The sequence below is a fragment of the Bradyrhizobium sp. 164 genome, assembly GCF_023073715.1.
Classification (GTDB): Bacteria; Pseudomonadota; Alphaproteobacteria; order Rhizobiales; family Xanthobacteraceae; genus Bradyrhizobium.
In genome coordinates this window covers 1-113201 of sequence record NZ_JADPKA010000095.1, presented here as the reverse complement: position 1 = coordinate 113201, position 113201 = coordinate 1, and the positions used below count along the sequence as shown (strand labels likewise).

At 64.3% G+C, this 113201-nt stretch carries 108 protein-coding genes, 1 other RNA gene and 6 pseudogenes (1 of these 115 running past the window's edge); 67 read left to right on the top strand and 48 right to left on the bottom strand.

Annotated features, from left to right (window positions below; all coding sequences use genetic code 11):
• On the top strand, positions 1–258 hold the final stretch of the coding sequence (locus tag IVB01_RS29040; protein ID WP_247277842.1) for a tetratricopeptide repeat protein. It extends 555 nt beyond the left edge of the window; 258 of the gene's 813 nt are visible here — the last part of the coding sequence; its start codon lies off the left edge, out of view; its stop codon occupies positions 256–258.
• Positions 259–296: 38 nt separating this feature from the next.
• Here the strand turns inward: IVB01_RS29040 and IVB01_RS29035 are convergent, their stop codons facing one another.
• The 10 genes from IVB01_RS29035 to IVB01_RS28990 form a co-directional block, all read right to left on the bottom strand.
• Positions 297–1271 carry a type II secretion system F family protein gene (locus IVB01_RS29035; protein WP_247277841.1) on the bottom strand — a complete coding sequence of 325 codons (975 nt, stop codon included), beginning with the start codon at positions 1269–1271 and terminating at the stop codon, positions 297–299.
• Between the two features lie 9 nt (positions 1272–1280).
• Positions 1281–2258 carry a type II secretion system F family protein gene (locus IVB01_RS29030; RefSeq protein WP_247277840.1) on the bottom strand — a complete coding sequence of 326 codons (978 nt, stop codon included), beginning with the start codon at positions 2256–2258 and terminating at the stop codon, positions 1281–1283.
• Between the two features lie 13 nt (positions 2259–2271).
• On the bottom strand, positions 2272–3741 hold the full coding sequence (locus IVB01_RS29025) for a CpaF family protein (RefSeq protein WP_247277839.1): 1470 nt from the start codon (positions 3739–3741) through the stop codon (positions 2272–2274).
• A gap of 20 nt (positions 3742–3761) precedes the next feature.
• Positions 3762–5030 (bottom strand): AAA family ATPase, encoded by a 1269-nt coding sequence (locus IVB01_RS29020; protein ID WP_247277838.1) that lies wholly within the window; start codon positions 5028–5030, stop codon positions 3762–3764.
• Positions 5027–5761, bottom strand: coding sequence for a CpaD family pilus assembly protein (locus tag IVB01_RS29015; RefSeq protein ID WP_247277837.1), 735 nt, complete (start codon positions 5759–5761; stop codon positions 5027–5029). Before IVB01_RS29015 ends, IVB01_RS29020 begins: the two co-directional genes overlap by 4 nt.
• A gap of 20 nt (positions 5762–5781) precedes the next feature.
• A complete protein-coding gene (locus IVB01_RS29010) occupies positions 5782–7257 on the bottom strand; it encodes a type II and III secretion system protein family protein (protein WP_247277937.1) in 1476 nt (491 codons plus the stop codon).
• 11 nt (positions 7258–7268) lie between these two features.
• Positions 7269–8066, bottom strand: coding sequence for a Flp pilus assembly protein CpaB (gene cpaB, locus IVB01_RS29005; RefSeq protein ID WP_247277836.1), 798 nt, complete (start codon positions 8064–8066; stop codon positions 7269–7271).
• 128 nt (positions 8067–8194) lie between these two features.
• Positions 8195–8719 (bottom strand): prepilin peptidase, encoded by a 525-nt coding sequence (locus IVB01_RS29000; RefSeq protein WP_247277835.1) that lies wholly within the window; start codon positions 8717–8719, stop codon positions 8195–8197.
• Positions 8720–8838: 119 nt separating this feature from the next.
• Entirely contained in the window at positions 8839–8976 is a 138-nt protein-coding gene (locus IVB01_RS28995; RefSeq protein WP_247277941.1) for a hypothetical protein, read from the bottom strand.
• A gap of 77 nt (positions 8977–9053) precedes the next feature.
• Positions 9054–9218: a Flp family type IVb pilin gene (locus IVB01_RS28990; RefSeq protein WP_129274995.1), complete on the bottom strand. Its 165-nt coding sequence runs from the start codon at positions 9216–9218 to the stop codon at positions 9054–9056.
• 265 nt (positions 9219–9483) lie between these two features.
• Between IVB01_RS28990 and IVB01_RS28985 the strand changes: the two genes are divergently transcribed.
• The 4 genes from IVB01_RS28985 (at position 9484) to IVB01_RS28970 (ending at position 12391) form a co-directional block, all read left to right on the top strand.
• A complete protein-coding gene (locus IVB01_RS28985; protein ID WP_247277834.1) occupies positions 9484–10311 on the top strand; it encodes a sterol desaturase family protein in 828 nt (275 codons plus the stop codon).
• Between the two features lie 148 nt (positions 10312–10459).
• Positions 10460–10957, top strand: a complete 498-nt coding sequence (locus IVB01_RS28980) for a pilus assembly protein N-terminal domain-containing protein (protein WP_247277833.1) — start codon at positions 10460–10462, stop codon at positions 10955–10957.
• A 253-nt stretch (positions 10958–11210) separates the two neighbouring features.
• Positions 11211–11789 (top strand): TadE/TadG family type IV pilus assembly protein, encoded by a 579-nt coding sequence (locus IVB01_RS28975; protein ID WP_247277832.1) that lies wholly within the window; start codon positions 11211–11213, stop codon positions 11787–11789.
• 23 nt (positions 11790–11812) lie between these two features.
• Positions 11813–12391 (top strand): TadE/TadG family type IV pilus assembly protein, encoded by a 579-nt coding sequence (locus IVB01_RS28970; RefSeq protein ID WP_247277831.1) that lies wholly within the window; start codon positions 11813–11815, stop codon positions 12389–12391.
• 113 nt (positions 12392–12504) lie between these two features.
• Here the strand turns inward: IVB01_RS28970 and IVB01_RS28965 are convergent, their stop codons facing one another.
• The 3 genes from IVB01_RS28965 to IVB01_RS28955 form a co-directional block, all read right to left on the bottom strand.
• Positions 12505–12717 carry a cold-shock protein gene (locus tag IVB01_RS28965; RefSeq protein WP_247277830.1) on the bottom strand — a complete coding sequence of 71 codons (213 nt, stop codon included), beginning with the start codon at positions 12715–12717 and terminating at the stop codon, positions 12505–12507.
• 264 nt (positions 12718–12981) lie between these two features.
• Positions 12982–13272, bottom strand: coding sequence for a translation initiation factor IF-1 (gene infA, locus IVB01_RS28960; RefSeq protein WP_011084263.1), 291 nt, complete (start codon positions 13270–13272; stop codon positions 12982–12984).
• A 23-nt stretch (positions 13273–13295) separates the two neighbouring features.
• Positions 13296–14867 carry a DEAD/DEAH box helicase gene (locus tag IVB01_RS28955; RefSeq protein WP_247277829.1) on the bottom strand — a complete coding sequence of 524 codons (1572 nt, stop codon included), beginning with the start codon at positions 14865–14867 and terminating at the stop codon, positions 13296–13298.
• 480 nt (positions 14868–15347) lie between these two features.
• Between IVB01_RS28955 and urtA the strand changes: the two genes are divergently transcribed.
• The 16 genes from urtA (at position 15348) to IVB01_RS28875 (ending at position 29698) form a co-directional block, all read left to right on the top strand.
• Complete coding sequence (urtA, locus tag IVB01_RS28950; protein ID WP_247277828.1) at positions 15348–16676, top strand: urea ABC transporter substrate-binding protein; 1329 nt, start codon at positions 15348–15350, stop codon at positions 16674–16676.
• 84 nt (positions 16677–16760) lie between these two features.
• On the top strand, positions 16761–18368 hold the full coding sequence (gene urtB, locus IVB01_RS28945; protein WP_247277827.1) for an urea ABC transporter permease subunit UrtB: 1608 nt from the start codon (positions 16761–16763) through the stop codon (positions 18366–18368).
• Positions 18365–19534 carry an urea ABC transporter permease subunit UrtC gene (gene urtC, locus IVB01_RS28940; protein ID WP_247495080.1) on the top strand — a complete coding sequence of 390 codons (1170 nt, stop codon included), beginning with the start codon at positions 18365–18367 and terminating at the stop codon, positions 19532–19534. The genes urtB and urtC overlap by 4 nt, the downstream gene beginning before the upstream one ends.
• A 4-nt stretch (positions 19535–19538) precedes the next feature.
• Positions 19539–20300 carry an urea ABC transporter ATP-binding protein UrtD gene (urtD, locus tag IVB01_RS28935; RefSeq protein WP_247277825.1) on the top strand — a complete coding sequence of 254 codons (762 nt, stop codon included), beginning with the start codon at positions 19539–19541 and terminating at the stop codon, positions 20298–20300.
• 3 nt (positions 20301–20303) lie between these two features.
• Entirely contained in the window at positions 20304–20999 is a 696-nt protein-coding gene (gene urtE, locus IVB01_RS28930; protein WP_247277824.1) for an urea ABC transporter ATP-binding subunit UrtE, read from the top strand.
• Positions 21000–21030: 31 nt separating this feature from the next.
• Positions 21031–21861: an urease accessory protein UreD gene (locus IVB01_RS28925; RefSeq protein ID WP_247277823.1), complete on the top strand. Its 831-nt coding sequence runs from the start codon at positions 21031–21033 to the stop codon at positions 21859–21861.
• A gap of 24 nt (positions 21862–21885) precedes the next feature.
• Positions 21886–22188, top strand: a complete 303-nt coding sequence (locus tag IVB01_RS28920; RefSeq protein ID WP_027553946.1) for an urease subunit gamma — start codon at positions 21886–21888, stop codon at positions 22186–22188.
• 8 nt (positions 22189–22196) lie between these two features.
• Positions 22197–22502: an urease subunit beta gene (locus IVB01_RS28915; protein ID WP_247277822.1), complete on the top strand. Its 306-nt coding sequence runs from the start codon at positions 22197–22199 to the stop codon at positions 22500–22502.
• A 117-nt stretch (positions 22503–22619) separates the two neighbouring features.
• Positions 22620–23060 (top strand): endonuclease domain-containing protein, encoded by a 441-nt coding sequence (locus IVB01_RS28910; protein ID WP_247277821.1) that lies wholly within the window; start codon positions 22620–22622, stop codon positions 23058–23060.
• Positions 23061–23063: 3 nt separating this feature from the next.
• Entirely contained in the window at positions 23064–23603 is a 540-nt protein-coding gene (locus IVB01_RS28905) for an HD domain-containing protein (protein ID WP_247277820.1), read from the top strand.
• 34 nt (positions 23604–23637) lie between these two features.
• On the top strand, positions 23638–25353 hold the full coding sequence (gene ureC, locus IVB01_RS28900) for an urease subunit alpha (RefSeq protein WP_247277819.1): 1716 nt from the start codon (positions 23638–23640) through the stop codon (positions 25351–25353).
• A 112-nt stretch (positions 25354–25465) separates the two neighbouring features.
• Entirely contained in the window at positions 25466–25765 is a 300-nt protein-coding gene (locus tag IVB01_RS28895) for a putative quinol monooxygenase (RefSeq protein ID WP_007599815.1), read from the top strand.
• Positions 25766–25778: 13 nt separating this feature from the next.
• A complete protein-coding gene (locus IVB01_RS28890; RefSeq protein WP_247277818.1) occupies positions 25779–26375 on the top strand; it encodes an urease accessory protein UreE in 597 nt (198 codons plus the stop codon).
• Positions 26356–27084 carry an urease accessory protein UreF gene (locus IVB01_RS28885; RefSeq protein ID WP_247277936.1) on the top strand — a complete coding sequence of 243 codons (729 nt, stop codon included), beginning with the start codon at positions 26356–26358 and terminating at the stop codon, positions 27082–27084. Before IVB01_RS28890 ends, IVB01_RS28885 begins: the two co-directional genes overlap by 20 nt.
• 45 nt (positions 27085–27129) lie before the next feature.
• A complete protein-coding gene (ureG, locus tag IVB01_RS28880) occupies positions 27130–27753 on the top strand; it encodes an urease accessory protein UreG (protein ID WP_247277817.1) in 624 nt (207 codons plus the stop codon).
• 295 nt (positions 27754–28048) lie between these two features.
• The gene (locus tag IVB01_RS28875; protein WP_247277816.1) at positions 28049–29698 is read left to right on the top strand and encodes an HWE histidine kinase domain-containing protein; all 1650 of its coding nucleotides are present in this window, start codon (positions 28049–28051) and stop codon (positions 29696–29698) included.
• Positions 29699–29707: 9 nt separating this feature from the next.
• Here IVB01_RS28875 and IVB01_RS28870 read toward each other — a convergent pair whose 3' ends face one another.
• From IVB01_RS28870 to IVB01_RS28850, 5 genes are all read right to left on the bottom strand, one after another.
• Positions 29708–30319 (bottom strand): TetR/AcrR family transcriptional regulator, encoded by a 612-nt coding sequence (locus tag IVB01_RS28870; protein WP_247277815.1) that lies wholly within the window; start codon positions 30317–30319, stop codon positions 29708–29710.
• A gap of 90 nt (positions 30320–30409) precedes the next feature.
• Positions 30410–31552: an OpgC domain-containing protein gene (locus tag IVB01_RS28865; RefSeq protein ID WP_247277814.1), complete on the bottom strand. Its 1143-nt coding sequence runs from the start codon at positions 31550–31552 to the stop codon at positions 30410–30412.
• Positions 31553–31739: 187 nt separating this feature from the next.
• Positions 31740–32195, bottom strand: a complete 456-nt coding sequence (locus IVB01_RS28860; RefSeq protein WP_247277813.1) for a hypothetical protein — start codon at positions 32193–32195, stop codon at positions 31740–31742.
• 92 nt (positions 32196–32287) lie between these two features.
• Positions 32288–32659 carry a DUF883 family protein gene (locus tag IVB01_RS28855; RefSeq protein ID WP_247277812.1) on the bottom strand — a complete coding sequence of 124 codons (372 nt, stop codon included), beginning with the start codon at positions 32657–32659 and terminating at the stop codon, positions 32288–32290.
• A 79-nt stretch (positions 32660–32738) separates the two neighbouring features.
• The gene (locus IVB01_RS28850) at positions 32739–33851 is read right to left on the bottom strand and encodes an AI-2E family transporter (protein WP_247277811.1); all 1113 of its coding nucleotides are present in this window, start codon (positions 33849–33851) and stop codon (positions 32739–32741) included.
• Between the two features lie 209 nt (positions 33852–34060).
• Here IVB01_RS28850 and IVB01_RS28845 point away from each other — a divergent pair, with 209 nt between their 5' ends.
• From IVB01_RS28845 to IVB01_RS28835, 3 genes are all read left to right on the top strand, one after another.
• On the top strand, positions 34061–34834 hold the full coding sequence (locus IVB01_RS28845) for a L,D-transpeptidase (protein WP_247277810.1): 774 nt from the start codon (positions 34061–34063) through the stop codon (positions 34832–34834).
• A gap of 16 nt (positions 34835–34850) precedes the next feature.
• Complete coding sequence (locus tag IVB01_RS28840; protein WP_247277809.1) at positions 34851–35501, top strand: DUF2865 domain-containing protein; 651 nt, start codon at positions 34851–34853, stop codon at positions 35499–35501.
• Positions 35502–35747: 246 nt separating this feature from the next.
• Entirely contained in the window at positions 35748–35903 is a 156-nt protein-coding gene (locus tag IVB01_RS28835) for a Thivi_2564 family membrane protein (RefSeq protein ID WP_008546817.1), read from the top strand.
• 62 nt (positions 35904–35965) lie between these two features.
• Here the strand turns inward: IVB01_RS28835 and IVB01_RS28830 are convergent, their stop codons facing one another.
• From IVB01_RS28830 to cysD, 4 genes are all read right to left on the bottom strand, one after another.
• Entirely contained in the window at positions 35966–36166 is a 201-nt protein-coding gene (locus tag IVB01_RS28830) for a CsbD family protein (protein WP_247277808.1), read from the bottom strand.
• Between the two features lie 94 nt (positions 36167–36260).
• Positions 36261–38426 carry a malate synthase G gene (locus IVB01_RS28825; protein ID WP_247277807.1) on the bottom strand — a complete coding sequence of 722 codons (2166 nt, stop codon included), beginning with the start codon at positions 38424–38426 and terminating at the stop codon, positions 36261–36263.
• Positions 38427–38693: 267 nt separating this feature from the next.
• On the bottom strand, positions 38694–40610 hold the full coding sequence (gene cysC / locus IVB01_RS28820; RefSeq protein ID WP_247277806.1) for an adenylyl-sulfate kinase: 1917 nt from the start codon (positions 40608–40610) through the stop codon (positions 38694–38696).
• Between the two features lie 22 nt (positions 40611–40632).
• Positions 40633–41427, bottom strand: coding sequence for a sulfate adenylyltransferase subunit CysD (gene cysD / locus IVB01_RS28815; RefSeq protein ID WP_247277935.1), 795 nt, complete (start codon positions 41425–41427; stop codon positions 40633–40635).
• 244 nt (positions 41428–41671) lie between these two features.
• On the opposite strand from cysD, the gene cysG reads away from it, so the two are divergent.
• The 12 genes from cysG to IVB01_RS28755 all read left to right on the top strand — a co-directional run bounded on the left by cysG (position 41672) and on the right by IVB01_RS28755 (position 52886).
• Entirely contained in the window at positions 41672–43108 is a 1437-nt protein-coding gene (gene cysG, locus IVB01_RS28810) for a siroheme synthase CysG (protein ID WP_247277805.1), read from the top strand.
• The gene (locus IVB01_RS28805; RefSeq protein ID WP_247277804.1) at positions 43105–43422 is read left to right on the top strand and encodes a DUF2849 domain-containing protein; all 318 of its coding nucleotides are present in this window, start codon (positions 43105–43107) and stop codon (positions 43420–43422) included. The genes cysG and IVB01_RS28805 overlap by 4 nt, the downstream gene beginning before the upstream one ends.
• A gap of 11 nt (positions 43423–43433) precedes the next feature.
• Entirely contained in the window at positions 43434–45089 is a 1656-nt protein-coding gene (locus IVB01_RS28800) for a nitrite/sulfite reductase (protein ID WP_247277803.1), read from the top strand.
• Positions 45076–45591, top strand: a complete 516-nt coding sequence (locus tag IVB01_RS28795; protein ID WP_247277802.1) for a DUF934 domain-containing protein — start codon at positions 45076–45078, stop codon at positions 45589–45591. Before IVB01_RS28800 ends, IVB01_RS28795 begins: the two co-directional genes overlap by 14 nt.
• The gene (locus tag IVB01_RS28790) at positions 45588–46313 is read left to right on the top strand and encodes a phosphoadenylyl-sulfate reductase (RefSeq protein WP_247277801.1); all 726 of its coding nucleotides are present in this window, start codon (positions 45588–45590) and stop codon (positions 46311–46313) included. Before IVB01_RS28795 ends, IVB01_RS28790 begins: the two co-directional genes overlap by 4 nt.
• A 124-nt stretch (positions 46314–46437) precedes the next feature.
• The gene (locus IVB01_RS28785) at positions 46438–47427 is read left to right on the top strand and encodes a sulfate ABC transporter substrate-binding protein (protein WP_247277800.1); all 990 of its coding nucleotides are present in this window, start codon (positions 46438–46440) and stop codon (positions 47425–47427) included.
• Positions 47428–47465: 38 nt separating this feature from the next.
• A complete protein-coding gene (cysT, locus tag IVB01_RS28780) occupies positions 47466–48302 on the top strand; it encodes a sulfate ABC transporter permease subunit CysT (RefSeq protein ID WP_346015508.1) in 837 nt (278 codons plus the stop codon).
• A gap of 9 nt (positions 48303–48311) precedes the next feature.
• Complete coding sequence (gene cysW / locus IVB01_RS28775) at positions 48312–49223, top strand: sulfate ABC transporter permease subunit CysW (protein ID WP_247277799.1); 912 nt, start codon at positions 48312–48314, stop codon at positions 49221–49223.
• Positions 49213–50250 (top strand): sulfate ABC transporter ATP-binding protein, encoded by a 1038-nt coding sequence (locus tag IVB01_RS28770; RefSeq protein ID WP_247277798.1) that lies wholly within the window; start codon positions 49213–49215, stop codon positions 50248–50250. Before cysW ends, IVB01_RS28770 begins: the two co-directional genes overlap by 11 nt.
• Before the next feature lie 89 nt (positions 50251–50339).
• Entirely contained in the window at positions 50340–50843 is a 504-nt protein-coding gene (locus tag IVB01_RS28765; RefSeq protein ID WP_247277797.1) for a CAP domain-containing protein, read from the top strand.
• A 77-nt stretch (positions 50844–50920) separates the two neighbouring features.
• Positions 50921–52096 (top strand): DUF3734 domain-containing protein, encoded by a 1176-nt coding sequence (locus tag IVB01_RS28760; RefSeq protein WP_247277796.1) that lies wholly within the window; start codon positions 50921–50923, stop codon positions 52094–52096.
• Between the two features lies 1 nt (position 52097).
• On the top strand, positions 52098–52886 hold the full coding sequence (locus tag IVB01_RS28755; protein ID WP_247277795.1) for a 3-hydroxybutyrate dehydrogenase: 789 nt from the start codon (positions 52098–52100) through the stop codon (positions 52884–52886).
• Positions 52887–53105: 219 nt separating this feature from the next.
• Here IVB01_RS28755 and IVB01_RS28750 read toward each other — a convergent pair whose 3' ends face one another.
• From IVB01_RS28750 to IVB01_RS28740, 3 genes are all read right to left on the bottom strand, one after another.
• Entirely contained in the window at positions 53106–53930 is an 825-nt protein-coding gene (locus IVB01_RS28750) for a sulfite exporter TauE/SafE family protein (protein WP_247277794.1), read from the bottom strand.
• Between the two features lie 185 nt (positions 53931–54115).
• Positions 54116–55483 (bottom strand): flippase, encoded by a 1368-nt coding sequence (locus IVB01_RS28745; protein WP_247277793.1) that lies wholly within the window; start codon positions 55481–55483, stop codon positions 54116–54118.
• Between the two features lie 247 nt (positions 55484–55730).
• Complete coding sequence (locus tag IVB01_RS28740; RefSeq protein ID WP_247277792.1) at positions 55731–56570, bottom strand: protein-disulfide reductase DsbD domain-containing protein; 840 nt, start codon at positions 56568–56570, stop codon at positions 55731–55733.
• A 141-nt stretch (positions 56571–56711) separates the two neighbouring features.
• On the opposite strand from IVB01_RS28740, the gene IVB01_RS28735 reads away from it, so the two are divergent.
• Positions 56712–57356 (top strand): YqgE/AlgH family protein, encoded by a 645-nt coding sequence (locus IVB01_RS28735; protein ID WP_247277791.1) that lies wholly within the window; start codon positions 56712–56714, stop codon positions 57354–57356.
• 161 nt (positions 57357–57517) lie between these two features.
• Here the strand turns inward: IVB01_RS28735 and IVB01_RS28730 are convergent.
• Together IVB01_RS28730 and IVB01_RS28725 are read right to left on the bottom strand one after the other, a co-directional pair.
• Positions 57518–58404: pseudogene (locus IVB01_RS28730) on the bottom strand (TauD/TfdA family dioxygenase).
• A 98-nt stretch (positions 58405–58502) separates the two neighbouring features.
• Positions 58503–59282: an SDR family NAD(P)-dependent oxidoreductase gene (locus IVB01_RS28725; RefSeq protein ID WP_247277789.1), complete on the bottom strand. Its 780-nt coding sequence runs from the start codon at positions 59280–59282 to the stop codon at positions 58503–58505.
• A 97-nt stretch (positions 59283–59379) separates the two neighbouring features.
• Between IVB01_RS28725 and IVB01_RS28720 the strand changes: the two genes are divergently transcribed.
• Positions 59380–60117 (top strand): SDR family oxidoreductase, encoded by a 738-nt coding sequence (locus IVB01_RS28720; protein ID WP_247417957.1) that lies wholly within the window; start codon positions 59380–59382, stop codon positions 60115–60117.
• Positions 60118–60181: 64 nt separating this feature from the next.
• Positions 60182–60550: a CsbD family protein gene (locus IVB01_RS28715; RefSeq protein WP_247277787.1), complete on the top strand. Its 369-nt coding sequence runs from the start codon at positions 60182–60184 to the stop codon at positions 60548–60550.
• A 74-nt stretch (positions 60551–60624) separates the two neighbouring features.
• Here the strand turns inward: IVB01_RS28715 and IVB01_RS28710 are convergent, their stop codons facing one another.
• Both IVB01_RS28710 and IVB01_RS28705 read right to left on the bottom strand, forming a co-directional pair.
• Positions 60625–62319, bottom strand: coding sequence for an SGNH family hydrolase (locus IVB01_RS28710; RefSeq protein ID WP_247277786.1), 1695 nt, complete (start codon positions 62317–62319; stop codon positions 60625–60627).
• A 170-nt stretch (positions 62320–62489) separates the two neighbouring features.
• Positions 62490–63887, bottom strand: coding sequence for a lytic murein transglycosylase (locus IVB01_RS28705; protein WP_247495117.1), 1398 nt, complete (start codon positions 63885–63887; stop codon positions 62490–62492).
• Positions 63888–64087: 200 nt separating this feature from the next.
• Here IVB01_RS28705 and galU point away from each other — a divergent pair, with 200 nt between their 5' ends.
• Positions 64088–64963, top strand: coding sequence for a UTP--glucose-1-phosphate uridylyltransferase GalU (gene galU, locus IVB01_RS28700; protein ID WP_247277785.1), 876 nt, complete (start codon positions 64088–64090; stop codon positions 64961–64963).
• 172 nt (positions 64964–65135) lie between these two features.
• Here the strand turns inward: galU and IVB01_RS28695 are convergent.
• A pseudogene (locus IVB01_RS28695) lies at positions 65136–66630 on the bottom strand (sensor domain-containing diguanylate cyclase).
• Positions 66631–66772: 142 nt separating this feature from the next.
• Between IVB01_RS28695 and IVB01_RS28690 the strand changes: the two are divergent.
• On the top strand, positions 66773–67033 hold the full coding sequence (locus IVB01_RS28690; RefSeq protein WP_247277783.1) for a hypothetical protein: 261 nt from the start codon (positions 66773–66775) through the stop codon (positions 67031–67033).
• 225 nt (positions 67034–67258) lie between these two features.
• Here IVB01_RS28690 and IVB01_RS28685 read toward each other — a convergent pair whose 3' ends face one another.
• Together IVB01_RS28685 and IVB01_RS28680 are read right to left on the bottom strand one after the other, a co-directional pair.
• Positions 67259–70135: an EAL domain-containing protein gene (locus IVB01_RS28685; RefSeq protein ID WP_247278079.1), complete on the bottom strand. Its 2877-nt coding sequence runs from the start codon at positions 70133–70135 to the stop codon at positions 67259–67261.
• A 139-nt stretch (positions 70136–70274) separates the two neighbouring features.
• Positions 70275–71273 carry an NAD(P)H-quinone oxidoreductase gene (locus IVB01_RS28680; protein ID WP_247278080.1) on the bottom strand — a complete coding sequence of 333 codons (999 nt, stop codon included), beginning with the start codon at positions 71271–71273 and terminating at the stop codon, positions 70275–70277.
• Between the two features lie 104 nt (positions 71274–71377).
• Here IVB01_RS28680 and IVB01_RS28675 point away from each other — a divergent pair, with 104 nt between their 5' ends.
• Both IVB01_RS28675 and IVB01_RS28670 read left to right on the top strand, forming a co-directional pair.
• A complete protein-coding gene (locus IVB01_RS28675; protein ID WP_247278081.1) occupies positions 71378–71569 on the top strand; it encodes a DUF1192 domain-containing protein in 192 nt (63 codons plus the stop codon).
• A 581-nt stretch (positions 71570–72150) separates the two neighbouring features.
• Positions 72151–72660 (top strand): DUF1465 family protein, encoded by a 510-nt coding sequence (locus tag IVB01_RS28670; RefSeq protein WP_247495079.1) that lies wholly within the window; start codon positions 72151–72153, stop codon positions 72658–72660.
• Between the two features lie 159 nt (positions 72661–72819).
• On the opposite strand, the gene rpmE is transcribed toward IVB01_RS28670, so the two are convergent.
• Positions 72820–73047 carry a 50S ribosomal protein L31 gene (gene rpmE / locus IVB01_RS28665; protein ID WP_007599895.1) on the bottom strand — a complete coding sequence of 76 codons (228 nt, stop codon included), beginning with the start codon at positions 73045–73047 and terminating at the stop codon, positions 72820–72822.
• 243 nt (positions 73048–73290) lie between these two features.
• Here rpmE and IVB01_RS28660 point away from each other — a divergent pair, with 243 nt between their 5' ends.
• Positions 73291–75129 carry an ABC transporter ATP-binding protein/permease gene (locus IVB01_RS28660; RefSeq protein ID WP_247278113.1) on the top strand — a complete coding sequence of 613 codons (1839 nt, stop codon included), beginning with the start codon at positions 73291–73293 and terminating at the stop codon, positions 75127–75129.
• Positions 75130–75297: 168 nt separating this feature from the next.
• Here the strand turns inward: IVB01_RS28660 and IVB01_RS28655 are convergent, their stop codons facing one another.
• From IVB01_RS28655 to IVB01_RS28640, 4 genes are all read right to left on the bottom strand, one after another.
• Positions 75298–75519 carry a hypothetical protein gene (locus tag IVB01_RS28655; protein WP_247278083.1) on the bottom strand — a complete coding sequence of 74 codons (222 nt, stop codon included), beginning with the start codon at positions 75517–75519 and terminating at the stop codon, positions 75298–75300.
• A 79-nt stretch (positions 75520–75598) separates the two neighbouring features.
• Positions 75599–76045, bottom strand: coding sequence for a GNAT family N-acetyltransferase (locus IVB01_RS28650; RefSeq protein ID WP_247495078.1), 447 nt, complete (start codon positions 76043–76045; stop codon positions 75599–75601).
• On the bottom strand, positions 76045–77073 hold the full coding sequence (locus tag IVB01_RS28645; RefSeq protein ID WP_247278085.1) for a peptidoglycan -binding protein: 1029 nt from the start codon (positions 77071–77073) through the stop codon (positions 76045–76047). The genes IVB01_RS28650 and IVB01_RS28645 overlap by 1 nt, the downstream gene beginning before the upstream one ends.
• A 23-nt stretch (positions 77074–77096) precedes the next feature.
• Positions 77097–78113, bottom strand: a complete 1017-nt coding sequence (locus IVB01_RS28640) for a flagellar motor protein MotA (protein ID WP_247278086.1) — start codon at positions 78111–78113, stop codon at positions 77097–77099.
• A gap of 167 nt (positions 78114–78280) precedes the next feature.
• On the opposite strand from IVB01_RS28640, the pseudogene IVB01_RS28635 reads away from it, so the two are divergent.
• From IVB01_RS28635 to IVB01_RS28625, 3 genes and pseudogenes are all read left to right on the top strand, one after another.
• Positions 78281–79310, top strand: a pseudogene (locus IVB01_RS28635) (cyclopropane-fatty-acyl-phospholipid synthase family protein).
• 231 nt (positions 79311–79541) lie between these two features.
• Positions 79542–80735 (top strand): efflux RND transporter periplasmic adaptor subunit, encoded by a 1194-nt coding sequence (locus IVB01_RS28630; RefSeq protein WP_247278087.1) that lies wholly within the window; start codon positions 79542–79544, stop codon positions 80733–80735.
• A gap of 6 nt (positions 80736–80741) precedes the next feature.
• A complete protein-coding gene (locus IVB01_RS28625) occupies positions 80742–83897 on the top strand; it encodes a multidrug efflux RND transporter permease subunit (protein ID WP_247278088.1) in 3156 nt (1051 codons plus the stop codon).
• Positions 83898–83968: 71 nt separating this feature from the next.
• On the opposite strand, the gene IVB01_RS28620 is transcribed toward IVB01_RS28625, so the two are convergent.
• The 8 genes from IVB01_RS28620 to tkt all read right to left on the bottom strand — a co-directional run bounded on the left by IVB01_RS28620 (position 83969) and on the right by tkt (position 93487).
• A complete protein-coding gene (locus IVB01_RS28620) occupies positions 83969–84760 on the bottom strand; it encodes an inositol monophosphatase family protein (protein ID WP_247278089.1) in 792 nt (263 codons plus the stop codon).
• Between the two features lie 84 nt (positions 84761–84844).
• Entirely contained in the window at positions 84845–85927 is a 1083-nt protein-coding gene (locus tag IVB01_RS28615) for a tetratricopeptide repeat protein (protein WP_247278090.1), read from the bottom strand.
• 8 nt (positions 85928–85935) lie between these two features.
• Complete coding sequence (locus tag IVB01_RS28610) at positions 85936–86610, bottom strand: thiamine phosphate synthase (protein WP_247278091.1); 675 nt, start codon at positions 86608–86610, stop codon at positions 85936–85938.
• A gap of 3 nt (positions 86611–86613) precedes the next feature.
• Entirely contained in the window at positions 86614–87639 is a 1026-nt protein-coding gene (locus IVB01_RS28605; RefSeq protein ID WP_247278092.1) for a class I fructose-bisphosphate aldolase, read from the bottom strand.
• A 233-nt stretch (positions 87640–87872) separates the two neighbouring features.
• Positions 87873–88940 (bottom strand): class II fructose-bisphosphate aldolase, encoded by a 1068-nt coding sequence (fba, locus tag IVB01_RS28600; protein ID WP_247278093.1) that lies wholly within the window; start codon positions 88938–88940, stop codon positions 87873–87875.
• 57 nt (positions 88941–88997) lie between these two features.
• Positions 88998–90194, bottom strand: coding sequence for a phosphoglycerate kinase (locus IVB01_RS28595; protein WP_247278094.1), 1197 nt, complete (start codon positions 90192–90194; stop codon positions 88998–89000).
• Between the two features lie 150 nt (positions 90195–90344).
• Complete coding sequence (gap, locus tag IVB01_RS28590) at positions 90345–91352, bottom strand: type I glyceraldehyde-3-phosphate dehydrogenase (protein WP_247278095.1); 1008 nt, start codon at positions 91350–91352, stop codon at positions 90345–90347.
• 149 nt (positions 91353–91501) lie between these two features.
• Positions 91502–93487 (bottom strand): transketolase, encoded by a 1986-nt coding sequence (gene tkt, locus IVB01_RS28585; protein WP_247495077.1) that lies wholly within the window; start codon positions 93485–93487, stop codon positions 91502–91504.
• Between the two features lie 405 nt (positions 93488–93892).
• On the opposite strand from tkt, the gene IVB01_RS28580 reads away from it, so the two are divergent.
• The 7 genes from IVB01_RS28580 to IVB01_RS28550 all read left to right on the top strand — a co-directional run bounded on the left by IVB01_RS28580 (position 93893) and on the right by IVB01_RS28550 (position 99285).
• Positions 93893–94183: a DUF4164 domain-containing protein gene (locus IVB01_RS28580; RefSeq protein WP_008546526.1), complete on the top strand. Its 291-nt coding sequence runs from the start codon at positions 93893–93895 to the stop codon at positions 94181–94183.
• Positions 94180–94563, top strand: coding sequence for a cell division protein ZapA (locus IVB01_RS28575; protein WP_247278097.1), 384 nt, complete (start codon positions 94180–94182; stop codon positions 94561–94563). The genes IVB01_RS28580 and IVB01_RS28575 overlap by 4 nt, the downstream gene beginning before the upstream one ends.
• A 256-nt stretch (positions 94564–94819) precedes the next feature.
• Positions 94820–94980: non-coding RNA, 6S RNA (gene ssrS, locus IVB01_RS28570), on the top strand.
• 203 nt (positions 94981–95183) lie between these two features.
• Complete coding sequence (locus IVB01_RS28565; RefSeq protein ID WP_247278098.1) at positions 95184–95780, top strand: 5-formyltetrahydrofolate cyclo-ligase; 597 nt, start codon at positions 95184–95186, stop codon at positions 95778–95780.
• Complete coding sequence (locus tag IVB01_RS28560) at positions 95758–96582, top strand: TIGR00282 family metallophosphoesterase (protein WP_247278099.1); 825 nt, start codon at positions 95758–95760, stop codon at positions 96580–96582. Before IVB01_RS28565 ends, IVB01_RS28560 begins: the two co-directional genes overlap by 23 nt.
• 515 nt (positions 96583–97097) lie before the next feature.
• A complete protein-coding gene (locus tag IVB01_RS28555; protein WP_247278100.1) occupies positions 97098–98699 on the top strand; it encodes a hypothetical protein in 1602 nt (533 codons plus the stop codon).
• 22 nt (positions 98700–98721) lie between these two features.
• A complete protein-coding gene (locus tag IVB01_RS28550; protein WP_247278101.1) occupies positions 98722–99285 on the top strand; it encodes a hypothetical protein in 564 nt (187 codons plus the stop codon).
• Between the two features lie 349 nt (positions 99286–99634).
• Here the strand turns inward: IVB01_RS28550 and IVB01_RS28545 are convergent, their stop codons facing one another.
• Both IVB01_RS28545 and IVB01_RS28540 read right to left on the bottom strand, forming a co-directional pair.
• A complete protein-coding gene (locus tag IVB01_RS28545) occupies positions 99635–101059 on the bottom strand; it encodes a methyl-accepting chemotaxis protein (protein ID WP_247278102.1) in 1425 nt (474 codons plus the stop codon).
• A gap of 107 nt (positions 101060–101166) precedes the next feature.
• A complete protein-coding gene (locus IVB01_RS28540) occupies positions 101167–102915 on the bottom strand; it encodes a methyl-accepting chemotaxis protein (protein WP_247278103.1) in 1749 nt (582 codons plus the stop codon).
• A 221-nt stretch (positions 102916–103136) separates the two neighbouring features.
• Here IVB01_RS28540 and IVB01_RS28535 point away from each other — a divergent pair, with 221 nt between their 5' ends.
• The 6 genes and pseudogenes from IVB01_RS28535 to IVB01_RS35780 all read left to right on the top strand — a co-directional run.
• Entirely contained in the window at positions 103137–103883 is a 747-nt protein-coding gene (locus IVB01_RS28535; RefSeq protein WP_247278104.1) for a YebC/PmpR family DNA-binding transcriptional regulator, read from the top strand.
• A 223-nt stretch (positions 103884–104106) separates the two neighbouring features.
• On the top strand, positions 104107–104634 hold the full coding sequence (ruvC, locus tag IVB01_RS28530; protein ID WP_247278105.1) for a crossover junction endodeoxyribonuclease RuvC: 528 nt from the start codon (positions 104107–104109) through the stop codon (positions 104632–104634).
• Positions 104631–105248: a Holliday junction branch migration protein RuvA gene (gene ruvA / locus IVB01_RS28525; RefSeq protein ID WP_247278106.1), complete on the top strand. Its 618-nt coding sequence runs from the start codon at positions 104631–104633 to the stop codon at positions 105246–105248. Before ruvC ends, ruvA begins: the two co-directional genes overlap by 4 nt.
• A gap of 20 nt (positions 105249–105268) precedes the next feature.
• A complete protein-coding gene (ruvB, locus tag IVB01_RS28520) occupies positions 105269–106300 on the top strand; it encodes a Holliday junction branch migration DNA helicase RuvB (protein WP_247278114.1) in 1032 nt (343 codons plus the stop codon).
• Between the two features lie 149 nt (positions 106301–106449).
• Positions 106450–107373, top strand: coding sequence for a metallophosphoesterase (locus IVB01_RS28515; RefSeq protein ID WP_247278107.1), 924 nt, complete (start codon positions 106450–106452; stop codon positions 107371–107373).
• Between the two features lie 69 nt (positions 107374–107442).
• Positions 107443–107523: pseudogene (locus IVB01_RS35780) on the top strand (acyl-CoA thioester hydrolase); the annotation flags it as partial.
• Here IVB01_RS35780 and IVB01_RS28505 read toward each other — a convergent pair.
• Positions 107505–109208: a recombinase family protein gene (locus IVB01_RS28505; protein ID WP_247278108.1), complete on the bottom strand. Its 1704-nt coding sequence runs from the start codon at positions 109206–109208 to the stop codon at positions 107505–107507. The pseudogene IVB01_RS35780 and the gene IVB01_RS28505 overlap by 19 nt on opposite strands.
• A gap of 1153 nt (positions 109209–110361) precedes the next feature.
• Between IVB01_RS28505 and IVB01_RS28500 the strand changes: the two genes are divergently transcribed.
• The 7 genes and pseudogenes from IVB01_RS28500 to IVB01_RS28475 all read left to right on the top strand — a co-directional run.
• Positions 110362–110610 carry a hypothetical protein gene (locus IVB01_RS28500; RefSeq protein ID WP_247356640.1) on the top strand — a complete coding sequence of 83 codons (249 nt, stop codon included), beginning with the start codon at positions 110362–110364 and terminating at the stop codon, positions 110608–110610.
• Positions 110610–110954 carry a hypothetical protein gene (locus IVB01_RS28495; protein WP_247335031.1) on the top strand — a complete coding sequence of 115 codons (345 nt, stop codon included), beginning with the start codon at positions 110610–110612 and terminating at the stop codon, positions 110952–110954. Before IVB01_RS28500 ends, IVB01_RS28495 begins: the two co-directional genes overlap by 1 nt.
• Before the next feature lie 195 nt (positions 110955–111149).
• Positions 111150–111827 (top strand): annotated as a pseudogene (locus tag IVB01_RS28490) (DUF993 family protein); the annotation flags it as partial.
• Positions 111828–111907: 80 nt separating this feature from the next.
• On the top strand, positions 111908–112045 hold the full coding sequence (locus IVB01_RS35775) for a DUF993 family protein (RefSeq protein WP_346657761.1): 138 nt from the start codon (positions 111908–111910) through the stop codon (positions 112043–112045).
• Positions 112032–112241 carry a DUF993 family protein gene (locus IVB01_RS28485; RefSeq protein ID WP_247495116.1) on the top strand — a complete coding sequence of 70 codons (210 nt, stop codon included), beginning with the start codon at positions 112032–112034 and terminating at the stop codon, positions 112239–112241. Before IVB01_RS35775 ends, IVB01_RS28485 begins: the two co-directional genes overlap by 14 nt.
• 86 nt (positions 112242–112327) lie before the next feature.
• Positions 112328–113029 (top strand): TetR/AcrR family transcriptional regulator, encoded by a 702-nt coding sequence (locus IVB01_RS28480; protein ID WP_247335034.1) that lies wholly within the window; start codon positions 112328–112330, stop codon positions 113027–113029.
• Position 113030: 1 nt separating this feature from the next.
• Positions 113031–113201: pseudogene (locus tag IVB01_RS28475) on the top strand (efflux transporter periplasmic adaptor subunit); the annotation flags it as partial.

Sequence of the window (113201 nt, the reverse complement as noted above, 5' to 3'; positions counted from 1 at the left end):
AACCTGCCCAAGGCCGAAGAGGCGCTGCGACAGGCTTACGCTTCGCCGCGCGCGAGCGCCCGGGTGCGGCAGAATCTCGGTCTGGTCGTCGGCCTGCAAGGGCGCTTCGCCGAAGCCGAGACCATCGTGAAGGCGGACCTGCCGCCGGACCAGGCCGCGGCCAATGTCGCCTATCTCAAGGAAATGCTGAACCGCAACGACGCTCCGCGCGGGGCGCCGAAGCGGACGCCGGTCGCCTCGCTCGGCCAGCCCGATTAATCGGCCTGATCTTGGACCGCGCGCGGGGGTCTCTCGCGTCAGTGCAGCTCGGTGATCTTGATGCCCGTCGGTCCGAGAATGACGACGAACAGGACCGGAAGGAAGAACAGGATCATCGGCACCGTCAGTTTCGGCGGTAGCGCAGCGGCCTTCTTCTCGGCCTCATTCATGCGCATGTCGCGGTTTTCCTGCGCCATGACACGCAGGGAATGCCCGAGCGGCGTACCGTAGCGCTCCGCCTGCTGAAGCGCCAGACAGACCGACTTGACGCCTTCGAGCCCGGTGCGCCGCGCCAGGTTCTCATAGGCCATCTTCCGGTCCTGCAAGTAGGACAGCTCGGCCGTGGTCAGTGCGAACTCCTCCGACAGTGCGATCGACTGGCCGACGATCTCCGTGGCGACTTTGCGGAACGCCATTTCGACCGACATGCCGGATTCGATGCAGATCAGCAGCAGGTCGAGCGCGTCGGGAAAGGCGCGCTTGATCGAGAGCTGGCGCTTGGAGATCGCGTTCTTGAGGAACAGCATCGGCGCCTGGAGGCCGAGATAGGCCGCGCCGACGCAGATGCCGATCTTGACCGGCAGCGCCTGCTCAAGGTGCGCGATCAAGAAGACGTAGATGGCGGTACCGATGAAGAGCGCGATCGGAGCGACCATGCGGGCAAACAGGAAGGTGATGTAGGGCGCCTGGCCGCGGTAGCCCGCCATGATGAGCTTGTCGCGGGCGGCCTCCTGCGCCAGCCATTTGGTGAGGTTGAAGTCCTCGACCACCTTGGAGACGAGCTGCTTCGGCGACTGGCGCAGCGAGACCTTCTCGTTCTTGTTGAGGCGCTCGCGCTCGCGCTGCCGGAGGCGCTCACGCTCGCTCGCCACCGCCTTCATGCGCTTGGAGAGTCCCTCGCCGGCAAACAGCGGCATCACCAGCGTATAGACGGTGGCGCTGGCGGCAATGGCTGCCAGCAGCATGGTCATGAAGCGGACGTCATGTAGCTTCGAAACGAGAAACTCGACCATACGGCACCGTCAGAAATCGAAGTTGATCATCTTCTTCATCACCATGATGCCGATCGACATCCAGACGACGCAGCCGACCAGCATCAGCTGGCCGGTCGGGTGGGTCCAAAGCAGCGAGATGTAGTGCGGCGTCGTGAGATAGACGAGGAACATCACGATCGGCGGCAGCGAGCCGATGATGCCTGCCGAGGCCTTCGCCTCCATCGACATCGCCTGAATCTTTTCCTTCATCTTCTTGCGGTCGCGCAGCACCTTGGAGAGGTTGCCGAGCGCTTCGGAGAGGTTGCCGCCCGATTTCTGCTGGATCGAGATAACGATGCCGAAGAAGTTCGCCTCTGGGAGCGGCATGCGCTCATAGAGACGCAAGCAGGCCTCACCGAGCGGCATGCCGATCGCCTGCGTCTCGATGATCTGGAGGAACTCGGTGCGCAGCGGCTCCGGTGAATCGGCAGCGACGACCTTGATCGATTCGAACAGCGGCAGACCCGCCTTGATGCCGCGCACGATCACGTCGACCGCATCAGGCAGCGCCGCCAGGAACTTGGACTCGCGGCGCTTCTTGAGGAAACCCAGTGCCCAGCGCGGCAGGCCGAAGCCGCCAGCAAAAGCCAGGCCGGCGGCACCGAGCAGGCCGCCCCCGACGAACAGAGCGGCCGCGAACAGCACGCCCGCCACGACGGCGGACACCACCCAGAATTTCTGCGCCGTCCAGTCGAGCCCTGCCTGCGAGAGGCGGACACTGAGCGGAACCCGCTTCTCCTGCTGGCGCCGCGCCTCGAGATCCTTGAGCGAAGTCTCGACCTGCTCACGGCGCGTTCGTTGGCTCTTCTCGGTCTGCTTGGCCGCGGGCGCGTCGGCACGCGCGATCGCCGCGCGGCGGTTTTCGGCTTTCCGCTCCCCTGACAGGAGTGGATAGAGGAAGACCCAGGCGATGCCGCCGACGGCGGCCGTGGCGAGAAACGCGAGCGCGAGGACCTGCATGTTCACGACGCTGACCTCCTCACGTTGTCGGCGCCACTTCCGCGGCGTCGAGCGCGGCGGCAAGGCGCTTCTCTTCGCCGTAATAGCGGGCGCGTTCCCAGAATTTCGGGCGGCCGATGCCGGTCGAGCGGTGCCGGCCGATGATCTTGCCGTTGGCGTCTTCGCCGATCAGGTCGTAGAGGAAGATATCTTGGGTGATGATGGTGTCACCTTCCATGCCCATCACTTCGGTGATGTGGGTGATCCGGCGCGAGCCGTCACGCAGGCGTGCGGCCTGAATGATGACATCGATGGATGCGCAGATCATCTCGCGAATGGTGCGCGAGGGCAGAGAGAAGCCGCCCATAGTGATCATGGATTCGCAGCGCGACAGCGCCTCGCGCGGATTGTTGGCGTGCAGCGTTCCCATCGAGCCGTCATGGCCGGTGTTCATGGCCTGAAGCAGGTCGAACGCCTCGGGGCCGCGGACTTCGCCGACGATGATGCGTTCGGGGCGCATACGAAGGCAGTTGCGCACCAGCTCGCGCATGGTGACCTGGCCTTCGCCTTCGATGTTGGGCGGGCGGGTTTCGAGCCGGACCACGTGAGGTTGCTGGAGCTGGAGCTCGGCCGCGTCCTCGCAGGTGATGACCCGCTCGTCGTGCTCGATGTAGTTGGTCAGACAATTGAGCAGCGTCGTCTTGCCCGAGCCGGTACCGCCGGAGATCAGCACGTTGCAGCGGACCCGTCCGATGATCTGGAGGATCTCTGCGCCTTCCGGCGAGATCGCGCCGAACTTGACGAGCTGATCGAGCGTCAGCTTGTCCTTCTTGAATTTGCGGATGGTGAGGGCGGGGCCGTCGATCGCGAGCGGCGGCACGATAGCGTTGACGCGGGAGCCGTCGGCGAGGCGCGCGTCGCAGATCGGTGAGGATTCGTCGACGCGCCGGCCGACCTGGCTGACGATGCGCTGACAGATATTGAGGAGCTGCTGGTTGTCGCGAAACCGGATTCCGGTGCGCTGGATCTTGCCGCCGACTTCGATGAAGACGGTGCCGGCGCCGTTCACCATGATATCGGCGATGTCGTCGCGCGCGAGCAGGGGCTCGAGGGGGCCATAGCCGAGCACGTCGTTGCAGATATCGTCGAGCAGTTCCTCCTGCTCGGCGATCGACATCACGATGTTCTTGATCGCGATGATCTCGTTGACGATGTCGCGGATTTCCTCGCGGGCGGACTCGGAATCGAGCTTGGCGAGCTGGGCGAGGTCGATGGCCTCGATCAGCGCGCCGAAGATGGTCGCCTTGACCTCGTAATAATTGTCCGAGCGCCGGCTCTCCATGGCGGGAGGCGGCGGGGCCTTGGCAGGGGCAAGCGGTGGCGAGGCGACGGCCGGCGGGAGCGGGCCGCGCGACACCGTTGCCGCCGGAGCCTGGGAAGGCTCGGGCAACACGGCGCCGGGCTTGGGAGCCCGAAGGTCGGTGTCTGTTCCGCTACGCTTACCGAACACTTAACAACTCCATGCGGCGGCTATTTTCCCCGCAACTTCTCAATCAGGGGTGAAAACAAGGACGACTTTTGTTTCTTGGTCTCGCTCCGGCCGGTCAGGCGCTGGGCGATCTGAAGGAACATCTCGATCGACTTGTGATTGGCCGAGATCTCCGCAATCATCTGCCCGTTATTGGCCGCCGAGCCGAAGATCTGCGGCTCGAACGGAATCGAGGCGATCGGCTGGCTCTCGATCGCCTTGGCGAATTCCGTGGCGGCGATTTCGGGACGTTTCGGAACACCGACCTGGTTCAGGCAGTAGAGCGGCGGCCGGTCGTTGGGGCGCGAGGCCTTCAAAAGGTCGAACAGGTTCTTCGTGTTGCGCAAATTCGCCAGATCTGGCGCGGCCACGATCAGGATATCGTCCGCTCCGATCAAGGCGCGCTTGGTCCAGCCCGACCATTGGTGCGGCACGTCGAGCACGATGCAGGGCATGGTGGAGCGCAGCGTGTCGAATACGGCATCGAAAGCGTCGGAGCCGAAGTCATAGACGCGGTCGAGCGTCGCGGGCGCCGCCAGCAGGCTGAGATGGTCGGTGCATTTCGACAGCAGACGGTCGATGAAGGCTGTATCGACGCGATCGGGTGAGAACACGGCGTCGGCGATGCCCTGTGGCGGGTCCTGGTTGTAGTCCAGCCCGGCCGTGCCGAAGGCGAGGTCGAGATCGGCGACGACCGCATCCATCGCGAGATCGCGCGCGATCGCCCAGGCAACGTTGTGGGAGATGGTGGAAGCGCCGACGCCGCCCTTGGCGCCGACCACGGCGATGATGCGGCCGACTGCCTTGGCTTCGGGCGCCGAGAACAGGTTGCAGATCGAGCGCACGACGTCGATCGCGCCGACCGGCGCGAGCACGTAGTCGCTGACACCGCGGCGCACCAGCTCGCGGTAGAGCATCACGTCGTTGATGCGGCCGATCACGACCACGCGGGTGCCGGCGTCGCAGACGGTGGCAAGCTGGTCGAGCCCGCCCAGGAGATCGTTGCGGCCGTCGCTTTCGAGCACGATCACGTTTGGTGTCGGGGCGGAGCGATAGGCTTCGATCGCCGCCGCCATGCCGCCCATCTGGATCTTCAGATGGGCTTTGCCGAGACGGCGATCCTCGCCGGCCGACTGCACCGCGGCAGCGGTCTCTACGGTCTCGCAGAAGGCCTGGACCGAGACACGCGGCGAGGGCGCAATATGCTCATCGACCGGCGGGGGTGGGGCCTCCGGCTGCTCTTCTTGAGGCTGGCGAGCGTAGCTGATCATTTGCCGGTGTCGCTGAGTTTGGCCTTGTCGGCTTCAGGATAGGAGACCGCCGTCGACGTTCCTTTGCGATACTTCTCGAGGAGCGTGGTGCGACGCGCCATGTAGGACGGCGTTTCGGCCCTCGGCTGCTCGAGGTCCGACGGATTGTTGACCATCGCAGCGAGGTTGCGCTGATAGGCGCAGCCGTAATTGTAATAGTCCTTGTTCTCGAACCAGCTCTTGTTCTTCATCGAGGGGCCGATGTCCTCCGGCCACAGGCCGCAGGGACCCGCGACCGCGGCGATCTTGGAGTAAGTGAGCCGGATCGGCGGCAGGAAGCGCTTGTCTTCCGGCTGATAGGGGCGAACGTTGACGCCGCGCGGCGGAACGCCGGCCGCCGCCAGCATCGCCTGGATCTCACGCATGGTATCCGCGACCGGACGTGCGTTGGGCGTGCCGGATGGCACGTCGATCCGGATCGCGCCGGTGCCCTCGTGCAGCCAGGCCGAGGCGACGCCCATCACGTCGGCGCGCTGGGCGGCGGTCAAGCCGCCGCGGGCGTGGCCGACGAAGACGACGATCGAGCGGTTCTGCTCTTCGATCGCGATCGGATGGCGCTGCTTGTAATCGTCGGGAATGGAGGCGGTGACCGCTTCGTCGTGCTGGCAGCCGCCGAGGGCGAGCGCCATGCCGACGAGCGCGCCACCGAGGCGGATGGCGCGTTTGCGAAGCTGGGGTGGTCTTGTGATCATCTTGAAGTCCCCGTTCCGCTTCAGTCGGTGATGAAGCCGTAGGTGCCGCGGTAATTTCTGGCCGGTTCGGTCCGACCGGGCACGCCGTAGATGCGGTTGATGTTGCCGATCAGCTCGGCCTGCGGATCGGAAGGCGCGGCGAAGCCGTCATCCGGCCGCGACAGATCCTTTTGCGCAACCGCGCGAACGACATAAGGCGTCACGATCACGACCAGTTCGGTCGCGTTGTTGACGAAGTCGCGGCTGCGGAACAGCGTGCCGAGGATCGGGAGCTGCATCAGCCCCGGCAGTCCGCTGACCGCCTGCTTGGTCTGCTGCTGGATCAGGCCGGCCATCGCCATCGCGCCGCCCGAGGGAATTTCCAGCGAAGTCTCGGCGCGACGGGTCCTGATCGAGGGCACCGTCAGCGAGTTCACCGACGTCGAGGTCACCGCCTGGGAGAGCGTGATCGCATTCTCGTTCGACAGTTCCGAGACTTCGGTCATCACGCGCAGGCTGATCTTGCCCTCGCTCAGAACCACCGGAGTGAAGTTGAGCGAGATGCCGAACTTCTTGAAGCTGATCTGGGTGGTACAGACATGCGTGGTCGGATCGCACGCATAGCCTGCCGGCACCGGGAATTCACCGCCGGCAATGAAGGTCGCCGACTCGCCGGAGATCGCGGTGAGATTCGGCTCGGCCAGCGTACGGATCACGCCCGCGGTCTCCATCGCGCGGAGGGTGGCCTGCACGGACGGCGTCGCGCCGAATTTCGTGGTCAGGTTGTTGCCGTCCACGAGATTGCGGCCAAGGGCCGTGAACGGGTTGGAGTTGGAGAAGCTCACCACGGAGGTGCCGTAGTTCAGGTTCGCGGAGAGGTCGATGCCGAGCTGCTTGACGATGTTGCGCTGGACTTCGGCCACCGTTACCTTCAGCATGACCTGATCGCGGCCGCGGACCACGATCGAGTTCACCACCTTGTCGGCGCCGCCGGCGAGTCGCGCGGCGAGATCATTGGCCTGCTGCGCTTCGAGCGGGTTCGCAGCCGTGCCGGTCAGGACGATGCCGTCGCCGAGGCCGTCGATCTGGATGTCGGAGTTGGGCAGGATCTGCTTCAGTGCGGCCCGCGCGCCGTTGAGGTCGCGCTTGACCGCGATGTCATAGGCCGCAATCTGCTGGCCGGCGGAATCAAAGAACACGATATTGGTCTGGCCGACCGAGGCGCCGATGATGTAGGCGCGCTGCGCCGAGCGGACCACCGCATTGGCGATCTTGGGGTCGGCGACCAGCACATCCTTGATGTCCCGCGGCAGATCGATGACGACAGATTTGCCGATGCCGAGCGAGAGGAAACGCGCGTTCATCTGGCCGTCGGCCGCGACCGGCACCACGGGACGGTAGTCGGCGGCGACCACCGGGCTGAGGGCCGGGTTCAGCGTCAGCGCGAGGACGGCCGAAAACGACAGGGCGCGAACCACTGAGGTTCGCATCGTCGCCAGATTTGCCCTGCATTTCATATCGACTGTGTTCATCGTGCTTTTGCCGTCTGACTTGGAATGCCGTAGCGAATGATCGAAACGCCGTCGCGCTTCTGCGCGGATTCGTCGAGCGTGATCTCGCTGAGCTTGACGTCGGATATGCTGCGCAATGCCAGCGACAGCGTTCCGGCCTGGCGGGCCGACGAAAGCGCCTGGGTCTGGGCCGCATTGAGCTCCAAGGTCACGGTTTTGCCGACCACCGTGTTCTGGCCGTCCTTCTCCTTCGGCGCTTGGTCGATGGCCAGGACGCGGATGTTGGCGAGGATGATCTCGGAGGTGACAATGTCCGGGGCGCCACTGCTCTGGTCCGGGTTCTTGAGGCGGCGCGTGAGGATCACATCGACGCGGTCGTTGGGCAGGATGAAGCCGCCTGCGCCCGTCTCCGGCGAGATCTCGGTCGAGATCGCCCGCATACCGGAAGGCAGGATTGCCGCCATGAAGCCGGAGCCGTCGGCCTTGACCAGCTTCTGGTCTCGGATCGGCTCACCCTGGATGAAGGGAGCGCGCGCGATCGAGCCGGTCACCTGGCTCGCGCCCTCGGGACGCTCGTTGCGGCGGATGAAGGTGGCGCTGGCGGTCGCGGCCGGCCAAGTCTGCCATTGCACGTCGTCCGGCTTCACTGTCTGGCCGAGACCGATATCGTTCTTGGCGACCAGAACGTCGACGGTCGGAAGCTGCGCGACCGGAGCCGGAGGCGGCGCAGAATTGTCCGTGCCGCTCGCCAGGTACGCGGCGACGCCGCCGGCGCCGATGGCGACCGTCAGGACGACAATGCGTGCCCTATTCATACGCTTCACTTTCCAACAAAACGCCGCGACGCTGCCGCCGCCGTAATCGGCAGTTGACCAGCTATTCGTCAAAGCATGGTTAATGAGGCGTATCTAAATCGCCTTAACGCCTGGTTTACCCGGTGCGTTCAGCGCAGTACGAGGTGAGCGAGGTCGATCGCCTTCACCCATTCGGTCTCCGGGTAGACCATCAGCGCGCTCAGTGCGAGCGCGATTCCATAGGGAATGCCGCTCTCCTTGGCGTGCAGCCGTGCGAGCCAGGCCTGGCCCGCCAGTCCGTAGGGCAGCGGCCATTGCCGGAATTGGAGCAGGAGCAGCGTCAGCGCCCCGCCGAACAGCGACGCGTAGAGCAGGAAGTTCATCAGATGTGCAAAGCCGAACCAGAGTGCGACCGAGGCCGCGACCTTGGCATCGCCGCCGCCGACCCAGCCCATCGCAAAGCAGGAGAAGGCCACGATCAGGAGAAGTGCGCCGGCACCGACATGGCTCAGCACCTCGTAAGGTGCCATGCCACCGGCGAGGGCGAGGGCGAAGAAGCCTGCGACCAACGCCAGCGAAACGCGGTTCGAGATCGTCATCGTGAAGAGATCGCTCGCGGCGGCGAACGCCATGAGGGCCGGGAAGAGCAGAAGGCGCGCAAGGTCGAGGATCATGGGCTGCGTCTTGAGGCCTGGTTGTGTCGCGGAAGCTGGCGGCGCGGATGCTAGCCGGCAGTGCTAAACAAACCGACAACGGCAGCCGGGCGGCGGGGGTGGCACCGCCGCAAGCGTGCTCACCAGAGGCTGGCAATGCGCACGGCGAGGACGAGCGTCGCCAGCAGCAGCGCAAGGCAGACCCAATAGGCCGGCGAGCTGGTCTGCGACACCGCCTCGTTCGCCGCGACGGCGGCATCGGTTCTGTACTCGCGCAACGCCACTGGAACTCGCCGTCTTCAGAAAAACAAAGGCCCCGGAGGTCCGGGGCTTTTGCGGTCGCTCGTCAAGCCGCTTACTTCAGCGACGTGCTGATCGAGCCGAACTTGGTGTTCAGCGTGCTGCCGAGATTGTTGACGACGGTGATGATGGCCAGCGCGATGCCGGCGGCGATCAGACCGTATTCGATGGCGGTGGCACCGGATTCGTCCTTCGCGAAACGCGCAATCAGGTTCTTCATGAACAAAACTCCGTCTGGATGGGATCGCCTCGTTCGGCGCTGTCTTTGACGCGACGAACATGAGAGTCGAGCTCTTTCGGTAGCGTTAATTCATTCGAGCAAACCCGCTTGTGGCGCGGTGCTTTTGGCCAGAGTGAATTTCGTCTTAACGCGGCAGTTGAATTCGGTCTGTTCCGAATGCAGCGCATGCACCGCCGGCTTCACCCTCCCTTAAATCTAGCGGAGTAGGCCTAGGCGGGACCAGCAATTCGGAAGTGAGGCGACGATGTCGAGCCTGCCCATGCAAGTCGCCCTGATGCTCGGCGAGACGATCCAGAAGATGGTCCCCGTCACCCTGGTGCTCGCAGCAATCTTCACCGTGCTCGAGCATTTCTGGGCCTGCAATCCCGGCGCGCCGTGGTGGCGCAAGCGGGAGATCCTCACCGACATCTGCTACTGGTTCTTCGTGCCGGTGTTCGCCCGCACCATGCGGATCGGACTGCTGATCGTGGGCGCCGGCGTCGTCTTCAGCATCCGCGATGCCGACGACCTCATCGCTTTCTACGACAACGGCCATGGCCCGCTGTCACAGCTGCCGCTATGGCTACAGGCCGTGCTGTTCCTGGTGCTGTCCGATTTCATGCTGTACTGGCTGCACCGGCTTTTCCACGACGGCGGCTTCTGGAAGTACCACGCAATTCATCATTCGTCGGAGGAGATCGGCTGGATTTCCGCGGCGCGCTTCCATCCCGTCAACCTCATGCTCGGGACGATCAGCGTCGACGTCGTGCTGCTGATGGCCGGTATCTCCCCCAACGTGATGATCTGGGTCGGTCCGTTCACCACCTTTCATTCGGCCTTCGTGCACGCCAATTTGAACTGGACCTTCGGACCGTTCAGATACGTGCTGGCGACGCCGGTATTCCACCGCTGGCACCACACCTCGCTCGAAGAGGGCGGCGACACCAACTTTGCCGGGACGTTCCCGATCTGGGACGTGCTGTTCGGCACCTTCCGGATGCCGGAGGGCAGGCTGCCGCAGGATTATGGCAAGGACGAAGCGACCATGCCGAAGGAAATCGGCGGGCAACTCGCCTATCCGTTCCGCCGTTAGCGCGGCGCCGACGATTCGGAAGCTCCCTTCAAACAATAGTCGGCGAGTTTGCGGAACGTTCACGAATTAAGGGCAGGTTAGTCGGGTCGGGCACCGGCTCCGCTGTCTGATCGTTTCTGCCGGTTTGTGACGTCCCGGGGGTAAGAGTATGCGTAAAGAATTGCTGCGCCGTCAGGCGCGCGTCTGCCTTCTGGTTGCGGCCGCGATGCTGGCGTTGCCTGGTGCCGGCCTTGCCGAGCCCACCGCCGATACCATCGCCGTCAATGTCGACCAGGCCAAGCTGGTACGGCTCCCCGGCAAGGTCGCGACCATCGTGGTCGGCAATCCCCTGATCGCGGACGTCACGCTCCAGCCTGGCGGCATGATCGTCGTGACCGGGAAAGGCTATGGTGCCACCAATTTCATCGCGCTCGACCGGGGCGGCGAGATCCTGGTCGACCGCCAGATCCAGGTCGAAGGTCCGAGCGACCGGCTCGTCACCGTCTATCGCGGGATCGAGCGCGAGTCCTATAGCTGCCTGCCGCTTTGCCAGCGCCGCGTCACGCTCGGCGACAGCGATGCCTACTTCAACAACACGATGAACCAGGCGGGCACACTGAGCGGCAATGCCAGCGGCACGGCCGGAGCCGGCGCCAAGACCAACTAGCAGAACCGGCGAAGTTGCTCGGGCAGGATCGCCTGACCGGCCCGGACGCTGGCGCCTCCCACGAGGAGTTCTTCTCTCCGCGCGCCCTTGTTTCCGCGTGGCCGTCCTGTCTGCCTGCCTGTGCTTGGGCGTTCGCGGTTAACGCATGCTTAATGAGGCGGTCTGACCGGAGCGGATCGCCTGAAACACTTAAACAATCAGTTTTCGCTATTGAAACGGGCAGATGATTGCCGTTGCCGGGGAATTTGACGCGATGCCATCGCCTGCACCAACGAGGTTCACGCTGCTCGCCGCGCTGCGCCGGTTTCGCGGTAACCGCCGCGGCTCCGCGGTCGTCGAGTTTGCGCTGGTCGCTCCGGTGTTTTTCGCGTTGCTGTTCGCCATCATCGAGACGGCGCTGATGTTCTTCGCGGGCCAGGTGCTCGAGACCATCACGCAGAATTCCGCGCGCGTGGTTCTGACCGGGCAGGCGCAATCCGGTTCAGTGACGGCCTGCGCCGTCTCCGGCGTGAGCAAGCCCTGCACGCAAGCAACGTTCAAGTCCTATGTCTGTAGCCAGATTCCGGCGCTGTTCGATTGCAGCAAGCTCTATGTCGAAGTCACGAGCTTCTCGTCCTTCGCTGCGGTGACGCTGCCGACCCATATCGACGGCTCCGGAAATTTCGACACGAACACGAGCTACAGCCCGGGCGGTGCGGGCGACATCGTGGTGGTGCGGCTGTTCTATCAATGGCCGCTGTTCGTCACCGGCCTCGGCTACAACACCTCCAATCTTGCGGGCAGCAAGCGGCTGCTGGTTGCCACGGCCGCGTTCAAGAACGAGCCTTACTAAGACCAATGGATCTGGACGGAACGATGCAGACGATGTCGAGAATCTGGTGGGCGGCCCGCTGCGCCGTGGGCGAGTTCGTCGCGGACAGCAGGGCGCTCGCGGCGACCGAATTCGCGGTGATCGTGCCGCTGATGCTGGTGATGTTCTTCGGCACGGTCGAGTTCTCGTCGGCGGTGGCGATCGATCGCAAGGTGACGCTGATGGCGCGGACGCTGTCCGACCTCACCTCGCAATCGATTTCGGTCGGCGATACCGACATGACCAATTTCTTCGCGGCCTCGACCGGCGTCATGACGCCGTATCCCACCACGACGGTGTCGGCGACGATCAGCGAACTCTATGTCGACCCATCGACCCTGCAGGCGCATGTGCAGTGGAGCAAGGGATCCGCGCCGCGCACGGAGAAGTCCCCGGTCACGATTCCCACGACGCTTGCGGTCGGCGGCACCTACCTGATCTTCAGTGAGGTCAGCTACACCTACACGCCGACGATCGGTTACGTGCTCAAGAACGCGGTCACGCTGAGCGATGTTGCCTATACCCGCCCGCGCCAGTCCACCTGCGTCTATTACAGCCCGGCTACGGCCTGCACGGTCTACTGATCGCAGCGCCTCCTTCCGACATGAAAAAGGCCGTGCGTTGCGCACGGCCTTTTTGATTCCTTGGCTCGCCTGAGCTGGTCCGGGGCAATATCCGGGCTATGGGCCCGGCGGGCTCAGCCTGCGGCGCGGAGGTTGTCCGCTGCCGACTTTCCGGAGCGGCGGTCGGCCACGATCTCGTAGGAGACCTTCTGGCCTTCGTGCAGCGAGCCGAGGCCGGCGCGCTCGACGGCGCTGATGTGAACGAACACGTCCTTGCCACCGTCATCGGGCTGAATGAAGCCATAACCCTTGGTCGCGTTAAACCACTTCACGGTTCCCATGCTCACTGGGGTAGTCCCTTCTAGATAGCACCATGTAAGAGCCCGCTCGCGCAGGCAGGTTAGATCGAATTTTTGGAAAGGTCGTCAGCGTGTCTGAACCGGCTGTACCGGTGGATGCTAATGTCGTCCGGCCGAAAATCGATTAATTCATTTTATCGGAATTAGGGCTTCAAAACAATCCGGAGCGCACGATTTTTTGATCCGCCGCGAGGTGCGCGGCGGATCAGCATACAGACCAGAATTTTACTTCCGCGCTGAGGCGCCCGAAGACTAACGGCGGCGGAACTGGCCGCCGCGCTGCGCTCCACCCCGCGGCGGGCCGCCGGACGTGGCGGGACGCTCGTCCTTGTGGCGGAAAATCAGTCGGCCCTTCTCGAGGTCATAGGGCGACATCTCCACCGTCACGCGGTCGCCCGCGAGCGTCTTGATCCGGTTCTTCTTCATCTTGCCGGCGGTGTAAGCAACGATCTCGTGTCCGGCGTCGAGCTGCACGCGGTAGCGTGCGTCGGGGAGGATTTCGGTGACCAGTCCTTCGAACTGGATCAGCTCTTCCTTAGCCATGAATTTCTCCAGGTCGTGGACGGCTAGTGCGAAAAGGGTTTGCGATTCGGTTGACCGTTCGGCCGACTCTCGCGGCGCAAAAAGGCAACGCCTTGTATCCCATCAGGCGTCCCGGCGCTATGCGCGGAACGCTGTTCCGGACGGTCGGTTAGCGACGAATGCATCTTAGCACCGGAACGGCGGCGACGAGATGCCTTCGAAGCTTTCGGGCCAGTGCCGGGCCGCCCGTCAATATGCCGTCCCTCGCCGGGGCGTCCGTCGCCCTGCTTGCCGGCGCTGTGGTGGCGCCCGTCGCCATGCCTTTCGTCGGCACGCCGCCCGTCACCCTGCCCGTGCCGTGCGCCCTGCGGACGCTGGCCCGGGCGGCCTGGCCGACCTTGTCGTTGCTGCGGCGGGGGAGGACCGGCATCCCGGCGACCGGCATCGGTGCGGTGGTCCTCACGCGTCAACGCAACGCGGATCAGGCGCTCGATGTCGCGGAGATAGCCGAGCTCGTCACCGCCGGCAACCAGCGAGATCGCGGTGCCGTCGGCGCCGGCGCGCGCAGTGCGGCCGATGCGGTGGACGTAAGTCTCGGGCACGTTGGGCAGATCGAAATTGATGACGTGGGTGATGCCGTCGACGTCGATGCCGCGGGCGGCGATGTCGGTGGCGACCAGGGTACGGATCTCGCCCGACCGGAACTGGCCCAGCGTTCGTTCGCGATGGTTCTGTGACTTGTTCCCATGAATGGCGCTGGCGGGGATGCCCGCCTTCTCCAGTGTCTTTACGACCTTGTCGGCGCCGTGCTTGGTGCGGGTGAAGACCAGCGCCCGGTTGACCGGTTCTTCCTTCAGCAGCTTGGCGAGGAAGGCCGGCTTGGCCGAGAAGTCGACCTGGAGGATGCGCTGGTTGATCCGTTCGGCGGTCGAGGAGACCGGGGTCACCGCGACGCGGGCGGGATCACGCAGCATAGCGTCGGCGAGCTCGGCGATGTCCTTCGGCATGGTGGCCGAGAAGAACAGCGTCTGCCGCTTGATCGGCAGCTTGGCAACGATTTTGCGGATGTCGTTGATGAAGCCCATGTCGAGCATGCGGTCGGCCTCGTCGAGCACGAGGAATTCGACACTTGAAAGCTTCAGCCCGTTGCTCTGGACAAGATCGAGCAGGCGGCCGGGAGTGGCGACCAGAACCTCGACGCCCTGCATCAGCGAGCGGACCTGGCGGCCCATCGGCACGCCGCCGATGGCGAGTGTTGAGGACAGGCGGATGTGGCGGCCATAGGCATTGAAGCTGTCGAGGATCTGGCCGGACAGCTCGCGGGTGGGCGACAGCACCAGGACGCGGGCGGTCTTGGGCTGCGGCTTGATGCGGTTATCGAGCAGGCGATGCAGGATCGGCAGCGCGAAGGACGCGGTCTTGCCGGTGCCGGTCTGGGCAATGCCGACGACGTCGCGGCCGGTCAGCGCCAGCGGGACGGTCTGAGCCTGGATCGGGGTGGGGGTGACGTAGTTCTCTTCACGAAGAGCGCGTGCGATGGGTTCGGCGAGGCCGAAATCCTGAAACGAAGTCAAAAGAGGGGTTCTTTCCATGTCAAAGGCGGGCGCCCGGCGCATTCGGCGCGGCGCGCGCATAGGGTGTCGAGAAGACACCTGCGTGTTTGGGGTGTCGGATGGGCTTGGGAGATATGGGGCAAGCCAGAGGCCCGTAGGGGCTTAAGAACACGCAGCTCGCAACGACGGCTTGATTCGCAAGCAGTCTCGACCGTTCATATGGAACATCGTCGGGGCGCTTTCAAGGCGGGTTCGTCCTAAACGGTGGTTGCGGCGCAGAAATAGTTGTGCCGGAAATTTAGCCAAGACGGACGATTTGCATATAAAACAGGCCATCTGCCGCTTTCGCATACATTCCCATTGCCTAGGGTTTAGGCGAGCAGATCGCGGCGAAACTTAGAAAATAAGCCGTTTTCACAGCAAAACCAACGGCTTGAGGGCTGTCTAGCCCATGGCATGGTTCTTGCGAATCCGTTAATCGCAGGCGGCCGTGGGGCCGTTTCGCAGCGTTTTTCACGTCTGCGTCAGGGAGATGATACACTCATGCTTAGCAAATCCACTCACGATATAGCGGCGTCATTTAGCCGCCGCGGCGTCCTCGCCGCGACCGCCGGGCTGATGCTCGGTCTGGCTTCATTGACTGGCGCCAAGGCCGCGGACGACACGATCAAGGTCGGCGTGCTTCACTCCCTTTCCGGCACCATGGCCATCAGCGAGACCACGCTGAAGGACACCATCCTCTTCCTGATCGACGAGCAGAACAAGAAGGGCGGCGTGCTCGGCAAAAAGCTCGAGGCCGTCGTCGTCGACCCCGCTTCCAATTGGCCGCTGTTCGCCGAGAAGGCGCGCGAGCTGATCACGAAGGACAAGGTCGCGGTCGTGTTCGGCTGCTGGACCTCGGTGTCGCGCAAGTCCGTGCTGCCGGTCTTCAAGGAGCTGAACAACATCCTGTTCTACCCCGTGCAGTACGAGGGCGAGGAGAGCGAGCGCAACGTATTCTACACCGGCGCTGCGCCGAACCAGCAGGCGATTCCCGCCGTCGACTATCTGATGAAGGAAGAGAAGGTGAAGCGCTGGGTGCTCGCGGGCACCGACTACGTCTATCCGCGCACCACCAACAAGATCCTGGAAGCCTATCTGAAGTCGAAGGGTGTGGCTCAGGAAGACATCATGATCAACTACACGCCGTTCGGTCACTCCGACTGGCAGACGATCGTTGCCGACATCAAGAAGTTCGGCTCGGCTGGCAAGAAGACCGCGGTGGTCTCGACCATCAACGGCGACGCCAACGTTCCCTTCTACAAGGAACTCGGCAACCAGGGCATCAAGGCCAAGGACATCCCCGTGGTCGCGTTCTCGGTGGGTGAGGAAGAGCTTGCCGGCATCGACACCAAGCCGCTGGTCGGGCATCTCGCCGCCTGGAACTACTTCCAGTCGATCAAGACCAAGGACGGGTCGAACGAGAAGTTCATCAAGGATTGGCAGGCCTACACCAAGAACCCGAAGCGCGTGACCAACGACCCTATGGAAGCACACGTGATCGGCTTCAACATGTGGGTGAAGGCAGTCGAGAAGGTGAAGTCGACTGATCCGGACAAGGTGATCGATGCGCTTCCGGGCATCGAGGCGCCGAACTTGACCGGCGGCGTGTCGAAGATGCTGCCGAACCACCACATCACCAAGCCGGTGTTCATTGGCGAGATCAAGGGCAACGGCCAGTTCGACGTGGTCTGGAAGACCCCGGGTCTCGTTGCTGGCGATGCCTGGTCGAAGGAGCTCGACGGCTCCAAGGACCTGATCGGCGACTGGGTCGGCAAGAAGTGCGGCAACTTCAATACCAAGACCAACAAGTGCCTCGGTTCGGGCTCCTGATCCCGATCTGACGCTCCATTGCAAGATTGGAGAGGGCGGCGATCCCGCCGCCTTCTCCACCCATTTCCGCCGGGGTCATTCACAGTGCCAGCCCATTTGTCCGCCCGTCTCCGTTCGCTCCTGCTCTCGTTGTTCCTGATCGCGTTCGCGCTGCCGGCCTTCGCCGGTCCGTTCGAGGATGCGGTCGCAAAATTCGCCAACGACGATTTTTCCGATACGGAAGAGGCGATCGGCGCGGTCGCAAGCAGCGGCAACCCGCTGGCATTGCCGATCATCAGCGCGCTTCAAGACGGCCGCCTCATGGCCGATCCAGATAGCAAGAAGGTCTATGTTACCGGCGCCGACGGCAAGTCGATCGATGCCGCGACCGGCCAGCCGGTGACCAGCATTCCCGACAGCGCGAGCGCGGTTCGCCTCAACAACCGTCTGCGCCGCAGCGTCGATGCCGCGGTCGGCGGCCTCACGCTGCAGTCGCCGGATGTCGGAACGCGCCTCCAGGCCGCGCAATCCGTGTTCAAGTCGCATGAGGAGACCGCACTCGAAGCCGTCGATGGCGCCCTCGCCAAGGAAACCAACCGATCCGTCAAGGCTGCGCTAGGCGAAGCCCGGGCGGCCATCCTGCTGTTCAAGTCGGACGCCACCGAGGTCGAGAAGCTGGAGGCCGTCGCCACGCTCAAGGCGCGCGGCGATCAGGAGGCGCTGGCGCTGCTCACCGGCATGGGCGACCAGCCGGCCTCGGTGACCAAGGCTGCCGCGAGCGCGATCGGCTCGATCCAAAGCTCGCTTGCGGTCTGGTCGATGGTGCAGAACGCCTGGTACGGCCTCTCACTCGGCTCGGTGCTGCTGCTCGCTGCGATCGGGCTCGCCATCACCTTCGGCGTGATGGGCGTCATCAACATGGCGCATGGCGAGATGGTGATGATCGGGGCCTACACCACCTTCGTGGTGCAGGAGGTGATCCGTACCCGCTATCCCGCCCTGTTCGACTATTCGCTGCTGATTGCCGTGCCGCTCGCCTTTCTCGTCGCCGGCGCCATCGGCGTCCTCATCGAGCGCAGCATCATCCGCTTTCTCTACGGCCGTCCGCTGGAGACGCTGCTGGCGACCTGGGGCCTGTCGCTGGTGTTGCAGCAGGCGGTGCGCACCATGTTCGGCCCGACCAACCGCGAGGTCGGCAATCCCTCCTGGATGAGCGGCGCGTTCGAACTCGGCCAGATCACTATCACGTATAACCGGCTCTGGATCCTCTGCTTCACGCTGGCCGTGTTCGCGATCCTGCTCGCGATGCTGCGCTACACCGCGCTCGGCCTCGAGATGCGCGCGGTGACGCAGAACCGCCGCATGGCGGCCTCGATGGGCATCGCCACCTCGCGCGTCGATGCGCTCACCTTCGGGCTCGGCTCGGGCATCGCCGGCATTGCAGGCGTGGCATTGTCGCAGATCGACAATGTCAGCCCCAATCTCGGCCAGAGCTACATCATCGATAGTTTCATGGTCGTGGTGTTCGGCGGCGTGGGCAATCTCTGGGGCACCCTGGTCGGCGCCTTCACGCTCGGCATCGCCAACAAGTTCCTGGAGCCGGTCGCAGGCGCCGTGCTCGGCAAAATCGCCATCCTGGTTCTGATCATCCTGTTCATCCAAAAACGGCCGCGCGGCTTGTTCGCGCTCAAGGGCCGTGCGGTGGAAGCATGACCCCTCACATGCTGACGCGATCGCTGGACCGCAGCGCGACGATTTTCCTCGCCGTCGTCGCGGCCTGCGGCATCCTCATCCCGCTCTCCAACCTGCTGCTGCCTGCGGGCTCGTTCCTTCAGGTGCCGACCTATCTCGTCGCGCTCTGGGGCAAATATGTCTGCTACGCCATCCTCGCGCTCGCGATCGACTTGATCTGGGGCTATTGCGGCATCCTCTCGCTCGGCCACGGCGCCTTCTTCGCACTCGGCGGCTACGCCATGGGCATGTATCTGATGCGACAGATCGGCACCCGCGGCGTCTACGGCAATCCGGTCCTGCCCGACTTCATGGTGTTCCTGAACTGGCAGAAGCTGCCCTGGTACTGGTACGGCTTCGACATGTTCTGGTTTGCGGCGCTGATGGTGCTGGTCGTGCCGGGCCTTCTCGCCTTTTGCTTCGGCTGGCTCGCCTTCCGCTCCCGCGTCACAGGCGTATATCTGTCGATCATCACGCAGGCGATGACCTATGCGCTGCTGCTCGCCTTCTTCCGCAATGATTTCGGCTTCGGCGGCAACAACGGCCTGACCGATTTCAAGGACATCCTCGGCTTCAACGTGCAGGCGGAGGGTACGCGCGCCGCATTGTTCGCGCTGAGCTGCCTGGCGCTGATCGTCGGCTTCCTGATCTGTCGCGCCATCGTCTCCTCCAAGCTAGGCAAGGTGCTGATTGCGGTGCGTGACGCGGAATCGCGGACGCGCTTCCTCGGCTACCGCGTCGAATCCTACAAACTGTTCGTGTTCACGGTGTCGGCCTGCATGGCCGGCGTCGCCGGCGCGCTCTACGTGCCGCAGGTCGGCATCATCAATCCATCCGAATTTGCGCCGGGCAATTCGATCGAGGCGGTGATCTGGGTTGCGGTCGGCGGCCGCGGCACACTGGTCGGCGCGGCGCTCGGCGCCGTCGTCGTCAATTACGCCAAGACCTTCTTCACCTCCGGCGTGCTCGCGCCGTACTGGCTGTTCATGCTGGGTGCGTTGTTCATCCTGGTGACGCTGCTGCTGCCGAAGGGCATCGTCGGCACCTTCAACGCCTGGTGGGACTCATCGAAGGAAAAGCGCGCCGCCGCGGCCATTGCGAGCGCTGCGGCCGAAGATGGCGTCACCGAACCCAAGATGGCGGAGTAGCGCGATGAACGTCATGGATACCCGCGCCACCTCCGCGATGCTCTATCTCGACGGCGTGCACGTCTCGTTCGACGGCTTCCGCGCCATCAACAACCTGTCGCTGACACTCGAGCCCGGCGAGATGCGCGCCATCATCGGCCCGAACGGCGCCGGCAAGACCACGATGATGGACATCATCACGGGCAAGACCAAGCCGGACGAGGGCACTGTGCTGTTCGATGGGGTCACCGATCTGACGCGGCTCGATGAGACCCGGATCGCCGAGCTCGGCATCGGCCGCAAATTCCAGAAGCCGACCGTGTTCGAGAGCCAGAGCGTGCAGGACAATCTCCTGCTCGCGCTCAATGTCGATCACTCGGTCCGGGGCACGCTGTTCTGGCGCGGCAGCAAAGCGGAGTCCGAGCGCATCGACAAGGTGCTGGAGACGATCCGGCTCACCGACGCCCGCAACCGTCTCGCCGGCAGCCTCAGCCATGGCCAGAAGCAGTGGCTCGAGATCGGCATGCTGCTCGCGCAGGACCCAAAGCTGCTCCTCGTCGACGAGCCGGTCGCCGGGATGACCGACGTCGAGACGCATCTCACCGCCGAGCTGCTGAAAGAGATCAACAAGACCCACACCGTGATGGTGGTCGAGCACGACATGACTTTCGTACGCGAGCTCGGGGTCAAGGTCACCTGCTTGCATGAAGGCACCGTGCTGGCGGAAGGCACCATCGACCAGGTCTCGTCCAACGAGCGGGTCATCGAAGTCTATCTGGGACGCTGAGCGATGCTTGAGGTCAAGGACATCAACCTGTTCTACGGCGCGGCGCAGGCGCTGCGCGGCGTCTCGATCTCGGCGGAGCCGGGCAAGGTGACTTGCGTGCTCGGCCGCAACGGCGTCGGCAAGACCTCGCTCTTGCGCGCCATGGTCGGGCAATATCCGATCTCCTCGGGCGCGATCGTGCTCGACGGCACAGACATCACGGGCCTGAAGCCCTACGAGCGCGCGCGCAGGGGCATCGGCTTCGTGCCGCAGGGCCGCGAGATATTTCCGTTGCTCACGGTCGAGGAGAACCTCAAGACCGGCTTCGGCCCGCTCAAGCGCGAGGACAAGCACATTCCGGATGACGTGTTCTCGCTCTTCCCGGTGCTGCAATCCATGCTCGGCCGGCGCGGTGGCGACCTCTCCGGCGGTCAGCAGCAGCAGCTCGCGATCGGGCGCGCGCTGGTGATGCGGCCAAAGCTGCTGCTGCTCGACGAGCCGACCGAAGGCATCCAGCCGTCGATCATCAAGGACATAGGCCGCGCCATCTCCTACCTGCGCAACCTCGGCAACATTGCGATCGTGCTGGTCGAACAATATCTCGACTTTGCTTGCGAACTCGGCGACAGTTTCGCGGTGATGGATCGCGGCGCGGTGAAGTTCACCTGCGACCGCTCCAATCTCGACGCGAGCGAAATCAGCCGCCAGATGGCGCTGTAGGCCATTCTGCCGCGACCGGCTGGGGAGGCGGATGCGCAGCGACTTTTCAGTCACATCAACCGTTTTCGAGGCGAACCGTGCCCGCGGCGCGGTGAGCTTCGATGTTCAGGCGCGCGACGGCGTGACGCGGCGTGGCACGTTGCATGAAAGCGGCTCGCTGCGCGTGCGCTTTCCGTCGCCAGAAGGCGAGGGGCTGTCTGGCGTGTTCGTCAACACGGCCGGCGGGGTCGCTGGCGGCGACCGCTTCGACATTGAGATCACGGCCGCTGATGCTGCGCGGCTGACGCTGACTACTGCGGCCGCAGAAAAGGTCTATCGTGCGCCGGGACAGGCGGCCGAGCTCAATATCGCGCTGAAGGTCGGCGCAGGCGCGCATCTGTCCTGGCTGCCTCAGGAGACCATCCTGTTCGATCGCGCCCGTGTCTATCGCCGCTTCGACATCGCGCTTGATGAGACGGCTTCGCTTCTGCTCTGCGAGATCGTGGTGTTCGGTCGCACCGCCATGGGCGAGCGGATGGAGCAGGGCGAGTTTGTCGATCGCTGGCGGCTCTCTCGCGGCGGCAAGCTGGTGTTCGCCGAAACCATCAGGCTCGACGGCAATATCGGCGCAAAACTCGGCCGATCTGCCGTTGCCAAAGATGGCGCCGCGATCGGCACGGCCCTGATCCTGCCTGGAGACGAGGCCCTGGTTGAGCGCCTGCGCGAAGCATCGGACTCGTTCGCGGGCGAGGTCGGGATATCCGCCTGGAATGGCTTTGCAATGGCGCGGTTCTGTGCCCAAGATGCGGCGCGTTTGCGCGCTGACATGATGGCGGTGCTGGCGCGCACCGGCGCCGTGCTGCCGCGGCTGTGGTTGAATTGACGTGTTGAACGGAAGAGATTTCGCATGAACCTGTCTCCCCGCGAAAAGGACAAGCTTCTGATCTCCATGGCCGCCATCGTGGCGCGCCGCCGGCTGGACCGCGGCGTCAAGCTCAACCATCCCGAGGCGGTCGCGATCATCTCCGATTTTATCCTCGAAGGCGCCCGTGACGGCCGCACCGTCGCCGAACTGATGCAATCCGGCGCGCAGGTGTTGACCCGCGATCAGGTGATGCCGGGAATTCCGGAGATGATCCACGATATCCAGGTCGAGGCGACCTTTCCGGACGGCACCAAGCTCGTCACCGTCCACGAGCCGATCAGGTAGGAGCAGACATGATTCCCGGCGAACTCTTCATCCAGGACGGCGAGATCGAGCTTAATGCTGGCCGCAAGACCGTGACGCTGACAGTCGCCAACACCGGCGACCGTCCGATCCAGGTCGGCTCGCACTACCATTTTTTTGAAACCAACCCGGCGTTGAAGTTCGACCGCAGACGCGCCCGCGGCATGCGCCTCGACATCGCGGCCGGCACCGCCGTCCGCTTCGAGCCGGGCCAGACCCGCGATGTCCAGCTCGTCGCCATGGCCGGCAAGAAGACGATCTACGGTTTTCGTGGCGAGGTGATGGGGAGGCTGTGAGTGCAATAACGGCGAGCGCAGCGCGACGCGATTGAGGCGAGTGCAGTGATCCACGGTGAGGTGAGCGCAACTGTCGCGCTCCCTCCCCCCTTGCGGGGGAGGGGCGGGGAGGGGGGTATGCCACACGACGAAGTCTCCCGGTCGCAAAGAACCCGTGCCAAGCAATTGCGGCGGGCGATGACGCCCGCGGAGACGCTTCTCTGGCGCCATCTTAAAGCTCACCGCTTGGCTCGCCTCGGGTTTCGCCGTCGAGCTCCAATGGGCGATTACATAGCCGATTTCGTTGCGCATTCCTGCAAGCTCGTCGTCGAGGTCGACGGTGAAAGCCACGAATTCGCGGCGCGCATACGTCACGATGAGGTGCGCGACGAGTGGTTCGCGTCGCGCGGATATCGCGTGTTGCGCTTCACCAATAACGACGTAATGAAGAACCTGGAGGGAGTGGTTCTCGCCATCCTTCAGGTAGCGGAGCCCGGAGCACCCCTCTCCCTGGCCCTCCCCCGCAAGAGGGGAGGGAACGGAGAGATCGGTGTATCTGATGGCGCGAAGGAGGCCTAAGCCATGCTCTCACCCATCCGCCTCGTCTCTGAAGCTGCCGAACTCGCTGCGCGCCGTCATAACGGCATGGCGCGCAAGGGGCGCGGCAACGAGCCCTATATCAATCATCTCGCAGAGGTCGCGAACCTGCTTGCGACCGCGACCGGTGGTGCCGATGCCGAGCTGGTGGCGGCCGGATGGTTGCATGATTCCATCGAGGACACCGACACCACGCGCGAGGAGCTGGCGCAGAGATTCTCCGAGCGTGTCGCCGCCCTCGTCGCGGAATGCACCGACGACATGAGTCTGCCGAAAGCCGAGCGACGGCGTCGGCAGGCGATGGACGCGCCAAAAAAATCCGCCGGCGCGAAGCTGATCAAGATTGCCGACAAGATCAGCAATACAGCGGCGCGCATTCAAACCGATTTGAGTGCCGAGGAGCACGACGAACTCGTCGATTACGTTGAGTGGGCCACGCAAGTCGTTGCGGGCTGCCGCGGCGGCAACGCGTGGCTCGACGAGAAGTTCGACGATGCCGTGAAAGCAGCGAGGGCCGTGCTGTGACCGACCAGTTATTCAAACGCATACGGGGCTTGTGATGTCCGTCAAAATAAAGCGGTCCGTCTATTCCGACATGTTCGGCCCGACCACCGGCGACAAGGTGCGTCTAGCTGATACCGACCTCATCATCGAAGTCGAGAAGGATTTCACAACCTACGGCGAAGAGGTGAAGTTCGGCGGCGGCAAGGTGATCCGCGACGGCATGGGCCAGTCGCAGGTCACCAACAAGCAGGGCGCCGCCGACACGGTCATCACCAATGCGCTGATCGTCGACCATTGGGGCATCGTGAAAGCCGACGTCGCCATCAAGGATGGCATGATTTCCGCGATCGGCAAGGCCGGCAACCCAGACATCCAGCCGGGCGTGACCATCATCATCGGTCCCGGCACCGATGTGATCGCGGGCGAAGGCAAGATTCTCACGGCCGGCGGTTTCGACAGCCACATCCATTTCATCTGCCCGCAACAGATCGAGCACGCGCTGATGAGCGGCGTCACCTCGATGCTGGGCGGCGGCACCGGCCCCTCGCACGGCACCTTCGCCACGACCTGCACGCCGGGGCCCTGGCATATCGCCCGGATGATCCAGTCGTTCGACGCCTTTCCGGTTAATCTCGGCATTTCCGGCAAAGGGAACGCCTCGCGGCCCGCCGCGCTGGTCGAGATGATCAGAGCCGGCGCCTGTGCGCTGAAGCTGCACGAGGATTGGGGCACGACGCCAGCAGCGATCGACAACTGCCTGTCGGTCGCCGACGATCACGACATCCAGGTCATGATCCACACCGACACGCTCAACGAATCCGGTTTCGTCGAGGATACGATCAAGGCGTTCAAGGGCCGCACCATCCATGCCTTCCACACCGAAGGGGCGGGCGGTGGTCACGCCCCCGACATCATCAAGGTCGCGGGCCTGAAAAACGTGCTGCCGTCCTCGACCAATCCGACGCGGCCCTTCACGCGCAACACCATCGACGAGCATCTCGATATGCTGATGGTGTGCCACCACCTCGACCCCTCGATCGCGGAAGATCTGGCTTTCGCCGAGAGCCGCATCCGCAAGGAGACCATCGCCGCCGAGGACATCCTGCATGATCTCGGCGCGCTCTCGATGATGTCCTCGGACTCGCAGGCGATGGGCCGCCTCGGCGAGGTCATCATCCGGACCTGGCAGACCGCCGACAAGATGAAGAAGCAGCGCGGATCGCTGCCGCAGGACAAGGGCAAGGGCAACGACAATTTCCGCGTCAAGCGCTACATCGCCAAATACACCATTAATCCCGCGATCGCGCACGGCGTGTCGAAACTGATCGGCTCGGTCGAGAAGGGCAAGCTCGCCGATCTCGTGCTGTGGTCGCCGGCCTTCTTCGGCGTCAAGCCGGACTGCATCGTCAAGGGCGGCAGCATCGTCGCAGCGCCCATGGGCGATCCCAACGCCTCGATCCCGACGCCGCAACCGGTGCACTACCAACCGATGTTCGGTGCCTTCGGCAAGGCGCGCACGGCGTCCTCCGTTGTCTTTACCTCGAAGGCCGCCGTCACCGGAGGTCTTGCGCGAAAACTCGGCATCGACAAGACGCTCTATGCCGTCGAGAATACCCGCGGCAAGATCTCCAAGAAGAGCATGATCCACAACGACGCCATGCCCAAGATCGAGGTCGATCCGGAGACCTATGAGGTGCGCGCCGACGGCGAGCTGCTCACCTGCGCCCCCGCCGAGGTGCTGCCGATGGCGCAGCGATATTTCATGTACTGAAATAGCCTGTGCTGCATGCCTCGGGGTTGTTTTCCGGTCTTGAGTTCGACCCTGCCTGGTCTAATGTCCCGCCGGTATCTTGAACCCAGAAGAAAAGCCGGGAGGATTTCTCGTGATCTATGTCGTTGCCACCTTGACCATCAAGCCCGAAACGCGCGCCGAATTCATTGCAGCCGCCACCGCCTGCATCAAGGAGACGCGGAAGGAGCCCGGCAATATCGCTTATGATTTGCACGAGAGCGTCACCGACCCTGCCAAAATGGTGTTCGTCGAGCAGTGGGAGAACGCCGAGGCGCTGGTGCCGCATCGTGCCATGGAGCATATGAAGACGTTCGGCCGCGTCGCGGTGAAGTGCTTCACGGCGCCGCCGAAGATCGAGGTGATCACGCCCGAGAAGGTCGAGACACGGTAAACGGGGTAAACGCATGATCCGGGCGACGCAGGTCAGGGGGCAGCACCGCTTCACGGAAGCACCCGTGGATACGGTGGTGCTTGATTTCGACGATCGGCACCGTCGCCGCATGGCCATGACGGGGACGCGGGGGCTCGAATTCCTGCTCGACCTGGAGCATGCCGTCGCGCTGCGCGGCGGCGATGCGCTGGTGCTGGAGGACGGCCGGCTGGTGGAGGTGGTGGCGGCGCCCGAACCGCTGCTGGAGATCCGCGGCCACGATCCGCACCATCTCATCCGCGTCGGCTGGCACCTCGGCAACCGCCACCTGCCGACGCAGATCATGGCCAAGGCCTTGCGTATCCGCCGCGACCACGTCATCGAAGCCATGGTGAAGGGTCTCGGCGCCCGCGTGATCGAGATCGAGGCGCCGTTCGATCCCGAAGGCGGCGCCTATGCCGACGCCGGTCACGCGCATGGTCACGACGCCCATGCGCATCACGATCACGGCCACCATCATCACGAACGTGACCATGATGATCATGGTCACGATCATCACCATCACCACGACGAGCATTGCGACCACCGCGACCATCACCACGGCCACAAGCATGCTCATGACCACAAATGAGCCGGTCGGCGCCGCTGACCTCGCCGAGCGCGAGGCGGCGGCGCTGTACCGGTTGATGACCTGGTTGTCGCCGGCGTTTCCTGTCGGTGGTTTCTCCTACTCCAGCGGCATCGAATGGGCCGTCGAGGCCGGCGACATCACCGATACCGCGACGCTGGCCGACTGGCTCGACACTATGCTCGGCGACGGCTCCGGCCTTTGCGATGCGACGTTCCTGGTCCATGCCTATCGCGCCGCGGAAGCCGACGAGAGCACCACTTTGAACGATACCGCCGAGCTCGCGGCCGCCTTCGTGCCGTCGCGCGAACGACAGCTGGAAACGACCTCCCAAGGCCGCGCCTTCATCGACATCGCGCGCGCGGCGTGGGATGCCGATGGGCTGGATGTGATGGTCGCGGCATGCCGCGCGCCATTGGTCTATCCGGTCGCCGTCGGCGTGGTCGCCGCGATGCATGGTGTCCCGCTGGCGCCGACGCTGCACGCTTTCCTGCATGCGCTGGTCTCAAACTGGATTTCCGCGGCCAGCCGTCTCATTCCGCTGGGCCAGACCGACAGCCAGCGTGTGCTGGTGACGCTGGAAGCCGCCGTCGCCGCGACCGCCAATCGTGCGCTGAAGGCGACATTGGACGATCTCGGCAGCGCGACTTTCCGCGCCGATCTCGCCAGCCTCCGGCACGAGACACAATATACGCGGCTGTTCAGATCGTGAGCACGTTGCGTCACACTCCGCCAGGACGACGATAGGAAGGAATCAATGGCTACGTCTCACGGCCCCTTACGTGTCGGCGTCGGCGGCCCGGTCGGATCGGGCAAGACCGCGCTGATGGACCTGCTCTGCAAGACCATGCGCGAGCGCTATGACATCGCCGCGATCACCAACGACATCTACACCAAATGGGATGCCGAATACCTCGTGCGTTCGGGTTCGCTGACACCGGATCGGATCGCCGGGGTCGAGACCGGCGGCTGCCCGCACACCGCGATTCGCGAGGACGCCTCGATGAATCTCGCGGCGGTGGCGGACATGCGCGCGAAATTTCCGGGCCTCGATCTCGTGCTGATCGAGTCCGGCGGCGACAATCTCGCTGCCACTTTTTCCCCAGAGCTGGCCGACCTCACCATCTACGTCATCGACGTTGCCGCCGGCGACAAGATTCCGTCCAAGGGCGGCCCGGGCATCACCCGGTCAGACCTTCTTGTCATCAACAAGATCGACCTGGCGCCCCATGTCGGGGCCTCCCTGGAAAAGATGGAGACGGACGCCAAGCGCATGCGCGGCCAGCGTCCCTTCGTCATGACCAACCTGAAGAAGAGCCAGGGGCTCGACCGCATTGTCGAGTTCATCGAGGCCAAAGGTGGCCTGAGGCGGGCAGGCTGACCGACGCGACGACTTGGCGCAGGTGATTTTCGCCGTTGACGGGTGAAGCAGGCCCAGAGCGGCGGAACAAATTTTAGACACGGAGATTAACTACCTCCGCCTCGGGGCAGCCATTCCGGCCTGACCATCGGCCGGGCGGATTAAGCTTGTCAGCCGACCTACGTTGCGTACTGATGCCTCCTCCTCCATTATCTCCGCCACTGGGGTTCACCCTGTTTCGGCAGATGGCCGTTCGAGCGGCGTTCATATGGTCCACAATTATTGCCGACCTCTTGCTTTCGCCTGAGTAGTCGAAGTGGTCCGGCTGGGTTTCATCATCGGCTTCATCGCTTTGCTCGGAGCCCTGCTCTCCGGGCTTGCGGCCTATCGCGTTCACGATCAGGAGCTGGCGCTGGACCGGATCGCGCTCGCGCGTGCGATCGACGTTCACGCAAGCCTGGTCCAGGACCGCCTCACCGAGCGGGAGTTGCTCGCGCGTGTCGCTTCCGGCTTGTTCCGTGCGCCATCCGTGATCAAGCCGAACATGCTGGAGCCGCTGCGCTCGGCCATCTACGCCTTCAAGACCGATTTCGTGGTGGCCGGCTGGATCGCCCGGCTGAAGCCGAACGAGCTTGCGGCAGCGCAGGCTGCCATTGCCGGCGCCGGCTTCCCCAATCCGCGGATCCGCACGTTTGACGACAAGCCGATCAATCCCGCCGACGTTACTCAGCCGATCGACGTGCTGATGGATCTCGAGCCGCGCAGCAACGAGACCAAGACGCTGCCCGGCCGCAGCTACGATCAGGATCCGGTTTCCAGCGCCATGCTGACGCGTGCGCGCGCCGAGAAGCGGTCGGTTGCCTCGGATCCGATTCCGCTGCTCAGCGGCGACGGGCCGATCGGCGTCATCGTGGCCGCGCCCGTCATTCCCGAGGGGGCAACGGAGCCGGCCGGGTTCGTCACATTTTCCTACGAGCTTGCCTCGCTGATGCTGACCAATGACGACATGTCGTTGTTCTCGGTCGCGCTCAGGGATCCGCGCAAGGACGGCGGCGAGCTCGTCGCCAACGACCAGGGCGTGGTCTCCACGCGCGCGACGGCGGCGGACGGGCTGGCCCCGTCGGCCATGCGCACGGTGAGCTTCGGTGGCCGTGACTGGCAGCTCGCCTACTACGCGAAGACCAATTCGGCGCGTCGCGCCGAGCAGACTGCCATCATCGTGGCGGCGATCGGCTTTGCGATCACCGCGATGGTATGTGGCCTGTTCGGCTATGTCGCCTACAACAACCTGCGGCTCAGCCGGGAAATCCAGGTGCGGATTGGCTTCGAGCGCCGGCTGACCGCTGTCATCGACGAGCTCAATCACCGGGTCAAGAACATCCTGGCGGTGATCCAGTCGATCGTGACGCGCACGCTGCGCCACGGCTCGGACATCGACGTCGCGCGCGAGCTCCTGATCGGCCGCATCCACGCCATGTCGAACGTGGTCTCGCTGCTCAGCGAGAGCCAATGGCAGGGTGTCAAGCTGAAGGGCCTGTTCGAAGCGCGCGCCATCCCGCATGCCGAACGCATCGCCGTCACCGGTCCCGATATCGCTGTCAGCGCGCGCGCGGCGCAGAGCCTGTCTCTGCTGTTCTTCGAGCTCGCCTCGCATTCCGACGAAGGCCTGTCGCTGGTCGGAAAGCATCCGCACATCACCGCCAATTGGACGGTGACCGGCGAGGAGCCCGACGAGATTTTCAATTTCCGCTGGGAGGAGTTCAACACCAGCGAGGCGACGCGCCGTCCCGATTCCGATTTCGGCCTGATCCTGCTCGACCGCGTGGCGCCCGAGGCGCTCGGCGGCACCGCCAAGCGCTACTTCACCGACGTCTCCTACGTCTACGAGCTGACGGCGCCGATGGAGACGGTGGTCGACATGTCCGAGCGCGATCGTACCGAGAAGTTTTCGCAGCCGGTGCGGTAGAGCGGCACTTCAGTCCTTCGGCCGCAACACCAGGTCGACCAGATTGCGCGCGTAGGCCGGCGTGACCGGCGCGATGCCAAAGACGTAGCGGTAGAACAGGCCGCCGTAGATCGCGTCGTAGAGATCCTCAGGCAGCCCCTGGGCCAGGATGCTGCCGTCCTTCTGGCCTGCTGCGATCATCTCCAGCAGCGCGTCGCGGCGGAATTGCAGATAGCGGGCGTAGAACAGCTCGGCGGAGCCGGTCTTCGAAATGCATTCGGAGATCACGGCAAGCTGCACCTTGCCGAACTCGCCCTGGAGTGCCTCGGCATAGGCCGCGGCGTGGCGGCGTGCACGCGCCGCAGGCGTGCCGGAGCTTTCCGGGGGCAGCGGCAGCATCTGTGCGGCGTGGTGGAGAAAGGCGTCGATCAAAAGCGCCTCCCGGGATGGCCACCATTTGTAGATCGTCATCTTGGACACGTCGGAGTTGCGCGCGACTGCGTCGATGGTGGTGGCGGCAAGGCCGGTCGCAGCCATCAGCGCATACGCGCTTTCGAGAATGGCGTTGGCGGTCTCGATCGACCGCGGCCGGCCGCGCCGGGGCGGCGCGCCGTCAGATCCTTCACCCTCGTTTCTCGCCATGATCTGGCCCGGTCTCCTCGCGCAACCTGCGCTCGATTCGCATAGCGCAGCCTCGGCGGCGAACCTAGGAGAATCGAAATGGGCTCCCCACTAGGCCTGCTGCCGCAGGGCGGCGGGCAGGTCCTGCCACTTCGACCAGGCGATGTAATAGGCGACCGCGGTCATCGCGGCGAAGCCGGCGAGGCTCACCACGACCTGCATCCCCACCAGATTGGGCCCCGTGATCAGGATCAGATGACCGGCAAAGGACAGGAAGACGCCGACGCAGAACACGGCGAGCCATTCCTCGCCGCATCTGATGACCGCCTGAAGCGGCTTCAATTGCAGGCCGGGATGACCGGCCGGAATGAGATGGGTCGCGACGAAGGCGAACGCGAGGAAGTGAAGCACGCGATAAGGCGCAAGGTTTTCCTTTTCCGTCGGTGCGATGCCGTCGAGGAGCAAGTTCGGCAGATAAGCGGAGAGCGCCGGTGAGTGGCGCATCAAGGTGACGGCCATCGCCAAAACGAGATAGGTCCCGGCGAGGATCCGCAACCAGGGCATGCTGCGCAACGTCCGTCCGGGTGCGCCTGTCACGGCGAACCAGCCGCCCAGCACCATCAGCATCTGCCAGCAGAGCGGATTGAAGGTCCACTCCTGATCCGGGTACACCCGGAAATTCCAATCGAACCAGCGTGCGGCAAGGTACAGCGCAACCGATGCCGCGAGCGTCACATTCGGCCGCCGCAACAGGCCCCACAGCACAAGCGGAAAGAAGGCCATCAGCGGGATCATCAATTGCAGGAGGTCGAGGTTCAGCGGCTCCTCCTGGAGCACGAGGCCGCGGATCAGGATGCGCAGCGGGTGCTCGAGAATCCCCGAGATGTTGTATTCGTGGATGAATTCCGGTGCCATCGATTGCGAGGCGACATAGGCGATGGTGTCGATATAGATGACGAACAGGACGACGTAGGCGGCGTAGAGCCGCCAGACACGTCGAAAGATGCGCGTCGCCGCGACGACGTAGCCGCGCTCCAGCGCCATCCGGCCGTGGATGATGGCGACGCCATAGCCCACCACGAACACGAACAAATCCGCGGCGCCGCTGAAGCCGAAATTTCGCAGCGTCAGCAGGTTGACGACGTTGTTCGGGATGTGGTCGACGAAAACCGACCAATTGGCGATGCCGAGTGTCAAATACAGCCTGGCGTCGGGTTGGAATGCGGCGAGGTTCGCCTTGACGGACGGTTTCATTGCGAAAAGACTTTTGGAATCAGGGGCGCCGCTTTTAGCGGCAACCGCCTGCCCATCCGAGTAGCGTTTGCGTGATGGCGGGGGACATCCGTGCCGGATGGCGCAAAATTGCGCTGCGCCTTCCTGCCGAACTCCGCCAGATCAGCTGGCAGCAGTTGCGGCGAAATTTTCTAACCCACGCTCGTCGTCACTCGGCGGGTTCGGCCGATGCCTCGTCGGGAACGCCAGCGCGGCTCGCCATGATTCCGAGTGCGACGCCACCGATCGCCAAGATCGGCAACAGCCGCTTGATTCCGATGGCGCGGACGATCTGGAGTCCCGTGGCGAGCAGCATGGGGTCCGCGAGCATGCTCTGCGCCGCCGACTTCGCGGCACGCTCGGCCGCGATCTGGGCTTGCTTGCGCAACTGCCGCTTATAGGCCCAATAGCTCACTGCTGCGGCCAAGGTAAGCAGAAAGAAAACGCCGGCACCCGCGAGGCAGGCTTGCACCGGACCATATTTCTCCAGCACCAAGATGAAGGCCGCGGCGCAGAGGAAGCACGTGGTGATGAAGAGCGCGAATGCCGCGCCTGCGGCAAGGGAGGTCAGTCGCACAGTGGTCCCGGTGGATGCACTGATCCCGTCGATGATGCGCTGAAACATGGCCTTGCTCCTCAAATCCCCACAAGCCGAGCCGCCACACGCCGGCATCGGCGGCGCGGCAGCGTCGCCGTCTCAAGATCCATTCCGCAAACCTACCGGCGCCAGGCGACGCCGATCAGGAAGCCGATGCCGAGGGCGAGCCCGACGGTCGCGAGCGGCCGCTGCGTGATGGCCTCTTCCAGCGTCTCCTCGATCGAGCCGTAGGCGTCTTGCGCAGCCTCCATCATCGCGCTGCCGCGCTCGGACATGTCGTCCATCGCGGAATCCACGTTCTCGCGCGCCTGGCGATAGCCGCGGCGAGCCTGCTTGCTGCTGGAATTGGCGAAGGTATTGAGCGCGTCGGTGATTTGTTCAGTGAGGGCGGCGATATCGCTTTTCACGGCTGCTACATCCTTCTCGAGGCGTTCTCTGGTGGCGTTGTCGGTCCAGTCTTTCATCCCGGCTTCGGCATTGGTCGTGGACATCGGGAGCTCCAAACTGTTGACGGCTGAGATAGCCGGAGAACGTTTCGTCGTCGGGGAAGTTCCGTTTGCGGAAACCGCCTCAGGCCTGCGGCAGCTGCGGCGAATCCGCCGGCAACAGATGCTCCTTGAGGATCAGGCCGACAATCAGGAGCGGCGACGACAGGAACGCGCCCATCGGGCCCCACATCCAGGTCCAGAACGCGAGCGCGAGCAGGACCGCAAGCGCGTTCAGGGCCAGCCGCCGGCCGATGATGGTCGGCGTGATGAAGTGCCCTTCCAGGAAGGTGAGGCCGCCGAAGGCGAGCGCCGCCATGAGGGCACCGCTGATCGTCGGGAAGGCGACCAGCCCAACGACGACCAGCACGGCGAACATCGCGACTGGCCCGATGATCGGGATGAAATTGAGCGTTGCCGCCAGCGCGCCGAGCCCGGCTGGATTGGGCATGCCGGTGAGCGCGCAGATCAGGCCGGTGGCGACGCCGACGCCGACATTGATAAGAGTGACGGTCAGCAGGTAGTTGCCGAGATGGACCTCGATCTCGTTGAGAATACGCAGCGTGCGCAGCCGCGCGTCGTGATCGCTGAAGGTCATGATCATGGCCCGGCGCAGGTCGCGCCAGCTTGCGATGAACAGAATGAGGGTGACGAAGAACAGCAGAAATTCAGTAAAGGTCGGTGACAGGAATTCCAGCGTCGGTTGCACCCACTCGACCTTCGGCATCTGGAAGCTCGGGAACGCCTCCGAGCCGCCGACCATGCCTTGCAGCTCGCGCCACAGCGCCAGCGGCCGGTCGAACACGTGCAGCTTGTCCCTCAATTGCGCGCCGAGCTCCGGCAGGCGCGTGCTCCACTCCATAATCGGTGAGGCGATCAGCGCCAGGGCGAAGGCAACCACCGCGGTCCCAGCGACCACGATCAGGACGGCGGCGAGCGCGCGTGGCACCTTGCATCGCTCCAGGAAGCTCGCCGCCGGCGACAGCATGGTGCCGATCACGAAGGCCATTACCACGGGCAGGAAGAACGCTCTTCCGACATAGAGTACGGTGACGACCGCAATCAGCAGCAGGCCTGCGAGCGCGAAAGCGACGAACTCGGTGCGGCGGATGACCGGCGGCAGCTCGCTATGGCTGTCGGGAAGCGGTTCACCTTCGCTTTTGCCGGGAAGCAGACGTTCGCTGGGAAGGACGCGCACAATATCTCTCCCGCACGGAAACCGCGATCCGCGCGCCCATTTACGGGATGAGAACGCGCGATCGCGGTAGCAGTTCCATCGCGCCTTCGTGAAGAAACGCTCGCTTGACTGTGACGTCGCGGCCGCGCTCCGCGCCGGAACTTAGATCGGTCCGATGGCGTTGCTTGGCTGGCGCATCACCCGGATGCACACATCCAATGGGGCAGCACATGACAAGCTTCTCTCTCGTCCGCCGCTTCTCGCCGCGTGCCGTCACTGCGTTTGCCTTCGCGACCGTTCTGTTCACCGTGCCCTTTGGCAGCGCGAGTGCGCAAACCCTCGGCTTTGCGCCGATCCGGCCGCAGTCGTATCCGCAGGATCAGAGCTATTCACAGGGCTATGGAAGCGAGGCGCCGCAAGCCGCCGACGAAGATGCCCAGCTGCCCGACCGGCTGCGCAGGCAGATCGTCAGCTTCGACAGGAGCGAGCCGGCCGGCACCATCGTCATCGATACCAACAACACCTATCTCTACTACGTGCTCGGCAATGGCCGCGCCATTCGTTATGGCGTTGGCGTCGGCCGCGAAGGCTTTACCTGGTCGGGCGTGCAGAGCGTCAGCCGTAAGGCGGAGTGGCCGGACTGGCATCCGCCGGCCGAAATGATCGCGCGCCAGCCCTATCTCCCGCGTTTCGTCGCGGGCGGTCCGGGTAACCCGCTCGGAGCCCGCGCGATGTATCTCGGCTCGAGCGAATACCGCATCCACGGCACCAACGATCCCAGCACCATCGGCAAGTTCGTCTCGTCCGGCTGCATCCGCATGACCAACGAGGACGTCATCGATCTCTTTAACCGCGTCAGTGTCGGCGCCAAGGTCGTGGTGCTGCCGAAGAACGCGCCTCTGATGGCGAAAGGCGGCGGCGATTCCGTGCGCAAGCGTCCTGCGGTGACCGCGTTGCCTTCGGGGCGACAGGCGCTGAACATCACGACGTCGGCCCTGAATTAGGATTGAGCGAGGTCAGATGTGTAAATGCTCGATTGGCAAGCTGACTGGCGGTGCGGCGGCCGTGTTCACAATCATCTCTCTCGGCCTCGCACTGACGCCGCCGGCGCATGCGGAGGACTTTTTCTCGGCGTTGTTCGGTGCGTTCGGCGCGCGGCCTCCGCAGATCCGGACGCCGTTCCCGAACGATGACATGCCGCGATACGACGTGCCGCGCCAGCGAGCCGCCTATGGCGGCGGCACCGCCTATTGCGTGCGCGGATGCGACGGCCGCTATTTTCCGGCGCAAGGAACGGATGCCGAAAGCAAGGCGAAGTCCTGCAAGAGCTTCTGCCCGGCGTCCGAAACCTCGCTGGTCTACGGCAGCAATATCGACGAGGCCACGACGGAGAACGGAAAGTCCTATTCCGATCTGCCGAACGCCTTCCGTTACCGCAACGAGATCGTCGTGGGCTGCACTTGCAACGGCAAGGATCCGGCTGGCCTCGCCCAGGTCAAGATCGAGGATGATCCCACCTTGCGCAAGGGCGACATCGTCGCCGGGGCCAACGGTCTCGTGGTTGCCAACCGCAATGCCAACGACCGCCGCGGCGTCGCGATGAATTTCTCGCCACTGCCGGAATCGGTGCGCGCCAGATTCCGTCAGGTGCCGGTGGTGGCGAAGGAGTAGGGGAGCCGTTGAGTGAGCGGCGCCGCTGGCGCCTCAATCTCCGCCGTCGAGCGGTGGCATCGGCAATCGCACGTCGCTCGGCGCGAGCGCACAGATATCTGAGAGCGAAAGGTGAAACCTCGGGCCGCGACCCGATTGTAGAGCTACGTAATCCCTAGAATTTGCAGTGGGTTGCGGCAATGGAACCAGAGCGAGAGACTGGCGTTAAGTCCTCATTGGAAATTTGCCTGAAGGGGGGTCCTCACGATGCTGGTCGGCGTACTCGTCACCTTTCTCGTCGTTATTCTCGTCCTTTATCTCATCAACATGCTTCCGATGGACGGTCGCGCCAAACAGATCGCGCGCGTGATCGTCATCATCATCGGTATCGTGTCGCTCTTGAAATATCTTGCGGTGTTTTAGCGGGCCTCCGAATATTCCAACAAAAAAGCCCCGGCTTGGGCCGGGGCTTCTTTCGTGCTGCCTCAATGCAGCGACTTGAGCCAGTCGTCGACGTCCTGACGAACTTGGTCCTTGGCCTTGCCATAGCGTTCCTGGAGCCGGCCCTCGAGCTGCTCGCGGCGTCCCTCGATCGAGCTGAGGTCGTCGTCAGTGAGCTTGCCCCATTTCTCCTTGGCCGATCCCTTGAACTGCTTCCAGTTTCCTTCGATGCGATTCCAGTCCATGACCATCTCCATCGCGTTGATGGCCCTACAACGCAAGCAGCGCGCAGCCGTTCCGCTGCGCGCCGGGACGGTTTCGCCCTTCGAACCGAGCTATTTAACCCGCTGCCTTCGCCTCGCGGCGGCGCGCGGTGAGGATGTACTCGGTGTAACCGTTCGGCTGCTCGCGGCCCTTGAAGATGAGGTCGCAGGCTGCCTTGAAGGCGACGCCGTCGAAGGCGGGCGCCATCGGCTTGTAGATCGGATCGCCTGCGTTCTGCTTGTCGACGACGACGGCCATGCGCTTCAAGGATTCCATCACCTGCGCTTCGGTGATGACGCCCTGGTGCAGCCAATTGGCGAGATGCTGGCTGGAAATGCGTAAAGTGGCGCGGTCTTCCATCAGGCCGACATCGTGGATGTCGGGCACCTTCGAGCAGCCGACGCCCTGGTCGATCCAGCGCACCACATAGCCCAAAATACCTTGGCAATTGTTGTCGATCTCCTGCTTGACGTCGTCAGGCGCCCAGTTCGACTTCGACACCGGGATGGTGAGGATGTCCGACAGTTTTGCGCGCGGGCCGCCCTTGGCCAGTTCCTCTTGGCGCGCGATGACGTTGACTTGGTGATAGTGCAGCGCGTGCAGCGTCGCCGCCGTCGGCGAGGGCACCCAGGCGGTGGTGGCCCCGGCCTGCGGGTGGCTAAGCTTCTGCGCCAGCATGTCCGCCATCTTGTCGGGCGCGGCCCACATGCCCTTGCCGATCTGGGCATGTCCGGGCAGGCCGTCGATCAGGCCCATGTCGACGTTCCAGTCCTCATAAGCCTTGATCCAGGCCTGCGCCTTCATCTCGTTCTTGCGGATCATCGGGCCCGCTTCCATGGAGGTGTGGATCTCGTCGCCGGTACGATCGAGGAAGCCGGTGTTGATGAACATGATGCGCTTGGACGCGCGCTGGATGCAGGCCTTGAGGTTGACGGTGGTGCGCCGCTCCTCGTCCATGATGCCGACCTTGAGCGTGTTCTCGGGCAGGCCCAGCATCTTCTCGACACGGTCGAAAATCTCGCAGGTCAGCGACACCTCGTCGGGGCCGTGCATCTTCGGCTTGACGATATAGGCCGAGCCGGTGCGGCTGTTCCTGACCTTGGAATTGCCCTTGAGGTCGTGAATGGCGAGCAGGCCCGATACGGCGGCATCGAGCAGGCCCTCCGGAATCTCCTCGCCCTTCTCGTCCAGCACCGCGTCGGTGAACATGTGGTGACCGCAATTGCGCATCAGGAGCAGGCTGCGGCCGTGCAGCTTGAGCTCGCCCTTGCCATCGGGCGTCCTGTAGCTGCGGTCCGCGTTGAGCGAGCGCGTCAGCGTCTTGCCGCCCTTCTCGAAATCGGCCGACAGCGTGCCGTTCATCAGGCCGAGCGTGTTGCGGTAGACCAGCACCTTGTCCTCGGCGTCGACCGCGGCGACGGAGTCCTCCATGTCGAGGATGGTGGAGACCGCGGCCTCCATGATCATGTCGGCGACGCCGGCCGGATCGTCTTTCCCGATCGCGCTGCTGCGGTCGATCTTGACCTCGACGTGCAGGCCGTTGTTGACGAGCAGCACGGCGGACGGTGCGGCCGCATCGCCCTGGAAGCCTGCGAACTGCGCCGCGTTCTTCAGCGCGGTGGCGTTGCCGCTCTTCAGTTTCACCGCGAGCTGGCCCGCGACGACGCTATAGGCCGTGACGTCGGTGTGGCTGCCGGTCGCGAGCGGCACGGCGGTATCGAGGAACGCCTTGGCCTTGGCGATCACCTTGTCGCCGCGCGCCTTGTTGTAGCCTTTGCCGCTCTCGGACGGATCATGCGGAATCGCGTCGGTGCCATAGAAGGCATCATAGAGCGAGCCCCAGCGCGCATTCGCAGCGTTCAGCGCATAGCGCGCATTGGTGAGCGGCACGACGAGCTGCGGACCGCAGATCTTGCCGATCTCCTCGTCGACATTGGCGGTCTCGACCTTCTGCGTCGCCGGCTCTGGAACGAGATAGCCGATCTCCTTCAGGAAGGCGGTATAGGCATTGAGGTCGAACGCCTTGCCCTTGTTGGCCCGGTGCCAGTCGTCGATCTTGGCCTGCAACGTGTCGCGGAACGCGAGCAACGACCGGTTTTTCGGCCCCAGCTCCTTGATGATGCCGGCAAGCCCGGCCCAGAACGCATCCGGCGCGATCCCTGTTTTCGGGGCCGCTTCCTTGGCGATGAAATCGAACAGGACGGGAGCGATCTTCAATCCGTGGGCATCGACGCGTTTCATGATGGGCTTTCTGTTGGAAATGGCTGTTTTTGGCTGCTTTTCACCCGTCAGCAGCAAAATGCGCCCATAGGGGCAGCTTTCGGGGGCCTATTAGCCCCAAAATCAAGGCCGTGAGAAGACCCCCGGGCCTTTGTCAAATGTCAAGGTGAGTTGGGCTCAGCGCACCGCTGTCATTCCCCGCGAAAGCGGGGAACGCCGCGGCTTCTCCGTATCCAGCGCTGTCTCTGGAAGGCTGGGTCGCCCGGTCGAGCCGGGCGACGACAGCATTCAAATATTCGCGGCGAGGTCCACGACTTCGTCGAACAGCACGCCGGTGGTCTTCAGCATCTCTTCGATCGCATCTGCCGCTTCGGCGACCGTCCGCGTCGATGTATCGATCACAAGCTCGGCCCCCTGCGGCGCCTCGTAGTCGTTGCCAATGCCGGTGAACGAGGCCAGCGTGCCGGCGCGGGCCTTCTTGTAGTGACCCTTGGGGTCGCGCTCCTCGCACACTTCAGCCGGCGTTGCGACATGGATCTCGCGGAACGCGGTGTCGGCGATCCGGCGCGCGGTGGCGCGATCCTCGCGCGCCGGTGAGATCGCCGCGACGATTGCGATATGGCCGTTGCGGGCGAGGTGGGTGGCGACTTCCGCAAGGCGGCGGATGTTCTCGCTGCGATCAGCGGCGGAGAAGCCGAGATCGCTGTTGAGCCCGGCGCGCAGCGTGTCGCCGTCGAGCAGGACCGGCGAGCCGCCATTGCTGAACAGGCGCCGCTCCAGCGCTTTCGCCAGGGTCGATTTGCCGGAGGCGGGCAGGCCGGTGAGCCAGACCACGGCGCCGTTGTGGCGGTAGCGCGCGGAGCGCTCGTCCGAGCGCAGCGCCGATTCCACCGGCACGATGTCGACCGGCATGGCGCGCTGGCCGGCGTCGACCGACAGCACTAGGCCGCCGCCGGCGATGCGCCCGGAAACCTCGATCACGAGCCGGCCGGTGCGCGGATTCTCGGTAGAGGGATCCGTTGCGATCGGATTCGAAAGCGAAATGTCGATCTCGCCGACGTGGTTGCGGCCGATCGCCTTGTTCTCGACACTCGACAATTCGCCGGGATCGACCGCCTTTTCGATCGCGACCACGGTGGCGCGGCTTTCCTTCGGCCCGCAGCGGACCAGGAGCTGGTCGCCCTTGGCGAGCGGCTTGTCGTGCAGCCAGAAGATGCGCGCGCGCAGCCGCCGCGTCTCGCGCGGTGCGCTGCCTGCATGCGCGATGATGTCGCCGCGCTCGAGGAACAATTCGCGGTCGAGCGTGATGCCGACCGAGCGGCCGGCGCCCTGCCGGCCCGCGACCGGCGTCACCGGCCAACTCTCGACAGTCTTGATCTTTGCGATCTTGCCGGCCGGCATGATCACGATCTCGTCGCCCGCAATGAGGGTGCCGGATTCGATCCGGCCCGCGACGATGCGGCGGTCATCGAACTTGTAGATCGCCTGCACCGGCAGGCGCAGCGCCAGCGCTTCCAGCGGCCGCGCCGGTTCAAGCCCGTCGAGCGCCTCGACCACCGTCGGGCCCTTGTACCAGCCGATCCGGTCGGTGCGCATCGCAACGCCGTCGCCGTCGCGGGCGGAAATCGGGATCACCGCCGTCGGCGTCACGCCGAGGCCGCTCAGATGTGCCGAGATCTCGTCGCTGATGTCCTTGAAGCGCTCGGCGGAGAAGTCGACGCGGTCCATCTTGTTGACGACGATCGCGACCTGCTTCACGCCCAAGAGATGCAGCAGATAGCCGTGGCGCCGGGTCTGGTCGCGCACGCCTTCGAGCGCGTCGATGATCAGCACCGCGCCGTCGGCCTGCGAGGCGCCGGTAATCATGTTGCGCAGGAATTCGGCGTGGCCGGGTGCGTCGATCAGCACGATATCGCGCGAATTGGTGCGGAAGCGGATCTGCGTGGTGTCGATGGTGATGCCCTGATCGCGCTCGGTCTGGAGCGCATCGAGCAGAAACGACCATTCAAACGGCATGCCGCGCCGCGCGCTGACGGCTTTCAGCATTTCGAGCTTGCCCTCGGGCAGGCTGCCGGTCTCGTGCAGGAGGCGGCCGACCAGCGTCGACTTGCCGTGGTCGACATGGCCGACGATGACGATGCGCACTTGCGGACGCGTGGTGCCGTTCGGAGTGGCCGGCGAAGCCGTGGTGACGATCATGTTCATGCGACGCTCGCGTCCTTGGGAATCAGAGATAGCCGGCGACGCGCAGGCGCTCGAAAGCGTCCTCGGTCTCGTGGTCGAGCGCGCGTCCCGCGCGCTCCGGCACCTTGGTCTGTTCGAGCTCGATCAGGATCTCGTCGATACTCGAGGCGGTCGAAGCGACCGGATTGGTGATGTCCTGATCGCCCAGCGAGCGATAGCGCTTGCCGTCCTTGGCGAGATACAGCGGGATGATCGGGATGTTCTCGCGCTTGGTGTAGGCCCAGATGTCGGCCTCGGTCCAATGCAGGATCGGGTGGATGCGCAAATGCGCGCCTTGCGGCGGCGAGGCATTGAAATGATCCCAGAACTCCGGTGGCTGGTCGCGCACGTCCCAATTGCCTTCCAATCCGCGCGGCGAGAACACGCGCTCCTTGGCGCGCGTCGCCTCCTCGTCGCGGCGAATGCCGGCGATCAGGCCGTCAAAGCCGTACTTTGCGAGCGCCATCTTGAGGCCTTCGGTCTTGCGCGCGGCGGAGCGTGCGGCCGGCGGCAGCGTCGGGTCGACGGCGTCGATCGGCGGGCAGGGCTCGACGCGCAAATCGAGATCCCACTCCTTCCCGTAGTGATCGCGGAAGCGATACATCTCGGGAAACTTCTTGCCGGTGTCGACATGAAGGGCGGGGAACGGCATTTTGCCGAAGAACGCTTTCCGCGCCAGCCAGATCATGACATTGGAATCCTTGCCGAGCGACCACAGCAGGGCGATCTTCTTCAGACGGGCGAAGGCCTCGCGGAAGATGTAGACGCTCTGCGCCTCGAGTTGGTCGAGATGATCCATGCTTGGGGCAAGCTCGGCAGAAAATTCTTGCGCGCGCACGCGCTCGGCCAGCGCCGGATTGCTCAGTCGATCAGCAGCGGAATCGTCCTTGAGAAGATGCATCTCTGCCACTTTGCGTTTGGAGGCGAAAATTCTATAGTCGCACTGCCGAAGAGAAGAAAAAAATTTCTCTTTGCGCGCTCGAAACGAGACATATATAGAAAATAATTCCAGTCAACCCCGTTTGTGGGGAAGCGAGTATCGCATGCGGTTCTTGCCGGTGTTTCTCGATCTCAAGGCCGGTCCGGTGGTCCTCATCGGCGCGGGCGAGCTTTTGCGCGCCAAGCTGCGCGTGCTCGCCGCTGCCGGCGCGCGCATCCGCGTGCATGCGATCGACGGCGATCGTGATCTGAGCCTCAGCTCCGAGGAGGCAGCGCGTGTCGAAATCATGTCCGGCGATCCGCTTACTGCCGATCTCTCAGGCATCATCGCGATCGTCTGCGCAGGCGCGGGTGATGTTGGTGTGGCGATGTCGGTTCGCGCCAAGGCGCTGGGTTTGCCTGTCAACGTGATGGACGATCTCGAACATTCCAGCTTCATTTTCCCCGCGATCGTCGATCGCGGGGATGTCGTGGTCGCGGTTGGCACCGGCGGTACCTCGCCGGTGGTGGCGCGGCGCCTGCGCGAGAAGATCGAGGCGCTGCTGCCCGCCCGCATCGGCGAGCTCGCCGAATTCATCGGCGGCTTCCGCAAATCCATCAACGAGCGCATCGCTGAATTTCCGCTGCGCCGCCGCTTCTGGGAGCGTGTCATTGACGGGCCGATCGGCGCCGCCGTGCTCGCCGGCCGCAAGGCCGAGGCGGACGCTGCGCTAAAGGCTATCGCCGATCCCGCCGCCTTCGCGCGTGCCGACAAGCCGGAAGGCTCGGTCGCGCTGGTCGGGGCAGGCCCCGGCGATCCCGATCTTCTCACCATCAAGGCGCTGCGCGCGCTGCAGGACGCCGACATCGTCTTCCACGACGAGCTGGTCTCGCCTGAAGTTCTCGACCGCATCCGCCGCGATACCACGCGTGTTGCCGTCGGCCGCCGTGTCGGCAAGCCCGGCATCGGCCAGGACGCCATCAACAAGCGCATGATCGAGGCCGCGCAATCCGGTCAGCGCGTGGTGCGACTGAAGGGCGGCGATCCCTTCGTGTTCGGCCGTGGCGGCGAAGAGATCGAAGCCCTGCGCGCCGCCGGCGTCGCCTATTCGATCATTCCCGGTATCACCGCAGGTCTCGGCGGTGCCGCCGATTTCGAGGTGCCGCTCACCTACCGTCATGAAGCAACCCGCATCACCTTTCTCACCGCGCACAAGGCGCGCGACGCGGAAGTCGTGGACTGGTCGACGCTGACCGACGCCAAGATGACTGTTGTGGTCTACATGGGCGCGACCGCCGCGCCCGCGATACGCGCCGGCCTCTTCGCCGCCGGCCGTTCGCCGGAAACTCCGGTCGGCGTGTTCGCCCGCGTCACGCGCCCCGATGCGCAAGGCGTGATCGGCACGCTGCGCGATCTGCCCGAGCTCGTGCGGCGGACCAATGGCGGTCCTGCCATTCTCATCATCGGCGAGGTGGTCCGGCATGCCGGCTCGCTTGGCCGCCAAACTCCCAAGAAAACCCCAAAGCAAATCATCTCTGACCTCCTGGATGCAGCCGAATGACCTCCCCGCTTGAACAGAAGAAGATCAAAATCGCTGGCCCCTCGGTCGTGACCGCCAACCGCACCTGGGATGGCATCGTGGTTTACCGCACCGCCGCCAAGAGCTGGTCCGCGGACCTCTCGGAAGCCGCGATCGTACGCAACTCCGACGAGGCGAAGGCGTTGCTTGCGGAGTCCGTTGCCGATGACGTCGGCGCGATCGGTCCCTATATCGCGCCCGTGCAGGTCGGTGCGGACGGCAAGGTCCAGCCCGGCAATCTGCGCGAACAGATCCGCCGCTCCGGCGTCACCATCGGACAGCCCGCCCAGGTTTAAGGCGCTCTCTTATGTATGCTTACGACGAAATCGATCGCACGCTCGTCAATGAGCGCGTCTCGGAGTTCCGCGACCAGGTGAAGCGCCGCCTGTCCGGCGAGCTCACTGAGGACGAGTTCAAGATCCTGCGGCTCCAGAACGGCGTCTACCTGCAACTGCACGCCTACATGTTCCGGGTCGCGATTCCCTACGGCACGCTGGCGACGAACCAGCTGCGGGCACTCGCCCATGTCGCGCGCAAATACGATCGCGGCTACGGCCATTTCACCACGCGGCAGAACATCCAGTTCAACTGGATCAAGCTCGCCGAGCTGCCGGATGCGCTGGCTGACCTCGCCAAGGTCGGCATCCATGCGATGCAGACTTCCGGCAACAACATGCGCAACGTCACCTCGGACCAGTGGGCCGGCGTCGCGCCCGGTGAGATCGAGGATCCCCGTATCTGGTCGGAGCTGATCCGCCAGCACACCACGCTGCATCCGGAATTCTCGTTCCTGCCGCGCAAGTTCAAGATCGCGATCACCGCGTCCGACCACGACCGCGCCGCGATCAAGATTCACGACATCGGCCTGAGGCTGATCAAGAACGAGAAGGGCGAGACCGGCTTCGAGGTTCTGGTCGGCGGTGGCCTCGGCCGCACGCCGTTCATCGCCAAGACCATCAAGCACTTCGTGCATGGCCGCGACATCCTCAGCTACATCGAGGCGATCCTACGCGTCTACAACCAGTACGGCCGCCGCGACAACATCTACAAGGCGCGCATCAAGATCCTGGTGCACGAGCTCGGCATCGAAAAGTTCTCTCGCGAGGTCGAGGACGAGTGGCAGCACATCCGCAACCCCTCGCTCCAGATCGACGACGAGGTGATCGAGGACATCCGCTCGCGCTTCACCTACCCGGCTTACGAGAAGCTGCCGCACATGCCTGACGAGCTGCGCCAGGCCGCGGCCGATCCGGATTTCGAGGCGTGGCGCAAGAATTCGGTGGCCCCGCACAAGGTGCAGGGTTACTCCATCGTCACGATCTCGCTGAAGCCGACCGGTGGGCCTCCGGGTGATGCCACCGCCGAGCAGATGGACGCGCTGGCCGACCTCGTCGACAAATATTCCTTCGGCGAGATCCGTGTCGGCCACGAGCAGAACCTTGCGCTGCCGCACGTTGCCAAGCGCGACCTGCCGGCGCTCTGGAAGGCGCTCGACAAGCTCGGGCTTGCGACGCCCAACGTCAATCTGATCACCGACATCATCGCCTGCCCGGGCCTCGACTATTGCTCGCTGGCGAATGCGCGCTCGATCCCGATCGCGCAGGAGCTGACGCGCCGGTTTGCCAATCACGAGCTCGCCAACCTGATCGGCCGTCTCCACATCAACATCTCCGGCTGCATCAATGCCTGCGGCCATCACCATGTCGGCCACATCGGCATTCTCGGCGTCGAGAAGAATGGAGAGGAGGTCTACCAGATCACCATCGGCGGCCGCGCCGACGAGAACGCAGCGCTCGGCACCCTGATCGGCCCCGGCGTGAAGTTCGACGAGGTCGCCGACGTCGTCGAGGACATCGTGGAAGCTTATCTGGCGCTGCGCGAACGGCCCGAAGAGCTGTTCATGGACACGGTGAGACGCCTCGGCGTCGAACCCTTCAAGGAGCGCGTCTATGCCACTCGTTAACGGCGGAAAGATCGTCGACGACGGCTTCGCCAAGCTCGCCGTCGATACCCCGCTGCCCGAGAGCGGCGACATTCTGGTGCCGGCCGAACGTTTTCTCGGTGAAGCGGAAGGCTTGCTCAAGCGCGCCGGCAAGGTCGGCGTGATCTGGCCGAACAATCGCGACGTCGCCGAACTCGTGCCCTATCTCAGCAAGGTCGCCACGGTCGCGCTGGTGTTTCCGACTTTCCGTGACGGACGCGCCTACAGCCAGGCCCGGTTGCTGCGCGAGCGCTACAATTACCGCGGCGAATTGCGCGCCACCGGCCAGGTGCTGCGCGATCAGTTCGTGTTCATGCTGCGCGCCGGCTTCGATGCCTTCGAGGTCAAGAAGCAGGCCGACGCGGAAGCGTTCATGCAGACCGCCAAGCGCTATTCGGTGTTCTACCAGCCGACCGGCGACGGCCGCATCACGGCCCTGCACCGGCGCATGCAGTTGCGCCATTCCGAAGGTGTCGGCACGTGAACGCGATCGCGCCTCAGGTTTCATCCATCTCTGCGCTGCCCCCGGCGGACGAGCTCGATCGGAGCTTGCGCGATGCCTCGCCCGCAGAGGTCATCGCTGCGGCGCTGAAGGCGGTCGGACGCAACAAGCTCGCCCTGGTATCGTCCTTCGGTACGGAATCGGCGACGCTGCTGAAAGTGATGGCGGACGTCGATCCGGCGATCCCGGTGATCTTTCTCGACACCGGCTGGTTGTTCGAGGAGACGCTCGCCTATCGCGACACCTTGATCGCGACGCTGGGCCTGAAGGACGTCCGTTCGGTCCAGCCCGCCGAGGAGACGCTGTTGCGCGAGGATCCCGACCGCGACCTCTGGTTCTCCGATCCCGACGCGTGCTGCCGCATCCGTAAAGTCGAGCCGCTGGCGCGTGCGCTGAAGCCGTTCGATGCCTGGCTCAACGGCCGCAAGCGTTTCCAGGGCAATGCCAGGGCCGACATTCCGGTCGTCGAGAACGATGGCGCCCGATTGAAGTTCAATCCCTTTGCCAATGTCTCGCGCGAGGAACTCGAGGCCATGTTCGTCCGCGCCAAATTGCCGCGTCACCCTCTCGTCGCCTCCGGTTTCCTGTCGGTCGGGTGTATGCCTTGCACCAGCAGAACGGCCGAGGGCGAGGATGTACGCGCCGGCCGCTGGCGCGGCCGGGCCAAGACAGAATGCGGCATTCACACGATGAAGACTTCGTAGCACGGTTACGCTGCCACGCCACGAACAAGAAAATCCGGTTCCGTTGACTTAAGAGCGTTTCGACCCGAGTTATGCCTGCACGCCTTCGCTGACATCGACGTCGCCGAAGTGAATGGAGATGGACATGATGCGCCGTATCGTTCCGCTCGCTGCAGGACTCCTCTGGGCAAGCTCGGCTCTCGCCGCTGACATCAATCTGCTGAACGTGTCATACGATCCGACGCGTGAGCTCTATGTCGAGTTCAACAAGGCGTTTGCGGCCACCTATCAGAAGGAAACCGGCAGGAGCGTCGAGATCAAGCAGTCGCATGGCGGCAGCGGTTCGCAGGCGCGCGCGGTGATCGACGGATTGCAGGCCGATGTGGTGACGCTCGCGCTCGCCTATGACATCGACGCGATCGCTGCCAAAGGCCTCACCACAGCCGATTGGCAGAAACGGCTGCCGCAAAATTCATCACCCTACACCTCGACCATCGTCTTCCTGGTGCGCAAGGGCAATCCCAAGGGCATCAAGGACTGGGACGATTTGATCAAACCGGGCGTCGCCGTGATCACGCCGAACCCGAAAACATCAGGGGGCGCGCGCTGGAATTACCTCGCAGCGTGGGGCTTTGCGCAGAAAAAGTTCGGCTCGGCCGACAAGGCCAAGGACTTCATCGGAAAGCTCTATCAGCAGGTGCCGGTGCTCGATACCGGCGCACGCGGCGCCACCGTCACGTTCGTCGAGCGTGGCGTCGGCGACGTGCTGCTCGCCTGGGAGAACGAGGCGTTTCTCGCGCTGAAGGAGTTCGGCGCGAACAAGTTCGAGATCGTGGCGCCGCCGCAATCGATCCTCGCCGAGCCGCCGGTCACCATCGTCGACAAAGTTGCCGATAAAAAAGGCACGCGCAACGCCGCCGACGCCTATCTCCAGTATTGGTATACCAAAGAGGGGCAGGAGATCGCCGCGCGCAATTTCTACCGTCCGCGCGATGCCGAGGTCGCCAAGAAGTACGAAAGTGCCTTCGCCAAGGTCGAGCTGTTCACGATCGACGACGTCTTTGGCGGCTGGACCAAGGCGCAGCGGGAACATTTTGCCGACGGCGGCGTCTTTGATCAGATCTACAAGAACTGATCGAGCGCCGTCTTAGGAGGCTTTTAGCAGGGGGCCTGGTGAGCGCACTCGCAGCAAGACGCCGGACATTGCCGGGCTTCGGTCTCACCATGGGGCTGACGCTTTCCTGGCTGTCCGTCATCATCCTGATTCCGCTCGCCGGTCTGTTCCTGAGGTCGCTCGAGCTGAGCCCGGAACAGTTCTGGAATATCCTTTCCAGTCGCCGCACGCTGAACGCGCTCCGCGTCTCCTTCGGCCTCGCCTTTGCGGCCGCCTGCGTCAATCTCGTCATGGGCAGCATCATCGTCTGGGCGCTGGTGCGCTACCGCTTTCCCGGCCGGCGGCTGTTCGATGCCATTGTCGACGTGCCCTTCGCGCTGCCGACTGCGGTCGCCGGCGTCGCGTTGACCGCGCTGTTCGCCGAGAAGGGCTGGCTCGGTGGCCCGCTCGCGGCGCTCGGCATCAAGGTCGCATTCACGCCGGTCGGCATCTTCGTCGCCATGATCTTCATCGGCATTCCCTTCGTGGTGCGCACGGTGCAGCCGGTGCTCCAGGATCTCGACCCCGAGATCGAGGAGGCCGCGGGCAGTCTGGGCGCCAGCCGCTGGCAAACCATCATCCGCGTGATCCTGCCGTCACTCGCACCGGCGCTGCTCACGGGCCTTGCGCTCGCCTTCGCGCGTGCGGTGGGCGAATACGGCTCGGTGATCTTCATCGCCGGCAATCTGCCTAACATCTCCGAGATCGCGCCGCTCTTGATCGTGATCCGGCTCTCCGAATTCCGCTACGCGGATGCGACTGCGATCGCGGTGGTCATGCTCGTCGTCTCCTTCGTCATCATCTTCGCTGTGAACCGGCTCCAGCGCTGGGCACAGAGCCGGATTCCGGAGCGCTAAGGGCCGACCATGACGATGCAGATTGCAGATTCGGTCTCTCTCCCGGCCCCCGACGCCAAGGCACGTGCCCATGCGGCTGCCGCGCGCGACAGCCTTCGCACCGAGCCAAAGGCGGTGCGCATCACCATCATCGCGCTGGCGATGACCTTCCTCACCGTCTTCGTCGTGCTGCCGTTGGTCGTGGTGTTCGCACAGGCGCTCTCGAAGGGGGTCATCGCCTATCTCACTGCGCTCGCCGAACCGGAAGCGCTGGCCGCGATCAGGCTGACGCTGCTGGTCGCCGCGATTTCAGTGGGCCTCAATCTCGTGTTCGGCCTCGTCGCCGCCTGGGCCATCGCCAAGTTCGATTTCAAGGGCAAGACCTTTCTGATTACGCTGATCGACCTGCCGTTCTCCGTCAGCCCGGTGATCTCGGGCCTCGTCTTCGTGCTGCTGTTCGGCGCGCAGGGCTATTTCGGCAGCTGGCTGCGTGAGCACGACATCCAGATCCTGTTCGCGGTGCCCGGCATTGCGCTCGCCACCACCTTCGTGACCTTCCCATTCGTGGCGCGCGCACTGATCCCCCTGATGCAGGAGCAGGGCACGCAGGAGGAGGAGGCCGCGATCTCGCTCGGCGCCTCGGGTCTGCAAACCTTCTTCCGGGTCACGCTGCCCAACATCAAATGGGGCGTGCTCTACGGCGTCCTGCTCTGCAACGCCCGCGCGATGGGCGAGTTCGGCGCTGTCTCGGTCGTCTCCGGACATATCCGCGGCGAGACCAACACCATGCCGCTCTTGGTCGAGATCCTCTACAACGAGTACCAGTTCGTCGCCGCGTTTGCGATCGCCTCGCTGCTGGCGATGCTGGCGCTGATCACGCTGATCGCAAAAACTGTTCTCGAACGTCACCTGAACGAAGGACACGAGCCCCGTGACCATTGAAGTCAAGAATCTCGTCAAGAAGTTCGGCAGCTTTAAAGCCCTCGACGGCGTGGATCTTAAGGTCGACAACGGCGAGCTGCTGGCGCTGCTCGGCCCCTCCGGCTCCGGCAAAACCACGCTGCTGCGGATCATCGCCGGCCTCGACTGGCCCGACGCTGGCGACGTCTCCTTCAACGGCGAGGACGCGCTGGCGCAGGGCGCGCGCGAACGGCATGTCGGCTTCGTGTTCCAGCACTATGCGCTGTTCCGCCACATGACGGTGTTCGAGAACGTCGCCTTCGGCCTGCGCGTGCAGCCGCGCGCGGTTCGCAAGGACGAGGCCACGATCCGTACGCGGGTGAAGGAGCTGCTCGATCTCGTGCAGCTCGACTGGCTTGCCGACCGCTATCCGAGCCAACTCTCCGGCGGTCAGCGCCAGCGCATCGCGCTCGCCCGCGCGCTCGCAATCGAGCCGCGCATCCTGTTGCTCGACGAACCCTTCGGCGCGCTCGATGCCAAGGTGCGCAAAGAGCTGCGCCGATGGCTGCGCTCACTGCATCATGAGATCAACGTCACCTCGATCTTCGTCACCCATGACCAGGAAGAGGCGCTGGAAGTCGCCAACCGCGTCGTTGTGATGGACAAGGGCAGAATCGAGCAGATCGGCTCGCCCGACGACGTCTACGAAAGTCCGGCGACCGCCTTCGTCCACGGCTTCATCGGCGAATCCATCGAGCTGCCGATCCAGGTCGAGGGCGGCGTGATCAGGCTCGGCGACCGGCCGCTGCGGCTTGCCGCGGACGGGCTTGCGCCTGGCGCGTCAAAACTGTTCGTGCGGCGACACGACATGCTGGTGGGCCCGCCCGGCAGCGGCGCCTTCGAGGGCGCGATTCGGCATGTCCGCAATTTCGGTCCCGTGCAGCGCGCCGAGGTCGCGCTATCAGGTGGCGAGACCATCGAGATCGACGCCCCCCGCGACAAGGAACTGCGCGCCGGCGACACGATTGGGCTGGAGCCGCGCCGCTACCGCATATTTGCGGGCGCTTGAGCCGCCTCGTCGGGTCAAATTTTCCTCAAAATTCACCTTTCAGCCACGGTTGATATGCAACAACGGCCCCTCATTTGGGGGCCTGATTGATGCGCGCTGCGGCCGCAATATCCATCACTTTGCTTCTAGCCGGCTGCGCCGGCAACGAAGCGCCGGTCCAGCAGCCGTCCATGTATACCGACATGGCGGTCCCGGGCGCCAAGCTCGATGCGCAGGCTGCCGCCGTGATGATCTCGCAATATCGCCAGAACAACGGGCTCAGCACCGTCGTGATCGATCCCGATCTGATGCGGCTCGCCGAATCCCAGTCCCAGGCTATGGCGGCCGCCAACAAGATGGACCATGACGTTCGCGCGCCACTCGCCAAGCGGCTCGCCGCCGGCGGCTATCCCGCGACCGTGGCGGTCGAGAACGTCTCGGCCGGCTATCATACGCTCGCCGAAGCGTTTTCCGGCTGGCGCGACTCGCCACCCCACCGCGCCAACATGCTCAAAAGCGGTGTCACAAAACTTGGCATCGCAGCGGGCTATGCTCCCGGCACCAAATACAAGGTGTTCTGGACCATGATCTTGGCTTCGGCGGACCCTCGATAAGCCAGACTTGATCCCGGATGCATTGACGCCGCGGCGCAGTGTCGCCACGGTGGCTTGCCTTTTGCTATTGTTCCCTCATGACAGATCATCGTCCTGATACCGCCAGCATCCCCGCGAATGCGCAACGCGTCCTGGTCCTCCAGGGCGGTGGCGCGCTCGGCTCGTATCAGGCCGGCGCCTGCCAGGCGCTATGCGGCTACGGCTTCGAGCCGGAATGGGTCGCCGGCATCTCGATCGGTGCTATCAACGCAGCCATCATCGCCGGCAATGAGGGCCATACCCGCGTCAAGCGGTTGAAGGAATTCTGGGAGATGGTGTCGGCGCCGGTGCCGTGGAAGCCGATCGGCAAGAGCGATCGCAGCCGCGAGCTGTTCAATTCGACGAGCGCAGCGCTGATCGCGACCTTCGGCGTGCCCGGCTTCTTCGTACCCCGCGTTCCGCCGGCGCCGCTCTGGCCACCGGGGCACCCCGAGGCGGAAAGCTATTACGACACCGCGCCGCTCAAGAAAACGCTGGAGCGTCTGGTCGATTTCGACCGCATCAACGATCTGAAGACGCGCTTGTCCGTCGGCGCGGTCGGCGTCACCTCCGGCAACTTCAAATATTTCGACAATTACGCGTTCAAGAAGCTCGGCAAGACCATCGGGCCCGAGCACATCATGGCCTCCGGCGCGCTGCCGCCGGGCTTTCCGTCCGTCGTGATCGAGGGCGAGCATTACTGGGACGGCGGCATCGCCTCCAACACGCCGCTCGACTACGTGCTCGATGCCGAGGTCGACCGCGACATGCTGATCTTCCAGGTCGACCTGTTTTCCGCGCGCGGCGATCTGCCGACCTCGCTGCTCGAAGCCGCCGAGCGCGAGAAAGACATCCGCTATTCCAGCCGCACGCGGATGAACACCGACAAGAACAAGCAGCTGCACAACGCCCGCAGGGCCGTGCGAGATCTCATCAGCAAGTTGCCGGATTACCTGAAGAACGATCCGTCCGTCGAATTCCTCGCGAAAGCCTCGCGCGAAAGCACCGTCACGGTGGTGCATCTGATCTATCGCAGCAAGAACTACGAATCCTCGTCCAAGGATTACGACTTCTCGCATGTCGCCATGGTCGAGCATTGGGAAGCCGGGGTGCGCGACGTGCATCTGTCGATGCGCCACAAGGATTGGCTCGATAAGCCGCAGTCCGGCGAGACCATGGTGACCTACGATCTCACGGGGGACGTCACCGCACCCCCGGCAAAAAGGAGCGAATAGAATGGGTAGTCTGTCAGGCAAGAACGCGGTCGTGACCGGGTCGACCAGCGGCATCGGGCTCGCTTACGCACGCGCCTTCGCCGCCGCCGGCGCCAACGTGGTCATCAACGGCTTCGGCTCGCCCGAGGACATCGAGAAGGAGCGCACCAAGATCGAATCCGAGTTCAAGGTCAAGGTGATCTACTCGCCCGCCGACATGACCAAGCCCGCCGAGATCGCCGGGATGATCGCGCTGGGCGAGAAGACGTTTGGCTCGGTCGACATTCTCGTCAACAATGCCGGCATCCAGTTCGTCTCGCCGATCGAGGAGTTTCCGCTCGAGAAGTGGGACCAGATCATCGCCATCAACCTGTCGTCGGCCTTCCATGCCATCCGTGCCGCCGTGCCCGGCATGAAGAAGAAGGGCTGGGGCCGCATCATCAACACGGCGTCTGCACACTCACTCGTCGCCTCGCCCTTCAAATCGGCTTACGTGTCGGCCAAGCACGGCATCGCCGGTCTCACCAAAACCGTGGCGCTGGAGGTCGCGACCCACAAGATCACCTGCAACTGCATCAGCCCGGGCTATGTCTGGACGCCGCTGGTGGAGAAGCAGATCCCCGACACGATGAAGGCGCGCAATCTGACGCGCGAGCAGGTTATCAACGACGTGCTGCTCGACGCGCAGCCGACCAAGGAGTTCGTCACCTCCGAGCAGGTTGCCGCGCTCGCCCTGTTCCTGTGCAGCGACGATGCCGCGCAGATCACCGGCAGCAATCTGTCGATCGACGGCGGCTGGACGGCGGAGTAGTTCGCGCGGTTCAGCTAGCTCGCTGTCATGCCCCGGCTTGCCGCCTTCGCTAAAGCTCCGGCGGGCCGAGTACCCTTGTGGCCCCGGCGTAGCCTTGGCGGAGACGGGACCGGGGCATCAAGTACGCCGCGGCTTATCGATTCAATCACAGCTTTCTCGGAATACTGGATCGCCCGGTCAAGCCGGGCGATAACACTGAGAGTGGGGCGCGGTCTCTGGCTAATGCGTCCACGCTAGCGCCGTCACGATCGCCGACGACAAATTCAATTCCGCGAACATGATCTTGCCGGCGACCACGAACAGCACGCTCGCCAGCGTCAGGCGCAGCACCGTCTCGGGCACGCGCGTTGCGCTAAAACTGCCGACGATGATGCCGGGCAGCGAGCCCAGCAGCAGCACGCCCATCAGCGCCCAGTCGACGTCACCGAGCGCCCAGTGTCCGATGCCGGCAACCAGCGTCAGCGGCACCGCATGGGCGATGTCGGAGCCGACGATGCTCGCCATCGGCAGGCGCGGATAGAGCAGCAGGAGCACAGTGACGCCGACTGCGCCGGCGCCGACCGACGAGATCGAGACCAGCACGCCGAGCACGATTCCGGTGATCACGGTCGCGATCGCGGTGGTGCGCTCGTCGACCTGCTCGAGGCGTTTGCGGTAGCGATCCATGATCGCCTTGCGGAAGATCAGCGACGTCGCAGTCAGGATCAGCGCGAAGCACAGCACGAGATTGACGAGGCTACGCTCGGAATCGCTTCTGAGGTCGAGCTTCCACAGCACCAGCAGCGTCACCGCGCTCGCTGGAATGCTGCCGCAGGCGAGTCGCAGCACCGCCGGCCAGTGCACGCTACGCGACCAGCCATGCACCACGCTGCCGCCGGTCTTGGTGGCGGCGGCATAGAGCAGGTCGGTCCCGACCGCCGTGGAGGGATGAATGCCGAACAACAGGATCAGCAGCGGCGTCATCAACGAACCGCCGCCAACGCCGGTCATGCCGACGAGCAAGCCGACGCCGAATCCAGAGGCGACGTAGAGTGGATCAAACATGTCAGGGGAATCTTAGGTGGATCTCGTCGGTTGAGCAACACGACGTAGAATGAAATTCCTCCCGCATGCAACTGCCTGGGTCCAATAAGAAAAATCATGCTGCGGACGGCAAATCGGTAGGAATTTCGCTTCGTTCCCATGCATGCTGCGAACGCGCCGTTCCCCAGGAGCAGGGTCGCGGGTCGCTATTTGCCAAACGCCAGCACGTGCAGGCCGAGGCGCTGCCGCACGATCCAGAACAGGAGCACCGTCTCGAAGGTGAGCGAGATCGAGGTCGCGGCCGCGGCGCCGTGGCCGCCGTAGCGCGGTACCAGCGCGATGCAGAGCACGACGTTCATCACGAAAGCCAGCGCATAAGCGAGCGCGCAGATCTTCTGCTGGCCCAGCATGTTGAGCAGCCGCTCCACCGGCCCGATTGCGGAGCGCACCACCAGCCCGATCGCGGCGACGAACATGATATCGTAGCCAACGGTGAATTGCGGCCCGAACAGCCAGAGCAGCGGCTTGCCGAACGCAAGCAGCACGATGGTCGCCGCCAGCGACGGCCAGAACGTCCAGCTGATGGCGTGCGTCACATAGGCAGACAGCCGCGCCTTGTCGCCGCTTGCGTTGTATTCGGCGAAGCGATGCGCCGTCGTCGCCGACATCGCGTAGTGGATGAAGGAAACCAGCGCCAGGGTCTTCACCACGGCGAAATAGACGCCGACCTCGTCAGAGGAGCGGAACTGCTGGAGCACCAGCACGTCGGTGTAGGACAGCAGCAGGTAGAAGCTCTCGACCAGCAGGATCGGCAGCGAGACGGCCAGCCAGCCGCCGATGTCGTAGGCCTTGGGGCCCGGCTCGATGTGATCGGCGAGCTTGCGGTTCAGCACCAGCATCTGCCCGGCCATCGCGATCCACACCGCACCTAGGCTCGCGACCATCGCAGCGACTGCGCCGAGATGATAGCCGAGCAGGAAGGCGCACGCCGTGATGCCGATGATCAGCGCCTGTCGGATGATGAATTGCGGCATCAGGCCGAGCTGCATCCAGTCGTGCGAGCGCGCGATGCCGTCCTGGGTGTTGGCGACGACGAAGGCCGGCAGCGTCATGCAGCCGATATAGAGCGGCAGCACCTCGGCCGGATCGATCCAGGGTGACAGCAGCCTGACGATGCCGGCAAGACCGAGCGACACCAGCGCCGAGACGATAAAGGTGAGCCAGCGGCTGCCGGAGAGAAAGCCGCGCAGCAACGCGTGCGCGCCGCTGGCGCGGTACTCCGGAATGATCTTTTGCGCGGAAGCGGAGATGCCGAAATCCATCATGCTGCCGAGCAGCAGCACCCAGGTCCAGACATAGACATAGATGCCGTAGTCGGACGTGCCCATCCAGCGCGCGAGCAGAATCTGCGAGACATAGGCGAGGCCTGCACTGATGAGGCGGATGACGAAGATGATGGCGGCCAGCCGCCGCGTCAGCGAGGCCTCGCTCGAGCCGCCCGTCAGCGTGCCGCGCAGCCGCGCGATCAACCCGGCTGGTCCGGTCGTTGCGGGTTGTGCATCCATCACGGCCAATTCGAGTTCCCCGTCCGCATACTGCGGCAGGCCCGGGAATTAGCAACCACTCGTTAAGATTCGGTTGGGTGGGCGTGCTGTAGAAACCGCAACGTCGTCCCGGCGAAGGCCAGGACCCGTTGCCCCAGGGAGAAGTTGGACGAAGGCTCGGGGCGACGAGTTCGCGCCACCACTACTCCCTGGGGTAGTGGGTCCGCGCTCCGATTCGCTGCGCTTGTCCCGGACCACGGCTCGGGTTGGGACGACGCTACTCCAAGTTCGTATTGAACTCGTACGACCTGTCCGGTCCCACCAGCGTGAACTTCAGCGCCGCACCGTCGGGCTTGGCGCCCGGCGGCAGCCCCTCGAGCTCGAAGGAAAATCGCTTCACGTCCGGCGGGCTGTGATGGACCGGGGCCGGAATCGGCAGCGCCCAATCGGGTGTCGGCCCTTCCACGAACAGATTGATGTTGCGCGCGTCCGCCGGCGCGACCACGTCGACGACCACCTTGTTGCCCTCGCGCTTGACGTCGCGGATGGTAAGCGGATTGGGATCGCCGATATTGGCCGGCTTGGGCACGGTGTCCAGCGCCGCGCGCAGATTGGCGTCCTCGGTCGAGGCGACGCTGTTGAAGCCGAGTTCGGCGCGGGCTTCGACGGGAATGCAGAGCTTCTCGCACACCGCATAGTTGATCTCGGCGCGCAAGGTCACCGGCTTGTCGGCGGCCTTGGCGACGATGCGCAGGGGCAGCACGATCTGGTCGCGGTAGCCGATCGAATGGCCGCCCGCGCCGTCGTCGAACTTCAGCGGCGCCGGCCACATCACGGTCACCGCTTCGACATTGTCCGACTTGGAGAAGTCGAACCGCGGCGGAACGCCGGAGTCGCCGGGCACGCGCCAGTAGGTCTTCCATCCCGGTTGGAGCTGGAACGCGATACCGCCAAGCAGGACAGCGCCGCTGCGCGAGCCCGCAACCAGCCGCACTGCGGAATGTCCGTCGCGCTGCCACGGCGAAGCGTCGTCGGCACGGGCTGCGGATGCCAGCGACGCTGCGATCAGGGTTGTCGCGACGCCAATCGCCGCACGCAGGGGAACTATGCTGGTCATGGCACGTCTTTACAGGGGCGCCCTAGGGCAAACCATTGAATTGCTTGTGATGGATGCATCTGAACCAGGTCTCTGCAAGCCTTGATTTGACAGCGGCCGGGCCCGACATCAGGATAGGAATTGAAACCGGAGTGCTTCACCATGGCTCCTACAGGCAAGAGGACGGGCGACAGCACCCGCAGCGCAGGCCCCGCGCTCCCCAATTCGGCCGGTTATCTCGACGGCCGGCTCCTGATTGCAATGCCCGTGATGGGCGATCCCCGTTTCGAGCGCTCCGTGATCTATCTCTGCGCCCATTCCGCCGAAGGCGCGATGGGAATCATTGTCAATCATCCCGCGGGCTCCATCGATTTCCCCGAGCTCCTGATGCAGCTCGGCATCATCAAGAAGGGCGAGCACATCAAGCTGCCGGAAAATGCCGAAAGCATGAAGGTGCTGCGCGGCGGTCCTGTCGACACCGGCCGTGGTTTCGTGCTGCATTCCAGCGACTTCTACATCGAGAATGCGACGCTGCGGATCGACGATGGCGTCTGCCTCACCGCGACCGTCGACATCCTGCGCGCGATCGCCAACGGCTCCGGCCCCAAGCACGCCATCCTCGCGCTCGGCTATGCCGGCTGGGCGCCGGGCCAGCTCGAAACCGAGATCCAGAGCAACGGCTGGCTGCATTGCGACGCGGACGCGGATCTGATCTTCGGCGACGACGTCGACGACAAATACAACCGCGCTTTGCAGAAAATCGGCATTGATCCCGGCATGCTCTCCAACGAGGCCGGGCACGCGTAGTTGTTAGCCGTCGTCCGGTGTCGTACGTCACCCTCGCTGTCATGCCCCGGCTTGATCGGGGCATGCAGTACGCCGCAGCCTATCGGCGCGATCACAACCGTCTCGGAGTACTGGATCGCCCGGATCAAGCCGGGCGATGACCACGCATCGTGAATGACGCGCTACTCCGCCGCCTGCTGCTGTACCGTTGGCTCGGTGCCCGCCACCGTTGCGCGGCGCATGTCGCGCGGTTGCGACTGGTCGTAGCGGCGGACGCGGTGCATGGTCTGGCGGTTGTCCCACATCACGAGGTCATGCAGCTTCCATTTGTGGACGTAGACGAACTCTGCTTGCGTCGCGTGCTCGGTGAGATCGCGCAGCAATAGACGGCCCTCCGGCACGCTCATGCCGACGACCTTGCCGGCATGCGATGAGAGGTACAGCGATTTGCGGCGATGCACCGGGTGCGTGCGCACCAGACGTTGCAGCACCGGCTTGAACATCTCCTTTTCCTCGTCGGTGTATTCGGTGAAGCCGAGCGAGCCGCGCGAATACATCAGCGAGTGCTCGCAGACGAGGTCCTCGATCTCAACCTTGGTCTCGTCGTCGAGCGCGTCATAGGCCGCGCGCATATCGGCGAATTCGGTGTTGCCACCCTTCGGGTTCACCACGCGCGCGGACAGCAGCGAGAATTTTGCCGGGATGGGACGGAACGAGCTGTCGGAATGCCAGAGGCAGTTGCCGAGATGGAACAGATGCGCGCGGCTGTCTTTCGCCAGCGGCTTGCCGTCCTTGCCGAGATTGCTGACATCGTTCAGGCCGGATTGCAGCCGATAGTCCTTCTCCTTGGTGACGGTGCCGCCGCGCGCATCCTCGCGCTGGCCGAAATTCAGCGCGAACGCCATCTGCTGCTCGTCGGTGATGTCCTGATCGTGGAAGACCAGCACCGCATATTTGTCCATCGGGCCTCGACTTCGCGCGCCTCATCCGCCGTGAGTGGCTTGCGCAAATCGAGGCCCGAAACCTCGCCGACAAAATGCTTCTGAAGCTGCCGGATGGCGATCGTCATGGCGATTTCTCCCGCATCTGTGAGCAGTTTTCCCGCTCCGTTTGCGAAAAAAAATGCCTCCCGCGCCCGGCGATGTCAACGCGCCGCGCGCATGGCTCTTACGCGTTCCGGGCCATCAGGCCGCCGTCGACCGGGATCACCGCACCGGTGATGAAGGAGGCGGCCGGCAGGCACAGGCTGAGCGTCACATGCGCGACCTCTTCGGGCTCGCCGTAACGGCCGAGTGCAGTGCGGCGCTTGGCGTAGATGGTCTTGTGCTCCTCCGAGATGCGATCGGTGATGGCCGTGCGGATCGGGCCGGGACAGATGCAGTTGACGGTGATGCCCTCGCGGCCGAGCTCCACCGCCAGCGAACGGGTGAGGCTCGCAACGCCGCCCTTCGCCGCCGAATAGGGGCTGTGCAGGGCAGTGGCGCCGAGCGCCTCGGTCGAGGCGATGTTGAGGATGCGCGGGCACTTCGACTTGCGCAAATGCGGCAGCGCGGCGCGGATCACGCGCGGATGCGCCGTCAGCATCACGGCGAGGCCTTTGGCCCATGCGTCCTCATAGGCCTCGTCATCGATCGCGACCCGCACTGAGATGCCCGCATTGTTGACGACGATGTCGAGCCCGCCGAAATGCGCCGCGACATCGCCGACCACGCGCTTGATCTCGTCGCCATCGGCAACATCGAGCTTCCACGCCCTCGCTGCTCCGCCGCTTGCCGCGATTTCCTTGGCAACCGCATGCGCGCCTTGCTCGTCATAATCGGTCAGGGCAACGTTCGCACCTTCGGTGGCGAACACGCGCGCGGTGGCGCGTCCCATGCCGCTGGCCGCGCCGGTGACGAGGACGGTCAGGCCCTTTACTGACCGGCTGAGCTGTTTGAATTCGGACATGCTGCTTCCTCGCGCCCTGCTTGTTCTTGTTATGATTGACAAGGCTGGCATCGATCCGCAGACAGGTCAAACAAGCAAAAACAAGCGGGAGGCCGCGATGGCAAACGAGCTCGATTTCTCAGGCAGGCAGGTGCTGGTGGTCGGCGGTTCCAGCGGTATCGGCAACGGCATTGCGCAAGCTTTTCGCGCCAGGGGTGCGCATGTCGCCGTCTGCGGCACGCGCGCTCGGCCCGAGGATTATTCGATTGAGGAAGGCTCTGATCTCACCGGCCTCGCCTTCGCTCAGCTCGACGTCAGCAATGCCGGGGCGATCGAGGCGTTCAAGCCACCCTTCGAGCGGCTCGACATCCTGGTGCTCGCGCAAGGCGCGGTGCTCTATCGCCGCGGCGAATTCGAGATGGCCGGCTTCCGCAAGGTCGTGGAGGTCAATCTGATGAGCCTGATGGCCTGCGCGACGCGGTTTCATTCCATGCTGCGGGATGCGAAGGGCGTGCTGATCATGGTGTCCTCGACCGCGGCCTATCATTCCACCATGGGCAATCCCGCCTACAACGCCTCGAAGACCGGCGCTGTCGGATTGACACGTACGCTGGGCGAGGCCTGGGCCGAGGACGGCATCCGCGTCAACGGCATCGCGCCCGGTCTGGTCGACACCAAGATGACGAAGGTGACCACCGACAATCCCAAGCGGCTCGAAGGCGCGCTCGCGCGCATCCCGCTCCGGCGATTGGGCACGCCGGCCGACATGGCGGGCGCGGCGCTGTTCCTGGCCTCGCCGCTGTCGTCCTACATCGTGGGGCAGACGCTGGTCGTCGATGGCGGCCTCATTCTGTAGGCCATGGCAAGGAACCGCGCTGCTTCTGATCGGTTACTTCGGCTGATCACCGAGGAGGATTATCATGGACGCGGATCGGATCATTGGATCAGCCAAGGAAATGGCAGGCGGCGTGGAAGGCACCGTGGGCGAGATGGCGGGCGACGCCAAAACGCAGGCCTCAGGCAAGGCACGGGAAGCCGCAGGCACGGTGCAGAACCTGTACGGCCAGGCGAAGGACGCGGCGCGCGAAGCTGCGGACACGGCCTCCAGCTACGCCAAGGATGCCTATGAGGCCAGCGGCGATACGTTCCGCGACGGCACGCAAGCCATCGCCCGCAAGGTGCAGGACAACCCGCTCGGCGCGCTGCTGACTGCGGCCGGCATCGGCTTCGCACTCGCGCTTCTGATGTCGCGCCCCGCCCGCCGTCCGCCGCCGCGCTGGCGCTATTAGGCTAACAGCTAGACCCGTCATCCGGGGCGCGCGCTCCGCGCGCCCGGAATGACGACTCAAATCAGAGATACGATTTACCGGATCGCTTCCGCCGCGCGCCCGACATTGCCCGGCGGCCGCGGGATCGCCGGATTCGGATTGCGGGAGCCTGGGGCTGGCGCCAGTTGACGCGGTGGCTGCGGAGAGCCAAAGCCGAAGAAATCCCGGAATGACGGCGCTGCCTGTGCCGGCTGCTGCGGCGGAAGCTGCTGCGGCTTCTTCGGCGCGAGCTTTGGCGGCGCGATTGCGGCGGCCGCCCCCGGTGAACCCTGAGCAGCGCTGCCGTCAGGCGTCGTCGTCGCCATCGGCGTATCGCCCTTGGCCTGCTCGCGTCCGACTTCGCGGCGCGGCCAGGCATAGTCGTCGGCGCGCCCGGCGGGGGCGCTCAGCGGCTCGCCTTTCACCATCGTCTTCGCAGCGAGCGCATCGACCGCGGCCGGACGCGAGCCTGGCCCGCCCAGCAATTGATCGGTCGAGATCGAGGCCGCGACCAGCGGCACGATCGGTCCGGCCAGCGGCCGCGGCGCGGGCTTGCCGGGCTCGGCGCTGGTGTCGGGCGTCGCCGGCTCGCTCGGCAGTGCGATCGGACCGGAGCGGCCCGCAAGCAGGCGCGTGATCTCGCGCTCGACATAGTGCGCGAGCTTGCGCGCGCCGGGTTTTGTGAAATAGACGCCGTCAGAGCTGCGGAGCTGACGAATTTGGCCTTCGAAGTCCGGACCCTTCTGAAGGAAGCGACCGGCCTCGTCGACAAAACCGTCCCAGACGTCGACATAGGTGATGCCGGCCTTGGCTGCGCCTTCACGGTAGAGCGAATCCAGGAACAGCATGTCCGCCGTACCCTTCTGCCCGCGGATGGCGGGAAGACCGACCCAGAGCACCGGCACGCCCTTGGCCTTGAGCACGTTGGCCAGTTCCTCGATTTTCTTGCCGTAGAGCTCGATCCAGCGCTCGTCGCGGAATTCGTAGAGACCATTCGGGTTGCGCGCCGTCTTCTCCGGCGCAGCGGCTGCCGGCGTATCGGCGTTGTCGGCGTCATCCTGCGGCAGGTCAGTATCCGCGGCGGGTTTGTCCTCAGGCTTGGCAGCGGTGTCGGGCTTGGCATCGCCGGGCTTGCCCGGTGGCTTGCCGCGCGCGCCCTTGTCGTTCTTCTTGTCCTTGTCAGAGGCCTTGTCCGACTTGTCGGCCACAGGCTCGCGGATCGCGATGCGGTCGTTGAGGCCGAGCATGACCACGATGATTTCGGGCTTCTCGGTCTCGAGGATGCCCTTCGCCGCAGCCGCCCAATCCGCGGGCTCGCCCTTCGGCTGGTACTTGATGAGGCCCGAGGTGGTCTTGTGCTTGCGGATCACGCCCATGTCGGGCTGCTCGGCGTAGGCGTCCTCGAGGCCATAGGCGAGCCAGTCGGCCATGGCGTCGCCGATCACCAGCACGTTCTTGTCGGGGATAGTGTCGCGCTTGGCCGGCGCCGGCGCGCGCGAAAAATCCTGGCGCGGCGCCTGCGGCTGTTGTTGCTGGAATGGTGCGAAGAAGTCGCCGCCGAACCAGCCGCCGCCACCTCCACCACGTGGTGGCGGTGGCGCCGCGCGCTGTGGCGGGCCGCCGAAGCCGGGGAAGTTGAAGAATTGCGCCGAGGCCGGGGCCGCGACGGACACCAGGATCGCAAGCGCCGTCCCCAGCGCGATCAATGGGCCGGTCTCGGTCAGCGCCTTGAACAGGGACTTCTTCGACATGCGATCTCGGGCACGCGCAATGGGATTGGAAGTGGCTCGAATATAATAACGGAATCAGGCGCCAAACGGGCAGATTCTGTTGCAGAATCTTCTGCCATACACCGGGGAACAGCCGCCCCGGTCAAGGCTGCCTGCCAAAATCCCTGTTCAGGGTTACTTTGGGCGCGATTTTACCGCCCGCGCAGCCGGTCCAGCACGTCGGAGGAGGCAAAACCGTCGGCCGGCACGCCGATTGAGGCCTGGAAATTGCGCAGGGCTTCCCGGGTCTGGCCGCCGAACTGGCCATCCGGGGTGCCCTTGTAGAAGCCGCGCTGGGCCAGCAGCTGCTGCAGCTCCAGCCGCTCGGTGCGCGACAGCTCCCGTTCCTGCCGCGGCCAGGGCTGCACGAAGGGGCCCCCGCCGCGCAAGCGGTCGGCGAAATGCCCGATCGCCAGCGCATAGGCCTCGGCCGGATTGTACTTCATGATGACGCGATAATTCTGCAGCATCAGGAAGCCTGGTCCTTGCGCGCCGGCCGGCGCGAGCAGATAGGCCTTCTCGGCCGGATGCGGGAAGGGCTGGTTGTTCGGGCGCTTCAGCCCGAGCTTCTCCCATTGGGCGATCGTAATCGCCTTGGCGCGGTCGGCCAGCATGTAGTTGAAGCCTTGCGGCACCACGACCTCGTAGCCCCAGGTCTGGCCGGCCTGCCAGCCGTCCTTCTTCAGATTGTTGGCGGTCGACGCGATCAGGTCGGTCGGATTGTCGACGACGTCGCGCCGCCCGTCGCCGTCGCCGTCGACGGCAAAGCGCTTGAATGCGGTCGGCATGAACTGGGTCGGGCCGAAGGCGCCGGCCCAGGAGCCGCGCAGCTGCTCAGGCCTGAGATCGCCGCGGTTGAGGATCTCCAGCGCGGAGAGGAATTCGTCCTTGAAATAGGTTTGGCGGCGGCCGATGCAGGCGAGCGTCGCGGTCGATTGCAGCACGCTGCGGTCGCCCATCTGCGTCGAGTAATTGGACTCGATGCCCCAGATCGAGGCGATGATGTAGCGGTCGACGCCGGTGGCCTTTTCGGTGGCGTCGAACTGCGCCTTGTATGTGGCGAGGATCTCGCGGCCCTTGGCGAGGCGGTTGTCGTTCACGAGAATGTCGAGGTAGTCCCAGATCGATTTGGTGAACTCCGGCTGCGAGTCCATCAGATCCATGATGCGCAAATCGGGGCTGAGGCCTGCGGTGAAGCGCTGGAAATTCTCCTGCGTGATGCTGCGGCGTGCGGCATCCGGCCACATCGCGGCGACACAATTGTTGAAATTGCCCGCGGCCTCGCGGATCGCAGCGGCCGTCATCAGCGGATGGCCGGAGGCGCCGTCCTCGCCGCTCCAAGGTTGAGCTCCAGTTTGTGCGCTGCCGGGGCCGGGCAAGGCTTGCGACGGCGCCGCGTTCGGGGCGGAGAAGATGCCGCCGAACAGGTTCGATAGGCCGTTCTGCGCCTGGGCGTGCGCGCATGCAGGCAGCAGCAAAGCCGCCGCAATCATCGTCGCGCCGGTCACGGACCCAGTCCGTCCTGCCAGTCGTGCCACTGATTGCATCATGTCCCACCCATCGGCCTGAAATTCCGCCATCAGGAGGCCTGGTAGGCGTTGCCAATAGCTTAACAAAGGTGAAATTTTGGTGACGGCCTTTTTCTTAACTCTGTCGGGGCGAGGCCCCACATCCGCCTTTGTTGGCGGCTGCAAACAGGCTAGCAAGATGCCATTGCTGTGTTCACGTCCTCAGGTATTCGATCGATCCCATGAAAATTCGCAAAGCCGTATTCCCCGTCGCCGGCCTCGGCACCCGCGTCCTGCCCGCCACCAAAGCGATGCCGAAGGAAATGCTGACCATCGTCGACAAGCCGCTGATCCAGTACGTCTATGACGAGGCGAAGGAGGCCGGCATCGAGCACTTCATCTTCGTCACCGGCCGCAACAAGAACGTCATCGAAGATCATTTCGACCGGATGTTCGAGCTCGACGCGACGCTGGAGGCGCGCGGCAAGACGGCCGAGCAGGAGATCCTGGCGCAGAACCAGCCGGACGCTGGCGCCGTCAGCTTCACGCGCCAGCAGGCGCCGCTCGGCCTCGGTCACGCGGTCTGGTGCGCGCGCGACATCGTCGGCAACGAGCCGTTTGCAGTCGTGCTGCCGGACGAGCTCGTGCTCAACACGCCGGGTTGCCTGAAGCAGATGATCGATATGGCATCGTCGCTCGGCGAGAAATCCAATCTCGTCGCGGTCGAGGCGGTGCCCGATCACCTGACGCATCAATACGGCATCTGCGGGGTCGGAAAGCGCAACGGCAAGATGTTCGAGGTCGACGGCATGGTCGAGAAGCCGGCCAAGGGCACCGCGCCCTCCAACCTCTCGATCACCGGCCGCTACATCCTCCAGCCCGAGATCTTCAAGATCCTCGAAACCCAGGAGCGCGGTGCCGGCGGGGAGATCCAGCTCACCGACGCCATGATCGGTCTTGCCAAGGCCCAGAAATTCTATGGCGTCGAGTTCGAGGGCGAGCGTCACGATTGCGGCTCCAAGCCCGGCTTCCTCCGCGCCAACATCGCCTACGGCATGAAGCGCCCGGAGCTGCGCGATGGGCTGATCGCGGAGATGAAGAAGTATCTGGGGCAGTAGCTCCTTCGCGTCGTCCTGGACAAGCGCTCCAGGACCATTACCCCGAGACGGTGTTTGGCGCAGGCGCGTGGTGATCAGCTCGTGCCACGACTCTTTTTGGGTAAGGGGGCCTGGCTTTAGCCGGGGACGACACCGAAATTAGGCACGCTGCTCGTCGCCGACGGCAGCCGTCTCACGCCACCAGCGACAACTGCGGCAAGCTCGCGACCACCGACTGGTTGCGCCCACCGGCCTTGGCGGCATAGAGCGCCTTGTCGGCGGCGGCGACCAGGACCGGCCAGTCCATGCCGGCACTGGGAACGAGGCTGGCGATGCCGCAGGAGACCGTTGTGCTCGCCTGATCGTCGGACCAGCCCTGCACCTTGAGCCGGATCGTCTCGGCGATCTTGTAGGCATCCGCGGCCGAAATGTTCGGCAGCAGTACGGCGAATTCTTCGCCGCCGTAGCGCGCGGCGCAGTCGCCGGCGCGGCTCACCGAGTCGGAAATGCAGATGGCGATGCCGACCAGCACCTGGTCGCCGGCCTGGTGACCGAACGTGTCATTGTAAGCCTTGAAGTGATCGGCATCGATCATCAACAGTGCGACCGGCGCCTTCTGGCGCATCGCGCGGCGCCATTCGACGTCGATGACGGAATCGAACTTGCGGCGGTTTTTCAGGCCGGTGAGCGCGTCCGTCGTCGCCATCTCCTCGAGCTTGTGCTCGGCCTCGGCACGTCGGCCAATCTCGCGCGCGAGCACCAGCGTCGAGGCCAGCATGCAGGATCAGCGCCAGGACCACGGCGCCGATGCGATAGGCTTCCCTCTGCCAGAGCTCGAACACGGCGGTCAGCGGCTTGCCCGCCACCACGAACAGCGGCCCGCTGTCGCCGCTTCGGGAATAGAGCCGCGGCGTCGCGTCTACCGGACCCTGGCCGGCATAGGACCCGCCGGCCTTGAGATTGTCGGCCTTCCAGCTCTGCTGCGTTCCGAGATTCTTGCCGATGACGTCGAGATCGAACGGCCGTCGCATCATGATGGTGCGGTCGCGCTTCAGCACGGTGATGCTGTCGTCGGGGTCGAGGTTCAGCCGCTCGAACAATTCGTGGAAATAGCTGAATCGGATCGAGCCGGCGACGACGCCCATGAAGCCGCCGTCGGTATCGCTGACGCGCCGGCTTAGCACGATGGAATAGGCGCCACGAAACAGCATGGGACGGCTGATGAAGAGCCCGATGTCCGGATTGTCGCGATGAACCCTGAAGTAATCTTCCTCGCTCCTGACCTCCGGCAGCGGGTCGAGGGTGGAGGCGTCGATGGTCAGCCGGCCCTCGGCATCGAACACCCGGATGGCGCCGAAATGCCTCGCGGTGGTCGCATGGTCGAACAGGATCAGATGACGGATCGGCTTCGAGACCGTCGCAAGCTCGGGCAGCAGCATGTTGGCGGCGACCGCCTTCAGCGACAGGTCATAAATCTCGATGTTGCGGCTGACGTCGGACTCGATGGTCGTCGCCAAATTCTCCAGGGTCTGGCGGGCGAGCGACTCCTCGCCGCGGCGCATGTCCAGCATCACATTGACGCAAATGGCGGAGAAGCCGATCACCGTCACCACGGACGAGATGATCAGCAGCTTCGCCGAAATCCGCCACGGCCGGCGGGCCGTGACTTCGCGCCATCGAGACAGCATCGCTTGCTCCCGATCCTAGTGGATGCGCCCGAAAGCTTGAGTAGTGTTTAAGGCAGGACGGCCTTGCCGCAATGAGTTAAGAATCGGTTTATGAGGCGCACGGTTTTGGGCAGCCTCATGCGAGCGGGACGAGAGGACGATTGTGAACGACTACGACGCGTTGCGCGACTATCTGATGCGGCAGAAGCAGGATGAGTTGGTGCTGAGCTTCGAGCAGATCGAGGAGATCATCGGCGCGGCTCTGCCGCGCGCGGCGCATCGTGCCTCCTGGTGGGACAGCCTGCGCAGCCCCGACATCCAGATGCCGCAACGCGAAGCCTGCCTCGCCGCCGGCTTCGTGGCGACGCGCATGCCTGACGGTGTGAGCGTCCGGTTCAGGAAGAAGAGCGAGCGGCGGCGTTAGTGCAGCGGCGCGCTGCCACCCTCCCCTGGAGGGGGAGGGTCGCTACGCATGTAGCGAAGCGGAATGCGTAGCGGGGTGGGGTGACAGTCTCTCCGCCGCGAACACTGCCCGAGTGGAGAGATCACCCCACCCCGCTCGCGCTACGCGCGATAGCCCTGCCCTCCAGGGGAGGGTAAGAGAGGTCGCGCCACCTTTTTTCGAAACGATGGAGGAAGAAGAGAACGCTCAGCTCGCCGCTTCCAGCCGCATTTCCGTCAGCAGCCGCATCGCGGCATCGGCATCCATCGGCTCCCCGAAGGCAAAGCCCTGCGCGTATTCGCAGCCCATCTGGTAGAGCTCGACCGCGTCGGAATCGGTCTCGGCGCCTTCGGCCACCACGTCCATGCCGAGGTCATGCGCGAGCGCGATGATCGATTTCAGGATCACCGGGCGCGTGCCGCGGTTGGTGGTGCGCACGAAGGACTGGTCGATCTTGATGGTGTCGAACGGGAAGCGCTGGAGATAGGCCAGCGAGGAATGGCCGGTGCCGAAATCGTCGAGCGACAGCCCGGTGCCGAGCTCGCGGATGCGCGTCAGCATCTGCGCCGCATGCTCCGGATTCTCCATCACCAGCGATTCCGTCAATTCCAGCTTCAGCGTGCCGCGCGCGACCGAGGAGCGCGACAGCACGGTACGGATGTCGTGGATCAGATCGTGGCGCAGCAGCTGCCGCGACGACACGTTGACGGAGGCGAAGATCGGCTCGCGCGAGCGCATCGCGCGCTGCCACACCGCGAGCTGCTTTGCGGTCTGGTCGAGCACGAACATGCCGAGGTCGACGATCAGCCCGGTCTCTTCCGCGATGGTGATGAATTCCGAAGGCGCCATGCGCCCGAGCTTCGGGTGGTCCCAGCGCGCCAACGCCTCGAAGCCGGCGATCGAACGATCCTCCAGCCGCACGATCGGCTGGTACAGGATCGTGATCTCCTGCCGCTCGATGGCGCGGCGCAATTCGCTCTCCAGCGTCAGCCGGTCGGTCTTCCGCGCACGCATTGCCGGCTTGTAGACGTCGATGCGGTCGCCGCCGATGCGCTTGGAGTGATACATCGCGAGCTCGGCGTCCTTGATGATCTCGTCCGTCAATTGGGTCTGCGGATCAGACAAAGCGAGGCCGATCGAGGCCGTGAGGAAGATCTCGCGATCGTTGAAGGCGATCGGGGCGCGGATGGTCTTGCGGATGGTCTCGGCGAAGGCGGTGATGCGGGCGGGGTCCTGCTCCGAGAGCAGGATCAGGCCGAACTGGTCGCCGGCCATCCGTGCCAGCGTGTCTTGCGGCTTCAGGATGCGGGTGAGGCGGCGGGCGAGCGTCAGCAGGATGGAATCGCCGACCGCGATGCCGACGGAATCGTTGACCTGCTTGAAGCGGTCGAGGTCGATCACCATCAGCGTCGGTCGCAGCGTCGGCATGGTCTTGGCGAAATGCGCCACCGCACCCAGCCGGTCCATGAACAGTTTTCGGTTGGGCAGGCCGGTGAGGTTGTCATGCACGGAATCGTGCAGCAGGCGCTCTTCGGCGTTGCGCAGCTCGGTGACGTCGGTGAGCGTGCCGACCACGCGCGAGACCTCGCCGTCGGAGCCGACCACCGGGCGCGCCTTCAGCGCGAACCACATGAAGTGGCCGTCCGGCGTACGCAGGCGGAAATCCTGCACCAGGCGGCCGCGGCGCTGGTCGAGCACGCTGTCCAGCGCGGCGCGGAAGCGATCCTGATCGAGCGGGTGCAGCACTTCGAGCCACGAGGCAGCGGGGCCTTCCAGCGTGCCGCGCTTGAGGCCGAGCAGGGCCTCGGTCTCGGGACTGGTGAAGACCTTGTCGGCGGAGACGTCCCAGTCCCAGATCAGATCGCCGGAGCCGGCCAGCGCCAGCGCCCTCCGTTCGATGTCGGAGACGACACCGGTCGAGGCGCCGCCGCCGGCGAAGGCGTGCTGCATCACCGTGAAGCCGATCAGCATCACGATCAGCACGAGGCCGCCGAGCAGGGCCGGGCCGACGATGTCGTTGGTAACGGAGCCGGCGACCGTCATACCGGCCGCCACGACCCAGACCACCAGGAGGAACCAGGTCGGGATCAGCAGCACCGCGCGGTCGAAGCCGTGGGTGGAGAGATAGACGATCAGCGCGAAGCCGGCGAAGGCGATCAGCACCAGCGAGATACGCGCGATGCCGGAGGCGACCGCCGGATCGAATAACGCAAGCGCCACCAGCGATCCCAGGAAGGCGAGCCAGCCCACCGTGATGTGCGAATAGCGCACATGCCAGCGACTGAGGTTGAGATAGGCAAACAGGAACACCAGCAGCGTCGCCGCCAGGATCGCTTCGCCCGCTGCGCGCCAGATGCGCTCGGCGTTGTTCGACATGTCGAGCACCTTGCCCCAGAAGCCGAAATCGACGCCGATATAGACCAGCACCGCCCATGCTAGCGCCGCGGCGGCCGGGAACATGATGCTGCCCTTCACCACGAACAGAATGGTCAGCACTAAGGCGAGCAAGCCGGAGATGCCGATCACGATGCCCTGGTAGAGCGTGAACGAGTTGACCTTGTCCTTGTAAGCTTCCGGCTCCCACAGATAGAGCTGCGGCAGCTTGTCGGTGCGCAGCTCGGCAACGAAGGTGATGACGGCGCCGGGGTCGAGCGTGATGCGGAAGACATCGGCGGTCGGACTTTCCTGCCGCTCGGGCCGGTCACCGGTCGAAGGCGTGATGGTGGCGATGCGCGACAGACCGAGGTCGGGCCAGAGCAGCCCTGACGAGACGATGCGGTAATGCGGAGCGACGATCAGGCGGTCGAGCTGGTCGTCGGTGTTGTTGGCGAGGGCGAACACCACCCAGTTCTGGCCGCCTTCGCGGGCGCGCACCTCGATGCGGCGGACGATGCCGTCGGTGCCGGGCGCGGTCGAAACCTGGATGCGATCAGCATCGCTGCGCTGATGCTCGAGCACACCGGTGAGATCGATCGCGGGCGCGTCACTGCGAACGCTGACAGCGTCGAGCGCGCGTGCAGGGGACGCGGCAACGAGCATCATGAGGCCCAGCGCGATGGGCGCGAGGCACCTGATCAGACGCAAGGTCAGTTCTCCGCGTTCGACGCAAACTTCGAGTGCAAGGCGATTTCAGACCGGACAGAATTGGTTCGGTGCGTCGCGATAGATGCCACGAAAGCGAGGAAAATCAAAGGGTTTCCGCCTTGCCCTGTGGGCCGGCGGCCTACACCTCCAACACAATTTTGCCAATATGTGCGCTCGTCTCCATGCGCCGGTGCGCATCGGCTGCCTTTTCCAGCGGGAAAGTGCTGTCCATCAGCGGCTTGATGCGCCCTTCACGCAAAAGCGGCATCACTTTCGCCTCGATCGCGGCCACCATCGCCGCCTTGTCCGCATTACTACGGGGGCGCAGCGTCGAGCCGGTATGGGTGAGGCGCTTCACCATCACCTTGGCAACGTTGACGTTGACCTTGGGGCCGTTGAGGGTCGCGATCTGGACGATGCGGCCGTCAACTGCGGCGGCGTCATAGTTGCGATCGACATAATCGCCGGCGACCATGTCGAGGATCAGGTTGACGCCGGCCTTGTTGGTCTCTTCCTTGATCACGGCGACGAAGTCTTCAGTTTTGTAATTGATGGCGCGGTCGGCACCCAGCTTGAGGCAGGCATCGATCTTGTCCTGCGACCCCACGGTGACGAACACTTTTGCGCCGAACGCTTTGGCGAGCTGGATCGCCATGGTGCCGATGCCGGAGGAGCCGCCATGGATCAGCAGCGTCTCGCCGGCCTTGAGGCCGCCGCGTTCGAACACGTTGTGCCAGACCGTCATCAGAGTTTCCGGCAGTGCGCCGGCTTCCTTGATCGACAGCGACGGCGGCACGCTCATGGCATGGGCGTCCTGCGCGATGCAGTACTGCGCATAACCACCGCCGGCGACGAGCGACATCACCTTGTCACCAACCTTGTGCCGCTTGGCATTGCTGCCGACCGCCACCACTTCGCCCGCGATCTCCAGGCCCGGCAAGTCGCTGGCGCCGGGCGGCGGCGGATAGGCGCCGGAGCGCTGCGCGACGTCGGGCCGGTTGACGCCGGCGGCCTCGACCTTGACCAGGATCTCGTCAGGACCGGGCTGCGGCACGGCCCGTTGTTCCGGCACCAGCACCTCCGGTCCGCCGGGCTGGGAGATAGCGACCACGGTCATTTGCGCGGGCAGCTTGTCCATGATGTGTCCTTGAGCAAAGGTGCGGAAATGGGAACGAGGCCATTGCTTAGCCAGCGCGCTCCAAGCTGGCAACCGCCTCAGCCGCGAACGCAGGAGGAACGACGATGCCGATGGAAGACGACGACCGGCCGCGCAAGAAGATCAGCCATGAAATCGGACAGGATCTCTCACTCTTGTCGGTCGAGGAACTAACCGAGCGCGTCATCCTGCTCAAGACCGAGATCGCAAGGCTGGAAGAAGCCGCCACCAAGAAGCGCGCCTCGCGCGATGCGGCGAACAGTGTTTTCAAGTCGTAATCTCTTCATCTCTTCGCCGTCATTCCGGGGCGGCGCGTCAGCGCCGAGCCCGGAATCCATAACCCCAGGAAATCGAAGCGGGCACTCTGATAGAGGCGGGCCGCTCCATCCGTCCGCGCTTATGGATTCTCAGATGCGCAATTGCGCATCATAGCTCGCGACTTCGTCGCGTCCGGAATGACGGGTGAGGGCGTTCGTGCGGCACAGCGTCCGGGGCACGAGACCCCACTCAGCCATTGGCCGACATGGCTAACGAACTCTCAAAAAATTAGCTCGTTTACTTCAGATTAAGCTTTCGGGTTTATGACTGGAACTGTCCTCGTTTGGACACCGAGTGGCTCCTGTCCACTCTGTTTGACGCCTCCCTGTTATCAACTTTCAAAGCCGCCGGTCTCCGGCGGCTCTTTTTTTGCCTCCACTCCGCCTTTTTGCGTCTCGTTACGGTTGAATCCCTGGGAAAGACCCGCGGAAACCATATCCGCGCTTGTGGCTGGACTCGGCGTCCTGCCCGGGCAATGATTTGTTCATCATAAGCCGGCGCCAAGCCGGACAGTCAGACAGTTGCGTAAGGGGCGTTAACCATGGAACGTTTGCAAGCCGACGGCGCTCTCGTTCAACTCAGCGAGCGGTTCACCAATTCTGCGGCGTTCGGCGTCCTGTTCCGCGAGGGCATGGACCTCGTCGAGGAAACCGCCGCCTATCTCGACGGCGCCGGGCGCACGGAGGCCAAGGCGCTCGACCGTGCCGTTAGCCTGACTTATGCAACCGAGAGCATGCGTCTCACGACCCGCCTGATGCAGCTCGCCTCGTGGCTGCTGCTGCACCGCGCGGTGAAAGAAGGCGAGATGACGCTGAGCCAGGCCAATCGCGAGAAGACCAAGGTGAAGCTGACCGCCGCCGATCCGGGCCCCGCCGACACCATCGAGAAGCTGCCCGCGCAGCTCCACGACCTGATCCACCGCTCGATGAGCCTTCAGACCCGCGTGCGCCGCCTCGACACCACCATCCACACCCCGCCCGCCGACCACGTCGCGATCGGCAACCCGCTGGTGCCGCACCTCAACGCGCTGAAGGCTGCGTTCGAGCGGTAGGGGTCTCAGCGTCATTCCGGGGCGATGCGTGAGCATCGTGCCCGGAATCTCGAAATTCCAGGTTCGGCTCTCCGAGCCGCCCCGGAACGACAGCGTGATAGAAAACAAAAACGCCCCCGGTCTCCCAGGGGCGTTTTTCGTCTCCAGCCTGCAGCCGGATCAATCCTTTTTGAGAAAGCCCGAAAACTTCTTCTGGAAGCGCGAGACGCGGCCGCCGCGGTCCATGAGCTGGGCGTTGCCGCCGGTCCAGGCCGGGTGCGATTTCGGGTCGATGTCGAGGTTCAGCGTGTCGCCTTCCTTGCCCCAGGTCGAGCGGGTCAGGTACTCGGTTCCGTCGGTCATAACGACCTTAATCGTATGATAGTTCGGGTGAATTTCGGCTTTCATGGCAATTCCTCGGCGCCCCGGCGCCTTCTTGGGTGGCTAGCGAATGACGGATTTGGCCGGCTCTATACCTCACCACCCCCTGCAAAACAAGCCATCGCGGGCGGTGAACCGGGCTTCCCCTAAGGGACATCCCGGATTTGCCAGTACCCTTGCTCCGGCCTATTGGGAGCAAACGAATGCAATGGGTCGGATCTCATGAGCGCAGTGGAACGGCTTGATGACCAATATGTCGATCAGCCTGAAATGAATTCCCAGGTGAATTCCCAAGTGAATTCCCAACTGAATTCCGCCGACACCTCATCGATCGAGGCCGATCTGATCGAGCAGCCCGCCAAGGGCCGCGCCAAGCTGCGGCCGCTGCTCGCGCTCGCGCCCTATATCAGCCGCTATCGCGGCCGCGCGGCACTGGCCTTCCTCGCGCTGACTGTCGCCGCACTGACCATGCTGCTGGTGCCGGTCGCGGTGCGCCGGATGATCGATTTCGGCCTGACGCCCGAGGGCATCGAGCTGATCAACAGCTACTTCTCGGTGATGCTTGCGGTGGTTGCCGTGCTCGCGCTGGCGAGCGCGGCGCGCTACTACCTCGTGATGACGATCGGCGAGCGCATCGTCGCCGACCTCAGGCGCGACGTGTTCGGGCATCTGCTGTCGCTTTCGCCGACCTTCTTCGACTCCGCGCGCAGCGGCGAGCTGATCTCGCGGCTCACCGCCGACACCACCCAGATCAAATCCGCCGTCGGCGCCTCGGTGTCGATCGCGCTGCGCAATCTGATGATGTTTCTCGGCGCCGCCGCGATGATGGTGATCACCAGCCCGAAATTGTCAGGCTTCGTGCTGTTGGCCATACCTTTGATCGTGCTGCCGCTGGTGGCTTTCGGGCGCTGGGTACGGCGGCTGTCGCGCAATGCGCAGGACACGCTCGCCGATGCCTCCGCCTATGCCGGCGAGCTGATCGGGGCGATCCGCACCGTGCAGGCCTATACCAGCGAGCAGTTCGCCGAGAAGCGCTTCGGCGGCAATGTCGAGCAGGCTTATGAGGCGGCGCGCACCTCGACCCAGGCCCGCGCCGTGCTCACCGCCATCATCATTTTCATCGTGTTCGCAAGCGTTGTCGCGATCCTCTGGATCGGCTCGCATGACGTGCTCACCGGTGCGATCACGCCCGGTCGGCTCGGCCAGTTCGTGCTCTATGCCGTGTTCGCCGCGGCGGGACTCGGCCAGCTCAGCGAGGTTTGGGGCGAAGTGTCGGCGGCATCCGGTGCTGCCGAGCGCCTGTTCGAGATCTTGCATGTAAGACCCGAGATCACCGCGCCCGCCGCGCCTCGCGCCTTGCCAATGCCGGCGCGCGGCGAGGTCGGCTTCGATCGGGTCAGCTTCGCCTATCCTGCGCGGCGCGACGTTAACGTGCTCGATGCGGTGTCGTTCACCGTGCATCCGGGCGAGAAGGTCGCGATCGTCGGTCCGTCCGGCGCCGGCAAGAGCACGATCTTTCATCTGCTGCTGCGCTTCTACGATCCGCGCAGCGGCGCGATCTCGCTCGACGGCGTGCCGGTCAGATCCGCCGACCCGCGCGATGTTCGCGCCCGCATCGCGCTGGTGCCGCAAGACTCGGTGGTGTTTGCGGCAAGCGCTCGCGAGAACATCCGCTTCGGCCGGCCGGATGCGACCGATGCCGAGGTCGAGCGCGCCGCCGAGCTCGCGCATGCCGCCGAGTTCATCCGCCGGCTGCCCGAAGGCTTCGAGACGGCGCTCGGCGAGCGCGGCGTGACGCTCTCCGGCGGCCAGCGCCAGCGCATCGCCATCGCGCGCGCCATCCTGCGCGATGCGCCGCTGCTGCTGCTGGATGAAGCCACCTCCGCGCTCGATGCTGAAAGCGAAACGCTGGTGCAGACCGCGCTGGAAGAGCTGATGCGCCACCGCACCACGCTGGTGATCGCCCATCGCCTCGCCACCGTCTTGTCCTGCGACCGCATCCTGGTGATGGACCAGGGCAGGATCGTCGAGCAGGGCACGCATGCCGAACTCGTGGCAGCGAACGGGCTTTACGCGAGGCTGGCGCGGTTGCAGTTCGAGGGGGCGTGAGAGCCTGAGCGATCGACGTGAGGCGCAGCGATCGCTGCCCCCACCCACAGTGTCATCGCCCGCGAAAGCGGGCGATCCAGTACGCCGCGGCGTCTCGGTTCAAGTGCTGTCTCTGGAATACTGGATCACACGCCTGCGCGGGTAATGACAGCGGTGAAGGAGCCGTCTTTACCGGCACTTCGGCGAGAGCGCCGGCACGTTCGGCCACGGCCAGTTCTTCCAGCTGCCGTCATTATCGACGCAGGCCGATGGCGCAGGGCTGCTCGCCGGAGAACTCGTTGTGTTGACCTGCGTCGCAAAGCGCTGGTCGACATAGGCCGTCGACACATATCCGGCGACGATGACGGCCAGAAAAACCGAGCAACCCTTGGCCAGATCGCGCAGCTTCATCGATCGTCTTCATCCGCTTGTCATCGCTGCTCTGACTACAACGACTAACGAACGTCGCGGGATCCCGGCGTGACGGGCCTCACGCCCGCCACGCCATCTTCAGCACCGGCCGCCCCGAGGTCGGGTTCACATCGTCGCCAACATGGGCAAAGCCGTTGCGCTCGTAGAAGCGGATGGCGCGGGCGTTGTCCTTGTTGACGAGCAGCGTAACGCCTGAGGGCGACAGCCGCTTGGCTTCTTCCACCAGCAGCCTGGCTGCATCCGAGCCCCAGTGCGCGGGATCGACCACGAGCTGGTCGAGATAGCCGTCATCGTCGATGGTGACGAAGCCGCTGAGCGCGCCATCCTGCTCGGCGACGACGATAGAGGCTTTCGGCACCAGGTCCTTGCGCCAGCGCTCCCGCCACCAGTCCAGCCGCGCCGCGAAATCGATCTGCGGATAGGCCTGCTGCCAGGTGCGATGCCAGAGGTCGATCGTGGCCGCCTCGTCCTCGGGTCGGTAGGGGCGGAGGCGGAGGGCGCTCACTACCGCTCCGTCAGCTTCAACTCGATGCGGCGGTTGCGCTTATAGGCCTCCTCGGTGTTGCCGGGATCGAGCGGCTGGAATTCGCCGAAGCCGGCGGCGACGAGGCGCTGGGCCGGCACGCCGAGCGAGACCAGGTACTGCACCACCGAAATGGAGCGGGCGGCCGACAGTTCCCAGTTCGACTTGAAGTTCGGGCCATTGACCGGACGCACATCGGTGTGGCCGTCGACGCGCAGCACCCACGGGATCTCGCTCGGGATCTTCTTGTCGAGCTCGATCAGCGCTGCCGCCAAGGTGTCGAGCTCGGCGCGGCCTTCGGGCAGCAAGGTCGCCTGTCCGGTATCGAAGAACACTTCGGACTGGAACACGAAGCGGTCGCCGACGATCCGGATGTCGGGGCGGTTGCCGAGGATGGCGCGCAGGCGCCCGAAGAATTCCGAGCGGTAGCGCGACAATTCCTGCACGCGCTGCGCCAAAGCAACATTCAAGCGAGAACCGAGGTCAGCGATCCGGTTCTGCGATTCCTTGTCGCGCTTCTCGGAGGCATCCAGCGCCTCTTCAAGTGCCGCCAATTGCCGCCTGAGCGCGCTGATCTGCTGGTTCAGCACCTCGATCTGCGCCAGCGCCCGCGCCGAGACCGCTTTCTCGGAGTCCAGTGCCTTGCCGAGCTCGGCGGTCTTGCCTTGCGCGTCGTTGCCGGCATTGGCGAGCCCCTCATAGAGGCCCTTGATGCGGTCGCGCTCGGATTCGGCCGAGGCAAGTCCCGCCTTCAGTTGCGAGACCTGGTCGTCGAGCGTGAGCTTGCCGAGCTTCTCCAGCGACAGGAGCTCGTTGAGCTGCGCGATCTTGGCGTTGAGCTGCTCCAGCGCCTTGTCCTTGCCGGTGACCTCCTGCGACAGGAAGAACTGCACAACCAGGAAGACCGACAGCAGGAACACGATCGACAGCACCAGGGTCGACAAGGCGTCGACGAATCCGGGCCAGTAGTTGAAGGTGCCTTCGCTGCGGCGGGCGCGGGCAAGAGCCATGATCGCCTTTCCGTATTAGCTGCTCAACTCTTCTCGGGCTGGCGGGCGAGGCGCTCGAGCAGGCGCCGGATCTCGCGGTTCTGCTCGCCCTGGCCGTCGGCCCATTCGCGGATCATCTGCTGCTCGGTGCGCATGTGCGAGACCAGCGCCTGGATCGCTTCGGCAAGGCTCGCCATCGCCGCGGTAGTGCCGCGGCTGGCGCTGCCTTCCTCGAACACGGAGCGCAGCCGCTCGACCGCGGCCTGGAGCTCGCCGCTGGCGACGCCACCGCCGCCGGAAGCGACCGCCACTTCGCCATTGCCATATTCGCGCACGGTGCTGGCGAGCCAGTCTTCCAGGTCGGTGTAGAAGCGGTTCTGCGCCTGGCTCGATTGCAGGTCGAGGAAGCCGAGGATCAGCGAGCCGGCGAGGCCAAACAGCGAACTGGAGAACGAGATGCCCATGCCGCCGAGCGGGGCGGCGAGGCCTTCCTTCAAGGTGTCGAACAGCGCGCCGGCATCGCCACCGACCTTGAGGCCGTCGATCACCTTGCCGACCGAGCCGACCGTCTCGATCAGGCCCCAGAAGGTGCCGAGCAGGCCGAGAAAGACGAGCAGGCCGGTCATGTAGCGGGAGATGTCCCGGGCTTCGTCCAGGCGGGTCGCGATCGAATCGAGCAGATGCCGCATCGTGGTCTGGGTGATCGTCATCCGCCCCGAGCGCTCGCCGCCGAGGATCGCCGCCATCGGCGCCAGCAGCTTCGGGTGCCGGGCCGGCGCCAGGCCGGGATCGGCGATGCGGAAATTGTTGACCCAGGAGACTTCGGGATAGAGCCGAATGACCTGACGAAAGGCCAGCACGATGCCGATGAACAGCACCGCCCCGATCAGGGCATTAAGGCCGGGATTGGCGAAGAAGGCTTGGATGATCTGCTTGTAGAGCACCACGCCGACCAGCGTACACAGAACCAGGAAGACCAGCATCCGCACCAGGAAGACGCTGGGCGAGGACAGTTTTGTGTACTCGATATCCATGGTGGAGCGGGAAGTGCCAGACGGCATGGCCGATATCATCCGTTACGAAGCTTGCTTGCGGCGCACACTATGGCACAGCGCCAGCCCAAAAAAAGCGCCGGATGCGCCGATTTCGGGGAGAGCTTGGGGAACCTGGGCCGGAAGCCGCGCTTTGATAGGCAGGTGTCTGCAAGAGCTCGCCATTCGGGGGCCGCATGAGCGTCGTTTCCGCGATCATCGGGACTGCCGAACGTGTGCCGTTACCGGACGTCGTGATTCGTGCCGCGATCCAGCGCCTGTGCTCGCGCACGGCGACGCGCCTGTCCACGCTGGGGGCGGTCGACGATGCCGCCTTCGCCGGGCGGATGATGCTGCGGCCGATCGCCGAGGACGCCGATGCTGCCGGCGGCCGGCACGACCAGGTGCCTGCTTCGTTCTTCGCGCAAGTGCTCGGCCCCAACCGCAAATTTTCCTGCTGTTTCTACAAAACCGACGCGACCTCCTTGCAGGAGGCGGAGGAGGAGGCTCTACGCCAGACCGTCGAGCATGCCGGTCTTGCCGACGGGCAGACCATCCTCGAGCTCGGCTGCGGCTGGGGCTCGCTATCGCTGCGGATCGCGCGGCAGTTTCCGCACGCGAAGGTGACGGCCGTGTCGGCCTCGCAGGCGGAGCGCGCTTATGTCGAGGATGAGGCGCGGCGGCGCGGGCTGTCGAACCTGCGGGTCGTGATCGCCGACATGAACGTGTTCGCGCCCGAGGGGCAGTTCGACCGCATCATCTCGGTCGAGACGTTCGAGCACATGATGAACTGGCGCAAGCTGATGACACGCCTGCGCGCATGGCTCGCGCCCGACGGACGCTTCTTCATGCATGTGGTCACTCATCGCTCCGGCTCCCATCTGTTCAACCCAGCGAATCGCGAGGATTGGATCGCGCAGCACGCCTTCACGGGGCGGATTGATGCCGAGCCATCACCTCGTCAGGCAATTCGACGACATCTTCGCAATCGAGAAGGAATGGTGCTGGAGCGGCGCGCATTACCAACACACCGCGAATGACTGGCTCGCCAATTTCGATGCGCATCGCGACACCATCGAGGCCGCGTTGCGCAAGGTCTATGGCGAGGAGACCGCACTCTGGATGCGGCGCTGGCGCTGGTTTCTCCTCGCGACGTCGGGCCTGTTCGGCTACGCTGATGGAACCGAATGGGGCGTCAGCCACTACCGGATGAAGGCCGCCGAGTAATTGCGATGTTCCGTCGCAGCACGCGGCGGTGGACCCCGACTCACAATCAAGTGACAGGGCAAAAAGCGCCTCAACTCAACACCATACGCTGTGTGACAATGAGCCGCCCGCGCCATGCGTTGCATCGCAGCAGATGCATTCTATTTTGGCGGCATCAGCCGCGTGTAAAAGGCCCAGAACGGGCCTCGCGCGAGCATGATCAGTTTCAACAACATCGGGGCACCCCACTTCATGTCAGGACTTCGTGCGCGATCGGCATGCGTTGCAATGATGCTCGCGGCCTTAGCGCCGCTGCTGGCGGGCTGCGAGGAGTCCAGCTCCGCCGTGTCCGCCGCCCCGCCGGCCGATCCTGACGTCAGCATCGTCGTCGTCAAGCCGCAGCCCCGTGCGGTGGTGCGTGAGCTGCCGGGCCGCATCGCGCCGACCCGCGTCTCCGACGTGCGGCCGCGCGTCTCCGGCATCGTGGTCGAGCGCCTGTTCCGGCAAGGCAGCGAAGTGAAGGCGGGCGATCCGCTCTACCGCATCGATCCGCGCCCATTCGAGGTCGAGGTGATGGCCAACGAGGCCGCGGTCGCCAAGGCCGAGGCTGCTGCGATGCAAGCGCACCAGCAGGCACGCCGCGTCGCTGCGCTCACCAAGGATCGCGCCGCGCCGGAGGCCGAGAACGAAAAGGCAATCGCCGCCGAGCGGCAGGCCCAGGCCGAGGTCGAAGGCCGCAAGGCCGAACTCGCGCGCGCAAAACTCAACCTCGATTACGCCACCGTGCGCGCGCCGATCGACGGCGTCGTCGGTGCGGCGCTGGTCAGCGAGGGCGCGCTCGTCGTGCAGAACGAGACCAATCTCGCCAGCATCCAGCAGCTCGATCCGATTTATGCCGATTTCACCCAGTCGGTGACCGAGCTCAACCAGCTCCGGCGCGCCTTCGAAAGCGGCGATCTCGAGCGTATTGCGGCCGACGCCGCCAAGGTGCGCCTCGTGCTCGATGACAACACCATCTATTCGCTCGACGGCAAGCTGCTGTTTTCCGACGCCAAGGTCGATGCCCATACCGGCCAGGTGACGCTGCGCGGCGAGTTCCCCAATCCCAAGCGCGAGCTCCTGCCGGGCATGTATGTCCGCGTTCGCATCGATCAGGGTCTCGATAGCGACGCGATCGCGGTGCCGCAGCAGGCGATCCAGCGCAATGGCGGCGGCGGCAGCGAGGTCTTCGTCGTCAAGGACGACAACCACATCGCGGTGCAGGCGGTGCGCACCGGCTCGGTGCAGGACGGACTCTGGTTCGTCACCGAAGGCCTGAAGGCCGGAGACAAGGTCGTGGTCGAAGGCTTCCAGAAATTCGCGGCCGGCGACAAGGTCAAACCGCAATCCTGGTCGGAGGCGGACGCGACTGCGGACAACCGGCACGCCCAGAAGCTCACGCGGTAACGCGCCATGCCGAGTTTCTTCATCGACAGGCCGATTTTCGCCTGGGTGGTTGCGCTATTCATCTGCTTGATCGGTGCGATTGCGGTTCCGCTGCTGCCGATCGCGCAATATCCGATCATCGCGCCGCCCTCGATCTCGGTTTCGACCAGCTATCCCGGCGCCTCCCCGGAGAACCTCTACAACAGCGTCACGCGGCTGATCGAGGAGGAGCTCAACGGCGCGGCCAACATCCTCAACTTCGAATCGACCAGCGACTCGCTCGGCCAGGTCGAGATCATCGCGAATTTCCAGCCGGGCACCGATACCAGCGCGGCCTCGGTCGAGGTGCAGAACCGCATCAAGCGCGTCGAGGCGCGCCTGCCGCGCGCCGTGATGCAGCAGGGCATCTTGATCGAGGAAGCCTCCAGCGCGGTGCTTCAGATCATCACACTGAACTCGACCGACGGCAGCCTCGATGAGGTCGGCCTCGGCGACTTCATGATCCGCAACGTGCTCGGTGAGATCCGCCGCATTCCCGGCGTCGGCCGCGCCACGCTCTACTCGACCGAGCGCAGCTTGCGCGTCTGGGTCGATCCGGCCAAGCTCGTCGGTTATGGGCTGACCGCCGACGACGTCAACAAGGCCATCGCCGCGCAGAACGCGCAGGTCGCCTCGGGCAGCATCGGCGCGGAGCCGTCGACGTCGAGCCAGCGCACCTCCGCGCTGGTGCTGGTCAAAGGCCAGCTCTCGTCCCCGGACGAGTTCGGCGCCATCATCCTGCGCGCCAATGCCGACGGGTCGACCGTGCGCCTGCGCGACGTCGCACGTATCGAGGTCGGCGGCCTCAGCTACCAGTTCAACACGCGCCTCGACGGCAAGCCGACCGCCGGCCTGTCGGTGCTGATGTCGCCGACCGGCAACGCGCTGGCAACCGCGAGCGCGGTCGAAGCGAAGATGAAGGAGCTGTCGCGCTTCTTTCCGGCGAACATCACCTACGAGATTCCCTACAACATCACGCCGGTGGTCGAAGCCTCGATCAAGAAGGTGCTGTCGACGCTGGTCGAGGCCGTGGTGCTGGTCTTCGTGGTGATGTTCTTGTTTCTCCAGAACATCCGCTACACCATCATTCCGACCATCGTGGTGCCGGTGGCGTTGCTCGGGGCCTGCTCCACGCTGCTGCTTGCCGGCTACTCCATCAACATGCTTTCGATGTTCGGCATGGTGCTCGCGGTCGGCATCCTCGTCGACGACGCCATCGTCGTGGTCGAGAACGTCGAACGCATCATGGCCGAGGAAGGCCTGCCGCCGAAGGAAGCGACGCGGAAAGCCATGTCGCAGATCACCGGCGCCATCATCGGCATCACGTTGGTGTTGATGGCGGTGTTCGTGCCGATGGCATTCTTCCCGGGCTCGGTCGGCATCATCTATCGCCAGTTCTCGGTGACCATGGTCGCAGCGATCGGCTTCTCCGCCTTCCTGGCGCTGTCGCTGACGCCGGCGCTGTGCGCGACCCTGCTCAAGCCCGTCGAGGCCGGCCACGGTCACGCGAAGAGGGGCGTGTTCGGCTGGTTCAACCGCATGCTCGAAGGCGGCAAGGAGCGCTATTCCCGAACCGTCGGATTCTCGCTGAAGCGGACCGGCCGTCTGATGCTGGTCTACGCCGCGCTGCTGGTCGGCTTGTCCTGGGCCTTCATCAACCTGCCCGGCGGCTTCCTGCCCGTCGACGATCAGGGCTTCGTCACCACCGACGTGCAGACGCCGTCGGATTCGTCCTACGCGCGCACCGAAGCCGTGATCGAAAAGGTGGAAAAATATCTGGCACAGCGGCCGGGCGTCGACAACGTCACCTTCCTCACCGGCTTCAGCTTCTCCGGCCAGGGCATGAACACCGCGCAGGCGTTCATCACCTTGAAGGACTGGTCGGAACGCGGGCCAAAGGACTCCGCCGCCGCGATCGTCAACGACATCAACCGCGACCTGTCGTCTTCCGTTCGCGATGCAAAGATCTCAGCGCTCCAGCCGCCGCCGATCGACAATCTCGGCAATTCCTCGGGCTTCTCGTTCCGTCTCCAGGACCGCGGCCAGAAGGGCTATCAGCAATTGATGCGCGCCGCGGATCAACTGATCGCCGAAGCCAATGCGAGCCCCGTGCTGCAGAAGGTCTATATCGAAGGCCTGCCCGAGGCCGGCGTGGTCAATCTCGTGATCGACCGCGAGAAGGCCGGCGCCTTCGGCGTCACCTTCGAGGACATCAACAACACGATCTCGACCAATCTCGGCTCGAACTACATCAACGACTTCCCGAACCGCGGCCGCATGCAGCGCGTCGTGGTGCAGGCCGACGCCCGCGACCGCATGCGGACCGAGGACATCCTCAACTACAACGTCAAGAACAGCCGCGGCCAGCTGGTGCCGTTCTCCTCGTTCGCCACGGTGGAATGGGCGCGGGGGCCGACGCAGATCGCCGGCTTCAACTACTACCCGGCTGTGCGCATCTCCGGCGAGGCGAAACCCGGCTTCACCTCGGGCGATGCGATCGCCGAGATGGAGCGGCTCGCCGGCAGGTTGCCGCGCGGCTTTGGTTATGAATGGACGGGGCAGTCACTCCAGGAGAAGCTCTCGGGCTCGCAGGCGCCGTTCCTGCTGGCGCTGTCGGTGTTCGTGGTGTTCCTGTGCCTTGCCGCACTCTATGAAAGCTGGACCATTCCGCTCGCGGTGCTGCTCACCGTGCCGCTGGGCATCGTCGGCGCGGTCGTCGCAGCGACGCTGCGGAGCTTGCCCAACGACGTCTACTTCACCGTCGGCCTGATCACCATCATTGGCCTTGCCGCAAAGGACGCGATCCTGATCATCGAGTTCGCGAAAGATCTGCGCAAGGAGGGCAAGCCGCTGGTGGAGGCCACCATCGAGGCTTGCCGCCTGCGCTTCCGCCCGATCCTGATGACCGGCCTCGCCTTCATCTGCGGCGTGCTGCCGATGGCGATCGCCCACGGCGCCGGCGGCGCCAGCCAGCAAGCGCTCGGCTCCGTCGTGATGGGCGGCATGATCGCGGTGGTGATCCTGGCGCTCTTGATGGTGCCGGTGTTCTTCGTCTCGGTGCAGCGCGTGTTGGGCGGGGATCGGGAGCCGGTGGCGGCGAAGGAAGGCGAGGCCTACGGGCCGCCGGCGCCGGTTCGACACTAAGCAGGTCGCGTCACATCCCTTACCTCGCCCGGTTGCGGGGCGAGGGAGCGCAGCGTCGCTGTGGCGGCACCTTACGCCGACTTCCGCAAGATCTTCACAAGCTCCCCGTGCACGAACTCGTTCCCGCACACGAGATGTCCGGTCACCAGCGCATCGCCGGGCGTGTCGATATCGCTCACCGTGCCGCCGGCTTCCCGCACCATGATCTGGCCGGCCGCGATGTCCCAGGGTGACAGATTCCGTTCCCAATAGCCGTCGAGACGGCCGGCGGCGACGAAGGCGAGGTCGAGCGAGGCGGCGCCGAAGCGGCGCAGGCCAGCGACGCGGTCCTGGATCGCGGTCATCTCGCGGCGGAATTCCTCGTGGTCGCCGCGGCCGAGATGGGGCAGGCCGCAGGCCACCACGCATTCGTTGAGCTGGCGGCGGCCGGCCACGCGCAGCCGCTGGTCATTGAGGAAGGCGCCCTTGCCGCGCTCGGCGATGTAGAGCTCGTCGTTAGCGGGGTTGTAGATCACGCCCGCGATGACCGTGCCCTCGCGTGCAAGGCCGATCGAGATCGCGAATTGCGGGATGCCGTGCAGGAAGTTGGTGGTGCCGTCCAAGGGATCGACGATCCAGGTATGGCTCTTGTCACTGCCTTCGCGAGTGCCGCCCTCTTCGCCGATGAAACCGTAGCCGGGCCGCGCCTTGGCGAGGTCCTGGTAGAGGATCTCCTCGGCCCGCTTGTCGGCGAGCGAGACGAAATTCGCCGGGCCCTTCAGCGAGACCTGAAGATGCTCGATCTCGCCGAGATCGCGCTTGAGGCTGCGGCCGGCGCGACGCGCAGCCTTCACCATGACATTGATCGTTGCGGAGTACAGCATGAGCTCTGGTCTTGATCGGGGGGAAATGGCGCGAAATCGCGCCTGTTAAGGGATGGGGTGCCCTGCGAGGGCGCCAAGGTCAAGTCATTTGGTCCCAAGCCATTTCTTGGCCGCGGCCTCGGCCTTGGCCCGGTCTTCGGCCGGCAGATCGGACAATTGCTTGTCGAGCTCCGGGTCACCCTTGCCGGCGGTCTTGGCCACCAGGTGCCATTTGAAGCCTTCGATCTTGTCCACGGAGGTGCCCATGCCGTTGATCAGCACCCAGGCCAGCCGGTTCTGCGCGATCGCGCTGCCCTGGCGGGATGCCTTGCGGAGCAACGCGACAGCCCCCGGCTGGTTCTGCGGCGTGCCGGTGCCGTTGAACATGGCGATGGCATATTCGACTTCGGCATCGACATTGTCGGCGAGCGAAGCGGCTTGGAGCAGCCGCACGGCCCGTTCGGGGTCCTTCGGCACACCGGTGCCTTCCTTGTAGAAGGTCGCGAGCGCGTATTGCGCCTCGGGAAGGCCGGCATCGGCGGCTTGGCGCAGCAGCTCGGCGGACCGCTTGACGTCCTGCGGTAGCGTCTGGCCGTCGAGATACAGCAAAGCGAGGTTATAGGCCGCCTTCGGCTCGCCGAGCTTGGCGGCGGACGCCATCAGCTTGACCGCTTCGGCCTTGTCGACCGGGCCGCCGCGGCCGGAGATGCGCAGCATGGCGAGCGCGAACATCGCCTCGCGGTCGCCGGCGTCCGCAGCGCGCTTGTACCATTCCTGCGCCTTGGCGTAGTCGCGGCGGATGCCCATGGCGTTGGAATAGAGCTCGCCGAGCATGGTCATCGCCTTGGGATCGCCTCCTTGCGCGCGGGCGGTGGCGAGCTCGAACGCCGTCTTGTACTGCCCGCGCTGGTAGGCGCCGAACACCAGATCGACATTGGAATTGTCGGTCGGCGGCGCGGGGATCACGGTCGCGGCCGGGGCCGGCTTGGAGGAGGGGGCCGGCTTCGGGGAGGCTGAAGGCTTCGGCGCCGGTGCAGCCTCCTTCTTGTTGGTGAGCGCGTGCGGCTTCGGCTTCGGTTTCTCAGGTGCCGCGCTCGGCGTTGTGGCCGGCGGGGTGATCTGGAGCTGCGCGGCCGCAGGCACTGTGAGCAGCAGCGTGGCCAAAATGGTGATGCGCGGGAGCTTCATGTCCGGTGCTAGCCGTGCTCCTGGCGAGCCGGCGCCGTCGCATGGGCCTTCTTGATGGCAGCATCGGCCTCGATCAACGCGGCCTTGGGCCCGCGCGGATCGGCCCAGATGAACTCGCCGGCCAGCACGAAATCAGCGCCGCTGGCGGCGAAGTCGTAAGCCTCTTCCAGCGAGGTGGCAAAGCCGACGCAAGGCGGCTCGAACAGCTCGGCCCACCAGTCCAGCCGCTCGGCGATCGCCTGTGACGACGGACGCTGCCCCTTGGCGTCAGGCTCGCCGAACAGCACGTAATCGGCGCCTATTTCGCCCGCGCTCATGGAATCGTGGCGCGTGGCAAGCCCGCCGACGCCGGCGATGCGATCCGGTTTGAGCGAGGGCGCCGCCTCTTCCAGCGCGGCAAGGCCGGTAAGGTGCGCACCATCGGCGCCGCCCCGCGCGACCAGCTCGGCATGACCGTCGACCAGCAACGCGGCCCCTGCCTTCTGCACCGGCGGCGCCAAGGCCTTGATGCGCGAGATCATGGTGCGCTGGTCGGTCTCCTTCAGCCGCAGCAGCACGGCGGCGACATCGGCAGAGGCGAGCAGGGCAGGCAGCTCGGCGACGAGCGATGCCGGATTGTCGACAACAGGCGTCGCGAGATAGAGACGCGGCGCCGGGCGCGGCGGAGGCGGCTTGTTCGACAAGGTCTAGGCTGCCTTCTGTTCCAGGCTGCTTTGCCATTCGCCCTTGGACGCAAGGCCGTTCATCCGCGCGCGGTGGCTGAAGGCACGCTGTCCGGCCGCGACGTTCTCCGCCTTGCCGGACCAGGCCTTCTGCGGCGCGGCCTGGAGCGCGCGGCCGTAGGAGAAAGTCAGGCTCCAGGGCAGCGGGCCAAGCTTGTGCATGGCGTTGAGATGCGCGGTCGCCTCCTCGTCGGACTGGCCGCCGGAGAGGAAGGCGATGCCCGGCACCGCCGCCGGCACGCAGGCCTTCAGCAGCCGCACTGTCTTCTCCGCGACTTCCTCGACGGAAGCCTGTTTCGCGCACTTCTTGCCTGAGATCGCCATGTTCGGTTTCAGCACCATGCCCTCGAGCGCGACGCGTTGCACGCGCAACTCCTGAAATGTCGTGTTGAGCACGCGTTGCGTCACCTCATAGCACTGATCGATGTCGTGATCGCCATCCATCAGCACCTCCGGCTCGACGATCGGCACGATCTGCGCGGCCTGGCACAGCGCGGCATAGCGCGCCAGCGCATGGGCGTTGACACTGATCGCGGTCATCGAGGGAATGGCGCTGCCGATGTCGATCACCGCGCGCCATTTGGCAAAGCGCGCGCCGCGCTCGTAATATTTCTGCAGGCGCTCGGCGAGCTTATCGAGGCCGACGGTAACGAGTTCGCCCGGGCACATCGGCAAGGCTTGCGTACCTTCGTCGACCTTGATGCCGGGGATGGCGCCGGTCTCCTCGATCAGCCTGATCAGCGGCGTGCCATCCTTCGCGTCCTGCCAGATCGTCTCGTCATAGAGGATCACGCCGGAGATGTACTGGCTCATGGCCTCCTTCGAGCGGAACAGCATCTCGCGATAGTCGCGGCGGTTGGTTTCCGTGGATTCCACGCCGATTGCGTCAAAACGCTTCTTGATGGTGCCGGAGGATTCGTCGGCGGCAAGGATGCCCTTGCCGGGCGCGACCATGGCGGTCGCAATCCTGTTGAGCTCAGTCAGATTCATCGAGAGGTCCTCCCAAAACGATTCTGCCCTTGCCCGTGAAAATAGACCGTTCTCGGGCAATTGCCGAGTTAACGTTCGTCGCAGGGTGAAGGGCCTTCTGTCATTCCGGGATGGCCGAAAGGCGCAGGCCCGGAATCCATAACCCCCGGCTGTGGTTATGGATTCCGGGCCCACGCTTCGCGTGTCCCGGAATGACGGGAGGTATGCCTAAGGGCGTTACGCCAGCGCGATCGCTATGCGACGCGGGGATCGAGCTCGCCCTTGGCGTAGCGCTTGGCCATCTCGGCGGTGGTCAGCACCTTCTTGATCTTCGAGGCCTGGCCGGCGGTATTGAACTCCTGGAGGCGCTGCTTGCACAGCTTGGTCATCGCCTCCATTGCCGGCTTCAGGTACTTGCGCGGATCGAACTCCTCCGGATTGTCCTTGAGCACTTTCCGGATCTGGCCGGTCATCGCCATGCGGTTGTCAGTGTCGATGTTGATCTTGCGCACGCCGTTCTTGATGCCGCGCTGGATCTCGGCCACCGGCACGCCCCAGGTCGGCTTCATCTTGCCGCCATAGGCGTTGATGATGTCCTGGAGGTCCTGCGGCACCGATGAGGAGCCGTGCATCACGAGATGCGTATTCGGCAGCTTGCGGTGGATCTCCTCGATCACGTTCATGGCGAGGATGTCGCCGTCCGGCTTGCGGGTGAACTTGTAGGCGCCGTGGGAGGTGCCCATCGCGATCGCGAGCGCGTCGACCTTGGTCTCCTTCACGAACTTCACGGCCTCGTCGGGATTGGTCAGGAGCTGGTCGTGGCTGAGCTTGCCTTCGGCGCCGTGGCCGTCCTCCTTGTCGCCCATGCCTGTCTCGAGCGAGCCGAGCACGCCGAGTTCGCCTTCGACCGAGATGCCGCCGAGATGGGCCATGTCGGTCACGGTCTTGGTGACGCCGACATTGTAGGCCCAGTCGCCGGGGGTCTTGCCGTCGGCCTTGAGCGAGCCGTCCATCATCACCGAGGTGAAGCCGGCCTGGATCGCGGTCATGCAGGTCGCCGGCTCGTTGCCGTGGTCGAGATGCACGCAGACCGGAATGTGCGGATAGATCTCGGTCACCGCGTCCATCATGTGCTTGAGCATGACGTCGTTGGCGTAGGAGCGCGCGCCGCGCGAGGCCTGGATGATGACAGGCGCGTCGACCTGGTTGGCCGCGTCCATGATCGCCAGCGCCTGCTCCATGTTGTTGATGTTGAAGGCCGGTACGCCGTAATCGTTTTCCGCCGCATGGTCGAGCAGTTGACGTAACGTGATCCGAGCCATCTGTCTTTTTCTCCGGTTTGGGCCTGCAAGGCCACTCAATGTTTGCCGACTTAAAGCTTACTTGATGCGCAGCACCTCGACGCCGGGCAGGGGCTTGCCTTCCATCCATTCAAGGAACGCGCCACCGGCGGTCGAGACATAGGTGAAACTGCCGGCGACGCCGGCCTGGTTGAGCGCGGCAACGGTGTCGCCGCCGCCCGCGATCGAGATCAGCTTCTTCGCCTTGGTGCGTTCGGCGGCGTGCCTGGCGGCCGCGACCGTGCCGCGGTCGAACGGCTGCATCTCGAAGGCGCCGAGCGGTCCGTTCCAGACCAGCGTCGCCGCATCGTCGATCGCGGCGTGAACGCGCACGATGGATTGCGGGCCGACGTCGAGGATCATGCCGTCGGCAGGGATCGCATCAAGCCCATAGGCATGCGACGGCGCGTTGGCGGCGAAATGGTAAGCCACGGTGGCGTCCACGGGGAGAATGATGGCGCAATTGGCGGCTTCCGCCTTCTCCATGATGCGCAGCGCAGTGGCGGCGAGATCCTTCTCGGCCAGCGACTTGCCGACCGCGACGCCCTGGGCGTGCAGGAAGGTGTTGGCCATGCCGCCGCCAATCACGAGCGCATCGACCTTGGTGACGAGGTTTTCGAGCAGGTCGATTTTGGTCGAAACTTTCGCGCCGCCGATGATCGCGATGACCGGCTTGGTCGGCGAGCCCAGCGCCTTCTCTAGCGCGTCGAGCTCGGCCTGCATGGTGCGGCCGGCATAGGCCGGCAGCTTGTGGCCGAGGCCTTCGGTCGAGGCGTGGGCGCGGTGCGCCGCCGAGAACGCGTCATTGACCCAGATGTCGCCGAGCTTTGCCAGTTCCGCGACGAAGGCGGAATCGTTCTTTTCCTCTTCTTTGTGGAAGCGGGTGTTTTCCAGGCAGAGAATGTCGCCGTCCTTCAAGCTGGCGACGGCCTTGGCCGCCGGCTCGCCGATGCAGTCGTCGGCGAAGGCAACGGGCTTCTTCACGACCTTGGACAGGGCTTCGGCAACCGGCTTGAGCGATTCCTTGGGATCGCGGCCCTTCGGCCGGCCGAAATGCGCGAGCAGGATGACCTTGCCGCCTTTGTCGGAGATCTCGCTGATGGTCGGGGCGACGCGCTCGAGCCGCGTTGCGTCGCTGACGCGCCCATTCTCCATGGGTACGTTCAGATCGACGCGCAGCAATACGCGTTTGCCCTTCACGTCGACGTCGTCGAGGGTGCGGAATGATTTCGTCATTGGAGGCCCCTTGTCCCGGGCGCTACTAGCGGCGCGTAGTGCCGCTGTGCAGAACCGGGACCGCACGTTGCGGCGAGTCCCGCGGTTGAATGGGTCCCGGATCTGCGAAGCAGCATTTCACGCTGCATCGCGTCCGGGACGAGAGCGGCCTTAGATCACCTTCGCGATCGCGACGGCGGTGTCCGCCATACGGTTCGAGAAGCCCCACTCGTTGTCGTACCAGGACATCACGCGCACCAGCGTGCCGTTCTGCACCTTGGTCTGGTCCTCGTGGAAGGTCGAGGAGTGCGGGTCATGATTGAAGTCGATCGAGACGTTCGGCGCGGTGGTGTAGCCGAGGATGCCCTTGAGCTGCTGCTCGGAGGCGCGCTTCATCGCCGCGTTGACCTCCTTGGCGTCGGTGGCGCGCTTGGCGACGATCTTGAGGTCGACGACCGAGACGTTCGGGGTCGGCACGCGGATCGCGACGCCGTCGAGCTTGCCCTTCAGCTCGGGCAGCACGAGGCCGATCGCCTTGGCGGCGCCGGTCGAGGTCGGGATCATCGACATCGCGGCGGCGCGGCCGCGGTAGAGATCCTTGTGCAGCGTGTCCAGCGTCGGTTGGTCGCCGGTATAGGCGTGGATCGTGGTCATGAAGCCGGTCTCGATGCCGACGAGATCGTTCAGCACCTTGGCGACCGGCGCGAGGCAGTTCGTGGTGCAGGAGCCGTTGGAGACGACCAGATGATCCCTGGTCAGCGTGTCGTGGTTGACGCCGTAGACGATGGTGGCATCGGCGCCGTCGGCGGGCGCGGAGACCAGCACGCGCTTGGCGCCGGCGGTCAGATGCGCAGACGCCTTGTCCTTCGAGGTGAAGATGCCGGTGCACTCCAGCGCAACATCGACGCCGAGATCTTTCCAGGGCAGCTTCGAGGGATCGCGCTCGGCGGTCACCTTGATCTTGCCATTGCCCAGGTTGATCGAGTCACCGTCGACGGTGACCGTGCCGGGGAAACGGCCATGGACGCTATCGAAACGGAGCAGATGGGCGTTGGTCTCGACCGGGCCGAGGTCGTTGATGCCGACCACCTCGATGTCCTTGCGGCCTGACTCCGCGATAGCCCGCAGGACGTTGCGGCCAATGCGGCCAAAACCGTTAATTCCGACGCGGACTGCCATGTTTCGTCTCCTTCAATGACCGTTGTCATCCCGCACAACGCGCTTTCGTGCGCCTGCGAGGGTTTTTTAGGGGCGGGCGCCCGGTTCGGCCGGGCGGTGCTTGATCATATGGGAGATTAGGTAGTCCTTTTTTGCGGCAAGCTCAACTCTCAGGAAACGCGCTTCAGCACAGCGTTAACCGCGGCCTCGGCGGTGATGCCGAAATGCTTGTAGAGCTCGTTGACAGGACCGCTTTCGCCGAAGGAATGCATGCCGATGAATTCGCCGTCCTGGCCGATCACGGCGTCCCAGCCCCAGCGCACGGCGGCCTCGATCGCAATCTTGACCGGCGCGTTCCCGATGATCGCGGCGCGTTTGGCCTCTGGTTGCGCTAACAACAGCTCGAGCGAAGGAACAGAGACCACCCGTGACGCGATGCCGCGTTTGGCGAGCTGCTTCTGGGCGGCGACCGCGATCTCCACCTCTGAGCCGGAGGCGAACAGCGTCACCTTGGCTTCGCCCTGAGCTGCGACCAGCTCATAGGCGCCGGCCGCGCAGGGATTGTCGTTCGGTGCGCTGGTACGGAGCTGCGGCAGGTTCTGGCGCGTCAGCGCCAGCACGGTCGGGCCGTCGACGCGGTTGAGCGCGAGCTCCCAGCACTCGGCGACCTCGATCGAATCGCAAGGACGGAACACGCGCATGTTGGGAATGGCGCGTAATGCGGCGAGATGCTCGACCGGTTGATGAGTCGGACCGTCTTCGCCGAGGCCGATTGAATCGTGCGTCATCACATAGACGACGCCGGCGCCCATCAGCGCGGCAAGGCGCATCGCGGGACGTGCGTAGTCGGTGAACACCAGGAAGGTCGCGCCGTTCGGCGCGAAGCCGCCGTGCAGGAAGATGCCGTTCATCGCGGCGGCCATGCCGTGCTCGCGAATGCCGTAATGGATGAAGCGGCCCTTCGGCGTCTTGGCGGAGAAGGCGGTCGCCGACTTGGCCTTGTTGTTGTTGGAGCCGGTGAGGTCGGCGGAGCCCGCCAGGAATTCCATCGGCATCGCGGCCGCGATCGCCTCGATCGCCGCCTCCGACGATTTGCGGGTCGCCGCCGTCAGCGGCTTTTCCAACAGCTCCTTCTTGTGCGCCCGCAGCGCCTTTGCCAGCGAGGCCGGGCGCTCATGGCGCAGGCGGCGCTCGAACTCGGCGCGCTTTCGGCTGCCGAGCTCACCGAGCCGTGCTTCCCATTCCTGGCGCGCTGCTGCGCCGCGACGGCCGGCGTCACGCCACGCCTTCAGCACGTCCTCGGCGACCGCGAATGGCTCGAGCGAGATGCCGAGATTTTCCTTGGCGGCCTTGAGCTCGTCGGCGCCGAGCGCCTCGCCATGCACTTTCGACGTGCCGGCCTTGTGCGGCGCGCCGAAGCCAATGGTGGTGCGGCAGGCGATCAGCGTCGGCCTGTTCGATTTCTTGGCGCGCGTGATCGCGTCGGTGATCGCGGCCTGGTTCTGGCCGTCGATCTTCTCGGCCGCCCAGCCTGCCGACTTGAAGCGCTTCACCTGGTCGACGGAATCGGAGAGCGTGGTCGGGCCGTCGATGGAGATGCCGTTGTCGTCGTAGAGCACGATCAGCTTGTTCAGCTTCCAGTGCCCGGCCATCGCGATCGCTTCCTGCGACACGCCCTCCATCAGGTCGCCGTCGGAGGCGAGCACGTAAGTGTGGTGGTCGACGATCTTCTTACCGAACTCGGCTGCCAGCATCTTCTCGGCGAGCGCCATGCCGACCGCGGTGGAGATGCCCTGGCCGAGCGGGCCGGTGGTGGTCTCGATACCCCTGGTGCGGAAATTCTCGGGGTGTCCTGGGGTGAGCGAATCGACCTGGCGGAACTGCTTGATCTGGTCCAGCGTCATCTCGGAATTGCCGGTTAGGTACAGCAGCGAATAGAGCAGCATCGAGCCGTGACCGGCCGAGAGCACGAAGCGGTCGCGATCCGGCCAGGCCGGCGCGGAGGCGTCGAATTTCAGGAACTGGGTGAACAGCACGGTGGCGATGTCGGCAGCGCCCATCGGCAGGCCCGGATGGCCCGATTTGGCCTTCTCGACGGCGTCCATCGAGAGGCCGCGGATCGCGTTGGCCATACGGGTGTGATCGACCTGCGTCATGTCTGAAATCCGTCTGAAATGAAGCGCTTGGAGGCGATGTACGCCCGCGCGGGAAGGAGCCTGGCGGCCACTGAAGGTCCGGGCTGGGATAGCACCTCGGTTCCGGGAGTCCAAGGCAATCAAACGCCGGTTTGGCCGCAAAAGTTGCCTGTGTGGAAATCGGTTTTCCGCCCGGATCGGGCCCAGGAGAACTGACGGATCAGCACGACCTTCTCCCGATCTATCGGTGCATAGTTTCGCGGCGGCGTTGCGCTTGGCTAGCTTGCCACGTAAATTTCTGCTTCTAACCGCTTGCCGAACCGAGTCTTTTGCCGGACGGCGAGCCCCAGTAACAAGGCCACTGGGCAAAGGCCGGTAGGTTCCGCCGCTGACTGCATGAACGATCGCGTATCCAACAGCTCTGCCATGACGGAATCATCCGCCGTCGAGATCGAGATCGCGACCCGCAGGCTCACGGCGGCGCTCGACGCACTCGAAAGCGCGGTGGAGCGGCGGCGCGATGCCGATCGCGACGAGAACGAGCTCGCGGCGCGAATCCAGGCGCTCGGCGCGGACCGCTCGCGGCTCGCCGACGAGCTCGATGGTGCGCTGGTGAAGGCGCGCAAGCTCGAGCGCACCAATCGCGAGATCTCCGACCGGCTGGATTCCGCGATCGTCACGATACGTTCGGTGCTCGATACCGGAGAGGACGGATGAGCCACATCAATGTCACCATCAATGGCCGGCAATACCGCATGGCTTGCGAGGAGGGCCAGGAGGTGCGGCTGCTGAAGCTCGCCGAAAGCCTGGAGACCCGCATCCAGTCCCTGCGCGGAAAGTTCGGCGAGATCGGCGATGCGCGCCTCACGGTGATGGCAGCGCTGACCGTGTGCGACGAGCTGGTCGACGCCGGCAACCGGATCCGCACCATGGAGCAGGAGCTGATCGAGCTCAGGGATTTCCGCAACGCCGCCGTCGAGCGCGCCCGGATGACGCAGACCGCGGTGGTGAATGCGCTGAACGCCGCCGCCGAACGCATCGAGAAGTCGACCCAGGTCCTGAACCGGACCGTCGGCAACGGCATCGCAATCGGTTAGAGCCGCGATAGATGAGACGCGCTGAGCTGTCGTTCTCGATGTGGCGGCGGGCTCAACCTCTCCCGCTTGCGGGAGAGGTCGCGCCGGAGGCGCGGGTGAGGGCTCTCACCTCTTGGGGAGTCTCGCCTGTGGAGACACCCTCTCCCCAACCCTCCCCCGCAAGCGGGGGAGGGAGCGCACTTCCGCCGTGGCTGCACCGAAGCTCCGCACTCTCGCCGGGCTGGCGGTTCGTCAATATCGTTGTTACATTGCGCAAGCGAGGCTGCGACGTGCGTCAGGAGCCATATATCCCCGGGGCCTTATCGATCCTTTAGGGAACTGTCCCTGGCCGGGCCCGTGGGCCCGGACATATGGTGCCCACCTACTTTCGTAGGGAACTCCGGGATCGAGTGCTTCAACGGCGTCCGCGGCTTCGCACTGTTTCTTCTGGTCGTGTTTGTCGAATTGCGTCCCCGACGCGCTTGCGGTTCAGTCATTCTCGGTATCATGCCCCGCGCAGGCCGGGCATCCAGTACGCCGCGGCGTTGAGGTTCAAGCACTGGCGTCTCTGGAATACTGGATCGCCCGCCTGCGCGGGCGATGACGGCGGAGCAAGACTTCGCCCTCGGGGGAAAACGCGCATGTCCAGCTCCAAAGCCGAACTCCGCGCCAAAGCGCTCAGCAAGCGCGACGCGCTGAGCGAGAAGAAGCGCACCAACGCCGCCGCGAAGCTCGCGGAGCGCGGACTGCCGTTCAAGCTGCTGCCCGGCAGCATTGTCTCCGGCTATTCGCCGATCCGCAGCGAGATCGATCCGATGCCGCTCATGCGAAAGCTCGCCGAGCAAGGCGCGAAGCTGGCGCTGCCTTGCGTCACCGCGCGCGGCCAGTCGTTGATCTTCCGTCTCTTTCATCCGAGCGACCGCCTCATGCTCGGCCCGCTCGGCATTCCCGAGCCGTCGCCGGCCGCCAGCGAAGTCATCCCCGACATCATGCTGACGCCGCTCGCCGCCTTCGACCGTCTTGGCCATCGCATCGGCTATGGTGCGGGGCATTACGATTTCACCTTCGCGCATTTGCGGAAAGCCAAGAATATCGTCGGGATCGGGCTTGCCTTTGCGGCGCAGGAGATCGAGGCGGTTCCTGCACTATCGCACGACGTCGCGCTGGATTATGTGCTAACGGAATCGGACGTGTTCGATTTCCGGAGTTCTGAAGTTGCGCATTCTCTTCGTGGGTGACGTCGTCGGCCGCGCCGGACGCACGGCGATTGCTGATCATCTGCCTGGCATGGTCAAGGACTGGTCGCTCGACTTGGTCGTCGTCAACGGCGAGAATGCCGCCGGCGGCTTCGGCATCACGGAAGCGATCTACCAGGAATTCCTCGATGCCGGCGCCGACGCGGTAACGCTCGGCAATCATTCCTGGGACCAGCGTGAAGCCTTGGTTTTCATCGAGCGCGCCGAGCGCCTGGTGCGGCCGGCGAACTATCCGCGCGGCACGCCGGGCCGCGGCGCTGCGCTGGTCGAGGCCAAGAACGGCAAGCATGCGCTCGTCGTCAACGCTTTGGGGCGCGTCTTCATGACCCCGTTCGACGATCCGTTCGCGGCGCTGGAGCGCGAGCTCGGCGCCTGCCCGCTCGGCGTCGCGGCCGATGCCATCATCGTCGACTTCCATTGCGAGGCGAGCAGCGAGAAGCAGGGCATCGGCTTCTTTTGTGACGGCCGCGCCAGCCTCGTCGTCGGCACGCATACGCATGTGCCGACCGCCGACCATCAGATCCTGTCAGGCGGCACCGCCTACATGACCGATGCCGGCATGACCGGGGATTACGATTCAATCATCGGCATGCAGAAGGAAGAGCCGCTGCGCCGGTTCACCTCGGGGATTCCGTCGGGCCGGTTCGAGCCCGCCGCTGGAATGGCGACGCTCAGCGGCGTAGCAGTGGAGACCGATGATGCAACGGGGCTCGCGCTGCGGATCTCGCCGGTGCGGCTAGGAGGCAGGCTGGAGCCGACGACGCCGAAGTTCTGGTTGAGCTAGGGCGTGTACACTTAAACTTGCGCTCCATTTCGTATTAGCCTGCTCTGCTCGTGATGGCGGCGCGTTGGCGCACCTCACCCTAGGTCCCCCGGTGGGACTTCAAGATCAAGTGACATCGCTACTTTGAGGTTGATCACGAACTCGAAGCTGGTGGGCTGCCAGATTGGCAGATCGCCCGGGAAATGGTTGAGGAGTTTGGCTCAGCCGCAGCGTGACTCCGCAGTGACCAGGCCTCAGCGCGTGGATCGTCGAGGAGCGTCTGCCAATATTCCGGCGGCAGATCGGCGTCCGTGAAATGGCGGCTACGCTTCGCCATCCGCCTTACGATTTCGATCACGGAGCCTGACAGGCGTGCTTCCCTAATGCAAATTTGTCCGCTCCTATTGACACGCCTCGCGAATGGGCAAATCCTTACAACGCAATTGCCATCGCCAATTTCAGCACTGCGAACTTCGGCGCCTCGGACTTTATCGGCGCTATCCGACTCAATTTTCTGAATAGAAACGGAGGGGCCGATGCGCGCGCTCGCCTTGAGAACCGTCTCTCTTCTTACCCTCACTATCCTGGGCTCGATCTCTGCCACGCCTGCCGCACGCGCGGAGGACGGGACCGACGAGCAGTTTGGCAAGGTTCACTTCCAGACGTCCTGCAACGAATTGGCGCAGCGCCGCTTTGACCGCGGGATGCGCTATCAGCACTCGTTCTGGTACCGGCCCGCGAAAGAGATTTTCGAGGAGACGTTGCAGGCCGATCCGGAATGCGCGATCGCCTATTGGGGCATTGCCCTCAGCCTGCTGTATAATCCGCATTTTCCCGCGCCGAAGGAAAACCTCACCGAGGGCCTCGCCGCGCTGCAGAAGGCCAAGGCACTCGGCGCCAAGAGCGAACGCGAACGCGACTATATCGATGCGCTGCTGGCCTTCTATTCGGGCGACGAAAAGACGACGTTTGGTCAACGCGCGCAGGCCTATCTCAAGGCAACCGAAGCCGTCGCCGCGCGCTATCCCGATGATGACGAGGCGCAGATCGCCTACGCCATTACGCTGAATGTGACGGCGTCACCAAACGACAAGACCTATGCTAACCAGCTCAAGGGCGCGGCCATCCTGGAGCCGATCTTCAAGCGGCAACCGCGGCATCCCGGCGTCGCGCATTACCTGATCCACCTCTACGACTATCCGGCGATCGCCGAGCAAGGTCTCGACGCTGCCAAGCGCTATTCCGAGATCGCGCCGGCGGCGCCGCACGCTTTGCATATGCCGTCGCACATCTTCACACGCGTCGGCTACTGGAACGAATCCATCGAGGCCAACAGCCGTTCCGCCAAGGCTGCCAAGGAGGGCAAGGACCCCAGCGAGCAGCTGCATGCCGACGACTATATGGTCTACGCCCTGCTCCAGCTTGCGCAGGACAGCCGAGCTCGCGACGTCATTGCGGACATGGTTGCGACCACGGGCTATGCGCCGGCCGTCCGCGCCGGTCCCTACGCGATAGCGGCCAGCCAGGCGCGCTATATGGTCGAGCGCGGCGATTGGCAGGGCGCCGCCGCGCTGAAGGTTGAGCCGAGCCGGTTTGGCTATGTCGATGCGATCACCCATTTCGCCCGCGCCCTTGGCGCCGCGCGCTCCGGCAATGCAGACGCAGCAACGGCGGACATCGCCAAGCTGGCGGAGCTGCGGGACAAGCTGCAGCAGGACAAGGATGCGTATTGGGCCGAGATCGTCGACATTCAGCGGCAGGTCGCCACAGCCTGGCAGCTCAATGCCCAGGGAAAACAGGCAGACGCGTTGGAGGCGATGCGCCTTGCCGCCGACGCCGAAGACAAGACCGAAAAATCCATCGTGACGCCGGGACCGCTTGCCCCGGCACGCGAGCTTTACGGGACCATGCTGCTCGAGCGCGGCATGGCGACGGACGCATTGGCCGCATTCGAAAGCACCATGCGCAAGGAGCCGAACCGCTTTGGTGCGACGATCGGCGCCGCTCACGCCGCCGAGAAAGCGGGCGACGCCGTGAAGGCGCGCCAGTACTACGGGAAAGTCGTGGACATGGCGCGCGATGGCGACACATCGCGGGAGGACCTCGCGGCTGCACGAAAGTTCTTGGCTCAGAATTAGCAAAAGTGCCGTGGCAGCTTCCATGCGCCTGACAGGCAAATTCATGGCGATCGGCGCAGCCGCAGCACTGCTCTGCGCAGTCGCTGCGCTCTGGACATTGCGATCCGGCGAACCGGCACGTGCTACAGCGGCACTCGGCGAGGTCCGCCCGGTGTGGTCAGAAACCGACTGGCCTTTCGGCGCAGATCCCTGGGGGAAAGGAAAGGCATTCCGCTGCAAGGCCGAGGATTGCGGCGGCGAGGTCCAGCTCTACGTTCGCGCCAAGCTCGGGTTTTGCAATTGCGCCACCGGCGTCGCCGACGATGACGACCTCGAAAAAATGGGCGACCTGGCGCTGATTGGCAAGGCAACGCCGATCGGTGCCGGTCGAGAGATCATCGTCGGTCCGATGCGCGGCCGCAGCCGGCCCTATCGCGTCGAGGGAAATCGCAACGCGCTCTCACTCGCCTTCAATCAGCGGTGCGACATGGTGGCCGCCACGGCTTTGGTTGGATCGGGCGCGCCCGCGTCACTGGAACCGGCGGTGCTGGCGTTCCTCAATAGCGACCGCATGTTGAAATGGGCCGAGATCGCGCTCGGCTTGTAACTCAGAGCAATTCGGCTTCCGCCTGACTGCAGGATCTTCTCCGCTTGCCCTGCGCAACGTTAGCATTAACGTCATGTGCGAGCGTGTCAGGGCTCTCCGCGCGAGACGAATGGGGTCGCAGCCGGCTACGCGGCCCGCTCCCACGAGGCAGCATAAGCGCAAATGCGCGATTTCGGAATAATCGCATTATGCCCCTGTTTTGCCCGACGCGTCAACCGCGTCGCGGCTTCTTCGGGCCTGCCCGCGTAAGCCTTTGATTTCGCTGGCCCCGGCTACTGTGCATGGGTTGTTTTTCAATTTTTGTTTTGAGGGCACCGGAGTGCCGTCGCGCAAGGCGCCTTGCGGGCCCTCAGCTCTGGCGAAAACCCATCCGGAAGGCGCCCCAGTGCTCGCCGCGGACCATGATCGGCGAGGACAGATCCTTCATCAGCACGAACTGCCCGCCGCCCATGTCGCGGCGGTAGGTCTGGAGCAGGAACGGTTTGGTGTTGGCCGCGACCTTCTTCACCGCGCGATCGGTGAACAGGCGGCGGTTGCGGCAATTGGCGTTATTCCAGACCGGGTCCTTGCCCTGCGGCAGACGGTAGTTCGGATTGTGGGTCGGCAGATAGCCGCCCCTCGCCCAGGCGACGCAGAACACGATACGGGGATCGGATTTCTGAATCGGATCCTGGATCGCGGGCAGGACGCGGTCGGTGAACTCGACGTAATTGGTGAGGAATTGTTTCGGATCGGTGCCGGGAATTTCGCGGTACTTCTCGTCCATGAGCTGGTCGAGCGTGATATCGCCGCGATCGACCGCGGCTTCGAACTCGGCGGAGATTCGCTTGGCGGTTTCGATGACCACGCGGATCAGCGGCGCGTCCGACGTCGCCACGCCGCTGTCGGCGATCAGCGCGATCAGGCCTTCCGAGGTGTCGAGCAGTTTTGCGATCCGTTGGTCGGCACTCCTGAGATCGCGCGAGGACAGATCGACGCCCTTGGCAAGCTCGTTGAGCTCGCCGATCACGGTGTCGCAATGCCCGAGGTTGGAGGTCGCAGCTCGCGTGACGCTGCCGATCTCCGCCTCCACTGAGGCGAAACCCTGCTGGACGCGCGAGATGATGCTGGAGATCTGCTGGGCGCCTTCGCCGGCAGTCTTGGCACGCTGCGAAGCGTCGCTGCTCTCGCCGATTAGGCCTTCGATCTGGCCGTCGAGATCGCGCACGGTGTCGGAGATCTGATGTGTGGCCTGGCGAGTGGCTTCGGCGAGGTTCTTCACCTCGCTCGCGACCACGGCGAAGCCGCGGCCGGCATTGCCGGCGCGCGCGGCTTCGATCGTTGCGTTCAGCGCGAGCAGATTGGTCTGCTTGGCGATCGCCTCGATCGAGCCGGAGACCTTTGCGACCTGGGCCAGCGCCGAGCCGACGGCGCTCAATCGCGCCTCGATCCGCTCCACCGCGGCGACGAGCTCGGAGATGTGGCTGACGGCGGTATCGACTGCGCTGCGCGACTGCGCGATCTCGTCGGCCGCGGCGGACGACGTCGTTTGCACTGCCTGAGATGCGTTGGCGATTTCGTGGTTGGCCGAGACCATCGTCTCGGCCGTCTTCTGGAGGTGGTGAAACCGTTCCGACTGGTTGGCGACGCGGCTTGCGACTTCCTGGACATTGCCGGCGATGTCGGCGAGTTCCACGCCGAGGCCGCCGATGCGATCGGCGAGTTGGTCGATGAGCCGTTCGGCCAGCGTCCGGTTGGAGCCGGTGTCCATGACTGCAAGTTGTACGGCGGACATGTGCGATGAGTCCTCAAGGAGAGCCGTTCGCCGGCTCACGGCGGCATTCCCATTCCAGCTTCAGCTTTAAAGGATGATTCGCGCCTGCCGTCTTGCCTGAGTGTGCACTACAATTTGTAGGCCGTCCTGAATCCGCCCCAGTGCCGGCCCTGCACCCGGATGGGGACGTCGATCTCCCGCATCATCACGGTGTTTCCGTTGCCCATGTCGCGCGCATAGCTCTGGACCAGGTACGAGCGCAGGTTGCGCGCGGCGGCGAGCCCCGCCGGATCGTTGAATATCCGCCGGTTGCGGCTGTTGGCAGTGTTCCAGGCCACCTCGCCCGGCCGCTGCGGATGCGAATAGATCTTGTTGTGCACCGGCAGGAAGCCGTTGCGATCAACCATGGCGCAGAACGCCATGCGCTGGTCCTTTGCCAGGAATGCCTCCTGGAACGGCGGTAGCGCGCGGTCGGCCCAGTCCAGATAACTTGTGCGATATTGCTGCGGATCGGTGCCCGCAATTTCTACATAGTCGGTGTCGAAAAGGTCGTCGATCTTGACCTCGCCGCGCGCGACCGCCTGCTCGAATATCTTCGTCAGGGCGTTGCCGGCTTCCATGGCACGGGTGACGAACTCCGTGTTCTCCTCATGGATCGACCACAGCCTGTCCTCGATCTTCTCGCGGAGCTCGGCATTGGGGCCGACGAATTGCGCGCGGGCGCCGGCTTTGGATTGCTCGACCACGCGCAGGCGGCAGGCGCCGACGTTCTCGAGGGTGCCTTCGACCAGCGCTTGCGGCGCAAGCCGGCCTGCGTCCGCGCCGCCGATCAGCACGCCGTCCATCGCGATCTCGTAGACTGGCATCACGCCGCGCGCGGTTTCGAACTTGAGATGGCAGGGCAAGCGCTCGGTCTTGCGGCGGTCATCGTGCTCGCTCTGGCGGAGCAGCACGGCGCAACGCGACTTCAGCTTTTGCGCGAAGGTAGTAACGGCGCGGCCGGCGCTGGCGACGTTCTCGCCATGGGTCTCGGCCGCTTTGGTGGCTGCATCGATCTCGGCCGCGCTCTCGCCGACCGAGACGATGAAGTCTGAGGCGCTGGCAGCGTTGCCGGAGACTTCGCTGGTGGTGGCGTTCTGCTCGGCGACGGCGCCGTTGACGGTCTCGAACACCGGGCGGATCGCCTCGATCGCCTGCGAGATGCGGTGCACGGCATCCGCAGAGCCGGCGGCGTCGCGCTGGAGTGCATCGATCTTTTTGGTGATCTCTTCGGTCGCGCCCTGGGTCTGCACTGCGAGCGCCTTCACTTCCGTCGCGACAACTGCAAAGCCTTTGCCGGCCGCGCCGGCGCGCGCGGCCTCGATGGTCGAGTTGAGCGCGAGCAGCGTCGTCTGCCGTGCGATCTGCGCGATCAGATTGACGACATTGCCGATGGCGGCGGAGGACTCGCGCAGGCGATCGACATTGGCGCGGGCTTCCTGCGCGGCGGCGCTGGCCTCGTCGGCGAGCTTGCCTGCCTCGCGAACCTGCGCTCCGATTCCCAGTGCGGACTGCGTGAACTTGTCGGCGGCATGGGCGAAGGTCGAGGCGGTCGATTGCGCCGCGTTGGTGCGGCCGGTCAGGGCGTCGGTGCGGTCGCGAATGGCGGCAAGGGTTGCCGCGGTCGCCTCGGCGCCGCCGGCCACCGAATTGGCGGCGCGCTCGAGCTGCCGGATCATCGCGCCGAGCTCGAGTTCCAGCAGTTCCAGGATCTCGCGGGCCGAGTCGCCATCGGCGGTCCCGGCGGGCTCGGAATGAGCCACCGGTTGCGCAGCCTGCGGGGCTGCCGCAGGCGCAGCCATGTCCGGCAGACGCTTCCGAAATAGTCCGAACGCCATCGGGTCTCTCTGGTCGGGGGACGGTCGGACGCTATTTTCGCAGGCTGAAATGAAGTCAGGGTTAACGATGCCTGAGACCTAGGCAGAGGCCATTACGGCGGCTACCTTTACAGTGCTACCTTAGAGCAGCAGATCCCTTTGATTCCGGTGGGTTGGCGGCCTATAAGGCCGCGCCTCCCACCCATCGGCGAACGATCCCAAGACCCTTCAAGAGACCACGCATGGCCGGACATTCCCAATTCAAGAACATCATGCACCGCAAGGGGCGGCAGGATGCCCAGAAGTCGAAGCTGTTCGGCAAGCTGGCGCGGGAAATCACCGTCGCGGCCAAGCTGGGTACACCCGACCCCGCCATGAACCCGCGCCTGCGCGCCGCCGTGATCGCCGCGCGCCAGGAGAACATGCCGAAGGACAATATCGAGCGCGCCATCAAGAAGGCGCTCGGCAGCGAGGGCGAGAATTATGACGAGATCCGCTACGAGGGCTACGGCCCCGGCGGCGTCGCCGTCATCGTCGAGGCGCTGACTGACAACCGCAACCGCGCCGCGTCCGATATCCGCTCCTTCTTCACCAAGTCCGGCGGCAATCTCGGCGAAACCGGCTCGGTCTCCTTCATGTTCGACCGTACCGGCATCATCGAATACGATCGCAGCGTCGCGTCTGACGATGCCGTGCTGGACGCGGCAATCGAGGCCGGCGCCGACGACGTGATCTCCGGCGAGGGCGGACACGAGATCTACGCCTCGACCGAAAGCTATCGCGACGTCGCCAAGGCGCTGGAAGCCAAGTTCGGTGAGCCGCGCAAGGCCGCGCTGATCTGGAAGCCGCAGAACACGGTGTCGGTCGACGACGAGACCGGCGAGAAGCTGCTCAAATTGATGGACATGCTGAATGAGCACGACGACGTCCAGAACGTCTACGCCAATTTCGAGGTGTCGGACGCGCTGATGGCGAAGATGGGCGGCTAGGCCCTCAACCCTCCGCTGTCGTCGCCCGGCTTGACCGGGCGACCCAGTATTCCAGAGACGTTCGAACAATACCGATAAGCCGCGGCATACTGGATACCCGCCTTCGCGGGTATGACACCGGAATGTGTGCTGAGCGGCGGTGCGCCCCGCGGTATCCCACTTCCCCTGTTACTTCCGTTCTGTTTCTGTTTCGCTTCGGGCGGCCAGCCGCTATCACTGGCCCATGACTGCGCTCCCGATTCGCGGCCCCGTTCGCATCATCGGCATCGACCCCGGCCTGCGCCGCACCGGCTGGGGCGTGATCGAGGCTGAGGGCAACCGTCTGATCTACGTCGCCTGCGGCTCGGTGGAACCGCCGGACGACTTGCCGTTGGCGAGCCGGCTGCTTGCGATCCATGAGGGGCTCGCGGCCGTTCTGTCCGATCACCGGCCGATGGAAGCCGCGGTCGAGCAGACCTTTGTCAACAAGGACGGCGTTGCGACACTGAAGCTCGGCCAGGCCCGCGGCGTTGCCATGCTGGCGCCCGCAATGTTCGGCATCGTTGTCGCCGAATATGCGCCGAACCAGGTCAAGAAGACGGTGGTCGGCGCCGGTCACGCCGACAAGCAACAGATCGCGATGATGCTCAAGATTTTGCTGCCCAAGGCCGAGCCGCCGTCGGCGGATGCCGCCGACGCGCTCGCCATCGCCATCACCCACGCTCATCACCGCCAGAGCACCGCGCTCAGGCTGAAGGTCGTGGGGATATGATCGGCAAGCTCAAGGGGCTGATCGATACTTACGGCGAGGATTTCGTCATCCTCGACGTCGGCGGCGTTGGCTATCAGGTGCATTGCTCGTCACGCACGTTGCAGCATCTGCCGTCGCCGGGCGAAGCGGCCGTGCTGTCGATCGAGACTTATGTCCGCGAGGACCAGATCAAACTGTTCGGCTTTCGCACTGACCAGGAGCGTGAATGGTTTCGCCTGCTCCAGACCGTGCAGGGCGTCGGCGCCAAGGTCGCGCTCGCCGTGCTCGGCACCTTGTCGCCGGCTGACCTCGCCAATGCCATCGCGCTCCGCGACAAGGCGGCGGTCGCGCGCACGCCCGGCGTCGGCCCCAAGGTCGCCGAGCGCATCGTCACCGAACTGAAGGACAAGGCGCCGGCCTTTGCCAATGTCGATCCGGCCGTGGTGCATCTCGCCGGCGCCGTCGACGACCAGCGCGCGCCGCGCCCCGTGGCGGATGCGATCTCCGCACTGGTCAATCTCGGCTACGGCCAACCGCAGGCCGCCGCGGCGATTGCGTCGGCTTCGCGTAGTGCGGGCGAGAATGCCGAGACCGCGCAGCTCATCCGCCTCGGCCTGAAGGAACTCGCGAAGTGAGCGATCCCAAGGCCAATCGCATGGTCTCGCCCGAGCGCCGCAGCGATGATGTCGGCGACACCGCGCTGCGCCCGCAATCGCTGTCCGACTTCGTCGGCCAGCAGCAGGCGCGCAAGAACCTCTCGATCTTCATCGAGGCGGCGCGCAAGCGCGGCGAGGCGCTGGATCACGTGCTGTTCGTGGGTCCCCCGGGTCTCGGCAAGACCACGCTGGCGCAGATCGTGGCGAAGGAGCTGGGCGTCGGCTTTCGTGCCACATCGGGGCCGGTGATCGCCAAGGCCGGCGATCTCGCCGCTCTCCTCACCAACCTCGAAGAGCGCGACGTGCTCTTCATCGACGAAATCCATCGCCTCAGTCCGGCGGTGGAAGAGGTGCTCTATCCCGCGATGGAGGACTTTCAGCTCGACCTCATCATCGGCGAGGGCCCGGCGGCGCGCTCGGTGAAGATCGAGCTGTCGAAATTCACCCTCGTCGGCGCTACCACGCGCGCTGGCCTGCTGACCAATCCGCTGCGCGACCGCTTCGGCATTCCGGTGCGGCTCAATTTCTACACCATTGAAGAACTGGAAAGCATCGTCAGCCGCGGCGCGCGCGTGCTCAATGTCGGCATGACCGCCGATGGCGCCAACGAGATCGCGCGCCGCGCCCGCGGCACACCGCGCATCGCGGGCCGTCTGCTCCGCCGGGTCCGCGACTTCGCCTCGGCGGCCGATGCCGACAAGATCGACCGCAAGATCGCCGACCACGCACTCAGCGCGCTCGAGGTCGATGCCGCAGGCCTCGATGCCATGGACCGCCGCTACCTCACGACCATCGCGCAGAACTATGGCGGCGGCCCGGTCGGCGTCGAGACCATGGCCGCCGCTTTGTCCGAGCCGCGCGATGCGATCGAGGACATCATCGAGCCCTATCTGATCCAGTGCGGCTATCTCCAGCGCACCCCGCGCGGCCGCCTGCTCACCTCGCACGCCTTCCGTCATCTCGGTCTCGCCGAGCCCTCGCGCGACGCGGCCCAGTTCGGCCTGTTCGGCTCGGACGAGAGCGACGACTGATTTGCGCAAGTGCAAAGTGCTCCAGTTCTCATGAATTTCCGGTAATCTTGTGCAGGTCCCTGCACGGAGATGCAGACGGTCTGCACGAGCGCACCCCAATTCCGCTCCAATCGGGTCGCATCGAGAACCAGCATCACCATCGAGCGTCCATGATCACTCGCCGTCATTTCATCCGTTCCATCGGCGCCCTGTCCGCCCTCGGCGCCTCGACCGCGGCCTACGGTGTCGGCGTCGAGCCGATGCTGCGGCTCCGCGTTACCCGCTATCATCCGACGCCGCGGCAATGGCCGACGGATCTTCCGCTGAAAATCGCCGTCATCGCCGACATCCATGCCTGCGATCCCTGGATGCCGCTGGAGCGGATCGAGGCCATCGTCGACCGCACCAACGCGCTGAATGCCGACCTCATCGTGCTGCTCGGCGACTATGTCGCCGGCCTGCACCAGGTCACCCGTACCATCCCGTCGAGCGAATGGGCCAGAGTGCTGGGCGGCCTCAGGGCGCCGCTCGGCGTTCACGCCGTCATGGGCAACCACGATTATTGGGACGACAAGACCGTGCAACGGGCCGGGTATGGCCCAACCATCGCGCATCGGGCGCTGGAAGCGGCCGGTATACCCGTCTACGAGAACGATGTCGTGCGTCTCACCAAGGACGGCCGCCCGTTCTGGCTTGCGGGTCTCGGCGATCAGCTCGCCTTCCTGCCGGCGCGACGCTTCCGCAGCATGGTGCACTTCGGTGCCGACGATCTCAACGCCACGCTCGCCAAGGTCACGGATGACGCGCCGATCATCCTGCTCGCGCATGAGCCTAACATCGCGCCGCGCGTCCCGGCGCGCGTCGCGCTGCAACTGTCCGGCCATACCCATGGCGGTCAGGTGCGCCTGCTTGGCTGGTCGCCGGCGGTCCCGCCGCAGCATGGCATACGGCTCGCCTATGGCCATGTCCGACTGAAATGCGACGTGATCATCTCCGGCGGCCTCGGTTGCAGCATCATGCCGCTCCGCGTCGGCGTGCCGCCTGAGATCGTCGAGGTGACGCTGGGTGGGACGAGGCGGCCGGTTGTATCCTAGCTCGGCTTGCGCGGCCGGCGGTTTTTGCGCAAAACGGGCTGGTTATCGACAAGCCAAGAGGCTCGCGACGTGACAGCTCATCTCGACGGCGAGATCCGCGACGGCCGCCACCACATGCAGGTCCGCGTCTATTACGAGGACACGGATTTCCCTGACTTGCCATTGTCGTAGTAAGCAAACGTGCTGATTTCTCGCTCCTTGCTACGGTTTTCAGGGAAAAGCTTCTTGCCGTAAAGCGCGGAGCTGTTCAGGTAGGGGGTATATTCGTAGGGCATCCGCTTGGGAACCGGATGCACTACTATGCATTCAATCAAGTTGCGGAAAGCGACGCGAGTTTCGATCGCCTTGGGATTTGTCTTGAGCGCGGTGACCAGCCTTCTAACCTCCGAACGGTATCCGTCACTGAATTTCGAGTGATCGAAGCCGATGACATTTTCGCCGCCACCGCCCAGCAGCCGCAAGCGCTCTTCAACGCTTTCCCGCTCCACGTCGCACTCATCGATCCGCTTGAGCAACTCGTCCGGCTTCCGACGGCTATTTGCGATGGCATATGACAGGCGTTCGATCTCGGTAGTCAACACGCGGCGTCGACGCTCTAGCTTAGCGTGTTCGCTGCCCTTGTTCCGATCGTTTTTGCGCTCCTCCTTCCAGGCACACATCGCCTCTTCAATGGCTTTCGGCGAAAGCAATTTCAATTGGATTTTGTCGGAGGCATCCTCGAGCAGAACGTCCATGTCGAAGCTGCGGGTGTGCTCGCAGGTGCCCCGCTGATGCGCGCTCGCGCATGCCGCGCGCGGTGCACCGTTACGCGAGGATTGAGCGATTCGCATGTGGCCATTGCAGACGCCGCACCGGAGCACACCGGCAAGCGGATGCTCATTGTTGCGCGGGATCACGGCGCGACGCCGCGGCTTGCCAGTCGGTCCGAACATAGATACGGCGCGCGCGCTACGAACCTCCTGCGCTCGATTCCAGAGCACTTGCGGAACGATCCGTAGCTCCGGCTTTTTGACTATGATGTGGCGCTCTTCTGGATTGCGGCGCTTCTGTTTCTTCTGGGTCTCCGGGTTGAGAATTGTCGAGCGAACGTTCCAATGTATCTCGCCGATATATAGATCGTTGCCGATAATGCCGCGACCATGCCGACCGCCTGTGATGCACTGATGATTCCAGGTGGTACGACCAGCCTTGTTCTTGTGACGAGTTGCACCGGGTGAGGGCACGCCTTCGCGGGTGAGATCAGCGGCGATAGTTCGGGTCGAGCGGCCCGCTGCATATTCGGTGAAGATGCGGAGCACAATCTTTGCTTCGTTCTCATCGATCACGCGTTCGCCCGGCGCGCCCGGCCTCGGTCGATAACCATAGGCGTATGAGCCAGGAATTCTTCCGTTGGCAACAGCGTTGTCGTGGCCGCGCCGAACCTTTTCGGCGAGCTGCGGCTTGTAAATCGTATTGTAGAGACTTGCAATGCTGATGTCAGTGGCGGTCGCATAGACCCCTTTCTGATCCATCAGCTCGACGCCATTGAACTCGAAAACCTGCTTGAGACGCTGGATGGTTGCGGGATCACGCGACAAGCGGTCGAAATGTTCAACCACGACCACGTCAAAGTCCTGGTTTCGCACCCCGTTGAGCAAACGTTGATAGCCGTCCCTCGCACCTTCGGTAAGACCAGATTTTGCGGCATCCACAAACTCGCCGATGACATCGAGGTTGTTGCGCAATGCGACCTTCCGGCAGAGCAATAGCTGACCGTCAATCGAGGTCGCCTTTTGCATGTCGCTGGAATAACGGGCGTATAGTACGGCCGTTTTCTTCGATGACGCTGTCGTCATGCCGGTCCTCTATCGGCTGCCCCGAACCGTGATGTTCATCCCGTGCGAGCTGACGTCCGATAGCACGCGCCAACTCAAACCAGATTTCGTCATTGTCCGGATTATCCCAGCTCTGACGATGGGAGGGGGCAAGCGGTCGAATGGTCGCTCGTTGTCTTCGGAGAGATCGGATGCGGGCACGCATTTGCAAACTCGCAAGCAGAAGCTAGCGTAAATTTCTGCGCCGCGCTACAGCCAAGCCGCAGCGATTACTCGCAACGCTTCGCTCATGCTGACCTCGGCAGCGTCGAATGAAAATGAATTTCTTGAAGTGCCGCGGCGCGCGTGAGGGCATTCCTGGCGATGAGGCGCGTAGTCGAGAGCAGATGTGCTAAGCAAAGCGGAGTAAAAATACTGACGGCGGCGTAAGTCTGTTGCTGGGGCCGGTGCATAGCGGACCCGTTCTCGGTTCACGCGGCTTCTCGTGCAGATGTGTAGTGGCTGCCGCGGAGCGCCGGCTTGTCCATCAATAAAATTTGGCCGGTGGCGGCGAATTGTAGCGCACAGCCCAAACGCGGTGGTCCGCCCCCAAGGAGCCGTCGCTGATTGGGTCTTTCTTATTCCGCTGGTTCGATCACCCCCTTGCGTCGAGCCTCCCAGAGCAAGCATTCGCGTCTGCGTGAGCTCCGTAATCGCGCGTCGAAAGCACAGTCAGAGAAACGCATAGTTCTGATAGAGTGCTCCCGCTCCGATATCCAAGGAGTTCAAAATTGAACTCGCTGCCCAGGTCCGTCCGGCGTCTGGATCCTCATGGAGTTCCTCCATGTCGGCTGGCGAGACACCGTCGGATGATGCCCCGTGGCGCCTCACCAGCGCGGGCGAGATACGCGAACCGTTGGCCTGTGGTGGGAGGTGCACGCCGAGTCTGCCGTCTCGGCTAAGATCGGGTTGGGCAGATACGGTTCGCCGTTTCCACGAGGAATCAGCCAGCCCGCAACGGGAACCTCGCTCCGTCCAGGCGTTAGCATAGCCGCCCCGGTGCGTCGGAGTGGTGTAAATTATGTTTCTTCCTATTTTAATGAATGTTGTCGGGCTTAGCGTCCATTTTTTGCGGGAACGGAGACCGCGATGCCAAAGCATCAGACCTCGCTTGAAAAGATCGATCGGCGAGCGCGTGGCGGTGACGGTTGCGGCCGGCGACGTGCGCATCCGCCACGGCATGCGCGAGGTTGCGGTCCATAAGCAATCGGAAGGTCGCCGGCTGCGGATCATCGGTTCCGCCCACCTCGACGGGGTTGCCGGTCGCACTGGCGCCTTCTGCCGACCGGCAATCGCGACACCGACAGTGCCGGCGCCTTCTCCACTGCCCTCGTTGTTGCGTCCTCTTGCCGAATACGAAGCAGCGATCGGAGGGAGCTTCTGATGGCGCGTACAAAAAAAGCTACTGAAGCGCCAATCGATCGGCTCGAGGCCATGCTGGTGCGATTGCAGCTCTCCGGCATCCGCGACCAGCTCGACAACCTGCTCGAGGAGGCGGCGCGCGCGAACCTGTCGGCGCGTGAGACGCTGATCCTGCTGCGCGAGCGTGACATCGCGCGCAAGGATCATCACGTCTACGAGGATGAGCCCTACAAGTTCACGCTGCTCGAAGCGTCAAACGTGTGCAGCTCGCCGAATCCGCACTCAAGAGCTGGTAAGAGCGGCGCTGGATCGACGTCGCCCCGATCAAGGCCTGAGGTCTATTGCACAAGTGTCGATGTCTGTTGAGCCGTCATTGCGAGCGAAGCGAAGCAATCCAGAATGCCTCCGCGGAGACAGTCTGGATTGCTTGGTCGCGGAGTTTAGGTCCGGCCGGCCGAAGGCCGAACCGGGTGGCTCCTCGCAATGACGGGGAGAGGTCCGAAATCATGAACAGGCCCGTCCAGCCGATATCCTCATTGTCGCTCAAGCTGCCGAAAGCCGATCGTTCGATCGAGAATTCCCCGCAAAGCTCGAAGGTCCGCTCAACTGCATCGCGTTCTCGGCCGTGCACATTGTCGCCGATGCCTTTGCGACAACGATCCCTGGCTCTCGGTCGCGGTCGATTGGGACAAGACCATCGCGTTCCGCGAGCACGTCTGGGATCTCGGGCTTGGTGTCGCCCAGGCCATGGACAGCGCGCAGCGCGGCATGGACCTGGACTGGCCGACCTCGCTGGAGCTGATCACGCGCTCGGGGTCTGCCGCGAAGCGGCGCAATGCGCTGGTGTTTTCGGGCGCCGGCACCGATCGTCTTGCGTGGAGGATGCCAAGACCATCGACGACGTGATCCGCGCCTATGAGGAGCAGATCTCCGCGGTCGAGAAGGTCGGCGGCCGCATCATTCTGATGGCATCGCGCGCTCGCAAAAACTCGGCCGGACGCCGACGACTACGCCAAGGTATATGACCGCGTGCTGCCGCAGGTTCGAGAGCGCGTGATCATCCACTGGCTCGGCGGCATGTTCGATCCGGCATTGACGGGATACTGGGGCACACAAGATCTCGACGAGGCGATGGACACCGCCGTTGCCATCATCAACGGCAACGCCGCCAAGGTCGATGGTGTTCAGGTCTCGCTGCTTGACAAGCAGCGCGAGATCGACATGCGACGGCGCCTCGACAAGCGCATCAAGATGTACACCGGCAACGACTTCAATTATGCGGAGCTGATCGCCGGGATGAGCGGGGTTTCTCGCACGCGCTGCTCGGCATCTTCGACGCGATTGCGCCGGCGGCGTCCTACGCGCTGTCGCGATTGGCCGCCGGCGACGTGCTCGGGGGACGGTGCCGCTGTCGCGCGCTTCTACAAGACCGGCGTCGTGTTCATGGCCTATCTTAAGGGCCACCAGGACCATTTCACCATGGTCGGGGCCCAGGAGAGCGCGCGCTCAGGTTTGCCAATGTCAGGTTTGCCAATGTTCAGGTTTGCCAATGTTCAGATTGACAGCGCTGGCCTTGAGCTGATTTTGCCCAGCCGGAACGGGACTTACATCATCAACCGGGTTCGCGGCGATCTCGGCTTCCGGCCGATTTAGAACCCCAGAATACCTTTTGATAGTCTCAGAGGTTGCGTCGCACCAATTAGCTTGACTTTTGCGCGGGTGAGTGCTTGCTCACTCACATGAGCTCATTGCGTATGACGAGCGACCTGAGGCGTCAATTGATCCTCCGTGCCGCGAAATGCTGTTTTGCCCGGCATGGCTATACCGGCACCACGACCAAGAGCGTGGCGGCCGCCGCTGCTATTTCCGAGGCGCTGCTGTTCAAGCATTTCCCCTCCAAGGCGGCGCTGTATGCCGAGATCCTCAGCGATGAGTGCGAGGCGGAACCAGCATTGATGGAGCTGCTCGAGCGGGAGCCGTCGACGGCTGCCTTGGTCGAGCTGATCCGCGGCATGGTCCGGCACTTCCTTCAGATCGCCGACGGTCCCGACCAGGAGGAGGCGCAGCGCCTGCGACTGATGGCCACGAGCCATTTGGATGATGGCGAATTCGCCCGCTTGCTCTATGCCAAGATCGAGACGCTGATCGGGGCTGTCTTCGTCGCCTCACTCGAGCGTGCCGTTGCCGCAGGGGACGCACGGCCGTGCACTGGCGATCCGCTCAACCTGTTCTGGTTCGCGCATCATTCGCTGATGACGGCGGCGATGACCAGGCTGCCGGCCACGCCCTGTCTCGCTTACGGCAAGGCAAACGATCTGGAGCGGCAGCTCTGTGAGTTTCTCCTGAGAGGTATCGGACTTAACGACGCCGCAATTGCTGCGCATCTGGGCCACAATCAGGCCGCGAATGCCGGCAAGGCGGCGATTGCAGAAAGTGCATGACATGAATATCGTAGCCGAACACAAGATTTCGGGCCAACCGATCGACAACAAGGCTCCCAAGCGTCCGGTCCGACCGGTGCTGTGGTTCATCATCGTCGGCGCGCTTCTCGCCGCGCTCGTCGGTGGCCTCGTCTGGTTCAATTACTTCCGCGGCCAGATGATCAAGCAGTTC

Bases quoted from the DNA above. Each gene is read 5' to 3' on its own strand.
- cysG (WP_247277805.1), top strand. From the start codon at position 41,672: ATGCGGTTCTTGCCGGTGTTTCTCGATCTCAAGGCCGGTCCGGTGGTC.
- IVB01_RS28715 (WP_247277787.1), top strand. From the start codon at position 60,182: ATGGACGCGGATCGGATCATTGGATCAGCCAAGGAAATGGCAGGCGGC.
- IVB01_RS28760 (WP_247277796.1), top strand. From the start codon at position 50,921: ATGACAGATCATCGTCCTGATACCGCCAGCATCCCCGCGAATGCGCAA.
- IVB01_RS28785 (WP_247277800.1), top strand. From the start codon at position 46,438: ATGATGCGCCGTATCGTTCCGCTCGCTGCAGGACTCCTCTGGGCAAGC.
- IVB01_RS28725 (WP_247277789.1), bottom strand. From the start codon at position 59,282: ATGTCCGAATTCAAACAGCTCAGCCGGTCAGTAAAGGGCCTGACCGTC.
- IVB01_RS28670 (WP_247495079.1), top strand. From the start codon at position 72,151: ATGGAACGTTTGCAAGCCGACGGCGCTCTCGTTCAACTCAGCGAGCGG.
- IVB01_RS29015 (WP_247277837.1), bottom strand. From the start codon at position 5,761: ATGATCACAAGACCACCCCAGCTTCGCAAACGCGCCATCCGCCTCGGT.
- IVB01_RS28515 (WP_247278107.1), top strand. From the start codon at position 106,450: ATGATCACTCGCCGTCATTTCATCCGTTCCATCGGCGCCCTGTCCGCC.
- IVB01_RS29000 (WP_247277835.1), bottom strand. From the start codon at position 8,719: ATGATCCTCGACCTTGCGCGCCTTCTGCTCTTCCCGGCCCTCATGGCG.
- cysC (WP_247277806.1), bottom strand. From the start codon at position 40,610: ATGAACATGATCGTCACCACGGCTTCGCCGGCCACTCCGAACGGCACC.
- IVB01_RS28915 (WP_247277822.1), top strand. From the start codon at position 22,197: ATGATTCCCGGCGAACTCTTCATCCAGGACGGCGAGATCGAGCTTAAT.
- IVB01_RS29035 (WP_247277841.1), bottom strand. From the start codon at position 1,271: ATGGTCGAGTTTCTCGTTTCGAAGCTACATGACGTCCGCTTCATGACC.
- IVB01_RS28975 (WP_247277832.1), top strand. From the start codon at position 11,211: ATGCCATCGCCTGCACCAACGAGGTTCACGCTGCTCGCCGCGCTGCGC.
- IVB01_RS28845 (WP_247277810.1), top strand. From the start codon at position 34,061: ATGACAAGCTTCTCTCTCGTCCGCCGCTTCTCGCCGCGTGCCGTCACT.
- IVB01_RS28535 (WP_247278104.1), top strand. From the start codon at position 103,137: ATGGCCGGACATTCCCAATTCAAGAACATCATGCACCGCAAGGGGCGG.
- IVB01_RS28640 (WP_247278086.1), bottom strand. From the start codon at position 78,113: ATGCCGTCTGGCACTTCCCGCTCCACCATGGATATCGAGTACACAAAA.
- IVB01_RS28795 (WP_247277802.1), top strand. From the start codon at position 45,076: ATGCCACTCGTTAACGGCGGAAAGATCGTCGACGACGGCTTCGCCAAG.
- IVB01_RS28545 (WP_247278102.1), bottom strand. From the start codon at position 101,059: ATGTCCGCCGTACAACTTGCAGTCATGGACACCGGCTCCAACCGGACG.
- IVB01_RS28505 (WP_247278108.1), bottom strand. From the start codon at position 109,208: ATGACGACAGCGTCATCGAAGAAAACGGCCGTACTATACGCCCGTTAT.
- ureG (WP_247277817.1), top strand. From the start codon at position 27,130: ATGGCTACGTCTCACGGCCCCTTACGTGTCGGCGTCGGCGGCCCGGTC.
- IVB01_RS28740 (WP_247277792.1), bottom strand. From the start codon at position 56,570: ATGACCAGCATAGTTCCCCTGCGTGCGGCGATTGGCGTCGCGACAACC.
- IVB01_RS28605 (WP_247278092.1), bottom strand. From the start codon at position 87,639: ATGAATCTGACTGAGCTCAACAGGATTGCGACCGCCATGGTCGCGCCC.
- IVB01_RS28905 (WP_247277820.1), top strand. From the start codon at position 23,064: ATGCTCTCACCCATCCGCCTCGTCTCTGAAGCTGCCGAACTCGCTGCG.
- IVB01_RS28555 (WP_247278100.1), top strand. From the start codon at position 97,098: ATGCGCGCGCTCGCCTTGAGAACCGTCTCTCTTCTTACCCTCACTATC.
- urtE (WP_247277824.1), top strand. From the start codon at position 20,304: ATGCTTGAGGTCAAGGACATCAACCTGTTCTACGGCGCGGCGCAGGCG.
- IVB01_RS28855 (WP_247277812.1), bottom strand. From the start codon at position 32,659: ATGTCCACGACCAATGCCGAAGCCGGGATGAAAGACTGGACCGACAAC.
- IVB01_RS28615 (WP_247278090.1), bottom strand. From the start codon at position 85,927: ATGAAGCTCCCGCGCATCACCATTTTGGCCACGCTGCTGCTCACAGTG.
- urtA (WP_247277828.1), top strand. From the start codon at position 15,348: ATGCTTAGCAAATCCACTCACGATATAGCGGCGTCATTTAGCCGCCGC.
- IVB01_RS28755 (WP_247277795.1), top strand. From the start codon at position 52,098: ATGGGTAGTCTGTCAGGCAAGAACGCGGTCGTGACCGGGTCGACCAGC.
- IVB01_RS28495 (WP_247335031.1), top strand. From the start codon at position 110,610: ATGGCGCGTACAAAAAAAGCTACTGAAGCGCCAATCGATCGGCTCGAG.
- IVB01_RS28750 (WP_247277794.1), bottom strand. From the start codon at position 53,930: ATGTTTGATCCACTCTACGTCGCCTCTGGATTCGGCGTCGGCTTGCTC.
- IVB01_RS28575 (WP_247278097.1), top strand. From the start codon at position 94,180: ATGAGCCACATCAATGTCACCATCAATGGCCGGCAATACCGCATGGCT.
- IVB01_RS28920 (WP_027553946.1), top strand. From the start codon at position 21,886: ATGAACCTGTCTCCCCGCGAAAAGGACAAGCTTCTGATCTCCATGGCC.
- galU (WP_247277785.1), top strand. From the start codon at position 64,088: ATGAAAATTCGCAAAGCCGTATTCCCCGTCGCCGGCCTCGGCACCCGC.
- IVB01_RS28970 (WP_247277831.1), top strand. From the start codon at position 11,813: ATGCAGACGATGTCGAGAATCTGGTGGGCGGCCCGCTGCGCCGTGGGC.
- gap (WP_247278095.1), bottom strand. From the start codon at position 91,352: ATGGCAGTCCGCGTCGGAATTAACGGTTTTGGCCGCATTGGCCGCAAC.
- IVB01_RS28720 (WP_247417957.1), top strand. From the start codon at position 59,380: ATGGCAAACGAGCTCGATTTCTCAGGCAGGCAGGTGCTGGTGGTCGGC.
- IVB01_RS28870 (WP_247277815.1), bottom strand. From the start codon at position 30,319: ATGGCGAGAAACGAGGGTGAAGGATCTGACGGCGCGCCGCCCCGGCGC.
- IVB01_RS28825 (WP_247277807.1), bottom strand. From the start codon at position 38,426: ATGAAACGCGTCGATGCCCACGGATTGAAGATCGCTCCCGTCCTGTTC.
- infA (WP_011084263.1), bottom strand. From the start codon at position 13,272: ATGGCTAAGGAAGAGCTGATCCAGTTCGAAGGACTGGTCACCGAAATC.
- IVB01_RS28710 (WP_247277786.1), bottom strand. From the start codon at position 62,319: ATGTCGAAGAAGTCCCTGTTCAAGGCGCTGACCGAGACCGGCCCATTG.
- IVB01_RS28830 (WP_247277808.1), bottom strand. From the start codon at position 36,166: ATGGACTGGAATCGCATCGAAGGAAACTGGAAGCAGTTCAAGGGATCG.
- IVB01_RS29020 (WP_247277838.1), bottom strand. From the start codon at position 5,030: ATGATCAGCTACGCTCGCCAGCCTCAAGAAGAGCAGCCGGAGGCCCCA.
- IVB01_RS28595 (WP_247278094.1), bottom strand. From the start codon at position 90,194: ATGACGAAATCATTCCGCACCCTCGACGACGTCGACGTGAAGGGCAAA.
- rpmE (WP_007599895.1), bottom strand. From the start codon at position 73,047: ATGAAAGCCGAAATTCACCCGAACTATCATACGATTAAGGTCGTTATG.
- IVB01_RS28625 (WP_247278088.1), top strand. From the start codon at position 80,742: ATGCCGAGTTTCTTCATCGACAGGCCGATTTTCGCCTGGGTGGTTGCG.
- urtC (WP_247495080.1), top strand. From the start codon at position 18,365: ATGACCCCTCACATGCTGACGCGATCGCTGGACCGCAGCGCGACGATT.
- urtD (WP_247277825.1), top strand. From the start codon at position 19,539: ATGAACGTCATGGATACCCGCGCCACCTCCGCGATGCTCTATCTCGAC.
- IVB01_RS28865 (WP_247277814.1), bottom strand. From the start codon at position 31,552: ATGAAACCGTCCGTCAAGGCGAACCTCGCCGCATTCCAACCCGACGCC.
- IVB01_RS28565 (WP_247278098.1), top strand. From the start codon at position 95,184: ATGTCCAGCTCCAAAGCCGAACTCCGCGCCAAAGCGCTCAGCAAGCGC.
- IVB01_RS28680 (WP_247278080.1), bottom strand. From the start codon at position 71,273: ATGGACAAGCTGCCCGCGCAAATGACCGTGGTCGCTATCTCCCAGCCC.
- IVB01_RS28800 (WP_247277803.1), top strand. From the start codon at position 43,434: ATGTATGCTTACGACGAAATCGATCGCACGCTCGTCAATGAGCGCGTC.
- tkt (WP_247495077.1), bottom strand. From the start codon at position 93,487: ATGACGCAGGTCGATCACACCCGTATGGCCAACGCGATCCGCGGCCTC.
- IVB01_RS28660 (WP_247278113.1), top strand. From the start codon at position 73,291: ATGAATTCCCAGGTGAATTCCCAAGTGAATTCCCAACTGAATTCCGCC.
- cysD (WP_247277935.1), bottom strand. From the start codon at position 41,427: ATGGATCATCTCGACCAACTCGAGGCGCAGAGCGTCTACATCTTCCGC.
- IVB01_RS28990 (WP_129274995.1), bottom strand. From the start codon at position 9,218: ATGAAGAACCTGATTGCGCGTTTCGCGAAGGACGAATCCGGTGCCACC.
- IVB01_RS28805 (WP_247277804.1), top strand. From the start codon at position 43,105: ATGACCTCCCCGCTTGAACAGAAGAAGATCAAAATCGCTGGCCCCTCG.
- IVB01_RS28765 (WP_247277797.1), top strand. From the start codon at position 50,340: ATGCGCGCTGCGGCCGCAATATCCATCACTTTGCTTCTAGCCGGCTGC.
- IVB01_RS28890 (WP_247277818.1), top strand. From the start codon at position 25,779: ATGATCCGGGCGACGCAGGTCAGGGGGCAGCACCGCTTCACGGAAGCA.
- IVB01_RS28580 (WP_008546526.1), top strand. From the start codon at position 93,893: ATGACGGAATCATCCGCCGTCGAGATCGAGATCGCGACCCGCAGGCTC.
- IVB01_RS28645 (WP_247278085.1), bottom strand. From the start codon at position 77,073: ATGGCTCTTGCCCGCGCCCGCCGCAGCGAAGGCACCTTCAACTACTGG.
- IVB01_RS28630 (WP_247278087.1), top strand. From the start codon at position 79,542: ATGTCAGGACTTCGTGCGCGATCGGCATGCGTTGCAATGATGCTCGCG.
- IVB01_RS28910 (WP_247277821.1), top strand. From the start codon at position 22,620: ATGCCACACGACGAAGTCTCCCGGTCGCAAAGAACCCGTGCCAAGCAA.
- cpaB (WP_247277836.1), bottom strand. From the start codon at position 8,066: ATGAATAGGGCACGCATTGTCGTCCTGACGGTCGCCATCGGCGCCGGC.
- IVB01_RS29010 (WP_247277937.1), bottom strand. From the start codon at position 7,257: ATGAAATGCAGGGCAAATCTGGCGACGATGCGAACCTCAGTGGTTCGC.
- ureC (WP_247277819.1), top strand. From the start codon at position 23,638: ATGTCCGTCAAAATAAAGCGGTCCGTCTATTCCGACATGTTCGGCCCG.
- cysW (WP_247277799.1), top strand. From the start codon at position 48,312: ATGACGATGCAGATTGCAGATTCGGTCTCTCTCCCGGCCCCCGACGCC.
- IVB01_RS28480 (WP_247335034.1), top strand. From the start codon at position 112,328: ATGAGCTCATTGCGTATGACGAGCGACCTGAGGCGTCAATTGATCCTC.
- IVB01_RS28835 (WP_008546817.1), top strand. From the start codon at position 35,748: ATGCTGGTCGGCGTACTCGTCACCTTTCTCGTCGTTATTCTCGTCCTT.
- ruvA (WP_247278106.1), top strand. From the start codon at position 104,631: ATGATCGGCAAGCTCAAGGGGCTGATCGATACTTACGGCGAGGATTTC.
- IVB01_RS28840 (WP_247277809.1), top strand. From the start codon at position 34,851: ATGTGTAAATGCTCGATTGGCAAGCTGACTGGCGGTGCGGCGGCCGTG.
- IVB01_RS28985 (WP_247277834.1), top strand. From the start codon at position 9,484: ATGTCGAGCCTGCCCATGCAAGTCGCCCTGATGCTCGGCGAGACGATC.
- IVB01_RS28655 (WP_247278083.1), bottom strand. From the start codon at position 75,519: ATGAAGCTGCGCGATCTGGCCAAGGGTTGCTCGGTTTTTCTGGCCGTC.
- IVB01_RS28620 (WP_247278089.1), bottom strand. From the start codon at position 84,760: ATGCTGTACTCCGCAACGATCAATGTCATGGTGAAGGCTGCGCGTCGC.
- IVB01_RS28955 (WP_247277829.1), bottom strand. From the start codon at position 14,867: ATGCGCCGGGCGCCCGCCTTTGACATGGAAAGAACCCCTCTTTTGACT.
- IVB01_RS28705 (WP_247495117.1), bottom strand. From the start codon at position 63,887: ATGATGCAATCAGTGGCACGACTGGCAGGACGGACTGGGTCCGTGACC.
- IVB01_RS28550 (WP_247278101.1), top strand. From the start codon at position 98,722: ATGCGCCTGACAGGCAAATTCATGGCGATCGGCGCAGCCGCAGCACTG.
- IVB01_RS28980 (WP_247277833.1), top strand. From the start codon at position 10,460: ATGCGTAAAGAATTGCTGCGCCGTCAGGCGCGCGTCTGCCTTCTGGTT.
- IVB01_RS28540 (WP_247278103.1), bottom strand. From the start codon at position 102,915: ATGGCGTTCGGACTATTTCGGAAGCGTCTGCCGGACATGGCTGCGCCT.
- IVB01_RS28860 (WP_247277813.1), bottom strand. From the start codon at position 32,195: ATGTTTCAGCGCATCATCGACGGGATCAGTGCATCCACCGGGACCACT.
- IVB01_RS28675 (WP_247278081.1), top strand. From the start codon at position 71,378: ATGCCGATGGAAGACGACGACCGGCCGCGCAAGAAGATCAGCCATGAA.
- IVB01_RS28885 (WP_247277936.1), top strand. From the start codon at position 26,356: ATGCTCATGACCACAAATGAGCCGGTCGGCGCCGCTGACCTCGCCGAG.
- IVB01_RS28485 (WP_247495116.1), top strand. From the start codon at position 112,032: ATGGCCTATCTTAAGGGCCACCAGGACCATTTCACCATGGTCGGGGCC.
- IVB01_RS28735 (WP_247277791.1), top strand. From the start codon at position 56,712: ATGGCTCCTACAGGCAAGAGGACGGGCGACAGCACCCGCAGCGCAGGC.
- IVB01_RS28925 (WP_247277823.1), top strand. From the start codon at position 21,031: ATGCGCAGCGACTTTTCAGTCACATCAACCGTTTTCGAGGCGAACCGT.
- fba (WP_247278093.1), bottom strand. From the start codon at position 88,940: ATGGCTCGGATCACGTTACGTCAACTGCTCGACCATGCGGCGGAAAAC.
- ruvB (WP_247278114.1), top strand. From the start codon at position 105,269: ATGGTCTCGCCCGAGCGCCGCAGCGATGATGTCGGCGACACCGCGCTG.
- ruvC (WP_247278105.1), top strand. From the start codon at position 104,107: ATGACTGCGCTCCCGATTCGCGGCCCCGTTCGCATCATCGGCATCGAC.